The sequence below is a fragment of the Caulobacter segnis genome, assembly GCF_019931575.1.
GTDB lineage: Bacteria > Pseudomonadota > Alphaproteobacteria > Caulobacterales > Caulobacteraceae > Caulobacter > Caulobacter segnis_C.
Map to the genome: position 1 here is coordinate 1,861,219 of NZ_CP082923.1, position 115,343 is coordinate 1,976,561.

Below are 115,343 nucleotides of genomic sequence, written 5' to 3' on the forward strand. Positions count from 1 at the left end.
AGGAGATGCCGTGCCTGTTCAACTGCACGCAGCACTGCTCGATCCATCTGCGGGCGCCGGGCAAGATCGGCTATGTCCTGGGCCGGTTCGAGCCGACACCTGAGGCCGCGCGGGCCATCCTGGACTACGCGGTCGCCTACGCCGCCAGCGCCGAGGGCGTGGTGCCCTACCGCCAGTGGCCCGAGGGCGTGAAGGGCCACTTCATCGTCCGCGTGCCGCCGGCGGGCAAGCTGGTGGCGGACTAGAAAGCGGCCCTTCGGTCAGGGTTCTAGAGATCGGCCCAGAGCGGCTGGTCGGCGATCAGCACGCGGTCCATCAGGCGCGGGAAGTCGCCATAGTCGCGGATGGCGATGTGCACGGCCGCGCGGTTGTCCCAGAAGGCCACCGAGCCGGGCCGCCACTTGAAGCGCACCTGGAATTCGGGCTTGCGGTACTGGTCCAGGATCTCGGTCAGCAGCGCGTTGCTCTCCGCGCGGTCCAGCCCCAGGATCTGGGGCTTCTGGGTGAAGTTCACCCACAGGATCGCGGCGCCGGTCTCGCGGTGCTTGCGGACGATCGGATGGGCGACGATCGGATAGTCGTGGCCCGAGGCCAGCAGGGCGTCGCGGAAGTCGTGCGTGACGTGCAGGCCCTCCAGGCGGGCCTTCTGCTCGGGCTTCAGCGCCTCATAGGCCGCGCCGGCGTCGACCCAGATCGTGTCGCCGCCGACGTCGGGCAGGTTGATCGCCCGCAGCACCGCCCCCCAGGTCGGCACCAGGCGCCAGCTGGTGTCGCTGTGATAGCCGGCCTGCACCAGTCCGGCGCCGGCGGCCTTGCGGGTCTCGAACAGTTCCGGATCCGGCGGCTCGATCTTGTGGATCGGCGTCACCTTGGCGTCCGAGCGGGTGGTGGGATGCGTGTAGAGCGGCCCGAACTCGGCCGCGAAGGCCGCCTGCCGCTGGCTGTCCAGGGCGCGCTGGTCGCGGAAGAACACGACCTTGTAGCGCAGCAGGGCGGCCTTGATGAAGTCGCGGTTCTCCGGGCTGAGCGGCTGGCTCAGGTCGACGCCGTCGATCTCGGCGCCGATCGTGGGCGTCAGCGGCGTCAGGCCCGGGCTGTCGGCTTCGGAGACAGGGCGGGCTTGCAGGGCGACGGTCATGAGGTCCTCTCCAAATCTTGATCAAGATTGGCGGCCTCCCGGTTCGCGGATCAAATTGTTATTACTCTTCCGATTTATGAGTGTCGGGAATTGTCTCCTGTATTGATCGGGCGTCATGTTGAAGATGACGAGCGCTCATCTGGACGGTGTCGCTCGTCATCTTGTCTGGCGAGCGCTCAGGCCAGGACGGGCATCTCGGCCAGCAGCTTGTCTAGGGTGATCGGATAGTCGCGCACCCGCACGCCGGTGGCGTTGTAGATGGCGTTGGCCACGGCCGCGCCGACGCCGCAGATGCCCAGTTCGCCGACGCCCTTGGCCTTCATCGGCGAGGACATCGGATCGGTCTCGTCCAGGAAGATCACCTCCTGGTGCGGGATGTCGGCGTGGACGGGCACCTCGTAGCCGGCCAGGTCGTGATTGACGAAGAAGCCCAGTCGCTTGTCGACGACCAGTTCCTCCATCAGGGCCGCGCCGGCGCCCATGGTCATGGCCCCGATCACCTGGCTGCGGGCGGCCTTGGGATTGAGGATGCGGCCGGCGGCGCAGACGGCCAGCATGCGGCGGATGCGGATTTCGGCCGTGACGCTGTCGACGGCGACCTCGACGAAGTGCCCGCCGAACGTCGACTGCTGGTGGGTCTTGGCCAGGTCGCCGTATTCCATGACATCCTCGGCGACCAGCGGCCCGCCGGAGGCGGCCTGGGCCAGGGGCAGGCTCTGGTTGCCGACCTTGACCCGGCCGTCCGAGAACTCGGCGGCGGCGGGATCCAGGCCCAGCTTGGCCGCGGCCGCCTCGCGCAGCTTCACGCAGGCGGCGTAGACCCCGGCCGTCGAGCTGTTGCCGCCCCACTGGCCGCCGGAACCGGCCGAGACGGGGAAGGCGGAGTCGCCCAGCTTCACGGTCACCTGGTGCAGCGGTACGCCCATCATCTCGGCGGCGGTCTGGGCGATGATCGTGTAGCTGCCGGTGCCAATGTCGGTCATGTCGGTCTCGACCACGACCTGGCCGGTGGTCTCCAGCCGCACGCGGGCGGCCGACTTCATGACCAAGTTGTTGCGGAACGCCGCCGCCACGCCCATGCCGACCAGCCAGCGGCCATCGCGGACCTGGCCCGGACGCGGACTGCGCCTGGACCAGCCGAACTTGTCGGCGCCGGTGCGCAGGCACTCGACCAGTCGCCGCTGCGAGAACGGGCGGCCGGGCTTTTCCGGATCGACCTGGGTGTCGTTGAGGACGCGGAAGTCGATGGGGTCGATGGCCAGCTTTTCGGCCAGCTCGTCGATCGCCACCTCCAGCGCCATCAGCCCCGGCGCCTCGCCCGGCGCGCGCATGGCGTTGCCCTCGGGCAGGTCCAGCGTGGCCAGCTTCATCTTCATCATGCGGTTGGCGCCGGCGTAGAGCAGGCGGGTCTGCTGGGTGGCCGTCTCTGGTCCGCCGCCGGGCAGGTCGCCCGACCAGCTTTCGTGGCCGATCGCGGTGATCTTGCCCTCGCGGGTCGCGCCGATGCGGATGCGCTGGATGGTGGCCGGGCGGTGGGTGGTGTTGTTGAACATCAGCGGCCGGGGCAGGGCCAGCTTGACCGGACGTCCGGCCGCCTTGGCCCCCAGGGCGGCCATGATGGCGTCGGCGCGGACGAACAGCTTCCCTCCGAACCCGCCGCCGATATAGGGCGAGACCAGGCGGACATTGTCCTTGGGGATGCCCAGGGTCTTGGCGACGTCGCCGCGCCCCCAGGCGACCATCTGGTTCGATGTCCAGACCGTCAGCTTGTCGCCCTGCCAGGCGGCGATGGTCGCGTGCGGCTCCATCATGGCGTGGGCCTGGTCGGGCGTGGTGTAGGTCTGGTCCAGCTTGACCGGGGCCTCGGCGAAGGCCTTGTCGAAGTCGCCGACGGCGGTGTCGGGATTGTCCTTGCCGACCGGCGGTGCGCCGTCCTTGGCCGAGGCCAGGTCGAAGGTCCCCCTGGCGCGTTCGTAGTCGACCTTGATCAGGGCCGCGGCCGCGCGGGCCTGCTCGAAGGTCTCGGCGACCACGACCGCGACGGCCTGGTGATAGTGCTGGATCTGTGGCCCGCCCAGCAGGTCGGCGGTGTTGAAGTCGCCCTTGGTCAGCTTGCCGGCGTTCTGGGCCGTGACGACGGCCAGCACGCCGGGCGCGGCCTTGGCGCGGCTGACGTCCATGGCCGTGATCCGGCCCTTGGCGATCGCCGAGCCCAGGATGTAGCCGTAGGCGACGCCGGTCAGGGCGTCGTGCCGCTCATAGGCGTAGGGCGCGGTCCCGGTGGTCTTCAGCGGCCCGTCGATGCGGTCGGTGGGCTTGCCGACCACCTTCAACTGGTCGATCGGATTGGTCGTGGCGGGGGTGTCGAACTTCATGGCGCTCAGGCCCTCGCTTCTGCGATCGCCGCGCCCAGGGCGCGCTCGGCCAGGGTCAGCTTGAAGGCGTTCTGGGGCGTCGTCTTGGCGCCGGCCAGCAGTGCCGCGGCCGTGGCCTTGGCGCCTTGCGGAAGGGCGCCCTCGGCGGCCTCGACTCGCCAGGGCTTGTGGGCCACGCCGCCCAGGGCCACGCGGCCCGAGCCGTCCTTGTGCAGGATGGTCGCCACCGAGACGAGGGCGAAGGCGTAGGAGGCCCGGTCGCGGACCTTGTGATAGGCATGGTGGCCGCCGATGGGCTTAGGCAGGGTGACGGCGGTGATCAGCTCGCCCGGCGCGAGGGCCGTCTCGAGATGCGGGGTGTTTCCGGGCAGCCGATGGAACTCGGCGATCGGGATGGTCCGCGTCGCGCCGTCGGGGCGGACGGTCTCGACGCTGGCGTCCAGCACTCGCATGGCCACGGCCATGTCGCTGGGATGGGTGGCGATGCAGGCCTCGCTGGTCCCCAACACCGCATGTGAGCGGGTGAAGCCGCCGATCGCCGAGCAGCCCGCGCCGGGCGTGCGCTTATTGCAGGGCATGTTGGTGTCGTAGAAGTACGGGCATCGTGTCCGCTGCAGCAGGTTGCCGGCGGTGGTGGCCTTGTTGCGCAGCTGGCCCGAGGCCCCGGCCAGCAGGGCGCGCGAGAGGACACCGTAGTCCTTGCGCACCCGCTTGTCGGCGGCCAGGTCGGTGTTGCGCACCAGGGCGCCGATGCGCAGGCCGCCGTCCTTCGTCGGCTCGATCCTGTCCAGTTTCAGGCCGTTGACGTCCACCAGGCGACGGGGCGTCTCGATCTCCAGCTTCATCAGGTCCAGCAGGTTGGTGCCGCCGGCGATGAACTTGGCGTTCGGATCGCGAGCAACGGCCGCAGAGGCCTCGGCCGGAGTGCGGGCGCGTTCGTACGAAAAGCTCTTCACGCCAGGCCTCCCGCGACGTCGGCGATTGCTTCGACGATGTTGGAATAGGCCCCGCAGCGACAGATGTTGCCGCTCATCCGTTCACGGAGTTCGGCCTCGGTCAGCTTGGGATCGTCGGTGAGGTCGGCGGTGACGTGGCTGGGAATTCCGGCCTTGATCTCGTCCAGCACCGCCTTGGCCGAGCAGATCTGGCCCGGCGTGCAGTAGCCGCACTGGTAGCCGTCGTGCTTGACGAAGGCGGCCTGCAGCGGGTGCAGCTTGTCGGGTGTTCCCAGGCCCTCGATGGTGGTGACCGCGTCGCCCTCGTGCATGACCGCCAGGGTCAGGCAGGCGTTGATCCGCCGGCCGTCGACGATGACCGTGCAGGCCCCGCACTGGCCGTGGTCGCAGCCCTTCTTGACGCCGGTCAGCTTCAGGTGCTCGCGCAGGGCGTCCAGCAGGGTGGTGCGGGTGTCCAGCTCCAGGTCGCGCTTCTGGCCGTTCACCGTGAAGGCGACCTTGGCCAGGTGGGGCGTGTCGGCGGGCGCCGCGCCGGCCGGGCTGGGCGCGCTGGCGACGGCCGCCGAGGCCGCGCCGGCGGCCATCAGATCGCGCCTCGACAGGCTGAGGGTTTCGTTGTCGGCCATGCCATCCTCTCCGATCCTCCGGGCTCCGCGCCGGCTATAAAGCGGCCTGGCGTTCCGGTGGTTGCGCCGCGCGCGTCGCCGTCAGGGTAGGCGCCGACGGGCCGGGGCGATTAGGGGGTGTTTGCTTCATGACCTGATGAGCTGGGCTCATCAATTGGCGTCGGCATGGTCGCGGAGCGCCGTTTCGAGGGGTCTTGCCTAACGTTTATGATATCGATATCAATTGTTGTGTTTCGAGATCCGGAGCCACGCCTGACGGGCGGGCGAACCGGACGGAGAGGGCGATCGGCGGCCGCGTCGCGCCCGGTTGGAGGAAGCATGGGTCCTGTCGCGCGAACAGCAGTGTGGTCGAGTCTCGCCCTGGCCCTGGCCATGGGGGGCGCCCGCGAGGCGCGGGCCGGGACGCTGGACGTCTATCCGGTCCCGCCGGGCGGGCTGCTCTACCAGATGCACAACGACACCTTCACGGTGCGGGCGCGCCAGCCGGGCGGCCCCTGGCGCGACCTCTACGAATACGACGTCAAGATCGACGCCGATGGGCCCAGCCAGGCCTCGGTCGTACAGTTCGACTTCGAGGGGCCGGTAGAGATCGGCGTCCGCAAGAACAACGGTGACTTCAGGCGCGTCGAGGTGCGCCCTGCGCACAAGGCGATCAGGCCCGTCGTCCGCGACGGGATCGTCACCTTCACCATCGACAAGCCTCAGAACCTGTCGGTCGAGTTCGACGGCGACCGGCTGCACAACCTGCACATCTTCGCCGGCGCGCCGGTCCCCCGGCCCGCGCCCGGCCCGGACGTGGTGATCTACGAGGCCGGGCTGCACAAGCCGCCGGGCGACAGCGGATACTTCCCGGTCGCCTCGGGACAGACGATCTATCTCGCGCCCGGCGCCATCCTGCAGGGCCTGTTCAAGCCCGAGAAGGTCGAGAACGTCCGCATCATCGGCCACGGCATGATCGACAGGCCCGCCGACCAACTGGTCGTCCAGGACTCCAAGAACGTGCTGGTCGAGGGGCTGACCTTCCTGACGCCCAAGCACGGCACCATCGCCTGCGCCTCGTCCAGCCAGGTGACGTTCAGGGACATCAAGACGCTCAGCAACGGGGCCTGGTCGGACGGGATCAACGTCTTCGCCTGCCAGGACGTCACCGTCGAGCGAGCTTTCATCCGCACCTCCGACGACAGCGTGGCGATCTACGCCACCCGCAAGGCCGGGACGGGCGACACGCGAGGAGTCCGGGTGCGCCAGTCGGTGTTCTGGCCCGACGTCGCCCACGCCGTCTTCATCGGCCTGCATGGCGACACCGACAAGCGCAACGTCGTCGAGGACATCCGCTTCGAGGACATCGACATCCTGGGCCTGGACGAGGACGACCCTGAGTACCAGGGCGCGCTGGCGATCAGCGCCGGCGACAGCAACACCGTGCGCAACGTCGTCTTCGACGGCGTGCGGGTCGAGCAGATCGAGGAAGGCAAGCTGTTCAACGTCCGCACCGTGTTCAACGCCAAGTACGGCACGAGCCCGGGCCTGTTGGTCGACGGCGTCCATTTCCGCAACATCAGCTTCACCGGCGCCGGCTGGCCCAGTCCCTCGACGATCGCGGGCTACGGTCCCGACCGGCCGGTGCGGAACGTCTCGTTCGAGAACGTGACGATCGCGGGCAAGCGGCTGAAGGGCCCCGACCCGTCGCTGATCGAGATCGGGCCCAATGTCAGCGGCGTGAGCTTCAAGTAGCCCCCGATGAGCACGCCGCGCACCGAGTGGGATCCTGGCGAGAGCGTCTTCCGCACGCCGCTGAAGCGCACGGGACGCGTGGCGCTCTATCGGCAGATCGCCGACCGGCTGCGCGCCGCGATCGTCCACGGCCAGCGACGCCTGCCGACCGAGCGGGAGCTGGCCCAGGGCTTCACCGTGGCCCGGGTCACGGTCCGCGCGGCGCTGGACCTGCTGGCGGCGGACGAACTGATCTCGCGTCGGCGGCGGCACGGGACGGCGGTCCGCGAGGGCGCCGCGCGGCGGGCGACCGCCTTGGAGGGGTAGGCGAGACCCTGATTACTGGATGCCGCCTCCCGGGGCCTGTTCGCGTCGCCGTCCATCGCTGACGGGACGTATGAGTTCGCATATGTGGCTGACTTAAATGGGGAAAATTATCTCGGAGCGGGGCGGCGCGAATCTCGTTGACAGTTTTTGAAAGTCGCTGGTATCGATAACAACAAGGTGCTCGGAGCCACTCCGCGCGCCCTAAACGACAATGCGGTCGGCAAGCAGGCTCGACGCTGATCGAGACCGGACCGAAGTCCGAAGGGGAGGTTTAGGATGGGTGCTCACAACCCGCGGCGCGGCCGTATCCGCGCTCTGCAAGTTTCTCACATGGCCCTGGTCCTGGCCGCCGGCGCGAGCGCGCTGTCGGTGAGCGCCGCGCATGCCCAGTCCGCGTCCAAGCAGGCCGCGCCCGCCAAGCCGGCCGAGACCGAGGTCACCGCCGTCGACACCGTGATCGTCACGGGCGTCATGGCCGGCACGGTCGCCAAGAAGGCCAATGTCTCGTTCTCGGTGATCAACGAGGACGACATGTCCAAGTTCACCCCGATCAGCGCCGACGACATGCTGCGCGACATGCCCGGCGTGGTGGTCGAGTCCAATGACGGCGTGGCCCGCAACGAGGTCTTCACGCGCGGCATGACCATCGGCACCGGCGCCAACACCTCGGGCTATTTCTGGTCGACCATCCTCGAGGACGGCCTGCCGGTCGTGCCGTTCAAGTTCAGCGGCTTCCAGGACGGCTACTTCTATCGCGCCGACATCTCGACCAGCCGGGTGGAGTCGGTGCGTGGCGGCTCGTCGGCCACCGGCGTGACCACCTCGGTGGGGGCGACCTTCAACTACATCACCGGGGCGGTGAAGCCGGGCGGCGTCATCCAGACCCGCGTCGGCTTCGAGGGCGACGACCTGCACCTGTCGTGGAAGCAGGTCGACGGCGCCTATGGCTGGGTCAACAAGGCGGGCGACTTCGGCGTCGGCGTCAGCGGCTTCTACCGCCGGTCCAACGGCCAGGTGAACCCGGGCTGGGACCTGAACCACGGCGGCCAGTTCAAGGTGAACCTGTACAAGGACTACACCAGCGCGAACGGCTCGGGCTCGTTCAACGTCATCCTCAAGCACCTGGACGACACCAACGCCGAGCTGACCACCTTCCAGCAGCCGACCTACGGCTATGAGAATCCGCAGGAGATTCCGGGCTTCGGCCGCGACGTGAACCTGTTCATGAACGGCGGCAAGCAGACCGTGCCGAACTACTTCAAGGACGGCGCGCACACGCTCGATCCGTCGGACGGCTATCGCTACAAGCAGGACGCCATCTCGCTGAGCTGGCGCCACGACACCGACGGTCCCTGGAGCTTCACCGGCGCGGCGCGCATCCAGAAGTCGACCTATCGCGGCCAGTCGTACAAGCCGCAGGGCCTGGCCTCGCTGGCCTCGGCGACGGCGACCCGCGAGCGTTACGGCCTGAACATCAACAACCTGGATCGCACGCCGGGCTACTACCAGTTCTACAACGCCGCCGGCCAGATGGTCGCCAGCGTGGCCAACAACATCAACGGCTCGCAACTGGGCACGAACTACCGCACCGGCGCGGCCTGCCCGAAGGTGACGGCGACCACCTTCCAGGCCGCCGGCCTGTGCATCGTCTCCAACAGCCTGCCCAACCGCGACATCGACATGCGCGGCGGCGTGGTCACGGCCACCATCCCCAACGCGGACGGGACCTATAACTCCGGCACGGTGCCGGTCGACGCCGCGTCGAAGGATCTGGTCCTGCTGACCCGCGCCGAGGACAATGCCCGTGCGTCCGACGACTATATGGGCAACTTCACGGCCACCTATCGCGGCTCGAACTGGAGCGTGAACGGCGGCCTCTACGTCTCGCGCTCCAGCCAGAAGAACGACAACTGGGCCAACGGCCTGGGCGTCTCGGCCTGGGCCGACGGCCAGGTGCAGAACCTGAACGTCAAGTACGTGACCAACACGGGGACGACCTACCAACTGACCGACGCCGGCGGCTGGGGCTCGTACGGCTCGGGCCTGTTCACCACCGTCTCGCAGCGCGCCAAGATCCGCGAAATCTCGCCCTATTTCGGGGCCAGCTGGTCGCCGGGCAAATGGGACTTCAACGGCAGCGCCAAGTACCAGCGCTTCGACGCCAAGACCTATTCGGAGACCTGGGACACCCGCAATTCCGGCGCGGCGTCGCTGACCAATGGCGGCCTGGATGGCGATCCGCTGACCGTCTACGACAACGTCTACATGACCAAGACCGCGGCGAAGGTCATCACGGCCGACAAGCACGTGAACAACTTCGATTACAGCGTCGCCGTCGGCTACAATTTCAGCGACAAGCACAAGGTCTATTACCGCTGGACCGACGCCAAGCAGCCGGCGGCTGGCGTGATCAATCGCTATTCGACGGCGGCGACCCTGGTGCGCCCGCTGGGCCCGACCGCCTTCATCAAGGGCCACGAGCTGGCCTATACGTTCGGCGATCGCAAGTTCAACGGCCAGGTCACCTACTTCTACCAGAACTTCGCCGTGAACGACTATCCGACCGGCGTCGACAAGGACAACGTCTCGACCTACCTGCTGCCGGAGAACTTCAACAAGTACTTCACGCGCGGCGTCGAGGCCTGGGCCAAGTGGCGGATCAACAAGTCGCTGGAGTGGAGCCCTTCGGTCACCTACCTGAACGGCAAGACGACCGAGGCCTACACCTGGCTGAACACCGGCGCGAACGGCCTGGGCCAGGATGACGACGTGCTGCGCGTCGACGCTGGCATCCTGGCGCGCTCGCCCAAGTGGACCATCAGCAATACGCTGTCCTACCGCTGGGGCGACTTCCGCTTCAACGCCCGCCACCGCTGGATGGACGTTCGCAAGCTGAACAACAACGCCCTCGACAAGCGCTACCTGCCCAAGCAGGACAACCTGGACATCTCGGCCCAGTATACGGGCTTCTCCAGGACCCAGATCACGCTGGATGTCCGCAACGTCCTGAACAAGCAGTACATCTCGGCCTACGACCCGATGATCAGCACCAATCTGCCGACCAATGTGCAGGTCTACGACGTCGTCGCCCAGCTGCCGGAGTCGGGCTACCTGCTCAAGCGCAACGCGCCGCGCTCGGTCTGGCTGACCGTCCGCAAGGAGTTCTAGGACGCGGGGAGGGCGCGGCGATGAGCAACGACCACGATCTGAGGCTCGTCGCGCCGTTCAGTCCGACGATCATCAAGGCCAGGATGCCCCAGGGCGTCGTCCAGCGTCTCAACGCGCGGGCCGACGCCATCGTGGCGCGCCAGGACGAGGTCGCGGCCCGCGACTGGTCCATGCACCTGGCCGGCGCGGTCAGCACCGAGATCCGCGTCACCGACGTGATCGGCGAGACGCCTGGCCTGACCGACTTCCTCTACGACGTGGCGCGGACCTACAGCTATCGCTGCGAGAACGCCCTGATGCACTTCAGCGGCTACGAACGGACCGAGGAGCTGGTCGACAGGACGCTGCGCATCGAGATCAAGGAAGGCTGGATCAACGACATGGTCGCCGGCGACTACAACCCGGCCCATTTCCACCAGGGCTGCCTGTTCAGCAGCGTCGGGTTCCTGAGGGTTCCGGACGGTTACGAGCAGGAGTTCCAGGCCGACAAGGCCCGGCAGAACACCGCCGGCTGCCTGCAGTTCATCGACAGCCGCAGCGCCGTGGGCGTGAAGAACCTGTTCACGGTCAAGCCCGTCGTCGGCGACTTCTACCTGTGGCCGTCGTGGATGCTGCACTGTGTCTACCCGTTCAAGAGCCCCGGCGTGCGCCGGTCGATCGCCGTCAACCTGGCCCTGGCCTGAAGAAGAGTTTCGGAGAAGACGCGTGAAGAGCCTCGCCAAGGTTTCCTGCCTCGCCCTGATGGCCGCCGCGGTGCTGGGGGGAACGGCTCAGGCGCAGACGCTGCGCGGCGGCCATCCCTACCTGACCTTCAGCGACAAGCACGTCGCCCAGTTCAAGCAGCGGGTGGCCGAGGACGCCAAGGCCCGCGACGCCTGGACCAAGACGCGCGCCGACGCCGACGCGGTCCTCGCCAAGAAGCCCGCCAACGACCGCGAACTGAACGCGGCTCTGATGGACCTGTCGCTGACCTACCGCATGACCGGCGAGCGCAAGTACGCCGACCGGGCCAAGGCGCTGCTGGAGGTCTATGCCGGCCGCGCCAACTGGGTGACGGACAAGCCGCTCTTGGCCCGATCGCCGGTGTGGAACTCCGACCTCGGCATGGGGACCAGCGCCTATGCCTACGGCCTGACCTACGACGCCATTTACGACGCCCTGACTCCGGCCGAGCGCGACCGTCTGGCCCAGGGCCTGGTCAAGGGCGCGATCAAGCCGATCCTGGGCGATTGGATCGACGGCGCCAACCGGATCCACAGCCTGGACACCATGGGCCACAACTGGTTCAGCCACATCGTGTTCGGGGCCGGCGTGGCGGCCATCGCCATCAAGACCGACGCGCCCGAGGCCGACGCCTGGGTCCGCCGCATCGATGAGGCGGCCGAGGAATGGGCCAACTATGACGGCAGCGCCATCGAGACCAAGCCCCAGCACTTCGCGGCCAACGGGGCCTTCGTCGAGAGCATCAACTACGCCGACTTCGCCGCCGAGGGCTATCTGCGCTTCCGTCGCGCCTGGCTGGACGCCTTCAAGGAAAAGCCGTCGCCGACGCCGCGGCTGGCGGGCTTGGCCGACTACTTCATCCAGAACGTCTATCCGACCGACGCCGGCGCGCTGTCGACCAATTTCGGCGACGGCAATCCCACGGCCAGCGGGGCCAGCGCCATCGCCGAGCTGTGGGCCGCCGGCGATCAGCCGGCGCGTAACCTCTGGTACCTCGACACCGTCAGGCCCAACCCTAACCAGGACGTCTTCGCCGAGCCAGAGAACCTGGTGCAGTGGCCCTCGGCCAAGGCGCGGGCGGCGGCGGCGAACGGCCCGGGCCTGCCGACCAGCTGGATCGACCGCGACCTGGGCGCGGCGACGCTGCGCTCGTCCTGGGCCCCGAATGCGACCTTCCTGGCCCTGCGCTCGGGCTTCACCTGGAACCACAATCACGCCGACGCCGGAAGCTTCATCCTCTGGCACAAGGGCAAGCAGTTGCTGATCGACTCCGGCAACAGCAGCTATGCTCGGCCCGAATACGACGGCTACTACCGCCAGAGCGTGGCCCACAACGTCGTGACCTTGAACGGCCAAGCCGAGCCCTCGTCGAACACCTACAACGGCTCGCACTTCGTCGGGCGGGTGGATCATCTGGTCGACGCGGGCGACCTGCGCTTCGTCTGGGCCGACGCCACGGGCCCCAACGCCAGGACCTTCGAGCGCAAGTACCGCAGCTTCCTCTGGATCGGCGACATGATCCTGGTGATCGACGACCTGAAGGGCTGGGAGCCCGGCCAGTTCGAATGGCTGCTGCACTACGAGGGCGAGGCCAAGCGTCAGGGGCAGGTGATCACGGTCAGGAACGGCGAGGCCGAGGTCGCCGTGCGGCCGCTGTTCCCGCAGACCCTGCCGGACGGAGGCCTGTTCACCGACTATCCCGAACTGATGCGGATGGCCGAGGGCAAGGGCCTGAAGGACCACGCCCCCGACGAGGCCCAGCCCTATCTGCGCCTGCAGGCGCCGGGCGTGACGGATCGCACCAAGTTCGTGGTCGCCCTGACGCCGAACGGCGGAGCGTCCGCGCCGCGCATCGAACGGGTCGAGACCAAGGACTACTTGCTGGTCCGGTTGTATCAGAAGGGCGAGGTGACAGAGGTCTATTTCAACCTGCTGGCGGACGGCCGCATCCGCCACCGCAACGCCAACGCCACTCTGGGCGGCTGGGAGACCGACGCCTACATCCTGGTCTTGACCTATCCCGAGGGCGGCGACGCGCGGAAGCCCAGGCGCTGGTTCGTGGCCGACGGCAGCTATCTGCGTCGCGACGGCAAGGTCGCGCTGGACTCGCTGTCCAAGGCGTTCGTGGTCAAGGCCAGCACGGGGCAGGGCGTCGAGGCTAGCATCCAGGGCCAGTCGACCTACGCCGTCCGCCTGGCCTGCGACGGCGCGCGGTCCATCAAGGTCGACGGCGTGGCCAAGGCCTGCGAGCACGACGTGGCGCTGGCGCGGCGGTCGCTGCCGCCGGGGTGAGGGTCAAGCGGCTCGATACTCAACCGAGATTGGCCTCCCAAGCACCGCTCATCCCTGCGAAAGCGGGGACCCAAACTGACTCTCAGTTTGTCGTGCAGGTAGCGGATTGACCCGCAGACGCCGCTTGGGTCCCCGCTTTCGCGGGGATGAGCGGCATTGGAGCATGAGAGGCGAGTGCTGGGCGAGGCCTACCGAACTTTCAGCCCCTCGACGTTCCCGCTCACCGCGATATCCCCATCGGCGGCGGCCTTCACCGCCTTGCCGCCGATGCGCAGGGTCTCGATGGTGAGGTTGCGCACCGCCGTCCCGGCCGACAGGCCCCTGATGATCGACGGGCCGGGCAGGCCTTCGCCGGTGAAGGTGATGTTCCGCAGGGTGACGCCGTCTATCCCCCGGCCGGGCGCGGTGTTGTAGCGCGGGTTGTTCCCGGCCACGATGTTGATCAGCTTGCCTTCCTCGATCCGGTCGACGCGGATGTCGCTGAAGGTGACGTCGCGGATCAGGGTGCTGTCGCCCGAATAGATCGCCATCACGCCCTCCCAGTCCGGATCGTCCTCGTCCAGGTTGGCGACGTCGATATTGTCGAAGGTCACGTCGCGGATCGTGCGCGGATCGGCGTTGTCGCCGAAGTGGCCGACATAGAGGGCGTGGGCGACGTCGACCCAGAGGCGCATGTTCCGCACGTCGATGTCGACGGTGTCGCCGGGCGGGTTGGGATCGGGGATCCCCGTCCGGGCGGCCTTCTGGCGGCAGATCGGGCAGTCGGCGACCGCGTAGACCACCACGGCGTCGTCCGACACCCGCAGATAGCCGTCGCGCACCTTCACGTGCTGGGAGGTCGAGATGTTGATGCCGTCCGACCACTTGCCCGAGGTGAAGCCGGTCACGTCGTGAACGCTGACATTCTTGGAGTTGCGGATGTTCATGACCCGGGCGGCGTCCTTGCGGTCGCTGTTGACCAGGATCAGGTCGGCGACCTCGATGTCGCTGGCCGTCTCAAGGTCGATCGCGCGGCCCGGATCCCAGAGCAGGCCGCGCCCGGAGATCTTCACGTCGGTCAGGCCGGTGAGGTCGAACGCGCCCCGCAGGACCGCGCCGCCCTCGAGATAGACACGCTGGCCCGACTTCACCGGGAAATAGTCGAGCCCCTGCGGCGGCACATGCACGCCGGGGCCGAAATAGACGACGTCGTCGCCGGTCGGGCGGGGCGCGGGCGGCGCGCCGGCGATGATGTGCAGGTTGCGCAGGCGGTCGTCGTCGAACTGCAGCGAGAAGCGCTCGGGCCTGGTCAGGGTCATGCGCACGACCGAGCCTCGGCGTTGGAGCTGGATCTTGCTGGACAGCGGGGCGACCGAGACCTGATCGAACCGGCCGTTGTTCTTCAGCACCTCCAGCTCGACCGTCCCGTCGAAGTCGAAATAGACCATCGAGGCGTTCTGCTTGGTGTCGGTGTCGACCTGCACCCGGTACTCGTAGAGGTCCCGCCATTCGCCGCCGGGCGTGCGGACGCGGACCGTGAAGTCGTCATTGTGGGCCGAATAGAGCAGGGCGGGCGGAACCGGATAGACCCGCAGGGTGTCGGCCAGGGCCGGGGCTCCGAGCAGCATGACGGCGGCCAGGGCCGTGGCGGCGCGCAGGGCGCGGGTTCTCTTGCGGCTCATGAAGCCTCCCCTCGTCGGTTCGTCGTCTTGTTATGGTATCGATATCAATCGCCGGGGAAAAAGCAAGGCGGCGACCGGCTTTCGTCCGGAATGCTCAGGCGTCGTGAGGCGCGCGGACGGCTCTCTGCGGTTTGCTGACCGGCAGGACTAGGGCCAGGCTGGCGCCGCGGGCGGAGGGCTCCCACAGGATGGCGCCGCCGATCGCCTCGGCGCGGCGCAGCTGGTTGGTCAGGCCCCGGCCGCCGCGCACGGGGAGGGCCGGGTCGAAGCCTCGGCCGTCGTCCTGCACCCGGACCAGCACCTGGTCGCCCTCGGCGCGCACCGAGACGGTGACCTGGCGGGCGCCGGAGTGCTTGAGGATGTTGGCGAAGGCCTCCTGCAGGATGCGCAGGATGTGCAGGGCGTGGCGCTGGTCCAGCCACTCCAGCGGCGGCGCCTCGCCCGCGTCCCAGACCAGTTTCACGCCGGCGGCCTCCAGGCGCGGCTGCAGGCGGAAGCGCAGGGTGGCCAGCAGCAGCAAGAGGTCGGTCTCGACGGGCTCCATCGAGTCGATCGTCAGCTTCAGGTCGTCGATGCAGCCGCGCAGGATGCCGACGGCGTCCAGCTCGGCGGCGCGGTCGCCTTCGAAGGCCCGCAAGGCGCCGACCAGGGTCGAGCCCAGGCCGTCGTGCATGTCCTGCATCAGCCGCTGGCGCTCCTGGTGCAGCAGCTCGCGACGCTCGACCTCACGCAGCTTGGCGTGGCTGGCGGTCAGCTCGGCCTCGCGCTGGGCCAGGCGCCGCGCCAGGTCGGCCTTGGCCTGGGTCGCCACCTCCAGCGCCTCGGTGTAGCGCCTATGCATGATGTACCAGAACAGCAGCGTGAACCCGACGCTGGTGAAGTTGCTCAGGTACACGCTCTCGATGTTCACCAGGTTCTGTTGCAGGGTCAGGTCGTAGACCCCGGCCACCACGGTGACCAGGCACCAGGCCGACAGCAGCAGCGCCAGGCGCGACCGGGCCCGCAGCGACTGGCGGATGCCGTTGAGCGAAACCACCAGCCCCACGACCAGCATGTTGGCGTAGATCGGCCCGGCGGTCAGCGTCGGGTCCAGCAGGCCCGGCAGGGTGGCGACGCTCCATCCGCCCCCGACGATCAGGATCACGGCGGTCAACCGCGGCTGGCGCGCGCGATGCAGCTGCGCGCCGAACAGGTGCAGCGTCAGGATCATCCAGAAGGTCGAGTCGACGGTCAGCCAGCCGAACCAGGCGTCGGAGATGATCAGGGGCTCGACCCCGACGAAGGTGTGCAGCATCCGCAGGAAGCTCACCGCCGACGTCAGGAAATAGAGGAGATAGATCGGCTCGGCCCGCCGGTTGAACCAGACGAACAGCGCGAAGACCCCCGTGACCAGGAACGCCAGGGCCGAGAAGGCCGGCAGGCTCACCTGGAAGAAGTCGCGGACATAGTAGCGTGGGGCCAGCTGCCTATAGTCGCCGATCCAGACCGACGAGAAGGCGCCGCCGATGCCGCGCACGTGCTGCAGCCGCAGGTCCAGCCTCGCCGGCGGATGCGAGGCGGTCGAGCGCGGCAGGGCGATCCACAGCGGCTGGTTGGTGCCGTTCCACTGCAGATTGGCGTGCGACTGGTGGATCAGCCGGCCGTCGGCGTAGATCGCCAGCGTGCCGTCCGACTTCCAGCGCGGGATGTAGAGATAGAGCTGGCGGCCGTCGTCGGGCAGCGGCGAGACCTTCAGCGCATACCAGGTCACCTGGGTCGCGATCTGCTCGGGCGCCTTGGCGGCGCTGGGCGACCACAGCGGCGACGTGCTGTACGGCAGCCGGACGCGCTCGCCCGTCCGGACGCCAGCGCTGGTCGGCGGCGGCGGCTGGTAGCCGACCGTGGCGAAGGTGGTTCGCGTCGCGGCCGTGATCCGCTCGCCGCCGCGCCCCTGGATCATGAACACCGAGCCCAAGGCGACCATCGCCACCACGATCCAGGCGGCTCGGGTGAGCCAGGCCCGCCTAGAGAAGGCCATAGGCGCGGGCCTCGAACACGGCCTCGGTCTTCGAGCGCACCTCCAGCTTGGCGTAGATGCGCCGAACGAAGGTCAGCACGGTGTTGCGCGAGACGCCCATCAGCTCGGCGATCTCCTCGAACGAGAAACCGCGGGTGATCAGCTGCAGCGTTTCCTTTTCGCGCTCGGACAGGCTGGGGACGCCGGACTTGTCGACCGTTTCGGCCTCTTCGGCGGGCTTCTCGTCGGGGCGGAAGCGCATCAGAACCTGGCGGGCGATGCGGGGGCTGATCGGGCTGCCGCCGCCGTGCAGGACGCGGATGTCCTGGGCGATGGTCGGCAGGGGGCTGTCCTTCAGCAGATAACCGCTGGCCCCGGCCTCGATCGAGGCGATGACGTGGCGCTCGTCGGCGAAGGTGGTGGCGACCATGATCGCGCAGCCCGGCCAGCGGGCGTTGGCCTCGCCGATGACCTCGATGCCCGAGCCGTCGGGCAGGCCCAGGTCCACCACCAGCACGTCGGCGGGCGGCTCGGCCAGCATGGCGCGCGCCTCCGCGACCGTGGCGGCGACGCCGACCATCACAAGGTCGGGCGTGGCGGCCAGGGCGGTCCGGAAGGCCTCCTGGAACGCTGCGTCGTCCTCGACCAGGGCCACCCTGAGCGGCGTCGACGACGCGGCTTCGATGCTCATCCCGCTTTCCCCGTCCCCCCGACGAAACCCTTGCGCCAAAAGGCATCGCAGACCTTGCCAGGGTCGGCGTCATCACATCTTGCGACAGGGCCGACATTGCTCCGCCGCTCTCCGCGCGGCAACTAGACTGTGTCGCGAGCCGGTGAGCAACGGCCCGCGGAGGGCTCACGCAGGTGGGGCGTAAGAAGGGGAAGGGACGCCGCAACCAGTACGGCGCTCCTTCCTCTGGCTCGCCTTGTCGAAGCGAGCCGTGCGGCGTGTCGCCGGATATGCGGGACCGACATACGGGGACGTCATGGGTTTCGAGATCGAAGCGGTCGGGCATCGGCGCGGCGCGCTAACGCCGCCGCCGGTCTTCTTCGCCGCGCGCCTCGTCGCCGAGGGGCGTGAGACCAAGGTCGTCGAGTACTGCGTGGTCGACATCCTCGGCGCGGTGAAGCTGATGGTCACGGTGACCTGGAGCGCCGAGCCGCGGCGCCCAGGCGTCTGGACGCCGACCAGCCCCGCCTTGGCCGCCGTGCTGCTGATCGGCCAGCTGTTCAGGCGCGAACGGGTCGTCGTCGCCCGCTATCTTGACGACGAGGTGCTGCAGCCGCTGCGGATGGGCGTGCGCGACCTGAACCTGATCGAACTGGGCGACATCTTGGAACGTCGCGGCCCGCCGGATGGCGCGTCCGGCCTGGACGGACAGATCGAACGCCTGTGCGCCGATCCCGCCCGGCCCGACAGCGCCCATGGCGACGCCCTGTTGCTGAAGGCCTGCTGGCGTCTGGTGGACGCGCATCTGCGCGGGCGCCAGCCGGCCGCGACGGGCTTCCGGCCTGCGCCCCGGATCGAGGCGCCCATGCAGGCGGCGGCGGGCGGCCGGACCGGCGTCCGCGCCCTGGCCTGGTGGCTGGGCGCGGCGCTGCTGATCCAGATCTGCGTATCGAGCGCGTTCTGGCTGCTTCCGGCGAATTGAGCGCCTAGGGGCGCGGCTCGGGCGGCGGCGGGGCCTGTGGCGCGCCGCTGTTGGGCGCCAGCGGCTCGCTCGGCGCCGGGGCGGGCGTCAGCGGGGCCAGGGGCAGGCCGTCGGGACCGATCTCGCCTTCCAGCGGCAGGCCCAGGTCGTCCAGCGGATCCTCCTCGACCACCGGAGCGACCTGGCGGTTCAGGGCCGACAGCATGAAGGCCTTCCAGATCTTGGCGGGCTCGCCGCCGCCGACCACGCCGTTCATCGAGCTGTTGTCGTCGTTGCCGACCCAGACCCCGACCACCAGGTCGTCGACGTAACCGACGAACAGGGCGTCGTGATAGTCCTGGGTGGTGCCGGTCTTGCCATAGGCGCCCTGGATGGCCGCCTCCAGGCCCGTGCCGCGATGGGTGGCCGAGCGCAGCAGGTCGCGCATGCCCAGCAGCACCTTGGGATCATAGGCGGTGGTCTTGGGTTTCTGGAAAGTGTCCAGGGCGTGCGGGACGATCGGATATTCGCCGGCCGCGATCGAGGCGTAGGCCGCCGTCAGGCGGGTCAGGCTCATCGAGCCGGTGCCGAGGGCCATGGTCAGGTCGTCGGGGATCTTCTCGGTGATGCCCAGCTGGCGGGCGACCTTGATCACCTTGGCCGGACCCAGGTCATGGGCCAGGCGCACGGCCGCGACGTTCGACGAGGCGGCGAAGGCGCTGATCAGCGGAATCTCGCGGTCGCGATACTTGCCCTCGTGGTTGCGGGGCGTGTAGCCGCTGACCTGCACGGGCGTGTCCAGGATCGGGCTGGTGGTGGTCATGCCCGACTGCAGGGCGGCCAGATAGACGAACAGCTTGAACGACGAGCCCGGCTGGCGCTCGCCGTCGGCGCGGTTGAACTGGCTGGTCTTGTAGTCGCGGCCGCCGACCATGGCGACGACGCGGCCGTCCTTGCGCATAGCCACCAGGGCGCCCTGGGTGATGTTCAGGACCTTGCCGTCGCGCGCGATGAAGTCGTTGAGGATCCGCTCGGCCTTTTCCTGCATCACCGGATCCAGCGTCGTCTTGACGATCGTCTCGCCGTAGCGGGCTCCGATCGAGGCGCGGGCCTGGGGCAGGGCCCAGTCGGCGAAGTAAGAGCCGGTGGGCAGCTTGTCGGGGTTCTCGATCGCGGAGACATCGCCGACGGCGTCGGCCTGGGCCTGGGTGATGGTCTTGGTCTCGACCATGGCGCCCAGCACCACGCGCATGCGCTCGCGGGCGCCCTCGATGTTGCTGGTCGGAGCCAGGCGGGACGGAGCCTTGACCAGGCCGGCCAGCATGGCGGCCTCGCCGACCGACAGCTGTTCGGGTTGCTTGCCGAAATAGTGGCGCGACGCGGCGCGCAGGCCGAAGGCGCCGTCGCCGAAATAGACCGACGACAGATAGCGCGACAGAATCTCGGTCTTGGTCAGCCGGGCTTCCAGATAGACCGCGATCATCGCCTCTTGCGCCTTGCGGCGGAGATTGCGGTCGCTGCTGAGGAACGCGTTCTTGGCCAGTTGCTGGGTGATGGTTGAGCCGCCTTCCGACACGCCGCCGGCCTGGGCGTTCTTGCCCAGGGCCCGGGCGATCGCCTTGGGGTCGACGCCCATGTGGCTGTAGAAGCGGCGGTCCTCGATGGCGACGAAGGCTCCGGGCACGTAGGCCGGCAGCTTGGCCACGTCGATTGGGGCTTCCTTGTACGAGCCCCGGCGCGCGATCGGCGAGCCGTCCTGCGCGACCAGAACGATGGCCGAGTTGTTCAGCGGCTCCAGGGCCCGGCTCAGCGGCAGCGACCAGAACAGCGATGCGAACAGGACGATGACCAGCACCACGGCGGCGGCCGCGCCGATCAGCCAAGCCGGACGCTTCCAAATCGGCGGCTTCTTCGGCGGCTCGGGCGGGGCGGGCGAGAGGGCGGCTTCCGGGACCGTGTCGACGGCCTCGGGCGGGGCCTCTTCGGGAAGCTCGACCTCGACGGCCTCCGGCGCGGTTTCCGGCAGGGCGGCGGCTTCGGTCATCGCCGCCTTGGCGCGGGGCTTGCGAGGCCTGTGTTCCGCCGGCGTTTCGGGGGCGGTGTCTTTGGGATCGTTGGGATCGGACATGAAACTCGGCGCTCGCTTCGGGCGCACGCCCTCAACCGTCGTCGGGCTCATACCACAGGGCCAGAGCAAGCCAAGCGCGCCAAAAGGGAAGTTTTTCGCGGGCCTACCCTTGAACGCGATTTATACGATCATAGATGACCACCCGTGAGACCCGATGGTCTCTGCCCTTCCTGGGCGTTTCCTCCCTAACTTTTTGAGCCCGGCCGAGTTTTCGTCCGGGCTTTTCTTTTGCCCGCTACTCGGCCGCCAAGGCGACGCCGCCGAAGCGCTGGGCGCGGGCGGCAGTGGAGCGCAGGTCCGAGAAGCTCTGGGCCACCAGGGGGTAGTCGGTCGGCAGGCCCCACTTGGAGCGGTACTGGTCGTCGGTCAGGCCCAGCTGGTTCAGGTGCCGGCGCAGCGAGCGATAGCGGCGGCCGTTCTCGAAACTGATGATGGCGTCGGGCGTGACGCTGGCGGCGATCTCGTCGGCCGTCGGCGCGGAAACCCGCGCGGGCGCGGCGGCCGGGCCCGCGAAGACCGCCTCGAGGGCGGCGTAGGTGCGGGCGGCCAGCGCGGGGAGGTCGTCGGACGAGACGGTATTGTTGCTGAGATAGGCGCTCAACACCTGGGCGGCGATCTCGGCGGCGCGTTCCTGGGCCTTGTTCATCGGGGTTCTCGGTGGTTCGGAAAAAGCGCCCAGGAACGGCCGGGGAAGGGGCGTTCCTGGGCAGTGGCGGTGGGATCAGTGCGCGCCGGCGGCCCGGAGGCGGTCGCCGAAGGCGCAGGACGGGGGCAACTCGACCTTGACCCCCGCCCGGGCCTTGCCCTTCAGCCAGTCGCTGAGGGCTTCGGCGACGGTGTGGTCCAGGCTGGTCAGGCCGCGGGTGTCCAGCGTCACGCGGCCGTTGTTCGGCGCGCCGTCGAGGACCTTGGCGATCTTCGGCAGCTGGATGAAGGTGGCCGCGCCCTCCAGGCGGATCTCGCTTTCGTCGGGGCCCAGTTCGCGCTGGAACACGTTGAGGCGCATCTTCCTGAGGTTCGGGATCAGCTCCAGCAGCGTCAGGGCCATGCCGACCAGCACGCCGGTCAGGAGGTCCGTGGCCACGACCATCACGAAGGTCGCGCCCCAGATCAGCGCCGGCAGCAGGCCGTAGCGGGCGAACAGGTGTCGGACGTGTTGCAAGCTGACCAGCTTCCAACCCGTGACGACCAGGACGCCGGCCAGGGCCGCGCTGGGCACCATGCGCAGCAGCCAGGGCAGCAGGGCGACGAAGGCCAGGATCCAGACGCCGTGCAGGATCGCCGACATCCGGCTCATGGCGCCGGCCTGGACGTTGGCCGAGCTGCGCACGATCACGCCGGTCATCGGCAGAGCGCCGACCATGCCGCACAGCAGGTTGCCGACGCCCTGAGCGCCCAGCTCCTTGTTGTACTTCGTCCGCTCGCCGTCATGCATCCGGTCGACGGCGGCGGCCGACAGCAGGGTCTCGGCCGAGGCGATGAACGCCACCGCGATGGCGGTCACCAGCAGCATCGGATCGGCCATGCGCGCGAAGTCGGCCACGCCGGGGATGGCGATCGCCGCGGCGATCGATTCCGGCACGACGATCTTCTTGACGTCGAGGGCGAGGACCGTGGCCAGCACGGTGCCGGCGACCACGCCCAGCAGGGCGCCGGGAACCAGCTTCAGCGCCTTGGGACGGAACTTCTCCCACAGCAGGATCGAGCCGATCGTCACCACGCCGACCGCCAAGGCGGCCTCGACCTGGGTGAGGCTCGCGAACTGCACGCCGGCCAGGGCGCCGGGGATGGCGGCCAGGTTCTGCAGGCCGTGGGCCTTGGGCGAGTCGCCGAACAGGACGTGGAACTGGCCGGCCACGATCAGCACGCCGATACCGGCCAGCATGCCGTGCACGACGGCCGGCGAGATGGCGCGGAACCAGTTGCCGAGCTTGGCGGCGCCGGCGATCAGCTGGATCGCGCCCGCCACCACCAGGATCGGGCCCAGCATGGACAGGCCGTGCTTGGCGACGATCTCGAAGACGATGACCGCCAGGCCGGCGGCGGGACCGCTGACCTGGAGGGGCGAGCCGGCCAGGGCCCCGACGACGACGCCGCCGATGATGCCGGTGACCAGGCCGCGCTCGGCCGGGACGCCCGAGGCGACGGCGATGCCCATGCAGAGGGGCATCGCCACGAGGAAGACGACGATCGAGGCGATGAAGTCCCGCGACAGGATCGTGGAGAAGCCGGGTTTCGCGCCCGGTGTGGAAACGGCGGCCTGGGTCATTCGGCGGCGATGCCCAGGTGGTCGGCGGCGACCATGCGGCGGGCCGGGCGCTGGGCGACCGGCAGCGGCGCGCCTTCATAGACCTGCTCGAACTGGCCGGTGTCGCCGTTATAGGCCTGGATCTGGCCGGTCTCGATCTCGAAGAACCAGCCGTGCAGGGTCAGCTCGCCGCGGGCCATGGCCGAGGCCACCGACGGGTGGGTGCGCAGGTGATTGATCTGGACGACCACGTTCTCCAGCGACAGGGCGCGGGTGCGGCCGTGGTCGTCGAGGTGGCCGTAGCACGAGCAGACCACGCTGTGGGCGGCGTGGGCGTGACGCAGCCAGGCGGCGACGTTGGGCATCTTCTCCAGCGCTTCGGGATGCGAGAAGGCCTTCATGGCCCCGCAGTCCGAGTGGCCGCAGACGACGATGTCGCGCACGCCCAGCGCCATGACCGCGTACTCCACGGCCGACGACACGCCGCCGTTGGCTTGCGAGAAGGGCGGCACGATGTTGCCCGCGTTGCGGCAGACGAACAGGTCGCCGGGGGCGGCCTGGGTGATCAGCTCGGGGACGACACGGCTGTCGGCGCACGAGATCATCAGGGCCTTTGGGCTCTGGCCGTGGCTGGCCAGACGTTCGTAGAGGGCGCTCTGGGCTGGGAAGACCTGGCCGCGAAACAAGGCGGCGCGTTCGAGAAACTGTTCCAAGGGACCTCCGTCAGGATGGCCGCCGCGACGCCAGGAAAAGGGGGACGAACGTCGCGGCGGGCGTCTTGGCGATCAGCGCCTGACACACCCAGGAAGGTCGGTTTCGGGTTTTGCTGCGATGCAGCGGCTTTGTGACAAAGCGTGTCCGGCCCTAAAGCGCCGGCAGCCTCAGTTCCACGCGCAGGCCGCCTTGCGGGCGGTTCTTCAGCACCAGGGCGCCGCCTTCGCGCTGCAGGATCTGCTGGACGATGGTCAGGCCCAGGCCCAGGCCCGCCGTGTTGCGGGCCCGGGCGCTGTCCAGCCGGTGGAAGGGCTGCAGCACCTCGGCCAGTTCGGTCTCGGGGATGCCGGGGCCATTGTCCTCGACCGCCAGCACGGCCGTCCGGCCCTCGCGGGCGAGGGTCAGGCTCGCGTCGCCGCCATAGTGCAGGGCGTTCTCGACCACATTGCTGATCGCCCGCTTCAGGGACACCGGGCGGGCCTGGACCGGCAGATGGTCGAGGCCGGCATAGGTCGCCGGACGCTCGGCGTCGGCGGCGTCGCCGACCACGGTCATGGCGATCGCGGCCAGGTCCGTGCGGCGTCGCGGCTCGGGATCCTCCTGGCCGCCCAGATAGGCCAGCAGCGAGTCGAGCATGGCCGCCATCTCGTCGACGTCGGCCTCCAGCGCCTCGCGGGCCTCGGCGTCCTTGACGAAGCCGGCCCGCAGGCGAAGGCGGGCGAGGGGCGTACGGAGGTCATGGCCGACGGCGGCCAGGGCCTCGGTGCGGGCGCGCAACAGGCCGCTGATGCGGTCCTGCATGGCGTTGAACGCCTTGGCCACCAGCTTCAGGTCGCGGGCCCCGGTCTCGGCGATGCGGACGTGCGCGCCCTTGCCGACCTTGTCGGCGGCCTCGGCCAGGGCGCGGAGGGGGCGGGACAGGTTGCTCAGAACCAGGGCGGCGGCGGCGATGACCCCCAGGCCCAGGATGAAGGCTGAGCCGAAGCCGCTGAGCAGCACCGCCCATGGCGCGACATGGATGCGCGTGTTGAGCGCCATCTAGCTGCCGTCGCGCAGCTTCAGGGCCGCCTTCAGATGCGTGTCGCGCGGCAGGGCGTGGTCGATGTTGGCGCGGAGGCGCAGATCGCGACCGCGCAGGCCGGGCTCGGCCTCGAGGAATTCCTCGCGGAACTCGTCCTCGACGTCCCGCCCGCCGTCGACCAGGCTGGGCAGGATCGACCAGCTCAGCTGGGTCACGCGGTTGGACATCACGGCCGCGCGCGCGGCGCGTTCGTCGGGCGAGGCCTCCTCCAGCAGCGCCTCGGCCGTGATCAGCTGCTCGGCGACGCGCCGGGTCTGGCTTTCGCGATCGGGATAGAGGCGGCTGTGCTCGAACAGCAGCGAGCTGCCGATGAATTCCAGGGCCACGGCCAGCATCAGCACCAGCGTGACCTGGCCGACCAGACGCTGCGGCCATAGCCGCAGAAGCTTCATCGGCGCTCCCAGTTCATCGACGTTCCCAATTCACCGACGCTCGACCCCCACGGTGAAGATGTAGCCGACGCCGCGCACGGTGCGCAGCAGCGACTCGGCCTGGCCGGTGACGGCCAGCTTGCGGCGCAGCCGGCTGACCAGCACGTCGATGCTGCGGTCCGAGGCGTCCGAGAAGCGGGCGCGCGACATCTCCAGCAGGCGCTCGCGGCCGATCACCCGCTGGGGCGAGCTGACGAAGGCCAGCAGGAGGTCGAACTCGGCGCCCGACAGGTCGACGAAGGCGCCGTCGGGCGACAGCAGCTCGCGGCGGCCGGGATCCAGGCTCCAGCCGGCGAAGGTCATCTGCTGGTGGCCGCGGGGCTGGCTGGCCTGCTGGCCGTTCTGGGTGCGGCGCAGGATGGCGCGGATACGGGCGATCAGCTCCTTCTTGCTGAAGGGCTTGCCGATATAGTCGTCGGCGCCGAGCTCCAGGCCGATCAGGCGGTCGGTCTCGTCGTCGCGGGCGCTGAGCATGACGATCGGCACGTCGCTCTCGCGCCGGATGCTGCGACAGAGGTCGAAGCCGTTGCTGCCCGGCAGCATGACGTCCAGCAGGATCAGGTCGACGGTGTTGGTCTCGAGCACCCGGGCCATCTCGGCGCCGTGGCCGGCGCTGAGCGGCTGGAAGCCTTCCTCGCGCAGCAGCCGCATGAGCAGGGTGCGCAGGGCCGGATCGTCCTCGACGATCAGGATGACGGGCGCGAGCGGCGCTGTCGCCATCTCGCGCGGCAGGGCGATCGTTCCGTGACCTGAAGAATCCATACGCTTGGGCTACTTAAGCGCGGCAAGGCCGCAGGCAAGGGCGGGGTCGACGTTTTTCCGTGCGGTTTCACCCGAAAACGGGGAGGGGCCCTCGCGCGCATTGCAGGTAAGGGGACGCGCGAGGGCGGACCGCCGTGGCTCTAGGGCCCGTACGGTCGTTCCGGGGCCGGGCCTAGCTGGCGCGGCACGTGTCGGGAGAGGCGCCGTCCGACTTGGCGTCGGCCTTGTCGGCCTTGGGCGCCGCGCAGTCGGACGAGGCCTGGGCCTTGGCCGGCGCCTGCTTCTTCTTCTCGAGGTTCTTCTTGGCGACCTCCTCGGTGAAGGTCAGGCCGGTGCCGGCGGGACCCGCCAGGGCGGGGGAGGCGATCAGGCAGGCGGCCGCGAGGCCGAGGGACGCGAGGATTTTCATACGGGATACCAACTCTGGAAAAACGAAAGGCGGGGCGGGGGTCAGCCGCCCGACGTGGTGTCGGCGGCCGCCTGGACGGCGGGCAGGGTGCGGCGGTAGCCGTCGACGGCCTTCAGCAGGCCTTCGATCTCGGCGTGGGTGATGGCCGTGCGATGCTCGTAGCCGCGGTCCGACTTGAACTTGAAACTCCAGGCGCCCGGCGCGGCGGCGGCGCGGCGCAGCTCGCTCTCGGAGACGCCGAATGAGACCTCCTCACGGCACACCTCCGGCGCCTCGAACAGGAAGCAGTAGCCGGCGTTGTCCTTGATCTTGGTCACCGGGACCGCGACCGGCCATTGGCCCGTCTGGTACGAGACCTCGCCGTAGCCACGGACCGAGCCTGGATACATCAGGGTCTGACGGACCTCGAAGCGGGTGGCGCCCGAGCGCTTGTCGACGATGGCCCGCAGGTGGTTGTCGTTGTAGGGCGACTTGAACAGGCCCTTGCCGCTGTGGAAGCCGCGCTCGGAGCTGATCACGGTCTCGACGTCCAGCGGGTCGTCGATGATCTGGGTCTTGGCGTGGAAGTGGTCGGCGGTCAGGGCGGCCTGCTTGGCGGGCAGCTTGTGGGACTCGGCGGCGGCCGCGCCGGCCCAGGCCACGCCGCCGACCAGGGCCAAGGCCATCAAAGTATTACGGGTCTTGTTCATCCTAGTTCTCCCGAGCGGGGCCGGCTCCGGGGGACGAGCGGCCCTGCTACGGGTCCGAGAGTGGCGAGGCCGCCTTTCGGCTCTGCATCGCGTTTGTGACAAAGGATGACAGGCGGCGTTTTGTTGGGGCTTGCTTAAAGTTTCAGCTTGGCCGCGATGGCCGACCAGGGAACCAGCTTGAAGTTCTGGTGCTCGGGCGGGGCGATGTTGCGGCCGTCCTGGGCGACGAAGGCGCCGCCTTCCAGGCCCGCGCCCAGCGAGGCGCTGGTGACCTCCAGGCCGTCGGTCTCGGAGATCCCGTCGACGCCGTTGTCGCCATTGGCCGTGACCGCGAAGCTGCCGACATAGGCGTTGTCGCCCTCGCGGCGGAACACGGCGTAGCTGTTGTTGCCCTGGCTGGACAGCACCAGATAGCCCTTGCCGCCAGCCTGGGCGTAGAGGCCGATCCCTTCCAGGTCGTCCTTCAGCGCCGGGTTGTCGGCGACGCGGGCGATGGCCTTGCGGCTAGCGCCAGCCTTAGCGTCGGCGCCCAGCCTCCACAGGGCGACATCCTCCTCGGCGACATAGAGGGCGCCGGTCTCGTCGTCGGCGACGCAACCTTCCGTCTGGGTGTCGAAGCGCAGGTCACGCACCGGCTGGGCCCTGACCTTGCCGGTTGGCGTGGCGGTCAGCTTCCACTGGCGGACCAGGCCATCAGGATCGCCGACGAAGACGAAGGTCCCGCCCTTGCGATCGCGGTACATGCACAGGCCGTACGGGTCCGAAAGCTCCGTGGGCTGAAGACCATCGGCGACGTTAGTCAGTAGGCGGGTGTCGGGATCGATCGTGTAGAGCGCGATGGACTTGTGGGTGCGGTCGCTGGCGGCGATCAGGGTCACGGTCTTGCCGCCCAGCTGGAAGCCGCCGCGCAGGTCGACATTGTTCATCTTGCCGTCGGGCAGGAACTGCAGGCGCTTGCCCGACAGGTCGTAGACCGCCAGCCCGCCCTTCTTGTCCGTGCCGATGATGACGCTCTGGCTTGGATCGGTCGGATGGACCCAGATCGCCGGATCGTCGGCGGCGTCGCCATCGTGGTCGACGGGCTCGGTCTCCATGGTCGCGTGGACCAGGGCCAGCTTGCTGGGCGGCGTCGCCGGGGCGTCGACCCCGACGGGCAGCTTCAGGGCGGCGGCGACGTCGGCCCAGGACAGGACCTTGCTGTGGGCGCCCTGCTTGCGGTCGTCGGCGATCAGCAGGCCGCCGGCCGGCAGGCCCGGACCGACGGGCGCGCGCAGGCCGAACAGAGCCGACGGGTTCTCGATCGCCCCGGCGCTGAAAGTCCCCACGAACCCGTCGCCCGCGCCCCGGTCGTAGACGTTGAACACGCCCGCGTCGGTGTTGGCGGCCACCAGGTAGTCGGCGCCCTTGCCGCCGTTGACGATGGCCAGGCCGCCGACCTCGCCGGCGATGTGGCCCAGGCGGTTGATGTCGACGATGACCGGGACCGGCTCGGCCTCGGGATCGGCGTCGTAGCGCCAGACGCCGACAGCCGCCTGGGCGACGTAGAGCGCGCCGCTGGCGTCGTCGGCGACGCAGAACTTGGCCTCGGACGACAGGCGCAGGCGGCGCACGACGCGGCCGTCCATCTTGCCGTCGGTGGTGGGATAGAGCAGCCACTGGTCCAGCTGGCCGTCGCGACCCATGGCGAAGGCGTACAGCGACCCGTCGCGGACGCTGCGGTGCAGGCAGACGCCTTCGCCCGAATAACCCAGCATCAGCGGCTTGGCGTCGATCGCCGAGACCTGGCCGTTGGCCCAGTCGCGGGCGAACAGGCGCAGGCGGCCGCCCTGGCTGTCCAGTACGGCGAGGATGGCGCGGGCGCCCCCAGGACCGTCATCGCCACGGGCGTCGACGGCCTCGACCTCGCCGCCGGGGACCGAGGTGATCCGCTGGCCGTCCAGGTCGTAGAACTCCAGGCCGGCCAGCTCGGCGCTGGCGGCGATCACGCTCTGCTTCGGATCGGTCGGATGGCGTAGCAGGACGACGCCATTGGCGCCGCCCTGGGCGGTCGGCGCGGTGGTCGAAATGGCCGCGACCGTGGGGGAGGGCGCCGTCTGGGCCAGGGCCGGCGCGGCGGCGGTCAGGGCCAGCAGGCTGGCGGCGAGCTTCAGGTGGTTCATGGTCGAGCGCCCCTCTTGTCACGTTTGCGTCTTGTCCATCGCCTAGACGCCGCTGGCTGACGCCCGGCTGACGGATCACGTCATCTGAAGAAAAATTCCATTCGTATTGTAAAATAGAAAATCCGTTCGTATCGTGGGCGCAAATGAAACGGCCCCATAACAACAGGTGGCCCACAGGGGAGATGCTGATGGCGAGGCTTCGCAATGCATTGATGACGGCGGCCGTGGCCGCGCTGGCGGCGGGGACAGCCCAGGCCGGACCGGCGGGCGGCCCGACCGAGGGCCTGAAGCTGGAGCGGATGGTGATGGTCATGCGCCACAGCGTGCGGCCGCCGACCAAGAGCCCGGCCACGCCCGAGGGCACGACCGCTCAGCCCTGGGGGACCTGGACCACGGCCTATGGCGAACTGACCCTGCACGGGGCCGAGGGCGCGCGGCTGATGGGCGCCTATTACCGCACCTTCCTGGGCGCGCGGGGGCTGCTGCCCAGCCAGGGTTGCGCCAGCGCCGGCGACATCGTCGCCTGGGCCAGCGGCAAGTCGCGGGCGATCAAGACCGCCGAGATGTTCGTCGAGGGCCTGCAGCCCGGCTGCGGCCTGAAGGTCGCTCACCCCGACAGCGAGGACAACGACCCGATCTTCCATCCGGCCGAGGGCATAGACGGCGACGTCGCGCTCAAGGCCGCCCAGCGCCAAAAGCCCGGCGTCGCCAACGAGGCTCGCGTCCACGCCAAGGACTTCGCGGTCCTGCAGCGCGTGCTGGGCTGCGATCCGGCGACCAAGGCCGGCTGCGGCATCGCCCAGAAGCCCTCGCACCTGACCGCCAACAAGGGCGACACGCCCGACCTGGGCGGGGCGCTGTCGGTGGCCTCGACGGCTGGCCAGACGGTCCTGCTGGAATATGTCGAGGGCAAGCCGCTGACCGAGGTCGGCTGGGGCCGCGCCTCCAAGGCCGACATCCAGGCGATGCTGCGCTTCCACCCGGTGAAGTTCCACTACGAGGTCGGCGCGCCCTACATCGCCGAGCGCTACGCCGCGCCGGTGGCCAAGGAAGTGCTGAACGCTCTGGCCGGCGCCGAGGGCACGGGGAGCAAGCTGACCATGCTGGTCGGCCACGACACCAACATCGCCGCCCTGCGCGGCTTCCTGGGCGCGCACTTCACCGCTGCCGACTATCCCCAGGACGATCCGCCCCCCGGCGGGGCCATGGGCTTCGAACTGGTGAAGGACGGCGCGGGCAAGGCCTATGTGCGGGCCTTCTACACCGCCCAGAGCATGGACCAGCTGCGCGAGCTGCAGCCGCTGACCGCCAGCAATCCGCCGGCCTATGCGTACTTCAAGGTCCCGGGCTGCGGCGTGGCGGGCGAGCCGACCCTGTGCCCGCTGGAGACCTTCCAGAAGATCGTCGGCGGCAAGCTGAAGAGCCCGGCGAAGAACTGATCGATCCAACCAGGCGACAACTCTGGCGGCGGCTCTCCTGCGGGGCCGCCGTTTCTTTGTGTGTTTCCTTCTCCCGCAAGGGGAGAAGGAAGATCCTTAAAGCTTCACCACCTGGCCGGTCTTCGCCGACTGGCCGGCGGCTTCCGCCAGGGCCAGGGCCTCGACGCCGTCGACATAGCCGACCGAAGGCAGGGCCTCGCCGCGGATGATCTGCGCGAAGTGCTCCATCTCGCGGCGATAGGCCTCGGCGTAGCGGTCGAGGAAGAAGTTCTGGAAGGCGTCGCTGGCCGCGCCGGCCTCGCCCCAGACGCTGACCGTGCTCTCCATGACGTTGTCGGCGCGGACCAGGCCCTTGGCGCCGAAGGCCTCGATGCGCTGGTCGTAGCCGTAGCCGCTGCGGCGGCTGTTGCTGATCATGCAGATCTTGCCCGAGGCCGTGCGCAGCAGGATCTTGGCGGTGTCGACGTCGCCGGCCTCGCCGATCGCCGGATCGACCAGGCAGCTGGCGGCGGCGAACACCTCGGTCACCGGCTCGTCCAGCAGCCAGCGGGCCATGTCGAAGTCGTGGATGGCCATGTCCTTGAAGAGGCCGCCCGACACCTTGACGTAGCTGACCGGCGGCGGCGCCGGGTCGTGGCTGGTGATGTGCACGGTCTCCAGCGCGCCGACCACGCCGGCCGAGAGCCTGGCTTTCAGGCCTTGGAAGTTGGGGTCGAAGCGGCGGTTGAAGCCCAGGAACAACTTCACGCCCTTGGCTCCCAGTTCGCCGGCGGCCGAGCGGGCGCGGGCCAGGTCCTGGTCGATCGGCTTTTCGCAGAACACCGCCTTGCCGGCCGCGATGGCCTTGAGGCTGTAGTCCAGGTGGGTGTCGGTCGAGCTGGCGACGATGACGCCGGCCACCGACGGATCGGAGAGCGCGGTGTCGAGGTCGGCCACGGTCGCGCCGGTCTCGGCGGCCAGGCCGTCGGCGGCCGCGGCGACCGGATCGACCACGTACTTCAGGCGCAGGCCCGGCTGGCCGGCGACGTTCTTGGCGTGGATGCGGCCGATGCGGCCGGCGCCCAGGATGGCGATGTCGTGCATGGGAAACCTTATACTCTAGAGTCTGACAGGCGCGCCGGTCGCCACCGAGCGGGCGGCGGCTTCGGCGAGTTCGAGCGAGGCGATGCTGGCCAGGAGGCCCGCTTCGGGGCTGGCCTTGCCGTCCAGCACGTCCGCGAAATGGTCCATCTCGGCGGCGTAGGCCCCGGCGTAACGATCGATGAAGGCGTAGGGGAACCTGTCGGCCTTGGCGCCGCTCTCGCCCCACACCGAAACGGCGGTGTTGGTGACATTGTCGACCCGCGCCGCGCCGTTGGACCCGAAGGCCTCGATGCGCTGGTCGTAGCCATAGCCGGTGCGACGGCTGTTGCTGATCATGCACAGGCGTCCCGTGGCGGTGGTCAGCAGCACCTTGGCGGTGTCGACGTCGCCCAGGGCGCCGATCTGCGGATCGATCAGGCACGACGCCCAGGCGAACACCTCGACCGGCGCTTCGCCCATGAGCCAAGGCGCCAGGTCGAAGTCGTGGATGGTGAAGTCCTTGAACAGGCCGCCGCTGGTCGGAATGAAGGCCGGGGGCGGGGTGGCCGGGTCGTGATTGACGATGTGCAGGCTTTCCAGCGCGCCGATGTCGCCGCCGTCGATGCGGGCCTTCAGGGCGCGGTAGTGCGGGTCGAAGCGGCGGTTGAAGGCCACGAACAGGCGGTCCTCGGCGGCCTCCAGCTCGCCCTTGGCGGCCAGCAGCGTGGCCAGGCGCAGGTCCAGCGGCTTCTCGCAGAACACGGCCTTGCCGGCCCTGAGGGCCGACAGCGTGTTGTCGAGATGCGCGTCGGTCGAGCTGGCGACGATGATCCCCCGGATCTCGGGATCGGCCAGGACCTCGTCGAAGCCGCGGAGCGCGGCGCCCAGTTCGGCGGCCAGCGGGCCGGCGACGTCGGGGCGAGGATCGACCAACGCGACGAGGTCCAGTCTTTGATTGGCGGCGGCGTTGCGGGCGTGGACCGCCCCCATCCGTCCCGCGCCCAGCTGGGCGACCTTGATCATGTTCCGCTTCCCCGATGTCGGCGGCTCTTGCGACGGCCGCGTTCCACCCTCGTGTAATATGGAACAAAAATTCCTTCCAGATGGAAAGTGGAACGAAGCGCGATTTCAGCCGTGTTTGTGTTCGGCTGCGGAACGGATATTCTATTTCTGAAGCGATCATATCGGGGCGGAAATGACCGAAGAGACCACGGCGACGACGGCGCCAGCCACGGCCGAGGAGCTGAGGGCGGCGATCCTCGAGCGCTACGATTCGCTCAGCAAGCGGCTGCAGCAGATCGCCCGCTACGTGCTGGACGAGCCCAACGAGATGGCGCTGGAGACCCTGGCGGTGATTTCCGAGCGGTGCGGCGTGCAGCCCTCGGCCATCGTCCGGTTCGCCAAGACGTTCGGCTATCCCGGCGCCAGCCAGATGCAGCGGCTGTTCCGCGACGGCCTGCTGTCGGGTCACGCGGGCCTGGGTTACGGCGAGCGCGTGCGCCACTTCAACGAGGCGGTGGCGCGCAAGTCCGACGGCGGGGCGGACGTCCTCAGCGAATTCGTCGAGGGCAACACCCTGGCCCTGCAGAACCTGACCCAGACGGTCAGCGAGGCGGACATGAAGGACGCCGTGGCTCTGATCGACCGGGCCGAGACGGTCTATGTCGTGGGTTTCCGCCGCTCGTTCCCGGTGGCCTCGTACCTGGCCTATTCGCTGCAGCAGGTGAACAAGCGCACCCTGTTCATCGACGGCGTGGCGGGCCTGACCAAGCAGCAGGTCCAGACCATCGGCCCGCGCGACCTGCTGATCGCCGTCAGCTACCACCCCTATGCCGAGGAGACGGTGCAGGCCGTCGACATGGCCACCCAACGCGGCGCCCGCATCCTGTCGATCAGCGACAGCCTCGTCAGCCCGATCGCCAAGCCCGCCGAACTGGTGCTGCACGTGCGTGAATCGGAGGTGCGGACCTTCCGCTCGCTGGCCGCCTCGATCTGCCTGGCCCAAGCCCTGGTGATCGGCTTCGCCTTCGAGTCCAGCAAGGAAAAGAAGAAGCTCAAGAAGGGCGGCTAGGCTGCCTGCTGAACCGTCCGTTCCATTCCAGATCTAAAATGAAATGGATGTTGCAAGCGTTCTAGCTTTGGAATATGCGTTACATATCGCCGACGGGGAGGTCGGCTTGGAGTGACGTGGAACCGGCATGGCGCAGGACGCAAAGACCCTTGATCTGATCGCCATCGGCCGGTCCTCCGTCGACCTCTACGGACAACAGGTGGGCGGGCGGCTGGAGGACATGTCCTCCTTCGCCAAGTACCTGGGCGGCAGCCCGACCAACACCGCCGCCGGCGGTGCGCGCCTTGGCCTGAAGACGGGCCTGCTGACCCGCGTCGGCGCCGATCACATGGGCCGCTTCATCCGTGAGCAGTTGCAACGCGAGGGCGTCGACGTCGCCGGCGTGCTGTCCGATCCCGACCGCCTGACGGCCCTGGTGATCCTGGGCATCCGCGACCGGGTGAACTTCCCGCTGATCTTCTATCGCGAGAACTGCGCCGACATGGCGCTGCAGCCGTCGGACGTCGACGAGGCCTGGTTCGCCAAGACCGGGGCGGTGCTGATCAACGGCACGCACCTGTCGCAGCCGAATGTCTACGACGCCAGCCTGAAGGCCGCTCGCGCGGTCAAGGCGGCCGGCGGCCGCGTCGCCTTCGACATCGACTACCGCCCGGTTCTGTGGGGCCTGACCGGCAAGGACGCCGGCGAGAACCGTTTCGTCGAGAACCAGCAGGTCACGGCCAAGCTGCAGGAGGTCGTGGCCCTCTGCGACCTGATCGTCGGGACCGAGGAAGAGATCCACATCCTGGGCGGGACCACCGACACCATCGCGGCCCTGCGCGCGATCCGGAAGGGCGCGCCGACCGCGCTGCTGGTCTGCAAGCGCGGCCCGGACGGCTGCGTGGCCTTTCCGGGCGCGGTTCCCGACAGCCTGGACGAGGGCGTCAGCGCCCGAGGCTTCAAGGTCGAGGTGTTCAACGTGTTGGGCGCGGGCGACGCCTTCATGGCCGGCTTCCTGCGCGGCTGGCTGCGGGGCGAGCCCGTCGAGACCTGCTGCGAGTGGGGTAACGCCTGCGGGGCCATCGTCGTGTCGCGTCACGGCTGCACGCCGGCCATGCCGACCTGGGTCGAGCTGGAGGCCTTCCTGTCCGAGCGGGAGCGGCCGTTCCGCCTGCGCGAGGACGTCGAACTGGAGCACATCCACTGGGCCTCGACCCGCGAGCGCGTCTATGACGAGCTGACCGTCCTGGCCGTCGATCACCGCAGCCAGTTCCTGGACCTGATCGCCGAGACCGGCGGCGACCCCGAGCGGATTCCGCACTTCAAGACCCTGGCCCTGCGCGCCGTGCAACAGGTGGCCGGCCGCGACGAAGCCCGCTTCGGCATGCTGCTGGACGGTCGCTTCGGCTTCGACGCCCTGGCCCAGGCCGCCGACCACGACTACTGGATCGCGCGCCCGATCGAACTGCCCAAGTCGCGGCCGCTGGAGTTCGAGAGCTCGGCCGATGTCGCCACCGAGCTGACCGAGTGGCCGGCGGGGCAGGTGGTCAAGTGCCTGTGCTTCTATCACCCCGACGACGAGGTCGAGCTGCGCGAGCGCCAGGAGCGCCAGCTGCTGCGCCTGTTCGACGCCTGCCGGAAGACCCGCCATGAACTGCTGCTGGAGCTGATCCTGCCAGCCGGCATGGAGAGCGACAGCCACACGGTGGCCCGCGCCATCCGCCGTCTCTATTCCCTAGGCATCCGCCCCGACTGGTGGAAGCTGGAGCCCCTGCAGGACGCGGTCGCGTGGCGCGAGACCGAGATCGCCATCAACGAGAACGATCCGCTGTGCCGGGGCGTGGTGCTGCTGGGCCTGTCGGCGCCGGAGGCCGAGCTGCTGGCCTCGTTCGAGGTCGTCGCGCCGTTCCCGATCGTGAAGGGCTTCGCCGTCGGCCGGACCATCTTCTACGATGTGGCCCGCGAGTGGCTGGCCAATCGCATCGACGACGAGGCGGCCGTCGCCGCGCTCGTCGCCAAGTTCAAGGTGCTGGTCGACGCCTGGAAGCGTCTGCGCCGCGCCGCGGAGAAGGCCGCGTAACATGGCGACTGTCCGTCTCACCGCCGCCCAGGCGACCGTCCGCTGGCTGTCGGCCCAGTATGTCGAGACCGGGGAGGGCGAGGTTCCATACTTCGCCGGGGTCTGGGCCATCTTCGGCCACGGCAATGTCGCCGGCCTGGGCGAGGCCCTGCACGGCGTCCGCGACGTGCTGCCGACCTGGCGCGCCCACAACGAGCAAGGCATGGCCCACGCGGCCATCGCCTTCGCCAAGCAGTCGCGGCGTGAGCGGGCCATGGTCTGCACCACCTCGATCGGCCCCGGCGCGACCAACATGGTCACCGCCGCCGCCCTGGCGCACGTCAATCGACTGCCGGTGCTTTTCCTGCCCGGCGATGTCTATGCCAGCCGCCGGCCCGATCCCGTTCTGCAGCAGATCGAGGACTTCGGCGACGGCACGATCAGCGCCAACGACGCCTTCAAGCCGGTGTCGCGCTATTTCGACCGCATCGTCCGGCCCGAACAGATCCTGGACGCTCTACCAAGAGCGCTGGCGACAATGCTGGATCCCGCGACCTGCGGCCCCGCGACCTTGGCCTTCTGCCAGGACGTCCAGGCCGAGGCCTTCGACTATCCGCAAGCCTTCTTCGCCAAGCGCGTCTGGCGCATCCGCGCGCCGCGTCCCGATCCGCGCGAGCTGGCCGATCTGGTCTCGCTGATCAAGGCGGCCAAGCGGCCGCTGGTCGTGGCCGGGGGCGGGGTGCTCTACGCCCGCGCCGAGGCGGCCCTGGCCGACCTGGCCTCCAGCGCCGGCCTGCCGGTCGCCGAGACGCAAGGCGGCAAGGGGAGCCTGGCCTGGGATCACCCGCTGAACCTGGGCGCGGTCGGCGTCACCGGCACGACGGCTTCGGTGGCCGCGTCGGAAGACGCCGACCTGATCATCGGCGTCGGCACCCGCCTGCAGGACTTCACCACCGGTTCGCGCGCCCTGTTCGGCGCGCAGGGCCGCAAGCTGGTCCAGATCAATGTCGCCCCGCACGACGCCCACAAGCACGGCGCCTCGGCCGTGGTCGGCGACGCCTTGGCGGTGGTCGAAGCGCTCGCCGAAGCTCTGGACGGCTGGCGCGCGCCGGCCGCCTGGACCGAGCAGGCCACGGGCGGCGTGGCCGGCTGGAACGCCATCTTCGACGCGGCGACCAAGCCCGACAATCGCGAGCTGCCGACCGACGCCCAGGTGCTGGGCGCGGTGTGGCGGGCCTCGTCCGATGACAGCGTGGTGGTCTGCGCCGCCGGCGGCCTGCCGGGCGAGCTGCACAAGCTGTGGCGCACGCGCCGACCCGGCGGCTACCACGTCGAGTACGGCTTCTCGTGCATGGGCTACGAGATCGCCGGCGCCGTCGGCGTGAAGATGGCCGCGCCGGATCGCGAGGTCCATGTGATGGTCGGCGACGGCAGCTATCTGATGATGAACTCCGAGCTCGCCACCTCGGTGATGCTGGGGACCAAGCTGATCGTCACCGTCCTCGACAACCGGGGCTATGGCTGCATCAACCGGCTGCAGGCGGCGACGGGCGGGGCGGCGTTCAACAACCTGCTGGCCGACGCGCGCCACGAGACCCTGCCGGACATCGACTTCGCCGCCCATGCCGCCAGCCTGGGCGCGCGGTCGGAGAAGGTCGCCAGCCTCGCCGACCTGGAGGCGGCGCTGCAACGCGCCAAGGTCAGCGACCGCAGCTACGTCGTGGTCATCGACACCGACCCGATGCCGACCACCGAAGGCGGCGCCTGGTGGGACGTGGCCGTGCCGGAGGTCTCGGTGCGCCCGACCGTCAACGCGGCCCGCGCCGACTACGAAAACAAGATCAAGCAACAGCGTACGGGAGACTAGACGCCCATGACCATCCGTTTCGGCGTGAGCCCCATCGCCTGGATCAACGACGACATGCCCGAGCTGGGCGGCGACACCCCGCTGGAGAGCGTGCTGGCCGACTGCCAGGCGATCGGCTTCACCGGCGTCGAGCTGGGCGGCGTCTTCCCGCGCGACCCGGCGGTGCTGAAGCCGCTGCTGGACCGCTACGGCCTCTCGCTGGTGGGCGGCTGGTACAGCGGCAATCTCCTGGTGCAGTCGGCCGACGACGAGATCGCGGCGCTTCAGAAGCACCTCAACTTGCTTAAGGCCATGGGCTGCTCGGTGTTCATCCACGCCGAGACCAGCAACGCCATTCATGGCGACCGCTCCAAGACCCTGTCGGCCACCCCGCGCCTGGACGCCGAGGGCTGGAAGGAATTCGGGGCGCGCCTGACCAAGGTGGCCGACTACATCGCCAGCCAGGGCCTGAAGTTCGCCTATCACCACCACCTGGGCACCGTCGTCGAGCGGCCCGAGGATCTGGAGGCCTTCCTGGCCAATACCGGTCCCTCGGTCGGCCTGACCGTCGACACCGGCCACGCGGCCCTGGGCGGCCTGGATCCGGTCCAGGTGATCCGCGACTATCCGCACCGCGTCGCCCACGTGCACTGCAAGGACATCCGCAGCGAGGTCTTCCACAAGGTGGTTTCGCGTGGCGGCGGCAGCTTCCTGGATGGGGTGCTGGCCGGCATGTTCACTGTGCCCGGCGACGGCTATCTGGACTACGCCGCCGTCATGCAGGCCCTGGCCGAGATCGGCTATTCCGGCTGGATCATCGTCGAGGCCGAGCAGGATCCGGCCATCGCCAATCCCCGCCAGTACGGCGAGATCGGCCTGGCGACCCTGAAGAAGGAAGCCGCCGCCGCGGGCTTGAAGGCCGCGTGATGATCGATTGCCCCTCAATCGCTCATCCCCGCGAAAGCGGGGATCCATGCGGCCTTGAGGATGTCCTGACCTCAGCTTGGGTCCCCGCTTTCGCGGGGATGAGCGGAGAATAAAGATGCCAAACCTTTTGGTTCGCCCGCACCAGCCCGATCCGTCGGGCACCGTTCTAAAAGTGACCCCTCAATCAGCCGGCTGGACCCATGTCGGCTTCCAGGTCGTCAAGCTGGCGGCCGGCGAGACCTTCGACGGCGCCGAGCCGACGCGCGAGACCTGCGTCGTGGTGATGAGCGGGACCGCCGAGGTCTCGGCCGAGGGCGTCTCGTTCGGCAGGATCGGCGGTCGCGCCAGCGTGTTCGAGGACAGGGCGCCCGGCGCGGTCTATGTCCCGGCCGCCGCGCCCTACGCCGTGTCCGCCGTCACCGACGTCGAGCTGGCGCTCTGCACCGCTCCGGGCAAGCCGGGCGGGAGCGCCCGGCTGATCGCCGAGGGCGACATGCCGCGCGAGGTTCGCGGCAAGGGGACCAACGTCCGCCACGTCCGCAACATCCTGCCCGAGACGGCGCCGGCCGACGGCCTGCTGGTGGTCGAGGTGATCACCCCGGGCGGTCACTGGTCCAGCTATCCGCCGCACAAGCACGACACGGCGACGGAGGGCGAGGAGACGGCGCTGGAGGAGACCTACTACCACCGTCTGAACCCGCCGCAGGGCTTCGCCTTCCAGCGCGTCTACACCGACGACCGCAGCCTGGACGAGACGGTCTGCGTGCAGGACGGCGACGTGGTCATGGTGCCCCGCGGCTACCACCCCGTCGGGGCGCCACACGGCTACGACCTCTACTACCTCAACGTCATGGCAGGACCGCACCGGAAGTGGATCTTCCGCAACGACCCGGCTCACGACTGGATCATGCGGCAGGCCTGAAGGGCTCGGTCCGCAACAGCCCATCCCGTCGCCACGTAGCGGCGGGAGGGCAGGGGGAGACGAAGATGCTGAAGTTCTTCGCGCCGGGGCTAGACGCGCCGCCGCTGGGCGATCCGGCGACGATCGACACGCTGTACAAGCGTCATCGCTTCCGGATCATGCTGGCCATCACCCTGGGCTATGGCCTGTCCTACACTTGCCGTCTGGCGCTGGGGATGGTGAAGAAGCCGCTGATCGACGCGGGGGTGTTCACACCCACCGAGCTGGGTCTGATCGGTTCGGCGCTGTTCTACACCTACGCCTTCGGCAAGCTGACCAACGGCTTCCTGGCCGACCACGCCAACATGAAGCGGTTCTTCGCCTTCAGCGTGCTGATCTCGGCCATCGCCAACATCGGCATGGGCTTTTCGACCACCGTCGCCCTGTCGGCGGTGCTGTGGGGGATCAACGGCTGGTTCCAGAGCTTCGGCGCCCCGGCCGGCGTCGTGTCGATGAGCCAGTGGTTCAGCAACCGCGAGCGCGGTCGCTACTACGGGATCTGGAGCACCGCCCACTCGATCGGCGAGGGCCTGACCTTCGTGGCGGTCGGCGGGATCGTCGGGGCGCTGGGCTGGCGCTACGGCTTCTGGGGGCCGGCGGCGATCGGGATCCTAGTGGCGATCGGCGGCTACCTGCTGATCCAGGACCGTCCCCAGACCCTGGGTCTGCCGCCCGTGGCCGACTGGCGCAACGACCACTGGCAGGGCGACAAACCCCAGTCCGGGCCCAAACAGGAAGCGGCCAGCGTCTTCAAGACCCAGCTGCAGATCCTGAAGATCCCCGCCGTCTGGGCCCTGGCCCTGTCGTCGGCCCTGATCTACGTGACCCGCTACGCTATCAACAGCTGGGGCGTGCTCTATCTGCAGGAGGCGCGGGGCTACAGCCTGGGGGCGGCCGGCTCGCTGCTGATGATCTCGACCCTGGCTGGCATCGTCGGCGCCGTCTCGTACGGCTTCATCTCCGACAAGCTGTTCAACGCCCGCCGCCCGCCCGCCAATCTGCTGTTCGGCCTGCTGGAGCTGGCCGGCCTGTGGCTGATCTTTTACGGGCCCAACACCGGTCCGGTGCTGATCACCGGCATGATCCTGTTCGGCCTGGGCATGACGGCTCTGGTCACCTCGCTGGGCGGCCTGTTCGCCACCGACATCTGCCCCAAGCGCGTGGCCGGGGCGGCCATGGGCCTGATCGGCGTGTTCAGCTATCTGGGCGCGGCCATCCAGGAGCAAGTCAGCGGCGCCCTGATCGACAAGGGACTGCGTGTCATCGATGGCGTGCGACACTACGACTTCGCGCCGGCCATCGTCTTCTGGATGGGCGCGTCCGTCGCCTCCCTGACCCTCGCCACCTGCCTGTGGCGCACCAAGCTGAGAGACTAGAGCCGTGACCGAACCTTCCCCCCTGCTGCGGACGATGATCCGCGCGGCCCGCGCCGCCGGCGACCGCCTCAGGCAGGACTTCGCCGAGATCGCCACCCTGGAGATCCAGCACAAGAACGGTCCGGCCGATCCCTTCACCATCGCCGACGTGCGCGCCGAACAGACCGTGAAGTCGATCCTGTCGGAGGCCCATCCCGACTACGGCTTCCTCGGCGAGGAGGGGGGGCTGGTCCAGGGCGCGGACCCCTCCAACACCTGGATCTGCGACCCGCTGGACGGCACGGCCAACTTCCTGATCGGCCTGCCGATCTGGGCGGTGAACGTGGCCCTGCAGCGCGACGGCGAGATCGTGGCCGGCGTCACCTACGTGCCGATGCTGGACGAGCTGTTCCGCGCCGAGAAGGGCGGCGGCGCCTATCTCAACGACGCGCCGATCAAGGTTTCCAAGCGCGTGGGCCTGGAGCAGGCCGTGCTGGCCGTCGGCATCCCGTTCATGGGCAAGCCGCGCCAGGAGCAGTTCCACGCCGAGATGCAGCGCCTGACGCCCAAGGTCGGCGGCGTGCGCCGCCTGGGGGCGGGAGCCGTGGACATGGCCTATGTCGCCTGCGGCCGCTTCGACGCCTATTGGGAGCAGTCGGTCAGCGCCTGGGACATGGCGGCCGGCGCGGTGATCGTGCGCGAGGCCGGCGGGTTGGTCACCGACACCCTGGGACGCGACCTCGACGTCCAGAACGGCACCGTGCTGGCGACGACACCGCAACTTCTTGACACCTTGCTATACGAACTGCGTCCGGCCGACGTAATCTAGCGCCGTAATTTCGCTATAAAATTCAATGATGGTGCGTCCTCGAAGGCGCGCCGTTGATCCTGCGCGCGCCGAGGGACGCCGTTTTCATGCTCGATCTCGTCACCGTGACGCCCGAGGAGTTCGCCGACCTGCGCATGAGCCTGCCGGCCATCACCGACCGCTATCTGTTCGACGTGTTCGGCATCAGCGAGACCACCTGGGTCAAGTTGCGCAAGGGCTTGCCCATCAAGCGGGTGACCCTGGAGCGCGCCCTGGCCAAGCGCGAGCGCTGGCGCGCCACGGGCGGCGGCGGGCGCTTCGCCGCCTAGGTCGCCCCGCCTAGGTCATCCGTCAGGGGCGTGTCAGGATGGGTGTGGAATCGTCCCGTCCATGATCCTGTCCCGACACCCTTTCCGCACCCTCCTGATCGCCGCGGCCGCCATCTCGACGCTGGCCGCCGTCGGCGCGCGCGCCGACGACCACAAGAAGCAGAACCACGAGGCCGCGCGCCAGGCGCTGCTGCGCAAGGAGGTCCTGCCGCTGACCCGCATCCTGGCCATCGCCGCCCAGCGCGCGCCCGGCGAGGTGATCGAGGTCGAGCTGGAGCAGGGCGACCATGGCCGGCTGAAATACGACCTGAAGATCCTGGCCAAGAACGGCCGCGTCCGTGAACTGGAGCTCGACGCCAAGACCGGCGCGACCCTGAAGCTCGAGGACGACTGAGTGCGGGCCCTGGTCGTCGAGGACGACCCCGTCGTCGGTCCGGACCTGGCCAAGGCGCTGGCCGCCTCGGGCTTCGTCGTGGACCTGGCCCGCGACGGCGAGGACGCCTCGTTCAAGGGCGAGGTCGAGGACTACGCCGTCGTGATCCTGGATCTGGGCCTGCCGCGCCTGGATGGCCTGTCGGTGCTGCGCCGCTGGCGCAAGGATGGCCGGGCGTTTCCGGTGCTGATCCTGTCGGCGCGGGGTGACTGGACCGAGAAGGTCGAGGGCATCGAGGCCGGCGCTGACGACTACTTGGCCAAGCCGTTCGAGATGGGTGAGCTGCTGGCCCGCGCCCGGGGCCTGGTGCGCCGCGCCGCGGGCCGCGTCTCGCCGGTGATCGAGGCCGGCCGCCTGTCGCTGGACACCCGCCGGATGTCGGCGACCCTGGACGGTGCGCCGGTCAAGCTGTCGCCGCTGGAGTTTCGCCTGCTGGACTGCTTGGCGCACAATCCCGGCCGCGCCGTCTCGGCCGGCGAGCTGGCCGAGCAGCTCTATGGCGTCGCCGACACGGCCGACGCCAACGCCATCGAGGCCCTGATCACCCGCCTGCGCCGCAAGGTCGGGGCCGACGTCATCGAGACCCGGCGGGGCTTCGGTTACCTGCTCGCGGGGCTGGCCGCGTGAAGGGGCGCTCGCCGAGAGGCCATTCGCTGCGAGGACGGCTGATCGCCGGCGGCATGCTGGCGATCCTGGCGGCCCTGGCCGTGTCGTGGCTGGCCATGACCTGGCTGTTCGAGCGTCACATCGAGCGCCGCGAGATCGCCGACCTGACCCGCACCGGCCAGGCGCTGGCCGCCGCCGTGCGGCTGGAGCCGAACGGCGCGCCGGTCGCCGACGTGCTGCTGACCGATCCGCGCCTGCTGCACGCCATGGGCGGCCTCTACTGGCAGGTCTCGACGCCGGCGGGTTTCAAGAATTCGATGTCGATGTGGGACCAGGTCCTCAAGCCGCCGGCCAGCGCGCCGTCCGACGCCTGGGCCTCGCGCATCGCCGCCGGGCCGTTCGGCGACCGCATCCTGCTGGTCGAGCGTTCCGTGCGCCCCGACCGCAACGGCCCCGCCGTGCTGATCCAGGTGGCCAGCGACGAGAAGGTCCTGCGCGCGGCCCGCCGGGAGTTTGGCCGCGACCTCGCCCTGTTCCTGGCCGGCCTGTGGGTGGTGCTGTCGGCCGCCGCCGCCGTCCAGGTGACCCTGGGCCTGGCGCCCCTGGCCCGCGTGCGCCAGGAGCTGTCCCGCTTGCGCAAGAGCCCCTCGGCCCGGATGTCCGACGACCACCCGCGCGAGATCGCGCCGCTGGCCGAGGCGATCAACGCCCTGGCCGAGGCGCGGGAAGGGGACTTGGGCAGAGCCCGCCGTCGGGCCGGCGACCTCGCCCACAGCCTGAAGACCCCGCTGTCGGCCCTGTCGGCCCAGAGCCGCCGGGCCCGCGAGGCCGGGGCGACCGAGGCCGCCGACGGTCTGGACGACGCCATCGCCGCCGTCTCCGCCGCCCTGGAGGCCGAGCTGGCCCGCGCCCGCGCCGCCGCCGCCCGCGAGGCCGCCTTCGCCAGCGAGACCGCACCCCTGGCCGTGGGCGAGCGGTTGGTGGCGGTGCTGGAGCGCACGGCGGAGGGCGAGCGGCTGATGTTCGACGTCGAGATCCCCGCCGACCTGCGCGCGCCTGTTTCCGAGGACGCCGTGACCGAGATGCTGGGCGCCCTGATCGAGAACGCCGCCCGCTTCGCCCGTCGCCAGGTGCGGGTCTCGGGTGTTCAGACGGCGGATGGACCGGTCCTGTTCGTCGAGGATGACGGGCCGGGCATGGACGAGGGGCGGGCCGAGGCGGCCCTGGCGCGCGGCGCGCGGCTGGACGAGGCGGGACCCGGTCATGGCCTGGGCCTGGCGATCGTCCGCGACCTGGCCGAATCCTCCGGCCGAATCCTCGGGGCGGTGCTGAGGATGGACCGATCCGACCTGGGCGGCCTGCGCGCCGCCATCGCCTGGAGATCGTCCGTGTCCTGAAAACCTTTTCCAGCAACACTTTGCACGAAATTTTCTATTCTATTTGCAAAATAGAATTTTTGTTCGTATCGTCTTCCTAGCGACCCAGAGCGCCAAATGGCGCCGTGGCGGAGTCGTGAACAGGGAAAGGGGAGGATGATGAACGCATCCCGACTCGTGGGCGCGTTGCTGCTCACGTCATGCATCGTGGCGCCCGGCGCGGCCGCCGCTCAATCAAATCAGGTCACGACGGTCGAAGAGGTGGTGGTCACGGGCCAGCGCGCCTCGGACCGTGACTCGCTGGCGAAGAAGCGTGACGCCGTCAGCGCCGTTGAGGTCGTCTCGGCCAACGACGTGGGCAAGCTGCCCGACCAGAACGTCGCCGAGTCCGTCCGCCGCCTGACCGGCGTGTCGGTGGCGACCGACAAGGGCGAAGGCCGCTATCTGATCATTCGCGGCATCGAGCCCAACCTGGCCAACGTCACGATCAACAACCAGACCGCCTCGGCCCCGGAACCGGAGTCCCGGAACGTCAAGCTGGACGACATCCCCTCGGCCCTGATCGGCTCGGTGACGGTGGTCAAGTCGCTGACCGCCGACCTCGACGCCAACGCCATCGCCGGCCAGGTCGACATCAACACCCTGACGGCCTTCGACCGGAAGAAGAACATCCTCAGCGCCCGCTATGTGCGCGGCGTCTACGAGAACAGCGACCGCAAGGCCAATGAAGGCGACTTGTCGGTCGGCGGCAAGTTCGGTCCGGAGAACCAGTTCGGCCTGGTCCTGGCCGTGAACTATTCCAAGCGTCCGTCCTATTCCGAGGACATCCTGGCCACCAGCCGCCAGGTCGTGAACGGCGTCGACCTGCCGGCCGAGATGGATCAGCGGATCTACGACCCGGCCTGGCGCACGCGGAAGGGCGCGGTGGCCAACTTCGACTGGCGTCCGAACGACAACGTCAAGCTCTACGCCCGGGTCATGTATTCGGAGTTCGGCGACAGCGAGAGCCGCAACCGCTTCCGGTTCTTCTTCCCAGGTTCGGCCAGCAGCTACACCAACCTGACGGCCGACGGCGGCGACATCAACGCCGGCTCGACCACGGCCCGCCGCCTGTTCCGCCAGCGCAGCGAGACCACCGACACCACCACCTTCTCGGTCGGCGGCGACGTCTATTGGGGCCCGGGCACGCTGACCGTCCAGGCCACTCACGCGGAGTCCAACAAGAAGGATCCGATCCGCGACGAGGTCGAGTTCCGCGCCTCGGCCTCGACCGGCCTGGGCGCCAACTTCAAGCTGGGCGACGAGATGCCCGACAGCTTCACGGCCAACGCCGCGGCGTTGAACCCGGCCAACTATCGCCTGAACAACTACAAGCGCGTCTCGCGCAAGGCCGGCGAGGAACTGAACCAGGTTCGCGCCGACTACAAGCTGCCGATGTCCGACTGGGGCGAGGGCAGCTACCTGAAGTTCGGCGCCAAATACCTGAAGCGCGACCGCTTCCAGGACCAGACCGGCCGCACCTTCACCGCCACCGGCGCGGCGGCGGCCCAGACCCTGGCCTCGTTCGTGGCCGACACCTTCCCGGTGATCTCGGACGGCAAGTACAGCTACGGCCCGACCATCAACTTCAAGGCCGCCCGAGACTATGTCGACGGCAACCAGAGCCTGTTCACCGTCAACGCCAGCGACCAGATCTCGCAGTCGGTGACCTCGGACTACAAGGTCGTCGAGACGGTGACCGCCGCCTATGTCATGGCCAGCATCCAGAGGGGCGACCTGACGATCATCCCAGGCGTCCGCGCCGAGCGCACCGAGGGCGACACCAAGGCCATCGCCTTCACCTCGGCCACCACCCTGACCAGCGGCTACAACTCGTTCGGCGGATACAACTACACGAACTACTTCCCGAGCCTGAACCTGAAGTACCAGTTCAGCTCGCACCTCTTGGCGCGCGGCGCGATCACCACGGCCTTGGGCCGGCCGCCCTTCGTGGACCTGGCGCCGACCGTCACCGTCGACACGTCCAGCAACACCGTCTCGATGGGCAACCCGAACCTGAAGGCCCAGAAGGCGACCAATTTCGACTTCTCGCTGGAGTACTATTTCCCCAGCGAAGGCGGCATCTCGATCGGCCTGTTCCACAAGGACATCGAGAACCCGATCTTCAACTCGACGTCCACGGGCCAGAACGGCACCTATGGCGGCGTCGCGCTGACCAACGCGATCGTCAACTCGTATGCCAACGGCACGAAGGCCAAGGTGACCGGCCTGGAGTTCAACATCCAGAAGCCGCTGACCTTCCTGCCGTCGCCGCTGGACGGCTTCGGGGTCAATTTCAACATGACCTTCACCGACGGTTCGCTGAAGGTGCCGGGCCGCACGGTGAAGACCCCGCTGATCGGCCAGGCCGACCGGATCGCCAGCGCCCAGGTCTATTATGAAAAGTATGGCTTCTCGGGTCGCGTGGCCTACACCTACCACTCGGCCTATCTGGACACCGACGGCGGCCTGAACGTCAGCGACGCCACCGGCAAGTCGGACGGCTATTTCGGGGCGCTCAGCACCCTGGACGCCAAGGTCGCCTACAAGGTCACCAAGCAGTTCGAGATCTTCGCCGAGGCCAACAACCTCAACGACGCGTCGGACTACTACTACTTCCGGACCAGCAACCGCTTCCGCGAGGGCGAGAGCTACGGCCGTTCGTACCGCTTCGGCCTGTCCTACAGCTACTAGGTTCTTCACCTCGGGCCGGCCGCTGGCGAACGCCACGGCCGGCCTTTTCATGTCCGCTGCTCGGAAGGACGCCATGTCTGCGAACCCTTCGGCGCGCCTGATCGTCGGAAACTGGAAGATGAACGGCGGCCTCGGCCTGCTGGACGTGCTGGCCGCCGAGCTGGCGGGCGGCGGCTGGACGGGACGGGCGGTGGTCTGTCCGCCGGCCACCCTGCTGGGCGAGGCCCATCGCCGGCTCGCGCCCCTGGGCGTAGAGGTCGGCGGCCAGGACTGCCATGTCGCCGAGCGCGGCGCCCATACCGGCGACCTCTCGGCCGCCCTGCTGGCGGCGACGGGCGCGCGGCACGTGATCGTCGGCCACTCCGAGCGCCGCGCAGCCTATGGCGAGGCCGATCTACAGGTGCGGGACAAGACGCTGGCCGCGGTCGAGGCCGGCCTCTCGCCGATCGTCTGCGTGGGCGACACGGCCGAGGATCGTGCGTCCGGCCGGGCGGTCGAGGTCGTGACGCGCCAGGTAGGGGCGGTGCTGGACGGGGCGCTTAACGGCCGGCCCTGGGTCCTGGCCTACGAGCCCGTCTGGGCGATCGGCTCGGGCCGGGCGGCGACGGCGGACGATATCGCCGAGATGCACGCCGCCCTCCGGGCCGTGGTTGGCGGCGCGACGCCGATCCTCTATGGCGGCTCGGTCACCGCCGACAACGCCGGCGAGATCCGGGCCTGTCCCGAGGTGGGCGGCCTGTTGATCGGCGGCGCGTCGCTGCGCCCCGACCAGTTCGCGGCGATCCTGCGGGGCTGCTAGAGCCTCATCGACAGTTCGACGTCCTCGGCGAACGGCACGGACAGGTAGCCGGCCATCGGCGAGCGCACGCGGCCCATGTAGTCGGGGGCGTAGTCGGCGTTGTCGGCGACGATCAGCGCGCCGGGCCGCAGGCGGCTTTCCAACAGGGCCAGGATCTCGGGATACAGCGCCTTGGCGCCGTCCAGCAGCACGAGGTCGATGCTCTCGGGCAGGTCCCGGGCCAGGGTCTGAAGGGCGTCGCCCCGGCGGATCTCGATCAGGTCGGCGACGCCGGCGGCTTCGAAGCTGGTCTGGGCGCGCGCGGCCTTGGACGGTTCGAACTCGGTGGTGATCAGTCGACCGCCGCCGTTGTCGCGCAGGGCCGCGGCCAGGTGCAGGGTCGAGAGGCCGAACGAGGTCCCGAACTCGACGATCGTCGTCGCCTTGATGCTTCGCGCCAGGATGTAGAGCAGGGCGCCCGTCTCGCGCGAGACGGCCAGGGGATAGTCCTTCAGGCGGCCGTAGAACTCGACATATTCGGTCTTGCTGCGCATCAGCCGCAGATGCTCCTCGGTCGTCATGTCCGAGAAGGCGGGATCGTTGCGCGGCGAGGCCTCGTCGGCCTCGGTGAACAGGCGCTCCAACAGGGGCGCGAGCGGGGCGGTGGTCAGGGTGGTCATGGTCTTTTCGGTCTGAAAGGGCGCGTCCTTGCGCCCCTTCGAAAATACGAATAATTCGTCAGGTTCTGGTATTCGCATTGCGGGATCCGCCGATGGCCGACCGTCCAAGTCCCCGGATTTCCTCGCGAAAGCAGCCCCAGCAGGCCCGCTCGGCCGAGCTGGTGGCGACCATCCTGGAGGCGGCTGTTCAGGTTCTGGCCAAGGAGGGCGCCCAGCGCTTCACGACCGCGCGCGTGGCCGAGAAGGCCGGGGTCGGCGTCGGCTCGATCTATCAGTACTTTCCGAACAAGGCCGCCATCCTGTTCCGCTTGCAGAGCGACGAGTGGCGTCAGACCAGCGACCTGCTGCGCGGCATCCTGGAGGATACGGCCCGGCCGCCGCTGGAGCGCCTGCGCGCCCTGGTCCACGCCTTCATCCGCTCGGAGTGCGAGGAGGCCGAGGTGCGCGGCGCGCTGGACGACGCCGCGCCGCTCTATCGCGATGCGCCCGAGGCCCAGGAGGCGCGGCTGTCGGGGACGCGCACCCTGCAGGTGTTCATGACCGAGCTGATGCCCGAGGTCTCGGCGGAGACCCGCGACCTCGCCGGCGACCTGATGACCAGCACCTTGAAACAGGTCGGCAAGGCGTTCTCGGAAACGCCCCGGACGCCGGCCGAGATCGCGGCCTACGCCGACGCCATGGCCGACATGTTCGACGCCTATCTGGCCGCGCTGGAGCGCTAGCTCCGGGCCAGGGCGGGCGCCGGGGCGACCTCGTCCTCGTCGTCCTCGGTCAAGGCGCCCAGCTCGCCGCGTGCGCGGGCCTTCCTGCCATAGACCTGCTCGAACAGCGGCGAGGTCATCAGCGTCGTGACCAGCGCCATGACCACCAGCATCGAGAACAGGGCGGGGCCGATGATGCCCTTCTGCAGGCCGATGTTGATGATGATCAGCTCCATCAGCCCCCGAGCGTTCATCAGGGCGCCGATGCCCATGGCTGTGGCGTTGTCCTGGCCCGTGAGCCGCGCGGCGGCCCAGCAGGCCCCGCCCTTGGCCAGGATCGAGCCGGCCAGGATGACCATGGCGACGGCGAACAGCGACCAGCTGTTCAGCAGGTTCATCTGGGTGTTGAGGCCCGAGAAGGTGAAGAACATCGGCACCAGCAGGGCCACGGTCAGCGGCTCCAGCGACTTCTTCAGCTCGCGGGTCAGGACGCCTCGGGGCATGGCCGCGCCCAGCAGGAAGCCGCCGAACACCGAGTGCAGGCCGGCTGCGTCCATGGCCCAGGCGCTGAGCATGAACAGCATGACGACGACGCCCAGCAGGGGCGGGGTGACCTTGCCCTCGCGCTCGGCCCAGCGACCCAGCGGGGCCAGCAGCTTGGGGCCGACGGTCAGCATGAACAGGGCGAACAGGCCGCCGCCGATGACGGCCTTCAGGGCCACGACCGGACCGCCGCCGAAGCTGGCCAGCACGATGGCCAGCACGGTCCAGGCGCCGGCGTCGTCGATCGCGCCCGACGACAGGGCCAGCGAGCCCAGCGGCGTCCTGGTCAGGCCGCGCTCCTGGATGATGCGGGCCAGCACCGGGAAGGCGGTGATCGAGATGGCCGCGCCCATGAACAGCATGGCCTGGAAGGTCTGCACGCCCTTGCCGAACAGGTTCAGGCTCATCAGCCAGGGCGTCAGGGCGATGGCGACCAGGAACGGCGCGACCATGCCCGACAGCGACACGGTCACCGCGCTCTTGGCATTGGCCTTGAAGTGGTCGGCGCGGAAACCGACCCCGACCAGGAACATGTAGAGGCCCACGCCCAACTGGGCGCCGACGAACAGAACCGACTTGGTCTCCTTGGGGAAGATGTGGTGCTGGATATCGGGCGCCAGCAGGCCCAGCAGCGACGGACCCAGGACGATGCCGGCGATCATCTCGCCGATCACCTGGGGCTGGTCGAAGAACCGCTTCATGATCCAGCCGGACGCGCGGCACGCGGCCACGATCACGAACATCTGCAGGAAAAAGGCTACGCTCAATTCAGCCGGCGTCACGGCGTCCCCCTGTGTAAGATCTTGTGTGATCTCGCCGCCTGAGGCGGTCGCGTTTCATCCCTTGAGCGGACGCTAACAGCGCGAAAAATCGGCTGGCAACCGAAATCGAGACAACGTTGTCACGAATTTTTCGAGCCTACGTGCCTACATTCCGGGTGACGCTTATTCTGGCGGGTTACAAACCTCTAAGTTGACGAGCGGTGCGGCGCACGCGGTAATCCCAAGCGTACAAAGGGATTGCGCCACATGAACACCCCCTGGCTCGGCCTGTGCCTGACCGCCGCCCTCCTGGCCTCGACCTCGGCGCGGGCCGAGTCGCCGGAGGTCGAACAGCGGATCCAGGCGGTGACCTCGGGTCTGAAGCCGGCGGTGGTCGTCAAGGGGCAGGCGGCGAACCGCGCCCTGGCCGATGAGATGAAGACCCTGCGCGTGCCGGGCGTCAGCATCGCCGTGATCAGGGGCGGCAAGGTCGAGTGGGCGCGGGGCTTCGGCGTCACGCGGCAGGGTGGGGCGGCCGTCACCGCCGAGACGATGTTCCAGGCGGGCTCGGTCAGCAAGCCGGTCGCGGCGGCGGCCGCGCTGCGCCTCGTGCAGGACGGCAAGCTGGCGCTGGACGCCGACGTCAACGCCAGCCTGAGAAGTTGGAAAATCCCGGCCAGTCCGTTCACCGCCACGACGCCGGTCACCTTGCGGGCCCTGTTGTCGCATACGGCGGGGACCACGGTTCACGGTTTCGCCGGCTACGCCGCCGGAGAGCCGGTCCCGACCCTGCCGCAGGTGCTGGCGGGCGCGCCGCCGGCCAATTCCAAGCCGGTGGTCGTCGACCAGCCCGTGGGGCAAGCCTACCGCTATTCCGGCGGCGGCTATTCGATCGCCCAGCAGCTGATGGTCGACGTCTCGGGCCTGTCGTTTCCGGTGCTGATGCGCCAGACGGTGTTCGCGCCGCTGGGCATGAACCACAGCACCGAAGACCAGCCGCTGGACGCCGCGCGCCTGGCGACCGTGGCCTGGCCGCACGACGCGGCCGGCGCGCCGATCGCGGGCGGGCCGCATACCTATCCCGAGATGGCCGCCGCCGGCCTCTGGACCACGCCCAGCGACCTGGCGAGGTTCGTTGTCGACCTACGGGAGTCCGCCCGGGGCGGGGCAGGGCGCCTGCTGTCGCCCGAGACGACCCGGACGATGCTGACTCCGGTCAAGGGCGACTACGGCCTGGGCCTCTCGATCGGCGGCGACAGCGCCGACAAGTACTTCGCTCACAATGGCTCCAACGCCGGCTACAAGGCCACCCTGGTCGGCTATCTGGGCTCTGGCGACGGCGTCGTGGTGATGACCAACGGCGACCAGGGCTTCCAGCTGGGCGAGGAGGTCGTGCGGGCCGTGGCCGCCGTCTATGGCTGGCCCGACTACAAGCCGGTCGAGCGCGAGACGGCGCCGGTCCCGATCGCCGACCAGGCGCGCTACGTGGGTGTGTTCACGCTGGACGGACCGGGCGACTTCACCATCCGCCGCGACGGCGACCGGCTGGTGGCCGAGATCTGGAAAGGCGTGACCGATCCGCTGTTCCCGGCCTCGGACCGGGCGTTCTTCATCACCTCGCAGGACCTGCGGATCGTCTTCGCCTCGCCCGAGGATCCCGACCATGGCACGCTGACCCTGGGCGCCTTCAGCGCGACGTTCAAGCGCAAGGCCGCGCCGTAGGCGAGCTTACGCGCCGGCTTCGGCCTTGGGGCCGAACGCGGCCATGAAGGTGCTGACCGCGATCGCGACCTCGGCGTCGACTTCCTCCGGCGTCGGCGCGCCGATGTAGTTGACCAGGCGCGCCTTCAGCATGCGGTTCTGGCACAGGCCTATGAACAGGTGGCCGCCGGCGATCGGGTCGTCGATCTGGATCCGGCCCTCCAGCTTCATCCGCGCCAGAAAGCCGCCCAGCAGCCGCGCGCCGCGCAGCGGTCCGGCCTCGTAGAACGCCCGGCCGATGTCCGGCGAGCGCTCGGAGGCCGCCGCGATCAGCCGGAAATGGCGCATGTTGCGATCGGACATGACGTTGGTGATGTAGCGCCGGCCCAGGCGCGTCAGGGCCGCGCGGACGTCGTCGCCCTCGTCGTCCAGCAGGGCGAACATCTCCGCGCCCTGCCACGAGCAATAGCGCTCGACATGGGCCTGGAAGATCTCTTCCTTGCTCTTGAAGTAGTTGTAGAGCGTGCTCTTGGAGCCGCCGACCTTGGCTGCGATGGTCGACATCGAGGCGGCGTCGAAACCTTCGTTCAAGAAAACCTCGGCGGCGACGTCGAGAATGGCCTCGCGGCGGGTGTCACGGTCCAGACGGGTCTTGGCGTCGATCATCAAATTTCTTTCCGACCGTACGGTACGGTCGCCTTGACTATACAGCAAGTGAGGCCTACTTGCAGCCACGCATATGACTATACCGTACGGTCACATCAAGGCCTCTCCAATGTCGACCTTTCGTCTTCGCCCCAGCGCTCCCTATTTCGCCGCCGCCAGCGCCCTGGTGCTCGCCGCGTGCGCAAGCCTGCCGCCGGCCCAAGCGGCTCGAGTCGCCAAGACCCCGCAGGCCTACGAGACCGCCCAGACCTTGGCCGCGCCCGCTGCCGAGTGGCCCGCCGACGCCTGGTGGACGGGCTATGGCGACGCCCAGCTGAACGCCCTCGAGGACGAGGCCCTGAAGGGCTCGCCGACCCTGGCCGCCGCCGAGGCCCGCCTGCGCCGCGCCCAGTCGCTGGTCGCCCAGGCCCGCGCCGCCGACCTGCCGCGGGTCGGTCTCGGGGCCGAGGTCGCCGAGAGCAAGCAGAGCTACAACGCCGGCATTCCGCCGGCCTTCGTGCCGCACGGCTACAACGACACCGGCCGCATCGCCCTCGACTTCAGCTGGGAGCTGGACTTCTGGGGCAAGAACCGCGCGGCGGTCGCCGCCGCCACCTCCGAGGCCAAGGCCGCCCAGGCCGACGCCGCCCAAGCCCGCCTGACCCTGTCGACCGCCGTCGCCTCGACCTATGCCGAACTCTCGCGCCTCTACGCCCAGCGCGATGTCGCCGAGCAGGCCGTGCGCCTGCGCCAGGAGACCTCGAACCTGGTCGCCAAGCGGGTCGCCAACGGTCTCGACACCAAGGCCGAGAGCGAGCAGGCCGCGGCCGGGCCGCCGGCCTCGAAGGCCGAGCTCTCCGCCCTGGACGAGCAGATCGCCCTGACCCGCAACGCCCTGGCCGCCCTGCTGGGCGCCGGTCCCGACCGGGGGCTGGCCATCGCTCGTCCGGCCAGCGCGACGATCAAGCCGTTCGGCCTGCCGGACAGTCTGCCCGCCAACCTGATCGGCCGCCGGCCCGACGTGGTCGCCGCCAAGTGGCGCGCCGAGGCCGCCACGGCGCGGACCAAGCAGGCCAAGGCCGCCTTCTATCCAGACATCAACCTGACCGGCTTCGTCGGCGTGCAGGCGCTCTATCTGGACAAGCTGTTCTCCAGCGGCTCGGACATCGGCCAGGTCGGGCCGGCCCTGCGCCTGCCGATCTTCGAGGGCGGGCGCCTGCGCGCCGGCCTGCGCGGGGCCGAGGCCGATCGCGACGCGGCCGTGGCCGCCTATGACGGCGCCTTGACCCAGGCCCTGCGCGAGGTGGCCGACGTCACCGCCAGCGAAAAGGCCTTGGTCTCGCGTCTGGCCGATGCGCGCGCCGCGCTGACGGCCAACGAGAACGCCTACCGCATCGCGCGCCTGCGCTACGAAGGCCAGCTTTCGACCTACCAGTCGGTGCTGCTGGCCGAGCAGTCGGTCCTGGCCCAGCGCCGGGTCGTCGCCGACCTGGAAAGCCGCGCCTTCGCTCTCGACATCGCCCTGGTCCGCGCCCTCGGCGGCGGCTTCACTGGCGCCTGAACCCCATTCTCACAGCATCCGCTCGCTTAGGACTTCTCTCCATGTCCGATCAACAACCCGCTGACACCCAAGTCGCCGCGGCTCAAGGCGCGGCCAATGGCAAGCGCCGCCGCCAACTGACCCTGCTGGGCGGCGCCGTCGCCATCGGCGTCGTCGGCTACGGCGCCTGGTGGCTGGTCTTCGACAGCCACTTCGTCGAGACCGACGACGCCTATGTCGGGGCCGAGACCGCCCAGGTGACGGCCCTGTCGCCCGGCCCGGTGGCCAAGATCTTCGTCTCCGAAACGCAAGGCGTGAAGAAGGGCGACCCGCTGGTCGTCATCGACGACGCCGACGCCCGCATCGCCGTGGCCCAGGCCGAGGCCGCGCTCGGTCAGGCCGAGCGCAAGGTGAAGGGCTATTTCGCCAGCGACACCGCCCTGGCCGGCCAGTTCGAGGCCCGCCAGGCCGACGTCGCCCGCGCCGACGCCCAGATCACCGCCGCCCGCGCCGATGTCGAGCGCGCCCGCGTCGACCTCTCGCGCCGCCAGGCGCTGGTCGGCGAGGGCGCTGTCTCGGGCGACGAGCTGACCGGCGCCCAGAACCGCCTGGCCAACGCCCAGGCCGCGCTCAACGCCGCCCAGGCCGGCCGCGCCCAGGCCCTGGCCAGTCGCGACGCGGCCATCGGCACGCGCGAGGTCAACACCGTGCTGATCGCCGGCGTCTCGGTCGGCGAGAATCCGGAAGTGAAGGCCGCCCAGGCCCGGCTCGACGCCGCTCGCCTGACCTTGGCCCGCACCGTGGTCCGCGCCCCGACCGACGGTCTGGTGGCCCGCAAGTCAGTGCAGGTCGGCCAGCAGGTCGCCATCGGCGCGCCGCTGATGTCCGTGGTCCCGACCAGCGAGGCCTATGTCGACGCCAACTTCAAGGAAGTGCAGCTGGACAAGGTGGTCCCCGGCCAGCCGGTGATCCTGACCTCCGACCTCTATGGCGGCGGCGTGAAGTTCCACGGCAAGGTCAAGGGCCTGGCCGGCGGCACCGGTTCGGCCTTCTCGCTGATCCCGGCCCAGAACGCCTCGGGCAACTGGATCAAGGTGGTCCAGCGCGTGCCCGTCCGCATCACCCTGGACCCCGCCGAGCTGGCCAAGCACCCGCTGCGCGTGGGCCTTTCGATGAAGGCCAAGATCGACGTGGCGAAGTAAACCAGCGTTCCCAAGGAGCCGCCCCATGGCGTCCGAACAATCTCAAGGCGCCGGGCCGCCGCCGATGACCGGGGTCCTCCTGGCCGTCACCTCGATCGCCCTGGCGCTGGGCACTTTCATGCAGGTGCTCGACAGCACCATCGCCAACGTCTCGATCCCCACCATCGCCGGCAATCTGGGCGTCAGCTCCAGCCAGGGAACGTGGGTGATCACCGCCTTCGCCGTGGCCAACGGCGTCTCGGTGCCGCTGACCGGTTGGCTGATGGGTCGCTACGGCGTGGTGAAGACCTTCGTGGCCTCGGTGATCCTGTTCACGATCGCCTCGTTCCTGTGCGGCGTCTCCTGGAACCTCAGCTCGCTGATCTTCTTCCGGATCCTGCAGGGCGCGGTGTCGGGGCCGATGATCCCGGGGTCGCAGGCCCTGCTGATCATGATCTTCCCGCCCAATAAGCGGGGCACGGCCCTGGCCATTTGGTCGATGACCACCCTGGTGGCGCCGATCTGCGGACCGATCCTGGGCGGCTACATCTCCGACAACATCTCTTGGCCGTGGATCTTCCTGATCAACGTCCCCGTCGGGATCCTGTGCGCCGTCGTCTGCTGGCGCAACATGGCCAGCCGCGAGACCCCGACCCGCAAGCTGCCGATCGACCGCACCGGCTTCATGCTGCTGCTGATCTGGGTCGGCGCCCTGCAGGTCATGCTGGACACCGGCAAGGAGGCCGACTGGTTCTCCTCGCCCGCCATTGTCGTCGAGCTGGTCCTGGCGATCATCTTCTTCATCGCCTGGGTGATCTGGGAGCTGAACGAGAAGCACCCGATCGTCGACCTGTCGCTGTTCAAGTCCAGCAACTTCGCCATCGGCACCATCGCTTTCTGCCTGGGATACGCGGTGTTTTTCGGCAACAACCTCTTGCTGCCGCTGTGGCTGCAGACCCGCATGGGCTACATCGCCACCTGGGCCGGCCTGGTGGCCGCGCCGAGCGGCGTGGTGGCCGTGTTCCTGACCCCGTTCACGGCCCGGCTGATGACCAAGGTCGACGCCCGCTGGCTGGCGACCATCTCGCTGGCCGCCTTCGGCCTGTCGTTCTTCATGCGCTCGGGCTACACGCCCGACGCCAGCTTCACCGTCCTGGTCATGCCGATGCTGGTGCAGGGCGTGGCGATGAGCACCTTCTTCATCTCGATGGTGACCATCTCGCTGAACGGCATCCCGCCGCACCAGACGCCCCAGGCCTCGGGCCTGTCGAACTTCTCGCGGATCACCGCGGGCAGCTTCGCGGCCTCGCTGGCCACCACCATCTGGGATCGCGGCGAGGCCGTGCACCAGACGCGGCTGGCCGAGACCATGGGGGCGACGGATCCGGCCTGGGTCGACGCGATCGGCAAGCTGCAAGGCGCGGGCCTGAGCCATCTGCAGTCGGTCGGGGCGGTCACCCAGCAGGTGATCAACCAGGCCTATCTGCTGGCGGCGCTGGACTTCTTCCGCGTCTCGGCCTGGCTGTGCGTGGCCCTGATCCCGCTGATCTGGCTGACCCGCAAGGCGATCAGCGGCGGCGGCGCCCACGCCGCGGCGGACTAGGTTCCGACAAACGGCGCGGTCGGCCAGGGACGCTGGGCCGGCCGCAGCCGCTCCCAGACGCGCGACAGGGCCAGGACCCCCCGGTCGTCGAAGCGTCGCCCGACGATCTGCAGGCCGATCGGCAGGCCCTCGGCGGTGTAGCCGCAATTGATCGAGGCCGCCGGCTGCTCGGTCATGTTGAAGGCCACCGTGAAGCCGATGTGCTCGAACGGCCGGGCGGGATCGTTGGTCGGCGAGGGCAGGCGGGCGTCGAAGGCCGGCGCTGGAGCCGTGGGCGAGATCACGAAGTCGAACGGCTGGAAGGCCTTGCCGCCCAGTTCGCGCATGCGCTGGATCTGGTTGAAGCCGCGATAGACCGAAATCCCGTCCGCCCCCCGCGCCGCGCGGGCCCATTCCAGAATGTAGGGCAGGGCGCGTTCGGCCCGCTCCGGCGGCAGGGCGTCCAGGTCGTTCAGCGAGCGGGTGCGCCAGAAGAGATCCAGGCCGTCCAGCATCTCGCGGGTCAGGTAGGGCGCGAACGGTTCGACGATGGCGCCGGCGCTCTCGAACGCCCTGGCGGCTTCGGTCACGGCCTCGGCGACCTCGGGCTCGACTGGAGAGCCGACGCCGGCGTCCAGCATCAGGCCGATGCGCAGGCCCTTCAGCGCGATCTCGAGATCGTCCCAGGCGATCGTCGCGGGCGGCAGGCTCATATAGTCGCGCCAGTCGGGAGCGGACAGCACGGTCATGGCCAGGGCGGCGTCCTCGACCGTGCGGGTCATCGGCCCGGCGCAACGGCCGATATAGGGCGGGTCGATCGGGATGCGGCCGTTGCTGGGCTTGAGGCCATAGATCCCGCACCAGCCGGCCGGCAGACGGATCGACCCGCCGATGTCGGTGCCCAGGTGCAGCGGGCCGTAGCCGGCGGCGGCGGCCGTCCCCGCGCCGGCGCTGGAGCCGCCAGGGGTCTTGGAAAGGTCCCAGGGATTGCGCGACAACTTGTGGAAGCTGGACAGGCCCGACGACAGCATGCCGAAGTCGGGGCTGGTGGTCTTGGCCAGGATCACCGCCCCGGCCTCGCGCAGCCGCGCGGCCGGCGGGGCGTCGACGGGTTCGGGGACCAGCTCGGAGGCGGCCGAACCCAGCGGCTTGGCGACGCCTCGGGTGGCGATCAGCTCCTTGATGGTGACCGGGACGCCGTCTAGCGGCCCCAGCGCCTCGCCGCGCCGCCAGCGGGCTTCGGAAGCCCGCGCCGCGTCGAGGGCGGCCTGCGCGTCCAGCGCCCACAGGGCGGCGAGGTCGGGCTCCCAGGCCTCAATGCGGGCCAGGACGGCGTGGGTGACCTCGACCGGTGAAAGGCTTCCAGCCGCATACAGTCCGGAGAGTTCGGTCGCGGTCAGGTCGGGAAGCTCGCTCATGGATCGAGACTAGGACGCTCGCGGCCGGCTTCGCTAGAGTGCGCGCGAATCCTGGAAGGACATCGCCTTGCTTCGACCCGGTCCGCTCAATCTGCTGACAGACGTGCCCGGCCTTTCCGTCGGCAACGCCACGGACGAAGCGACGCGTACGGGCGTGACCGTCGTGCGCTTTCCCGGCGGCTGGACGGCCGCCGTCGACGTGCGCGGCGGCGGGCCAGGCGTGCGCGAGACCGCCGCCCTGTCGCCCGAGAACGGTTACGCCAAGCTGCACGCCCTGACCTTCAGCGGCGGCTCGGTCTTCGGCCTGGCCGCCGCCGACGGGGTGACCGCCGCGCTGTCCCAGGCCGGAGAGGGCTTCCTGGTGCGGCCGGACACGCCTCGGACCCCGATCGTGGCCGGCGCGGTGCTCTACGACCTAGCCAATGGCGGCGACAAGGCCTGGGGGCAGGATCCGCCGTATCGCGACCTGGGCCGGAAGGCGTTCGCGGCGGCCGGGACGTCGTTCGACCTCGGCGCGGTCGGGGCTGGGCGCGGCGCGCGGGCGGGCCTGGTGCAAGGCGGCCTCGGCTCGGCCTCTCTGGACCTGGGCGATGGCCTGGTCGTCGCGGCCCTGGTCGCGGTCAATCCGGTCGGCTCGGTGTTCATGCCCGACGGCGAGACCTTCTGGGCCTGGCCGTTCGAGATCGACGGCGAGTTCGGCGGTCGCGTGCCGACGGGGCCGGCCGGCGCGGTCGAACCGATGCCCGACGACTCCCGCCTGGCGGGCCTGGGCCGGCTGACGGAAGGCGCCAACACGACCCTGGCCCTGGTCGCCACCAACGCCGAACTCGGCGCCGGCGAGTGCCAGCGGCTGGCGATGATGGCCCAGGACGGCCTCTCGCGCGCCATCCGCCCGGCCCATACGCCGTTCGACGGCGACGTGGTGTTCGCCGCCGCCTCGGGCGTGGTCGACCTGGGCGGCGAGGGGCGGGCGCACCGCCTGGCGCGGCTGGGCTCGGCGGCTGGCGACTGCCTCGCGCGGGCCATCGCCCGCGGGATCCACGCGGCGCGCGGCTAGGCGCGAGCGGCCAACGCCCGCGCCAGGTTCGGCGTCGCGGCGATCAGCTGCGCCGTATACGGATGCTTGGGCGCCGCGAAGACCTCGGCGGTCGGCCCGGCCTCGACGATCTCGCCTCGCTTCATGACCAGCACCCGGTCGGTCAGGCCGCGCACCACGCCCATGTCATGGGTCACGAACAGATAGGCCACGCCCAACTCGTCGGAGAGCTTGGCCAGCAGGTCCAGCACTTCGGCGCGGACCGTGACGTCCAGGGCCGAGACGGCCTCGTCCAGGGCGATGACGTCGGGCTCGACGATCAGGGCGCGGGCGATGGCGATGCGCTGGCGCTGGCCGCCGCTGAACTGGTGCGGATAGCGGTCAGCGGCCTCGGGCGGCAGGCCGACCTTGGCCAGCACGGCCTCGACCCTCGCGCGGCGTTCGGTGGGCGAGAGTTTCGTGTCCAGCAGGTGCAGCGGTTCGGCCACCAGCCGCTCGACCGTCCAGCGTGGGTTCAGGCTGCCTTGCGGGTCCTGGAAGACCAGCTGGATGGCGCGGCGGTTGCGGCGGGGCGAGGCGGGCGTGAACGGCGCGCCAGCCAGGCGCACCTCGCCGCCCTGGATCGGGTCCAGCGCCAGGAGGGCCCGCAGCAGGGTCGACTTGCCGCTGCCGGACTCGCCGACCAGGCCGACGATCTCGCCGGGCCGGATGGCCAGGGAGACACCCGGCAGCACACGGATCGGCGAGCCGGCGCGCAGGAAGCCGCGCGGACCAGGATAGTCGCGGACGACCTCGCAGGCCTCCAGCACCGGGGCGGCCTCGGCGTCCGGTTTGCGGGCGCGGACCGGCATGCGTTCGGCGTCGGCGGCCAGAGCGCGGGTGTAGGGATGGCGCAGAGCCCTGAAGAGCGCGCCGGTCTCGCCCTGCTCGACGATCTCGCCGTCCTTCATCACCGCCACGCGGTCGGCGGCCTGGGCGACCAAAGCCAGGTCGTGGCTGATCAGGATCAGGGCGGCGCCGTCCTCGCGCACCAGGCGCAGGAGGAGATCCAGGATCTGGGCCTGAGTGGTGACGTCCAGGGCGGTGGTCGGCTCGTCGGCGATCAGCAGGCGCGGGGACAGCACGACGGCGATGGCGATCGCGACCCGCTGGCGCTGGCCGCCCGACAGCTCGTGCGGATAGCGTGTCAGGGGGATGTCCTCGAGCCCCACGCGGTCCAGCGCCTGGCGAGCGGCGGCGTTGGCCTCGGCGCGGGAGGCCTTGCGGTGCAGGCGCACGACCTCGGCCATCTGGGCGCCGATGGTCATGACGGGGTTGAGGGCCGTCATCGGCTCCTGGAAGACCATGCCGATGCGGTCGCCACGCAGCTTGGCAAGCTCCGCATCGGGCCGGCCGACGAGGTCCTGGCCGTCGAAGCGGATACTCCCCTCGATGCTGGCCCCGCGCGGCGGCAGGCCCAGGATCGAGAGCGCCGTCATCGACTTGCCCGAGCCGGACTCGCCGACGACGCCCAGCACTTGGCCGGCTTCGAGCGAGACCGTCAGGCCCTTGAGGATCGGTTTGTCGCCGAGGGCCAGTTCCAGGTCCTGGATCTCCAGCAGGGCCATGTCAGCGGTCCTCCTGGAGGCGCGGGTCCAGCCGGTCGCGCAGGCCGTCGCCCAAGAGGTTCAGGCCCAGGACGGTGACGACGATGGCCAGGCCTGGGAAGATCGCCTGCAACGGGGCGACGGCGACCAGGGTCTGGGCGTCGGCCAGCATCTTGCCCCAGCTGGACGCGGGCGGCTGGGCGCCGAGGCCGACATACGAGAGGCCCGCCTCGGCGATGACGCCCAGCGAGAACTGCAGGGTCGCCTGGACGATCAGCACGCTGGCGAGGCCGGGGGCGATGTGCTCGAGCGAGATCCGCGTGGCGCCCTTGCCGGCCGCGCGGGCGGCCAGGACGTAGTCGCGGGTCCACAGGGACAGGGCCGAGCCTCGGGTCAGGCGGGCGAAGACCGGCACGTTGAAGACGCCGATGGCGATCACCGCGTTGATCGCGCCGGGGCCGAGCACGGCGGTGATCAGGATCGCCAGGATCAGGGCCGGGAAGGCGAAGACGACGTCCGAGCCGCGCATGACCAGCTCGTCGACCCAGCCCCGGCGGGCGGCGGCCAGCAGGCCCAGCGGCACACCGACACCGGCCCCCAGCAGCACGGCCACCAGCGAGACCGACAGGGCGTTGCGCGCGCCCAGCAGGATCATCGAGGCGACGTCGCGGCCGAAGTGGTCGAGGCCCAACCAGTGGGCGGCAGTGGGGCCTTGCAGGCGGTGGTCGATGTCGAAGGTGGTGACGTCCCAGGGCGTCCAGACCAGCGAGACCAGGGCGGCGGCCACGAAGGCGGCGCTGATCGCGGCGCCGACGATCAGCGTGGGGGAGAGGCGCGACCGGCTCATGACCCGCGCCTCCGCAGGCGGGGATCGACCAGCACATAGGCCACGTCGACCAGGAAATTGGTGGCCACCACGGCGAAGACCAGCAGCATGACCACGCCCTGCACCACGATGAGGTCGCGCTGGGTGATGGCTTGCAGCACCAGGCGGCCCAGGCCGGGCAGGAAGAAGACGTTCTCGATGATCACCCCGCCGGCCAGCAGGAAGGGGAACTGCAAGCCAAGGATGGTCAGGATCGGGATCAGGGCGTTGGGCAGGCCGTGCCGCCACAGGGCCTGGCTGGCCGTGAGGCCCTTGGCGCGGGCGGTGCGCATCCAGTCCTCGGCCAGGGTGTCGATCAGGGCCGAGCGGGTGACGCGGGCGATGATCGCCGCCTGAGGCGCGGCCAGGGCGATGGCCGGCAGGGCCAGGGCCTTCAGGGCCGGGACCAGGCCCGCCTCCCAGCCGGGGAAGCCGCCGGCCGAGACCCAGCGCAGGCCGATCGAGAACACCATGACCAGCAGCACGGCGAACCAGAAATTGGGGATCGCGACGCCGACCTGGGTCAAGCCCATGACCACGGTGTCGGCGGCCTTGCCGCGTCGGGCGGCGGCCAGGGCGCCGATCGGCGCGCCGATGACGACGGACAGGACCATGGCCAGCAGGGCCAGCGGCAAGGAGACGCCGATCCGCTCGCCGACGAGCGCGGCGACTGGGGTCTGGTAGGTGTAGCTGACGCCGAGATCGCCGTGCAGCATGCCGAGGAGCCAGGCGAGGTAGCGCTGCGCCGCCGGCCCTTCCAGGCCCATCTGCTGGCGCAGGTTGGCGACCGCCTCGGGGCTGGCGTTCAGGCCCAGCATGTAGGCGGCGGGGTCGCCGGGCACGACCTGGATGATGGCGAAGACGATGAGGCTGGCCGCCAGCAGGGTCAGGACCATCACCGCCGCCCGGCCGCCCAGCCAGGCCGCGCCGAAGCGGGCGGCGAGCAGGACCAGGCCCGCCACTGCCGCCAGGGCCAGGACGCCGCCCAGGATCGCACCGGCCGGTCCGGTCTTGGCGGCGATGCTGGCTTGCGCCCCGCCGTCCCCGTCGAACGAGGCGGCGTGCAGGTCGATGGTCTGGGTCGAGGAATTGACCCAGAAGTCCTTCAGCCGCGCGTCGAACACGCCCAAACGTGGGAACTGGAACAGGAAGCCGTTGACCGCGTCGTCGGCGATGCGGCGCTGGATCTGGCCCAGGATCGCCGCGCGCTGGCCCTCGTCGGTCGCGCCCTTCAGAGCCTGCATCAGCCCGTGGAAGGCGTCGCTGTGGTAGCCGAAATAATAGTCGGCCTTGTCGTAGATGGCGTAGTCCATCGGCTCGGCATGGCTGACGATGCTGAGGTCGAAGGCGTGGCGACCGTAGACCTGATCCAGCCATTGGGCCCATTCCAGGTTCTCGATCTTCACACGCACGCCGGCCTGGGCCAACTGGGCGGCGACGATCTCGCCGCTGCGGCGGGCGTAGTTGGGCGGCGGCAGCTTCAGGGTCAGGTCGAGGCCGTTCGGATAGCCGGCATCGGCGAGCAGCGCCTTGGCCTTGGCGATGTCGTGCGGATAGAGGCCGGTCAGGTCGACATAGGCGGCGTTCTGCGGCGGGAAGTGGCTGCCGATCGGGATCCCGTAGCCGTACATCGCCCCGTCGATGATCGCCCGCCGGTCCAGGGCGTGCTGGAGGGCGCGGCGCACCCGCACGTCGGCCAGCGGGCCGGTGCGCTCGTTCATCGCCAGGATGACTTCGCCTTCGCTGGAGGCGGTGACCACCTTCAGGGCCGGATCGGCGCGCAACTGGGCCAGGTTCTCCGGGGCCGGATAGTCGGGAAAGGCGTCGACCTCGTGGGTCTTGATCGCGGCGAAGGCCGCCGCCGGGTCGGCGATGAACTTGAAGCGCACCGACTTCAGCTTGGCGGGTTGGCCCCAATAGCCGTCGTTGCGGACCAGACTGACCGTGTCGCCGCGCCGCCAGCCGGCGAACTTGAACGGACCGGTGCCGACCGGGGCGGTGGCCAGGCTTCCCGCCGACTTGGGCGACACCATCACGCTGTCGCCCCAGGCCAGGGTGTAGAGCAGGTCGCTGTCGGGGCTGGCCAGATGCAGGCGCACGGTGCGCGGGTCGACGACCTCGACCTGGCGGATGACGCTCAGCGCCTGTTTCTGGACATTGGTCGAGGCCGGCGCGAGGGCGCGGTCCAGGCTGAACTTGGCGATGGCCGCGTCGAAGGGCGTGCCGTCCTGGAACTTCACCCCGTCGCGCAGGTGGAAGGTGTAGGTCAGGCCGTCGGGCGAGACCTCCCACCACGTGGCTAGCAGCGGCTTGACGGCGCCTTGCGCGTCCAGGCGCACCAGGCCCTCGAACACCGTGGCATAGACGACCTCGTCGGTGGCCACCGCCGCGCCCGAGGTCGGATCCAGATTGGGCGGCTCCAGTTGCAGGGCGACGGTCAGGGTGTCTTTGGACGCCGCGTGCGTCGTCGGCGCGAGAGCCAGCACGCAGGCGGCCGCCAGACCGCCGAGGAGCCTGCGCAAGTTCACGCGATGGCCGCCAGTCGCCGCTCGACGCGGGCCCGCGCCTTGGCGGCCTCGCCGGGCAGGGCGAGGCGGTCATAGATGTCGGCCAGGGTCCGGTTCAGCGGCACGCCGTCGGGATCGAAGCCGCGCCGCAGCTCCAGCGCCTGCTGGGCTTCGGACAGGCGGTCGGCGCGGATCAGGGCGTCCAGGATCAGCTGCTCGAAGAGGTCGCGCTGGGCGTGGCTGCCGCCGATCTCGGCCAGGCGCGGCAGGGCCGCGCGCAGGCCGCGCAGGGCCGCCGGGTAGTCGCCGCGCGTGTGGGCGACCAAGCCCTCGGCGGCGGGCAGGGCGACCTCGCGCCAGGTCTCGCGGACGAAGTCGGGAGCTTCCAGCGCCGCGCGGCGTACGGCGGCCAGCAGGCTGTTCGCCTCCGCCCGGCCGGCGCGGGCCAAGCCGTAGAGGTACTGCAGGGTCAGGAACGGCTGGACCACGTCGTCGGCGCGTACGGCCAGGCGATCGGCCACGTCGTTCCAGCGGTCGCCGACGTCGACGCCGGCCATCTCCAGCCGGGCCAGCAGTGAGACGGCCCCGACCTGGTCCTGGGAGTAGTCCTTCTCCTGGGCCCAGACGTGGTCGTCATAGAGGGCCAGCGCCGCGTCGGCCTTGCCCTGGCTCAGATAGAACAAGGCCAGGTGCCACCATAGGTGCGTGTCCATGAACGAGTTGAGGCCCGTCCAGGTGTCGCGCACGCTCTCCAGGAAGGCCGCGCCTTCGTCGATGCGCCCTTGGGTCAGCATGACGTGGGCCAGGGCGTGCTGGGCCCAGGGCTCCTTGCGCTTGAGGTCTATGGCCTTGCGGGCGGCGGCCTCGGCCGCGTCCAGCAGGTGGCACTGCTCGTAGGCGAAGGCCAGCATGCCGTGCAGGTGGGCGACGTCCTCGGCGGCGGGCAGGGCGGCGACGGCGGCGCGCAGCATGGCCGGGAAGTCGCCGCGGTTGAAGTGGTGATAGTGCGCAAGCTTCAGCGCCAGGAGATCGCGCGGCCAGGCCCTCTGGATGGCTTCGGCGATCGACAGCGCGCCGGGAATGTCGTCGGCCGACCAGGTGGCGACGAAATCGACGAAGGCCCGCTCGCGCGGATGGGCGCCGCTCGCCAGGGCCTGGGCGCGGGCCAGGTAGGGCGCGGCGCGCTCGGCCGCGTCGGGCGCTTCCAGCAGCAGCCACAGCGTGGCGGCATAGGCGTTCAACAGGACGCTGTCCGGATGGGCCTCGGCGGCGCCGATGACCTCGGCCGCCCGGGTCTCATAGCTGAGAAAGCCGTCGACGAACCCGTCGACCGCCGCCAGGGCGGCGTCGAACGTCGGGCTCACCGGATTGCCGAGGTAGTCGGTACGCATGACGGTTACTCTAGTGGGGCCGCGCGGCCGCGCCAGCTATTGGATGCCGGCGGCGGCCAGGAAAGCGGCCACGTCGTCGGCCGTGCGCTCGGGGATCTCGACCTGGGGCAGGTGGCCGATCTTCGGATAGATGATCAGCTTCGCGCCCGGGATGGCCTCGGCGAATTTGTGGGCGCCGGCGACCTCGATCAGCGGGTCGATCTCGCCCCACAGCACCAGGGTCGGGGCCTTGATGGTCGAGAGCGCTTCCTTGGTCGCCTGGCTGTGCTTGCCGGGCTGGATCGACATCAGGATGGCGCGGTGGCCAGGAGCACGCTGCAGCTCGGCCCAGCGGTCGATGAAGGCGTCGGTGATCACGGCCGGCTCGCCGACCTCGCCCCGCAGGCCCGAGCGGATCAGCGGCTTGTTGTCGATCGAGCGCAGGAACGCGCGGCCCCACGAGTACTTCAGCAGCTTGAAGGCCAGGGGCGGCTTCTTCAGCGTCGTGGCCGGCCAGCCGGCGGCGTCGGCCAGGATCAGGGCGTCGACGCGCTCGGGATGGCGCACAGCCACCTGCCAGGCGACGCCGCCGCCCATCGAGTTGCCGGCGATGGCGAACTTGGGAAGGTTCTCCTTGGCCGCCAGAGCGTCGATCAGGTCGGCGAACCCGTCGGCGGAAGCGACATAGCCCGCTGGGGCGCGGGTCAGGCCGTGACCGGGCAGATCAACGGTGATGATCCGGTAGCGGCCGCCCAGCCGCGCGACCCAGCCCTCCCACGAGAAGTGGGAGTCGCCGAAGCCGTGGACGAGCAGCAGCAGCGGCCCATCGGCCTTGCCTTCGTCCTTGTAGTGCAGGCGCACGCCGCCGGGCAGGTCGGCATAGTGCGACGCCTTGGTGGCGTACTTGGCCTCGAGCCTTTCGTAGGGGATGTCGGGGCCGCGCAGCAGCAGCCAGCCGACGAGGCCGGCTAGCACCACGACGCCTAGGAGGCCGCCCACGATCAGCAACAGGGTCTTCAACATGAGCGGTCTCCCTTAAGCGGAGCTAGAAGCGATACTTTTAGAAGCGATACTGGGCGCGGACGCCATAGGTCGCCGGCTGGCCCGGCGCGGCGATGTCGATCAGCGGCAGGAAGAAGTTCCGCGTCAGGTCGTACTTGGTGTTGAAGACGTTCCTGGCGAAGGCGGTCAGGGCCCACGGACCCTTGGCCGGCGACACCGTCACGCTGGCGTTGGCCAGCCAGTAGCTGTCGACGTCATAGCGCGAGCCCAGCAGCAGGGGCTTGGTCTTGTCGTGGAAGGCGTAGTTGCCCTGCGCCTCGACCTCATAGTCGCCCACGGCCCAGGTGTAGGAGACGTCGCCGCCGTAGCTGAGCGGCGGGAAGCCGACCTTGGCTCCGGTGCGGGAGATATAGACGGCGTGGCCGGCCGCGACGCTGGCCGGGATGTCGAGATCGTTGGTGTACTTGTCGAACTTGCCGGTCTTGTAGCCCAGCGACTGGCCGATCCGCAGGGCGGGAACCGGACGCCAGGTCAGCTCCAGCTCGCCGCCGTAGATGTGCGATTTCTGGGCGTTGACGATGGCCCCGATCGGGCCGTTGTTGATGTCGTAGATCGCCGACTGAACCTGCTGGTTCTTGTAGTCGTAATAGAACACCGAGCCGTTCAGCTGGACGGTGTTGTCGGCGAAGCTGGACTTGAAGCCCGTCTCGTAAGCCCACAGGGTCTCGGGCTTGAAGCCGTCGACGGCCGAGGAGTCGCCGACATTGTACGAGGTGAAGCCGCCCGACTTCGTGCCCTTGCTGACGCTGGCGTACAGCAGCACGCTGTCGACGGGCTTGTACTCGACGGCCAGCTTGCCGGTGATGCTCTTGTTGTGCAGCGACTTGTCGGCCGTCGGGCTGAAGTTGGTCGCCGGCGCGCCGGGGGCGAAGGCGCCGGCGGTGACGAAGTCGTACTGGTTGCGCTTCTCGTTCTCGCCGCGCAGGCCGCCGATCAGCTTGACCTTGTCGCTGATCGCGTATTCCAGCTGGCCGAACAGCGAGGCCGAGCGAACCTTCTGGTTGTAGGTCGTGCGGGTGTCGAACAGCAGCGACTGGTAGAAGTCGGAGTAGAAGGCCTCGTCGATCGTCTCACGCGAATAGTAGCCGCCGACCAGCCATTGCAGTGGGCCCTCGGTCTTGGACGAGGCGCGCAGCTCCTGCGAGAACACCTTGGCGTCGGTGTCGAAATAGGTGCCGGCGTAGGCGTAGGCCGAGGCGTCCCAGTCGTTGTATTCCTTGCGATGCAGCTTTTCGTACGAGGTGATCGACACCAGGTCGACGCTGTCCGTCTCGGTGTGGGCGCGCAGCGAGACGCCGCTGTTCTTGGTGTCGTGGAACGGCTTGGCGTTGGTGGCGATGCCGGTCAGGCTGGCGAAGGCGGCCGAACCGCCCCAGCCGGTGTTCTTGCGGCTGCCGTCGGCGGCGATGGTCGGCAGGCTGGCGTTGTAGCCCAGCGGATTGAACAGATGGAGCCCGGTTGGCTCGGACTTGTCGTAGCCGGCGTGGACGCTGAGCAGGAAGTCGGTCTTGTCGGTCGGGGTCCAGGCCAGCTGGCCGCGCACCGAGGTGGTGTCCTTGTCGCCCAGCTTCTCGCCGGTCGTGCGGTTCTTCTGCCAGGCGCCGCCCTGGTCGGTGACGAAGGCCAGGCGACCGCTCAGCGTGTCGCTGATCGGGCCGGAGACGAAGCCCTCGGCCTTGAACTCCTCGTTGCTGTCGTACTCGGCGGTGACGCCGGCCGACAGGGTGTTGGTCGGGCGATTGGTGATGAAGTTGATCGCGCCGCCGGTGGTGTTGCGGCCGTAGAGCGTGCCCTGCGGGCCGCGCAGCACTTCCACGCGGGCGATGTCGAACAGCAGCCCCTGGGTCTGGGCCTGGATCGGATAGGCGACCTCGTCGACGCTGACGCCGACGGTCGAGGAATTGTTCGAGGCGTAGTCGTCGAAGCCGACGCCGCGCAGGCGGAAGCTGGGCTGGCCGCTGCCGAACTGCGGGGTGATCTCCAGGCTGGGCGTGGCGTACTGCAGCTGGTTGACTGTGGCGACGCCGCGCGCGGCCAGCTGGTCGCCCGAGATCACCGACAGGGCCACGCCGACGTCCTGGGCCGATTGCTCGCGGCGCTGGGCGGTGACGATCACCTGCTCCACCGCGGTGTCCCCCGGCGCTTCGGGGGTGGCTTCGGCGAAGGCGACGCCCGCGAAGGACGCGCCGATGGCGCCGACGGCGGTTCCGATAAGAAGACGCTTGATCACTGCAGATCCCCGTTTGTCGGCGCGCATGACATATCGCGAGAAGCGCCGGTTTTCGTTCGTGCGAGAATTCCTATTTATCGAGTGGGAATTGAAACCGAGATTTCCTCCGGCGAGGCGAAGCTTCTCTAATCGGCGTTCAGTTGGGACGGATAAATTCTGATTGTCGGCGCAGTTTTATCCGGAATGCGAGGGGATTGCGCGGCGGGCGGCCAAGGTAGATTTCTCCACTCATTGAGTAGGAATTGCCATGCCCGACACCAACCTGAACCTCGATCCGTACTGGATGCCCTTCACGGCCAACCGCCAGTTCAAGGCCAATCCGCGCCTTCTGGCCAGCGCTCAGGGCATGCACTATGTCGGCGTCGACGGTCGCCGGATTCTCGACGGGACGGCCGGGCTGTGGTGCGTGAACGCCGGCCATGGCCGGCGCGAGATCGCCGAGGCGGTGTCGCGCCAGCTGCTGGACCTGGACTACGCGCCGTCGTTCCAGATGGGCCACCCGGTCGCCTTCCAGTTCGCCGAGGCCCTGGCGAGGATCGCGCCGGGCGGGCCCGACGCGGGCCTAGATAGGATCTTCTTCGCCAACTCCGGGTCCGAGGCCGTCGACAGCGCGCTGAAGATCGCCGTGGCCTACCAGCGGGCGATCGGGCAGGGGCCGCGGACCCGGTTCATCGGCCGCGAGCGCGGCTATCACGGCGTGGGCTTTGGCGGGATCTCGGTCGGCGGGCTGGTCAACAACCGGCGGGTGTTTCCGACCCTGAACGGCGTCGACCACCTGCGCCACACCCACGATCCGGCCCGCAACGCCTTCACGCGCGGCCTGGCCGAGCACGGGGCCGAACTGGCCGACGACCTGGAGCGTCTGGTCGCTCTGCACGGCGCCGAGACCATCGCGGCGGTGATCGTCGAGCCGGTGGCTGGCTCGGCCGGCGTGCTGCCGCCGCCCAAGGGATATCTCGAGCGCCTGCGGGCGATCTGCGACCGCCATGGGATCCTGCTGATCTTCGACGAGGTGATCACCGGCCTCGGTCGTCTGGGCGCGCCGTTCGCCACCGACCTTCTCGGCGTCGTTCCAGACCTGGTGACGGTCGCCAAGGGGATCACCAACGGCGTCGTGCCCATGGGCGCGGTGTTCGCCAGGCGGTCGATCCACGACGCCCTGATGACCGGGCCCGAACCGGCGATCGAGCTCTTCCACGGCTACACCTATTCGGGCCATCCGGTGGCCTGCGCGGCGGGACTGGCGACGCTGGGCGTCTATCGCGACGAGGGCCTGCTGACCCGCGTCGGCGCGCTGGAGGCGGCCTGGGCCGAAGCGATCCATGGCCTGCGCGCCGCGCCGCACGTGGTCGACATCCGCACCATCGGCCTGATGGCCGGCGTCGAACTGGCGCCGCGCGATGGAGCCCCAGGCGCGCGCGGCTACGATGCTCTGGTCGCGGCGTTCGAGAGCGGTCTCCTGATCCGGGTCACCGGCGACATCATCGCCCTGTCACCGCCGCTGATCGCCACGGAAGACGATATCGGCGAACTGGCGGACAAGCTGGCCAAGGTGCTGGCGGGCCTGGCCTAGCTGCCCATGGCGTGATCGCCGGCGGTCGCAAGGCCGTCCGCCGGCGATTTGGACTTGCCAGGGCCAACTCGGCGCGATCTCGATGGTGTTACATTGTAACTCCGGGATCGCATCGACATGGGCCTCAAGCCGAGCCGCCGTCATCTGCTCCAAGCCGCCGCGACCTGCGGCGGCGTCGCCTTGACGGGAGCCAGCGCCACGGCCGCTTCCGCGACGAGCGCGCCCCGTCTGGCGCCGAACTCCATCCGCGCCTCCGACCTGCCGGCCCAGTTTGACGTCGCGCCGGGGATCCACAATCTGGAGGCCGGCTACTGGAGCATGATGCCGCGCGTGGTCGCGCAGGCCTATGCGCGCAACTGCCTCCATGTGAACAGCGCCAACGCGATCTGGGCGCGCAACGTGCTGCCGGACGGCGCGGGCTGGACCGCCGCGGCGCGCGAGGCCCAGGCCGCGATCGCGCGCCAGGTCGGCTGCCTGCCCGAGGAGATCGCCGTCACCCGCAGCGGCTCCGACGCCCTGCAGATGCTGATCACCAACTACAGGAACCTGAAACCTGGCGACGCCGTCATCCACTGCGACCTCGACTACGACGCGATGATCGGCGCGATGCGGTGGCTGGGCAGCCATCGCGGCGCGCGGGTGGTCAGTTTCGCCATGCCCGAGCCGGCGACGACCGCCAACATCCTCGCCGCCTACGAGGACGCGCTGGCGCGCAATCCGGACGCCCAGCTGCTGCTGGTCACCCAGGTCTCCAACCGCACGGGCCTGGTCACGCCGGTGCGCGAGATCGTGGCCATGGCCCGGGCGCGAGGCGTGGACACCATCGTCGACGCCGCCCATGGCATCGCGTGCCTGGATTTCCAGCTGGAAGATCTGGGCGCGGACTTCGTCGGCTGGTCGGTCCATAAGTGGACGTCCGCGCCGCTGGGCACGGGGGCTATGTATATCCGCAAGAGCCGGATCGCCGACATCGACATCGCCTTCGAGAACCACAACCTGCCCGCCGACAACATCAACACGCGGGTCCCGGCCGGGACGGTCGACTTTCCGGCCGTGATGACCATCCCGACGGCGGTGGACTTTCATTTCGCCGTCGGCGCGGCGGCGAAGGAGGCGCGCCTGCGGGCCTTGCGCAACCGCTGGGTGGGCGCCGTCCGCGACCTGCCCAATGTCGAGATCTGCGTGCCCGATGATCCGGCCCGCTCCTGTGTGATCACCAGCTTTCGCCTGAAGGGCATGGTCACGGACGCGGACGCCCAGCGCGTGCAGCGACGCCTGTTCGAGGCCCATCGCATCCACACCGTCTGGCGGACGGGCATCGCCAAGGGGCCGGTGATCCGGGTGACGCCGGGGCTCTACAGCACCGAGGCCGACGTCGACGCCCTGGCGGCGGCGCTGCGGGCCGAGCACGCGATGTTCGGCTAGGGGCTTAAAGCGACGCGGCGTGCTGGGCGACGAGATCGGCCAGGAAGTCCAGCACGGCCCGGACGCGGGGCAGGGGCGCCAGGTCCGCGTGGGCCGAGACCCAATAGCTGCGCTTCAGGTCCAGCTGCTCGGGCAGCACGCGCTGCAGGCGCGGATCGGGCTCGGCCGAGAACCGATGCAGCACGCCAAACCCCAGGCCCGAGGCGACGGCGGCCTGCTGGGCGGCGATCGAGTTGGAGCGGAACACCGTCGTCGCCCCGGCGGCCACCTGGTCCAGGTAGCGCAGCTCGGGCACGTCCAGCATCTCGTCGATGTACCAGACCAGCGGACGCTCCAGCAGCTGCGCCAGATCCTCCAGGGGCGGCGTCCGGGCCAGGTAGTCGCGCGCGGCGTAGAGGCCCAGGCTGTAGTCGGCCAGCTTGCGGGTGACGATGCGGCCCTGGGTGGGGCGGCTGAGGCTGATGGCGATGTCGGCCTCGCGGCGCATCAGGTTGACGCTGCGCGATTCCGGAACCAGCTCCAGCTGCAGGCCGGGGAAGCGCTGGTGGAACTGGTGGGCGGCCGGCGCGACCAGATGGGCGCCGAAGGCCTCCGGGGTCGACAGGCGGACGGTGCCCGACAGGGTCTGGCCGACCGCGCCCAGCCGCTCGCTGGCGCTCATCAGCTCGGCCTCGATGCGTTCGGCGTGCTCCAGCAGGGTCAGGCCTTGGCTGGTCAGGCTGACCCCGCGCGGCGAGCGGTCGATCAGCTTGACGCCCAGGTCGGTCTCCAGGGCGGTGACGCGCCGGGCGACCGTCGTCTGGTCCAGGCCCAGCCGCCGGCTGGCCGCCATCAGACCGCCGGCGCGGGCGACATACAGCAGGATGCGCAGGTCGTTCCAGTTCGGCGTGTGTAAATTTGCAGGCATGGTCGCGAAAATTCCGGCTCCACGTGCAAGAATGCCAGGAGTAAGCCTGGGGGACAATTAGGGAGCTCCCGCATGCGCACCATTTCCCATTTCGTCGGCGGCGCCGTCGTCGAGGGGACGTCCGGCCGGTTCGGCGACGTCTTCGATCCCAACACCGGCAAGGTCCAGGCGCGCGTCGCCCTGGCCTCGGCGTCGGAACTGGACGCGGCCATCGCCAACGCCAAGGCCGCGCAACCGGCCTGGGCCGCGACCAACCCGCAGCGCCGCGCCCGGGTGATGTTCGAGTTCAAGCGCCTGCTGGAAATCCACATGGACGAGCTGGCCGAACTGCTCTCGTCCGAGCACGGCAAGGTCGTCGCCGACAGCAAGGGCGACATTCAGCGCGGCCTGGAAGTCATTGAGTTCGCGTGCGGAATCCCGCACCTGCTGAAGGGCGAATATACCCAGGGCGCCGGTCCCGGCATCGACGTCTATTCGATGCGTCAGGCGCTAGGCGTGGTGGCGGGCATCACCCCGTTCAACTTCCCCGCCATGATTCCGATGTGGATGTTCGGCCCGGCCATCGCCTGCGGCAACGCCTTCATCCTCAAGCCTTCCGAGCGCGACCCGTCCGTGCCGGTGCGCCTGGCCCAGCTGATGATGGAAGCTGGTCTGCCGCCGGGCATCCTCAACGTCGTCCACGGCGACAAGGACTGCGTCGAGGGCATTCTCGACCACAAGGACGTCAAGGCTGTCAGCTTCGTGGGCAGCTCGGACATCGCCCAGTCGGTGTTCCAGCGCGCCGGGGCGGCCGGCAAGCGCGTCCAGGCCATGGGCGGCGCCAAGAACCACGGCCTCGTCCTGCCCGACGCCGACCTCGACCAGGCGGTCGCCGACATCATCGGCGCGGCCTACGGCTCGGCCGGCGAGCGCTGCATGGCCCTGCCGGTGGTCGTGCCGGTCGGCGCGAAGACCGCCGACGCCCTGCGCGAGCGGTTGGTCGACGCCATCGGTGGTCTGCGCGTCGGCGTCAGCACCGACCAGGACGCCCACTACGGCCCGGTGGTCAGCGCCGCCCACAAGGCGCGGATCGAGAGCTACATCCAGATGGGCGTCGACGAGGGCGCGGAACTGGTCGTCGACGGTCGCGGCTTCAGCCTGCAGGGCCACGAGGACGGCTTCTTCGTCGGCCCGACCCTGTTCGACCGCGTCCAGCCGACCAGCCGCTCGTACCAGGACGAGATCTTCGGCCCGGTGCTGCAGATGGTCCGCGCCGAGACCCTGGAGGAGGGCATTGGCCTGGCCTCGCGCCACCAGTACGGCAACGGCGTGGCGATCTTCACGCGCAACGGCGACGCCGCCCGCGAGTTCGCCGACCAGGTCGAGGTGGGCATGGTCGGGATCAACGTGCCGATCCCGGTGCCGGTCGCCTATCACAGCTTCGGCGGCTGGAAGCGTTCGGGCTTCGGCGACCTCAACCAGTACGGCATGGACGGCGTGAAGTTCTACACGCGCACCAAGACCGTGACCCAGCGCTGGCCCAAGGGCGGGGCGGTGCTGGACCAGAGCTTCGTCATCCCGACGATGCGATGAGACGAGCGGGGCGGGTCGAAAGGCCCGCCCCATCGCGTACGGCTTAGGCGCCAGGCCCGAAGATCGCGCGAAGCGCGACTGGAGGCTTTCGTCCGCTGCTTCGTTGACTCACTAGAGGCGGCATAAGCTGCATCCGCGTCCAACGAAGTCGAGCGTCCGGTATCATGACCAAAGCCTATCTCTTCCTCGCCGCCGCCCTGGCGGCCGCGCCGGGCCTCGCCTCGGCTCAGGCGGCCCAAAATACGGCGCCGAAGATCAGTCCCGCCGCTCGCGCCGTCCATGACGCGGCCATCGTGCTGGACACCCACTTCGACACGCCGGCCCTGTTCTCGCGGCCGGGCTGGGACTTCGCCGACCGCCATGCGGTGACCAAGGACGGAAGCCAGGTCGACCTGCCGCGCATGGTCGATGGCGGCGTCGACGGCGGCTTCTTCGCGATCTACACGGCCCAAGGGCCGCGCACGAAAGCCGGCGACGACGCGGCCCGCGCCGCCGCCCTGGTCCGGGCGGTCGAGATCCACGAGATGCTGGTCAAGCACAGCGACAAGATCGAGATCGCCCTGAAGGCCGACGACGCCGCCCGCATCGTCGCCAAGGGCAAACGCTTCGCCTATCTCAGCATGGAGAACGCCTATCCGCTGGCTGGCGACCCCGGCATGCTGGACGCCTTCTACGCCCTGGGCGTGCGGATGGTCGGCTTCGCCCACTTCAAGGACAACGACTTCGCCGACAGCGCCACCGACAAGCCCGAATGGGGCGGTCTCAGCCCCAAGGGCAAGGCGCTGCTGGAAGAGATGAACCGCTTGGGCGTGATCCCGGATCCCAGCCACTCGTCCGACGCGGTGTTGGCCCAGGTGATCGAGCAGTCCAAGACGCCGGTGGTCCTGTCGCACAGCGGCGTGCGCGCGGTGTTCGACCATCCCCGCAACGTGCCCGACGACCTGCTCAAGAAGCTGGCCGAGAGGGGCGGCGTCATTCAGATCAACGCCTTCTCGTCCTACATGATCCCCCCGCCGCCGCCCAATCCCGAGCGGGAGAAGGCCCTGGCGGCGCTGGGTCCCAAGTACGGGCCGCGCGACAAGCTGACCGAGGCCAAGGTGGTCGAGATGGTCGCCGAGCGGCGGGCGATCCTGGCCAAGTACCCGATGCCGCGCGCCAATCTCGAGGATCTGATGGCGCATCTGCTGTACGCCCTGAAGCTGATCGGTCCCGACCATGTGGGCCTCAGCGGCGACTTCGACGGCGGCGGCGGGGTGGACGGCTACGACAGCATCGCCGACCTGCCGATCGTCACCGAACGCCTGCTCAAGGCCGGCTATTCCAAGGACGACATCGCCAAGATCTGGGGCGGTAACGTCCTGCGGGTGCTGCGCGAGACCGAGGCCTACGTCGCCAGCCAGAAGTGAACCGAAGAGGGCGCTGACCGCGAGGTCAGCGCCCTTTTTGTTTAGCCCTCGTCCCCGTCGATCCATGTGGCGGAGACGGAGAGGTCGTCGCCCAGCAGGCAGAGGTCGGCGGCGTGTCCGGTGGCGATGCGGCCGCGCTGGGCGTCGAGACCCAGGAAGGCGGCGGGGGCGGCTGAGGCCATCATCACCGCGTCCTCGATCGAGACGCCCAGCATCGAGACGGCGTTGCGGACGGCGGCGGCCATGTCGAGGTCGGAGCCGGCCAGGGTGCCGTCCTCGCCGACGCAGACCCCGTCGCGGACCACGATCTGGCGGCCCTGCAGGGAAAAGCGCTTGTCGGCCATGCCCACGGTCGGCATGGCGTCGGTGACCAGCATGAAGCGGTCCAGCGGCCGGGTTCGCAGGGCGATCTTCAGGGTCACCGGATCGACGTGGCGGCCGTCGACGATGATCCCGGCCCAGGCCTCTTGGTTCTCCAGCACCGCCCCGACGACCCCCGGCTCGCGGCTGGTCAGCGGCGACATGGCGTTGAAGAGGTGGGTGACGCCGGTCAGGCCATGCGCCAGGGCCTGGCGCATGGTCGGATAGAGGGCGTTGGTGTGGCCGGCGGCGACGTGCACCCCGGCGTTCGCCAGGCGCTGGATCATCTCCGGCGTGGTCCGCTCGGGGGCCAGGGTCACCAGGGTCCTGCCGCGCTTCAGCGAGGAGAGGAGCGCGATGGCGGCCTCGTCGATGACCCGGAACTTGCCCTCGTCGTGGATGCCCTTGCGCTTGGGATTGAGGAACGGGCCCTCGATGTGGACGCCCAGCACGCCGGGCACGCCCTGTTCGATGGCTTGCTCGGTGGCCCGCATCGCTTGGTCGACGACATGGAGGTCGTCGCTGATCAGGGTGGGCAGGAAGCCGGTCGTGCCGAACGGGCGATGGGCCGCGCCGATGGCGGCGATGGTCTGCACGGTCGGGGCGTCGTTGAACAGCACCCCGCCGCCGCCATTGACCTGGGTGTCGATATAGCCGGGGACCAGCAGGCCGCCGGCCAGGTCACGGCGCGCGGCCGAGGCGGGAACCTCGGACATCGGGACCACGCCGGCGATCTGGCCGGCTTGGATCAGGACGGCCTTGTCGTATTCGACACCGGCGGCCGTCAGCACGCGGCCATGGACGAGAGCAGCCAGCATCAGACGGTTTCGGTGACCTTGTTGAGATGGGGCGGGCTGTCGGGGTCGTAGCCGCGGGCCACCGACAGGGCGTTGGCCATGCGATAGAAGCTCTGGATCATCAGGATCGGCTCCAGCACCGGATGGGCCGACACGGTGGGCAGGGTGGGGACGCCTGCTTCATCGCCCTCCATCCCCTTGGGCGCGGCCAGCAGCACGTCGGCCCCGCGTTCGGAGAGGCCCTTGGCCATGGCGTCGACACTGGCGCGGCTCTCGTCGTTCTGAGCGAAGACCAGGGCCGGGAAGCCGTCCTTGACCAGGGCCATGGGGCCATGCAGCACCTCGGCGGCGCTGAAGGCCTCGGCGTGCAGGCCGCAGGTCTCCTTGAACTTCAGGGCCGCCTCCAGGGCCACGGCGAAGCCGACCCCGCGTCCCAGGACATAGAGGTTGCTGGCCGAGGTCAGGCGTTCGACGGCCGGACTCCAGTCCAGGCGCCAGGCCTGGGCCAGCAGGGCGGGCAGGGTTTCCAGCGCCGCCTCCAGCGCCTCATCCTCCGTCCAGGCGGCGATCAGCTGGGTGATGGCCACGAGGGCGGCGATGTAGGACTTGGTGGCCGCCACAGAGAGCTCCGGCCCGGCGTGCAGCGGGATGACCGCGTCGGCCAGCTGGGCCAGCGGCGAATCCCCGACATTGACCAGGGCCACGGCGTAGCCGCCGGCGGCCTTGGCCGCCTTCACCGCCGCCAGCAGGTCGGGGCTCTTGCCCGACTGCGAGATGGCCAGAACCAGCGCCCCCTCCAGGTTGGGCGAAGCGTCGTAGACCGAGCTGACCGACAGGCCCGCCGACGAGGTCAGCACCCCGGCCCGGGTCTCGATCAGGTAGCGGGCGAAGGTGGCGGCGTGGTCGCTGCTGCCCCGCGCGCAGGTGACCACCACGCGCGGCGGGGTCTCCCGCAGCCGCGCGGCCAGGGCCGCGACCCGCTCGGCGTTGGCCGCAAGCAGCGCGGCGGCGACCGACGAGGCCTCCCCCGCCTCCAGGAACATCCGCGTGGACTCCGGCGACAGGCGAGGGGGCGAAGACAATGATGACGCCGTCAAAGCGCGAACTCCGGAATACGAGAAAAGGGGAAGGCGCTAGGCCGGATCGTTCAGCTCGGCCACGAAGTCGTAGGCGTCGCCGCGATAGTAGGAGTGCGAGACCTCGACCGCCCGGCCGTCGCGCAGGAAGCCGCGTCGCTCGACCAGCAGGCCGGCGTCCTTGGCCTTCACGCCCAACAGGGGCGCGTGCTGCGCCGAGATCAGTATCCCGCGCAGACGCTGAAGCGCGCGGGCCGGCCGATGGCCGGTGGCCGCCATGGCCTCATACAGCGAGCTCTTGACCGCCTCGACCGAGGGCAGGGCGAAGGCGGCGATCGTGGTGTACTCCACCGCCATCGGCGCGCCGTCGGCGTAGCGGACGCGATGGAAGCGATAGACCGCCGCGCCGGGCGACAGGCCCAGGGTCAGCGACTCCTCGGGCGTCACGGAGCCTTCCATGCGCGCGATCCATTCGCTGTGCGGCGTGCGGCCGCGCGCGATCATGTCCTCGGTGAAGCAGGTCAGCTTGGAGAAGTTCTTCTCGACCCGCGCGGCGACGAACGTGCCCGCGCCCTGGCGGCGCGTCAGCAGACCTTCGGTGACCAGGCCGTCCAGCGCCTTGCGCACCGTGATTCGCGAGACGTTGAACTCGTCGGCCATGTCGCGCTCGGGCGGCAGGGCGTCGTCGGGGGACAGGATCTTGCCCTGGATCGCCTCGCGCAGCGCGCGTTGCAGCTGCTTGTAGAGCGGGGCGGCGTCTCCGCCTCCCAAGGGGCCGATCTGCGTGACCAGCGACATTACGAACGCTCCTGAAGCCGACTCGCTTCCCCGTGAAGCGCGTTGAGGCGGTGGTTGACTAGAAACATACCAATATAAGTCCTTTTGCAACCGCCCTCATTGTCGCTGGTTCCCAAAACCGCCCTAAAAGCCTTGTTGTCAAACGTAATTTAAGTGGCCTGACAAAAAGTGGTGTTCAAAGTGGTATTGAAATGGCATGCATGCCTGGCGCGGCGGCACCGCTTTCGCGCTGAAGGTGTAGCGCTCGCCAAGAGCGTGCCGGGGGAGGTTCGATGAGTACGGTGGTCCTGACCGCCCCGCTGAAGGGCTGGGTAGCGCCGTTGGATGAGACGCCGGATGCGGTGTTTTCCGAGCGGATGCTGGGGGACGGGCTGGCGATCGATCCGTTGGGCTCGACGCTGCACGCGCCGTGTGACGCGGTGGTGGTGACGGTGCACCGGGCGCGGCACGCTGTGACCTTGCGGGCGGCCAACGGGGCCGAGATTCTGATGCATGTGGGGCTGGAGACGGTGGCCCTGGGCGGCGAGGGCTTCTCGGTGTTCGTGCGCGAGGGCCAGGCGGTGAAGGCCGGCGACAAGCTCTTGGGTTTCGATCTCGACCTGCTGGCCCAGCGGGCCAAGAGCCTGATCACCCCGGTGGTCATCACCAATCTGGACGCTTTCTCGATCGTGCGCCGCGACCAGGACCGGGCCATTTCGGTGGGCGACTTCCTGATGGAGCTGTCGCCGCTGGGCGGGGCGCAGGTCGTTGCTTCGACCTCCACGCAAGAAATCTCCCGCGCCGTGACCGTGCCGCTGGCGCATGGGATCCATGCGCGGCCGGCGGCGAAGATCGCCGAGACGGCCAAGGGGTTCGACGCCGAGATCGGGCTGGTGGTCGGCGCGCGCCGGGCCAGCGCCCGGAGCCCGGTAGGGGTGATGTCGCTGGCCATCCGCCATGGCGACGACATTGACGTGGTGGCCTCGGGCGTGGACGCCGAGGCGGCGCTGCAAGCCATCGTCGACCTGATCGAGGGCGGCATGGGCGAGGGGGCGCCGGTGGCGGCCCCCATGGCGGGCAAGGCCTCCGCACCGGCGGCCGTGATCGAATCCGCGCCCGTGACCCCGACGGAACTGCCCCGTGACGGGGTGCTGAAGGGGGTGCTGGCCGCGCCGGGGCTGGCGATCGGCAAGGCCGTGCGGCTGGCGTCCAGCGACATCGCCGTGCGCGAGGCGGGCGAGGGCGTGGCCCACGAGGAGGCGGCCCTGACCGCCGCCCTCGCCAAGGTCCGCGCCAAGATCGAAACCAACGCCGCGAAAGGCGACAAGGCCCGCAAGGCGATCCTGGGGGCCCACCTGGCGTTTCTGGATGATCCTGAGCTCGCCGCTGGCGCGCGCCGGCTGATCGGCGAGGGCAAGAGCGCCGGCTTTGGCTGGCGATCGGCCGTCGGCGGCTATGTCGAGGCCCTGCGGGGTCTGGGCGACCGGCGCCTGGCCGAACGGGTCGATGATTTGATCGATCTGGAGCGCCAGGTCCTGCGCGCCCTTAGTGGCGAGGAGGACGACACGACGGTGCTGCCGCCGGGCGCGATCCTGCTGGCCGACGAGCTTTTGCCCTCGCAGCTGATGGGCGTGGATCCCGGCGTGGTGGCCGGCTTCGCCACCGCCCGTGGCGGCCCGACTTCGCACGTGGCGATCCTGGCCGCGGCCATGGGCATCCCGGCCCTGGTGGCCTTAGGGGGCGGGGTCTTGAGCGTCGAGGACGGCGCGGCCCTGATCCTGGACGCCGACAGCGGGACCCTGCGTGTGGCGCCAGATGCGCCAGCCCTGGAAGCGGCCCAGACGGCCCTGGCCCAGCGCCAGTCGCGCAAGGCCGCCGCCAAGGCCGCCGCCCACGAGCCCGCCATCACCCTGGACGGAACCCGCATCGAGGTGTTCGCCAACACCGGCTCGGTCAAGGACGCAGCGGCGGCGATCGAGAATGGGGCGGAAGGCTCGGGACTGCTGCGCACCGAGTTCCTGTTCCTGGACCGCGAGACCCCGCCCGACGAGGACGAGCAGGCCCGCCAGTACCAGGCCATCGCCGACGCCCTGGACGGCCGGCCGCTGATCATCCGCACGCTCGACGTCGGCGGCGACAAGGCCGCGCCCTACCTGCCGATCCCGGCCGAGGAGAACCCGGCGCTGGGCCTGCGCGGCGTGCGCGTCAGCCTGTGGCGGCCGCATCTCTTGAAGACCCAACTGCGGGCCATCCTGCAGGTTAAACCGCCTCAAGGTCAAAAGAGGGGCCAATGCAAGATCATGGTCCCGATGATCGCCAGCCTCGACGAGCTGCGGGCCGTGCGCGCGGTGCTGGAGGAGGCCCAAAGAGAATTGGGGCGCGAGCTGGGCGTCACCGAGCGTGTCGCGCTGGGGGTGATGATCGAGACCCCGGCCGCGGCCGTCACCGCCGACCTGATCGCCGCCGAGGCCGACTTCCTGTCGATCGGCACCAACGACCTGACGCAATACGTGCTGGCCATGGACCGGGGTAACCCCGAACTGGCCGCCCGCATCGACGCCCTGCATCCGGCGGTGCTGCGGATGATCGACCTGACCTGTCGTGGAGCCGAGAAGCACGGCCGCTGGGTGGGCGTCTGCGGCGGCCTGGCCTCGGACGTGGCCGCCACCGCCATCCTCCTGGGCCTGGGCGTCACCGAGCTTTCGACCACGGCCAGCATCGCCCCCGAGGTGAAGGCCCAGGTGCGCTCGCTCAGCCTGGACGCCTGCCGTGCGCTCGCCCAGCAGGCCTTGCAACAGACATCGCCCGAGGCCGTGCGGGCCCTGGCCCAAGCCTTCACCAAGACCGGAGCCTGATCCCGATGAAGTCTCCGCTCGAGATCCTCCAGCCGCTGGGCCGGGCCCTGATGCTGCCGATCGCGGTGCTGCCGGTGGCGGGGCTGCTTCTGCGCCTGGGCCAGCCGGACCTCTTGAACATCGGCTTCATCGCCGCGGCCGGCGACGCGATCTTCTCCAACCTGGGCCTCCTCTTCGCCATCGGCGTGGCCGTGGGCCTGGCCCGCGAGAACAACGGCGCGGCGGGCCTGGCCGGCGTGGTCTGCTTCCTGATCGCCACCGAGGGGGCCAAGGCCCTGCTGCATGTCCCGGCCGAGACGACGGCGGGGCTGATCACCGCCCATGCGGATCTGGCCGGCGCGGCCTACAAGGCCAAGGCCCTGGCCAAGCTCAGCGTGCCGATCGGCATTCTCTCGGGCGTGATCGGCGGCCTGTTCTACAACCGCTTCTCAGGCTTCAAGCTGCCCGAGTACCTGGCCTTCTTCAGCGGCCGGCGCTTCGTGCCGATCGTCTCGGGCCTGGCGGGTCTCTTGATGGCCGTGCTGATCGGCTGGGGCTATGACGCCATCAACGGCGGCGTCGACGCCGCCAGCCGGGCCATCGTCGGCTCGGGCGAGCTGGGCCTGCTGGTCTACGGGTTCTTGAACCGCATCCTGATCGTCACCGGCCTGCACCACATCCTCAACAACATCGCCTGGTTCGTGGTGGGCGACTTCCATGGGGCCACCGGGGACCTGCGGCGCTTCTTCGCCGGCGACCCCAACGCCGGCGGCTTCATGAGCGGCTTCTTCCCGGTGATGATGTTTGGCCTGCCGGCCGCCTGCCTGGCCATGTACCACACCGCCCGGCCCGAGAAGCGCAAGGCCGTGGGCGGCATGCTGGTCTCCCTGGCCCTAACCTCGTTCCTGACCGGGGTGACCGAGCCGATCGAGTTCTCGTTCATGTTCCTGGCCCCGGCGCTCTACGCCGTGCACGCCATCCTGACGGGCGTGTCGATGGCCCTGATGAACGCCCTGCATGTGAAGCTGGGCTTCACCTTCTCGGCGGGGCTGTTCGACTATGTGCTCAACTTCGGCAAGGCGACCAATCCGCTCTGGCTGCTGCCGATCGGGGCGGTCTATGCGGGGGTCTATTACGGGCTCTTCCGGTTCTTCATCCAGACGCTGAACCTCAAGACCCCCGGCCGCGAGGACGACGACCTGGCCGCGCCGGCCATCGTCGCCACCGGCGGCGGGCGCGGGGCCGACTTCGTCCAGGCCCTGGGCGGGGCCGGCAACCTGACTTCCGTCGACGCCTGCACCACCCGCCTGCGCCTGATCGTCGCCGACCAGGCCGCCGTCAGCGAACCGGCGCTCAAGGCCCTCGGCGCGCGGGGGATCGTCAAGCCCTCCGACAAGGCGCTGCAAGTCGTCCTCGGCCCCATCGCCGACGCCGTCGCCGGCGAGATCCGCGCGGCCCTCAGCCAGGGAAATGCGGGCGGCCAGGCGGCCCGGCCCGCCGTCCAGCCAGCCAAGCCCGCGCCGTCCCAGCTCCCCACCGTCGAGGACGACCGCAAGGCCCAGGCCCTCCTCGCCGCCCTCGGCGGGGCGGGGAACCTCAAGGCCGTCGGAACCTGCTCCAGCCGCCTGCGCGTCGTCGTCGCCGACCCCGCCGCCGTCGACGAGCAAGCCCTCCACGCCGCCGGCCTCCGAGGCCTCGTCCGCGTCGGCGACCACGCCCTCCACATCGTCCTCGGTCCCACAGCCGAACGCGTCGCAGAGGCGATGCGGGGGCTCGTCTAGGTCCTCCGCGCACGCCAGGGGAGAGGGGCGTCGCGCGCGCTCTCGCCCTGGCTGCGATCGGCCCGACTTTCGGGGCGAGGTGTTCGCAAAAAAGGCATTAAATTGGTACTACAAAGAGTGTTGACGGGAGAGGCGAAATGCGAGCTAAATAATTAAAACAACATAATAAATCAGACCCTCGGAAAACATGGGTCGGTTTAGACCAAATACCAAGCTGCTTAAGGATCGTACGTCTCATAAAGTTCAGGAAAATAAGCAGCTTAGAACTTTGCGCCGGGTCCGCCCGCCGCCTTATCGTCTCTCCGTATGCAGTCCGGAGAGGTACTTAAATGGTCTGCTTCATGCTTGCCGGCGAGGCGTTGCAGCGCTCTCGCGCCGATCGGCTCAAATAAGGGGGATAACAACATGATCGAGCACAAGATTCCGGCTTCCGCCACCCGTGGTCGCCACAAGGCCTTCGCGCTGGCCCTGTTGGCCGGCGCCTGCTTCTCCGACGCCGCCCTGGCCCAGACCGCTCCGGCCCCCGCGGCCGAGTCGGTCGACGAGGTGGTGGTCACCGCCTTCCGCAAGAGCCTGGCGACCGCCCTCGAAACCAAGCGCAAGGACATCCGCGTTTCGGACGGCATCTCGTCCGAGGACATCGGCAAGTTCCCGTCGGAAAACATCGCCGAAGCCATCCAGCGCATTCCCGGCGTCCAGATCTCGAACATCAACGGCCGGGGCTCGACGATCAGCATCCGGGGCCTGGGCCCGCAATACGCCCTGACCACGGTCAACGGCCAGGCATTCAAGAGCTCTAACTTCACCGACGGCTTCCGCTACGACGTCATCCAGACGGAGCTGGCCTCGGGCATCCAGGTCTACAAGTCGCCGACCGCCGACATGGACGCCGGCGGGCTGGCCGGTACGGTCAATATCGACACCGTCCATCCGTTCGACGTGAAGGGCCGCCAGCTCATCCTGGCCGGCAAGATGCAGAAGCAGGACCTGATCGGCGGCGACCCGACCGGCAAGTACGGCCTGACCTATGTCGACCATTTCTTCGACGGCAAGCTGGGCGTGTTTCTGGGCGGCGGCTATCAGGAGCTGAAGGACCGCGGCGACTATCTGTGGATGGACCGCTGGACCGTCAGCAACGGCACCTACACGCCGGCCCGCCTGCGCTATCGCCGCATCGACCGCGAGACCAAGCGCTCGATGATCAACGGGGCGATCCAGTACAAGCCGACCAGCGACCTGCAGATCGACCTGATCGGCACCTACGCCAAGGACAAGACGACCCAGGACATCCACCAGCAGGTGTTCCTGTTCACGACCCCCTCGGCCTCGAACGTCGTGCCGATCACGGTGACCAACGGCACCGCGACCAAGATCCAGGTGAACAACTTCCGCCTGGAGAACAACCACCAGTTCGAGAACCGGCCGCAGTCGACCGGTGCCCTGACGACCAACATCCACTACACCGGCATCGAGAACTGGGACTTCAAGGCCGTCGGCCATTATTCGCGCGGCAGCGCGCAGCACAACGAAGAGGCCGCGATCCTGGGGATCAACATCCCCAGCGCCACGGTCGACATCAGCAACCCGAAGAACATCGTCTTCTCGACGTCGACGGCGCTGACCGACACGGCCCAGTACAATCCCGCGACCCTGATCCGGAACACCTATCCGAACGGCGCGTATCGCTCGATCGACTCCTACGAGGACGCCGGTCAGTTCGACGCCAAGCGCTACATCGACTACGGGTTCCTGGAATCGATCGCGGTCGGCGCCAAGATCCGCAAGGAAGTGCTCAAGCGCTACGTGGTCCGCAAGGACGGCCAGAACACCATCCCGGCCTCGTACTCGCCGACCATGGCCGCCACCGGCATCGCCATCACCAACTTCCTGGACGGCGACATGACCCTGCCGGCCGCCTGGGTGTCGCCGAACCTCGACGCCTATCGCGCCGCGCTGAAGGCCCAGGGCGTCTCGATCTACGAGGCGTTCGATCCGGCCGGCAGCTTCCGCGTCGAGCGTGAGCTGACCTCGTTCTACGCCATGGCCAACCTGAAGGGCGAGGTGCTGTCCAAGACCTTCCGCGGCAATGTGGGCGTCCGCAGCGAAAGCACCGACCAGACGGTGAAGGGCTATATCGGCGGAGCGGCCAACCCGCAGAACACCGAGGTGAAGCTGGTCGCGGGCACCTACACGACCAAGAAGTCGTACGACAACATCCTGCCGTCGGCGAACTTCAGCGTCGACCTGACCGACAACCTGCTGCTGCGCGTCGCCGCCGCGAAGGTGCTGGTGCGTCCGATCATCGACTCCAACAACCAGCTGGCCACCACGGTGACCACCGCGACGGACACCACCGGCCACAAGGTCAATACGATCTCGATCGGCCAGGGCGACCTGAACCCGATGACGGCCAACCAGCTGGATGTCAGCCTCGAGTACTATTACGGCCAGGGTAACGGCCTCAGCGCCGGCTTCTTCTCGAAGAAGGTCAAGAACGGGGTCTACACCTCGGTCATCTGCCCGACCTCCTACGAAGGCACCGCGCTGTCCAAGGACGCCAGCAACGTCTGCGTCTCGGCGGCCGGCGACACCTACTCGATCACCCAGAGCTTCAACGACAACAAGACGGTCGACATCCACGGCTACGAGCTGAACTGGCAACAGTCGTTCGACGCCTGGCTGCCGATCGACGGCTTTGGCCTGATCGCCAACTACACCCACGTGAACCCGGCGACCTCGACGACCGGCTTCCGTCTGGCGAACCTGTCGGAGCACACCGCCAACGGCACGGTCTACTGGGAAAACCAGACCTTCAGCGCCCGCCTGTCGGCCAACTACCGCAGCGCCTATGACCAGACCTCGGTGGAGAGCTTCTTCTCCGGCCCCCTGGGCCACACGGTCGCCTCGCGGACCCAGTTCGACCTGAACCTGGGCTACAACTTCAACGAACACCTGAGCTTCGCCTTCGCGGCGATGAACATCAACAACGCGCAGGAGAAGGCCTATCTGGGCAACTCCAGCCGCTGGCAGATGTCGTCGGCCACCGGGCCCAGCTACTACCTGTCGTTCCAATACAAGATGTAACGCGCTTGGCGCGGCGCTCTCGTCCTCCCCGAGCGCCGCGTCCTTCCCGGGCCGTCCGTCGGACGGACAGGCCTTTTCGACTGGCGCCCGCCGTTTCATTCTCCTGAACGGCGGGCGTCCTTTTCATAAGATTCTATGCCGATGAACGCATATCCGAACCGACGTCAGGCGCTGCTCGCCGCGATGGCCGCCGCGGCCGCGCCGTCCGCCTTCGCCGCGAGCAAGGCCGAAGGCGGGACCGCCGCGGCCAAGGCCAGCCTGGAGCGTCTGTTCGGCAAGCGTCTGGCTGGCGCATCGCTGACCCTGGCGCCCGACGGCGGCCAGCCCTGGTATTCGGTAAGCGGCAAGGCCGGAAAGGTCGCGATCGCTGGCGACAGCCCCGTGGCCCTGGTGCGCGGCGCCTATGCCTATCTGCGCCAGACGGGCCTGGCCCATGTCAGCTGGGAGGGCGACAGGGTCGCCCAGGGCGGCGCCTTGCCCGCCGTCGCCAGCGGCAAGGTCGAGACCCCGTTCCGGCATCGCGCCTATCTCAACACCTGCACCTATGGCTACACGACCCCCTGGTGGGGCTGGACGCGCTGGACCCGCGAGATCGACTGGATGGCGGCGCACGGCGTCGACATGCCGCTGGCCATGGAAGGCCAGGAATATGTCTGGCGGGCCCTGTGGCGCGAGTTCGGCCTGAGCGAGGCCGAGCTGGCCGACTATTTCTCGGGCCCGGCCTTCACGCCGTGGCATCGCATGGGCAACATCGAGGGCTATCGCGCCCCGCTGCCCGGAAGCTGGATCGACAAGAAGAAGACCCTGCAGACCCAGATCCTGGGCCGCATGCGGTCGCTGGGCATGACCCCGATCCTGCCGGCGTTCGGCGGCTACGTGCCCAAGGCCTTCGCCCAGAAGAACCCCAAGGCCCGCATCTACCGCATGCGGCCGTGGGAAGGGTTCCACGAGACCTACTGGCTGGACCCGGCCGACCCGCTGTTCGCCAAGATCGCCGGCCGGTTCCTGGCGCTGTACACGCAGACCTACGGGACCGGGACCTACTATCTGGCGGACTCGTTCAACGAGATGCTGCCGCCGATCAACGCCGACGGCGCGGACGCCCGCGACGCGGCCTATGGCGACGGCGCGGCCAACACCGCCGTGACCAAGACCAAGATCGAGGTCGATCCGGCTCTGAAGGCCCAGCGCCTGGCCGACTATGGCAAGGCGATCTACGATTCCATCCGGCAAGCCCGGCCCGACGCGGTGTGGGTGATGCAGGGCTGGCTGTTCGGCGCCGACAGCCACTTCTGGGACCCCACGGCGATCTCGGCCTATTTGAGCCGGGTCCCCGACGACAAGCTGATGATCCTGGACATCGGCAACGACCGCTATCCGGCCGTCTGGAAGAACGCCAAGGCCTTCGGCGGCAAGCCGTGGATCTACGGCTACGTCCACAATTACGGCGGCAGCAATCCGGTCTATGGCGACCTAGACTACTACCGGCAGGATATTCCGGGCGTCGCGGCCAATCCCGACAAGGGCAAGCTGGCCGGGTTCGGCATGTTCCCCGAGGGGCTGCACAACAACTCGATCGTCTACGAGGCCGTCTACGACCTGGCCTGGGGCGCGGGGCAGGAGAGCACGGCGGCCTGGCTGTCGACCTACGCCCGCTCGCGCTATGGCCGCACGACGCCAGAGCTGGACTCGGCCATGACCCTGCTGGTCCAGGGCGCCTATTCGACCCGCTACTGGTCGCCGCGCTGGTGGAAGAGCAAGGCCGGGGCCTATCTGTTCTTCAAGCGCCCGACGGCGACCGTGGCCGACTTCCCGGTTCATCCGGGCGACCGCGCCAAGCTGGACGCCGCCGTCCGCGCCCTGGCCGCCCAGGCTCCCGCCTACGCCGACCAGCCGCTGTTCGTGCGGGACCTGGTCGACGCCGCTCGGCACCTGGCCAGCCTGCGGATCGACGACCAACTGCAGGCCGCCGTGGCCGCCTATCGCCAGGGCGACGTCGCCGGCGGCGACAAGGCCCGCGTACAGATCCAGGCCCTGGCCCTCCAGATCGACGCGCTGCTGGGCGTGCAGCCCGAGACCCTGGCCACCTGGATCGACGACGCCCGGGCCTATGGCGACACGCCGGCCGACGCCGCCGCCTACGTGGCCAACGCCAAGGCCCAGGTCACGGTCTGGGGCGGGGAGGGCAACCTCAACGACTACGCCTCCAAGGCCTGGCAGGGCCTGTATCGCGACTTCTACCTGCCGCGCTGGTCGCGGTTCCTGGACGCGCTGAAGGCGGCCGGGACGGGGACCTTCGATGAGGCCGCCATCACCAAGGACGGCGTCGCCTGGGAGCGCGCCTGGGTCGCCGCCGACACCGCCTATCGCCGCGAGCCGCCCGCTGACCCCATCGCCGGGGTCAGGCAGCTGATCGCCCGACTCGACCAAGCCGGCTAAGACCAAGATCGCCAAAGAGAAGAAGAACGGATGACCAAACCCGCCGCGCGCTTCCTGTCCCTCGACGTCTTCCGGGGCCTGACGGTCTGTCTGATGATCGTCGTCAACACGGCCGGTCCTGGGGCCAAGGCCTATACCCAGCTGGTCCACGCGCCGTGGTTCGGGTTCACGGCGGCCGACGCGGTGTTCCCGTCGTTCCTGTTCGCGGTCGGCTGCTCGATGGCCTTTGCGTTCTCGCGGCCGATCCCGGTCAACGACTTCCTGTTCAAGGTGCTGAAGCGCGGGGCCCTGATCTTCCTCCTGGGCTTCCTGATGTACTGGTTCCCATTCGTTCATAAGGTCGACGGGCACTGGGTTTTCAGCCCGCTTTCCGAGACGCGGGTGCTGGGCGTACTGCAGCGGATCGCGATCTGCTACGTGCTGGCCGCCTTCGCCGTGCGCTGGCTGTCGCCGCGCCTGATCGTCGTGCTGTCGGCCGTGCTGCTGCTGGGCTACTGGGCGATCCTGATGACCTTGGGCGATCCGGCCGCGCCGCTGTCCAAGCTGGGCAACGCCGGCACGCATCTGGACCTGTTGCTGATCGGTCAGAACCACCTCTATCGCAAGGACGGCGGCTTCGATCCCGAAGGCCTGCTGGGCGCGCTGCCGGCGACGGTCAACGTGCTGGCCGGCTACCTGGCCGCGCGGTTCCTCAAGGAGGCCCCGGACAGCCGCAAGGCCGTGACCCGCATGGCCCTGGCCGGCGTCGTGCTGATCGCCGCCGCCCTGGCCTGGAGCCTGGCGTTCCCCATCGCCAAGAAGCTGTGGACCGGCAGCTTCGTGCTACTGACCGTCGGCATCGATTTCGTCCTGCTGGCGGGGCTGACCGCCTTGCTGGAGGGCAAGGCGCCGAATGCGGGAACGCGTTTCTTCCAGGTGTTCGGCCTCAATCCGCTGGTCATCTACCTGTTTTCGGAACTGTTCGTCGTCGTGCTGAACATGATCGAGGTCGCGCCGGGCGTGACCGCTTACGGCTGGGTCGGGATCCATGTCTTCCAGGCCCTGGCGCCGGGCGCGCTGGGCTCGCTGCTGTGCGCGATCGCCTACATGCTGGTCTGCTGGCTTCTCGGCTATGTCATGGACCGCCGCGGAATCGTGGTGAAGCTTTGAGGAGCCCCGCCATGCGCCTGTCGGCCCGTATCGCCCTGGTCGCCGCCGCCCTGCTGTCGGCCTCGTCCGCCTGGGCCGCGCCTGTCGGCGATCGCCTGGAGAAGGTGGTCATCCTCAGCCGCCACGGCGTGCGCGCGGCGATGTCGACGCCCGAGCGGCTGGGCGAGGCCTCGGCCCGCCCATGGCCGCGCTTCGACGTCCCGCCGGGCCACCTGACCGCGCGCGGCGGCCAGATGATCACCCTGATGGGCGACTACTACCGCCAGCTCTACACGTCCGAGGGCCTGCTGAAGGCGGGCGACTGCGGCGCGGCCTACTACTGGGCCAACGTCACCCAGCGCACCATCGCCACGGCCGGCGCCTATGCCAAGGGGCTCACGCCCGGCTGCGCCAATCCCGTGAACACGGTGGGCGAAGGCAAGGACGATCCGATGTTCGAGCCGGTCAAGGCCGGCGTCGTTTCGCCCGACAAGGCCCTGGCCCACGCGGCCGTGGCCGGCCGGGCCGGCGGCGACCTGACCGCCTGGAGCGCCAGTCATCGTCAGGAAGTCGAACAGCTGGACGCCTTCCTGATGCAGTGCGCCAAGGGGCCGTGCCCGCCCGCGCCGGGCAAGCGCCGCGCCCTGGACGCCAAGCCCGGCTTCGTCGAGGGCGAGGAACTGGTCAGCCTGTCGGGGCCGGAAGCCTTCGCCTCGGGCGTCACCGAGAGCCTGCTGATGGCCTGGGCCGATGGCGGCGACTTCGCCGGCCTGGGCTGGAAGGGCGTCGACGAGGACGCCCTGACCCGGACCTTCTTCCTGCACCAGGCCGAGTTCGACCTGCGCCTGCGCACCCCCTATGTCGCCCAGGCGCTGGCCGGGAACATCACGGGCCGGATCCTCGACACCCTGGACGCGGGCGAGGCGCCCCTTGGCCCCTCCGGCGCCAAGCTGGTGGTGATCGCCGGCCATGACGGCACCCTGGCCGTGGTCGGCGGGCTGCTGCGGATGGAGTGGACCCTGCCGGGCTATCAGCCCAACCAGATCCAGCCGGGCGCGGCCCTGGTGTTCGAGCGCTGGCTGCGGGCCGACGGCGTCCGGGTGATCCGGGCGCGGTTCACCGGCCAGAGCCTCGGCCAGCTGCGCGCCGCCACGCCCCTGACCCTGGCGGCGCCGCCGCTATCGACGCCGGTGTTCATCCCCGGCTGCAGCACCGCCACGCCGGCCTTCGACTGCCCGGTCGCGCGCCTGCGCGAGGTGCTGGCCAAGCGCTGAGGCGCCAGGGTCGGCCCTTGACCCCGCAGGCGGCGCGGCCTACGCCCGAGCTACGAAGGCATGGAGGCCGTGAGGCCTCCGGGAATGCGGTGTGAAACCGCGGCTGCCCCCGCAACTGTGATCGTCCGTCGATCCTCACGGCTCAACGCCACTGGGACCTCGCGTCCTGGGAAGGCGCCGCGAGGGGAGGGCGTAAGCCAGGAGACCGGCCTTCGTGACCATGATGCAGGCCGGGCGGGGTGCACCGGTGCGGTAGAGCACGACCCGGGCGGCCAGACGCACCGAGTCCGCGCGCCGTCACACGCCCCGTCCGCCACCAGGCGGAGGCACGGACGATGGCGAGAATTCCAACCACGGTGGTGACGGGCTTCCTGGGGGCCGGCAAGACCACCCTGATCCGGCATCTGCTGGAGAACGCCGGCGGCCGACGCCTGGCCGTGGTGGTCAACGAGTTCGGCGACGTCGGCATCGACGGCGAGATCCTGCGCGGCTGCGGCGTCGAGGGCTGCGCCGACGACGACATCCTGGAGCTGGCCAACGGCTGCATCTGCTGCACCGTCGCCGATGACTTCCTGCCGACGCTGCGCAAGCTGATCGACCGGCCCAACCCGCCCGAGCACATCCTGATCGAGACCTCGGGCCTGGCCCTGCCCAAGCCGCTGGTCAAGGCCTTCACTTGGCCAGAGGTCCGCACCCGCGCCACCGTCGACGGGGTGGTCGCCATGATCGACGCCGACGCGGTGGCGGCCGGCCGCTTCGCTCACGATGAGGAGGCCCTGGCCAAGGCGCGGGAGGCCGACCCGACGCTCGACCACGACACCCCGCTGGAGGAGCTGTTCGAGGACCAGCTGGGCTGCGCCGACCTGGTGATCCTCAACAAGACCGACCTCGTCGACGCCGAGGGCCTGGCTCGCGTCGAGGCCGAGCTGGCCGTGCATCTGCGGCCCGGCGTCAAGGTGCTCCACGCCCGCCAGGGCGCGCTGGACCCGGCCGTGCTGCTGGGCCTGGGCGGCGCGGCCGAGGACGATCTCGACAGCCGGGTCTCGCACCATGACGGCGAGGACGACCATGACCACGACGACTTCGACAGCTTCGTGGTGCGCGGCGGCGCCGTGGGCGGCGTCGAGGCCCTGACCGCCGACCTGCGCGGCGCGCTGGAAGCCCACGACATCCTGCGCCTGAAGGGCGTGGTGGCCGTCGCGGGCAAGCCGGCCCGGCTGATCGTCCAGGCCGTCGGACCCCGCATCCAGACCTATTTCGACCGGCCCTGGCGCGAAGGCGAGGCGCGGGAGTCCGCGTTGGTGGTGATCGGCGAGAAGGGTCTGGACCAGAAGACCCTCGCCCCGCTGATCGCGGCGATGATCGCCTGATGCACCTGTTGGCGGTCCAGCCCGGCCAGGTCCTCGACGGCGAGGAGGCGGTCGACCTGGGGCAGAGCCCCGGCGACATCGTCGTCCTGTCGGCCGCCGACAGCGACCTGGCGTGCCTGTCCCAGGCGCTGGCCGGACTGCCCGACGATTTCCCGACCGTGCGCCTGGCCAACCTGCTGCGGCTCAAGCACCCGCTGTCGGTCGATCTCCATGTCGAGGCGGTGGTCGACAAGGCCCGGATGGTCATCGCCCGGCTGGTCGGCGGTCGCGCCTACTGGCCCTATGGCCTGGACGAGATCGCCGCCTCGTGCCGACGGCGCGGAGCGCTGTTCGTGGCGCTGCTGGATGAGGAGGCGGATGGCGAAGGGCTGAGCCTGTCGGTCGCGCCGCACGAGGTCTGCGACCGGGTCTTCGCCTATCTGCGCCAGGGCGGGATCGCCAACGCCCGCAACCTGCTGCTCTACGCCGCCGACCTGATCGGCAAGGCGCGAGGCGACTGGAGCGAGCCCGCGCCGCTGCTGGACGCCGGCTTCTATTGGCCCGGCCAGCGGATGACGGACCTGGCTGGCCTGAGCGCCGCCTGGTCGCCGGACCGGCCCAAGGCGGCGCTGGTCTTCTATCGGGCTCTGGTGGCGGCTGGGACGACCCAGGCGATCGACGCCCACATCGAAGCCCTGGCCGCGCACGGCTTCGACGTCGCGCCGATCTTCGTCCAGAGCCTGAAGAACCCCTTCGCCGCCGATCTAGTGGCCGAGACCTTCGCGCGCATTCAGCCCGACATCGTGCTGAACGCCACGGCCTTCGCGGTGTCCAGTCCCGGCGACGACCGCCGGGCCAGCCCCTTGGAGGTCGGCGGCGCGCCGGTGCTGCAGCTGGTGTTCGCGGGACTGGATCGCGCCGCATGGGAAGCCAGCGCGCGCGGCCTGGGCGTGCGGGACTTGGCCATGAACGTCGCCCTGCCGGAGCTGGACGGTCGGATCCTGGCCGGGGCCACGGCCTTCAAGGCGGCCCTGCGCCACGATCCGCGCACGCAGTGCGATGTCGTCAGCCACGCGCCGGCCGAGGACCGCATCGCCTTCGCCGCCGACCTCGCGCGGGGCTGGGCCGACCTGCGCCGCGCGCCGGCGGACCAGCGCCGCGTGGCCCTGGTGCTGGCCAACTATCCCAACCGCGACTCCCGGCTGGGCAACGGCGTGGGCCTGGACACCCCGGCCAGCGTCACCGCGATCCTGGCGGCGATGAAGGCGCGCGGCTACGCCGTTGAGAACGCTCCGGAAAGCGCCGCCACGCTGATGGATCGCCTGCGGGCGGGGGTGACCAACGCCGCCATGAGCGCGCGCGCGGCCGGGCCGGTGCTGGATCTCGACGCCTATGCGGCCTTCTTCGCGGCCCTGCCGGCGGCGACGCGCGCGGCGGTCACGGCGCGGTGGGGCGAGCCCCATGCCGATCCGTGGTTCGACGCCCTGGCCGACGGCTTTCGCCTGCCAGTCCACGTGTTCGGCAATGTCGTTGTCGGCGTGCAGCCGGCGCGCGGCTATAACATCGATCCGAAGGCGACCTATCACGACCCCGACCTGGTCCCGCCGCACAACTACCTGGCCTTCTACGCCTGGCTGCGGACCGCGTTCCGCGCCCACGCCATCGTCCATGTCGGCAAGCACGGCAATCTGGAATGGCTGCCGGGCAAGGCCCTGGCCCTGTCGGGCACCTGCTTCCCGCAGGCCATCGCCGGCCCGCTCCCGCAGCTCTATCCGTTCATCGTCAACGATCCGGGCGAGGGGACGCAGGCCAAGCGCCGGATCGGCGCGGTGATCATCGACCACCTGACGCCGCCCCTGACCCGCGCCGAGAGCTACGGCCCACTGAAGGCGCTGGAGGCCCTGGTCGACGAATATTACGAGGCCGCCGGCCTGGACCCGCGCCGGCTGAAACCCCTGCGCGACGAGATCCTGGCCTTGGCCGCCAGCCAAGGGCTGGACGTCGACTGCGGCATGGACCTGACGGACGAGGACCAGGCCCTGTCGGCGCTGGACAACTATCTGTGCGACCTCAAGGAGATGCAGATCCGCGACGGTCTGCACGTCTTTGGGGCTTCGCCGGAAGGCCGGTTGCGCGACGACCTGATCGTGGCCCTGGCGCGAACGCCGCGTGGCCTGGGCAAGGGGCGCGAGGCCTCGCTGCTGCGCGCCCTGGCCGACGACCTGGCGCTGGACCTCGACCCGCTGGACGCGCGGCTGGGCGACGCCTGGGATGGCGCCAGGCCGCCGGTGCTGGGCGATCTCTCGCCCGATCCCTGGCGCACGGTCGGCGACACGGTCGAGCGCCTGGAGCTGCTGGCCTCCGGATTGGTGGCGGGCGGCGAGGCCGATCCGGCCTGGACCCGGACGGCGGCCGTGCTCGACGAGGTGCGCGAGCGCCTGCTGCCGCGCGTCGAAGCCTGCGGCGAAGCCGAGATGGCGGCGCTGCTGGCGGGGCTGGACGGCCGCTTCGTCGCGCCGGGGCCCTCGGGCGCGCCGACGCGGGGGCGGCCAGACGTGCTGCCGACCGGGCGGAACTTCTATTCGGTCGACACTCGCGCCGTGCCGACGCCGACGGCCTGGCGCCTCGGCTGGCTCTCGGCCCAACTGCTGGTCGAGGACCACCTGCAGAGCGTCGGCGAGTATCCCAAGGCCGTGGCGCTGTCGGCCTGGGGCACGGCCAACATGCGCACCGGCGGCGACGACGTCGCCCAGGCCCTGGCCCTGATGGGCTGCCGACCGACCTGGGAAGCGTCCACGGGCCGACTGACGGGCTTCGAGATCCTGCCGCTGGCGACCTTGGGCCGGCCCCGGGTCGATGTCACCCTGCGGATCTCGGGTTTCTTCCGCGACGCCTTCGGGCCGCAGATCGACCTGCTGGACAGCGCCGCCCGGGCGGTCATGGCCCTGGACGAGCTCCCTGAGGACAATCCCGCCGCCGCCCGTTTCCGGGCCGAGGGTAGCGACGCGGCGGCCGGGGCGCGGGTGTTCGGCTCCAAGCCCGGCGCCTATGGCGCGGGCCTGCAGGCGCTGATCGACGAGAAGCTCTGGACCGACCGCGCCGACCTTGCCGAGGCCTTCCTGGTCTGGGGCGGCTATGCCTATGGCGCGGGCGGGGAGGGCGAGGCCGCTCGACCGCTGCTGGAGCGCCGGCTTTCGGCCGTCGACGCGGTGATCCACAACCAGGACAACCGCGAGCACGACCTGCTGGACAGCGACGACTACTACCAGTTCGAGGGCGGGCTGACCGCCACGGTCACCGAGCTGAAAGGCGCCGCGCCGCGCGTCTATCACAACGACCATTCGCGGCCCGAGCGGCCGGTGATCCGCACGCTGGAGGACGAGATCGGCCGCGTCGTCCGCGCGCGCCTGGTGAACCCCAAGTGGATCGCCGGCGTCATGCGCCACGGCCACAAGGGCGCGTTCGAGATCGCCGCCAGCCTCGACTACCTGTTCGCCTTCGCGGCCACGACGGGGGCGGTGCGCGACCACCATTTCGACCTCGCCTACGCCGCCTTGCTGGCCGACAACGACGTCGTCGAGTTCATGCGCGACGCCAATCCCGACGCCCTGCGCGAGGCCGCCGAGCGCTTGCTGGAAACGATCGCGCGCGGCCTGTGGCGGCCCAAGTCCAACAGCGCCGCCGAACACCTTCACCAGCTCGCCCGGATCCAGGAGACCGCCCGATGACCGACGCCACGGAAGACGCCGACCTCAACGCCAGGCACAACGCCAAGATGGCCAAGATCCAGACGGCGCGGGCCAAGATGATGGCCGAGCGCCAGATCGAGAAGGGCCTGCTGATCGTCAACACCGGCACGGGCAAGGGCAAGACCACGGCCGCCCTGGGCATGGTCTGCCGCGCCATCGGCCACGGCCAGAAGGTTGCGGTCATCCAGTTCGTGAAGGGGGCGCTGAAGACCGGCGAGAAGGTAGTGTTCGACGCCTTCCCCGACCAGGTCGAGTTTCGGCCAATGGGCGAGGGCTTCACCTGGGACACCCAGGACCGCGCCCGCGACATCGCCGTGGCCCGCGAGGCCTGGGAGGCGGTCAAGGCCCGCATCGCCGATCCGGAGATCGACATGGTGGTGGCCGACGAGCTGAACATCGTGCTGCGCTACGAATATCTGCCTGTCGACGAGGTGGTCGAGGCGATCGTGGGGCGGCCTGAGGGCAAGCACGTCATCGTCACGGGCCGCAACGCTCCCCAGGCGCTGATCGACGCTGCTGACCTCGTCACCGAGATGACCATGGTCAAGCACCCGTTCCGTAGCGGGGTGAAGGCCCAGGCGGGGATCGAGTTTTGACCGACGCCTTGACCCGCCGCGCCGTGGCGGCGGGCCTGCTGTTCCTGACTGGCGGCGCGGCCGAGCCGGCGCCGCGCCGCGTCGTCTCGATCGGCGCTTGCCTGGACCCGATCCTGCTGGCTCTGGCCGATCCCGGCCAGATCGCGGCCCTGAGCCACTTCGCTCGGGATCCCCTGACCTCGACGGTCGCAGAGCAGGCGCGGGGCTTCGCCATCACGCACGAGAGCGCCGAGGAGGTGGTGGCCCTGGATCCAGACCTGGTCCTGGCCAGCAAGCGCTCGGGCCTCTACGCCCGCACCGCCCTGAAGGCGCGAGGGCTGCGGGTCGAGGAGTTCGACGTGCCCAGCAGCGTCGAGGCCAGCCTGGAGCAGGTGCGCACGATCGCGGCCCTGGTCGGGCAGCCTGATCGCGGGGAGGCGTTGGTCGCGCGCATCGAAGCGGCCCTGGTCGCCGCAGCGCCGAAGCCCGGCGAGCCGCGCCTGCGGGCCCTAGTCTATCAGTCCGGCGGGTTGGCGGCCGGGCCAGCGACGCTTTTGGGTGAAATGCTGGAACGCTGCGGCTTCGAGAACGGCGCGGCGCGCTATGGCCTGCGCAAGTGGGGATCGGTGTCGCTCGAGCGGGTCCTGGCCGACCCGCCGCAGGTGCTGCTGGCCGGCGCGAGGGCCGAGGGCGCGCCCAGTTGGGCCGATCGCGTTATCGACCATCCCGCGCTGGAGAGCCTGCGGCCGCGCACGTTCCGGGGCAGCTTCTCCCAAAAGCTGATCTATTGCGGCGGACCGGTGCTGATCGAGACCGCCAGGGTCCTGGCCAAGGCGCGGCGGCGGGCCGAGGTCTGGGCCCGCCAGCGGCCCTTGCGGGACTGATCGCGTCAGGGTCTGGGCGTGGCCCGCACTTCCAGGTCGTCGAAGCCCCGCCAGCGATAGATGACGAACGAACCCAGCCAGGCCAGCGCGAACACGCCGATGACGATGTAGCCCAGGAGGCCCATGTGCTCGGAGATCGCGCCGGCCACGTCCCACAGGCCGCCGGTCAGGGCCAGCTTCTCGGACAGCAGGGCCAGGGTCTGGACCGTGCCGATGACCACGGCGATGACCACCGAGATCAGAGTGATCACCAGGTTGTAGTACAGCTTGCGCATCGGCTTGACGAAGGCCCACTCGTAAGCGCCCAGCATCATCACCCCGTCGGTGGTGTCGACCAGCGCCATGCCCGCCGCGAACAGGGCCGGGAACACCATCACGACTCCCAGCGACAGGCCGTCCGACGCTTGACCGGCCGCCAGGCCCAGCAGGCTGACCTCGGTGGCGGTGTCGAAGCCGAGGCCGAACAGGAAGCCCAGCGGGGCCATGTGCCAGCTCCTGGTGATGATCCTGAACAGCGGCCGCACCAGGCGCGAGATCAGCCCCCGGTCGGCCAGCAGCAGGTCCAGGTCCTCCTCGACATAGGCCCCCGTCCGTCGCGCCTGGGTGAAGGCCTTCCAGACGCCGCGCAGGATGACGAGGTTGATCGCGGCGATGCCGAACAGGAAGACCGCCGAGATGCAGGTGGCGACCACGCCGCCGACGCCCTTGAAGGCCTCGATCTCGGATAGCGCGCCGGCGGCCAGGGCGATCAGGATCGCGGCGACGACCACCACGGCCGAGTGGCCCAGGGCGAAGAAGAAGCCGACGCCGACGGGGCGCTGGCCGTCCTGCATCAGCTTGCGCGTGACGTTGTCGATCGCGGCGATGTGGTCGGCGTCCACCGCGTGGCGCAGGCCGAAGCTGTAGGCCAGCAGCGCCGTTCCCAGCAGCATCGGCTTGTCGTGCAGCAGCGCCAGCGCCCACAGCCAGGCGCCGACATTGGCGGCGACCAGCAGGCCGTAGACACCGATCAGGCGGCCGCGCACGGCGGCGCGCGAAATCAGCTCGGGCATCCCATTCCCCGTCAGCGCCCGGACGACAGGACAAGGGGCCTCCGCCGCGCGGACGCGCGACGGCCGACAGCCGGCGGCGCGGGCGCTGGACGGCGCGCGCCGGACATCGGAGCGGCCCTTCGCCGCTCGTTCGTCGCTCAGACGGAGTACCGTGCCGCGGCCATCCCCTGGGCCAGGGCAAGAGCGACCCGACGCCGGCAGGTCTCCTGGCTCGCGGGTCGTCGCGCTTCGCACGCCTTCCCAGGCTTCGACGAAGCCCAGTGGCTGGCCCTCCGGGGACCGAGTGCGTCGCGCTATCCGCTTACAGTTGCAGGGACAGCCGCGGATTTGGAGGCCAGGCCCCCGCACCGCATTCCCGATTAAGCTCCTCTCGGAGCACCGGCGCGATCACGGCGATGGAAGCTCCACCGCCGATAACGGCCATAGGCCAAATGCCGCCAGGCGCCAAGGTTTCACCGGCTTTAACCCCGCTTAACGCGGGGGCGGCGCGCCTTCCTCCTAAGCTTCCCGCCGAAGGATCTATCGGTGGAGAAGGCGCATGCAGGAGTTGGGCGGGTTGCTGCCATGGCAGATCAAGCGGGTTCGCGGCTATCTCGATGACCGCCTGGACGGGCGGATCAGGATGGCGTCCGTCGCCGAGCAGGCGCGTCTGAGCCCGAGCTACTTTTCCCGGCGCTTTCGCCAGTGCTTCGGCGTCACCTTCGCCAAGTTCATCGCGCGCATGCGCGTCGAGCGCGCGCAAAGGCTGATGATGACCAGTCCGCTCAGCCTCAGCCACATCGCCCTGGCCTGCGGCTTCGCCGACCAGGCCCACTTCACGCGGACCTTCAGCGCCCTGACCGGATCGACGCCCGCGCAATGGCGCCGCGAGGCGCTGCTTTCGGCGTCCGAGGCGCGCTGGCGGAAACATTGAGTTTCCGTCCCGTCTCTCGTTGTGCGATGCCGAGCGCGATAGATCGCCTTCCGCGCGAAAAGCGTCGAAGTGACCTCAGGAGTAAGAACATGACCGCAAGCTGGACGCGTCGTGGGGCGTTGAAGGCCGGAGCAGGACTGGCGGGCGCTGGTCTGGGGTTCGCCGGAGCGGTGAGCCGGGCGTTCGCCGAGGTTTCCCAGACCGAGGGTTACGCCGCCGTCCCGGGCGGCAGGATCTATTGGCGCAAGTTCGGCTCGGGCGGCAAGACGCCGCTGCTGACCCTGCACGGGGGTCCCGGCGCGGCGCACAACTATCTGCTGTCGCTGCAGGCCCTGGCCGATGAGCGCCCGGTCATTTTCTACGATCAGCTGGGCTGCGGTAAGGCCGACGCGCCGACCGACGAGGCGATCTACACGATCCAGCGCTCGGTCAACGAGGTTGATGCCGTGCGATCGGCGCTGGGCCTGGATCGGGTCGTGCTGCTGGGCCATTCGTGGGGCGCGCTGCTGGCGGTTGAGTATCTGTGCCAGGGGCGGGGGAAGGGCGTCGAGCGGCTGGTCCTCAGCGGCGCCATGGCCAGCATCCCCCAGACCATGGCCGGGTTCGAGCGCCTGTTCGCCTCGCTGCCGGACGGCTACGCCGCCAAGATCCATGGCCTCGAGAAGGCGGGCAAGACGGGGACGCCGGAGTACGCCCAGCTGGTCCAAACCTTCTACGACAACTTCCTGCTGCGGGTCCCGCCGACGCCGGACGCCCTGGTGTCGTTCGACGCCCTGGCGAAGTCGATCGCCTATCGAGTGCTGAACGGCCCCAACGAGTTCACCATCGTCGGCGCGATCAAGGACTGGGACCGGCGCAAGGACCTGAAGGCGATCACCCAGAAGACCCTGATCACCACCGGCGAGTTCGACGAGATCACCCTGGACTGCCACCAGACCCTTCGCGACGGCGTCGCGGGTCCGGCGCGGCTGGCGGTCATGACCGGCGCTTCGCACCTGACGATGGTCGAGCAGCCCGCGCGCTACAACGACCTGGTGCGGACCTTCCTAAACGAGGCCTGACGACACGCGATGACTGGGCGGCGGGGCGATCTCGCCGCCTAGGGGTCCTGGGAGGCCTCCGACTTCGCGAGGCGGTCGGCCATCCTCACCAGGTCGGGCAGGGACTCGGCCTCCATCTTCCGCATGACCTGGCTGCGGTGCAGCTTGACGGTCGCTTCGGTGACATTGACCCGGTCGGCGATCTGCTTGTTGAGCAGGCCGGCCGACACCAGGGCGAACACCTGGCGCTCGCGCTCCGACAGGGTGGCGTAACGGGCGCGCAGCGTCAGGTCGCGCTCGGCCTCGCGTCGTCGCTGCCGGTCCTTGGCCAGGGCCCGATTGACAGCTTCCAGCAGGTCTTGCTCGCGCACGGGCTTGGTCAGAACGTCGACCGCGCCGGCCTTCATGGCGCGGACGGCCATCTGCACGTCGACATGGGCGCTGATCAGGACGACGGACTGGGCTATCTCGCTCCGGGCCAGCGCCTCCTGGAACTCCAGGCCGCTGATGCCCGGCAGGCGGATGTCGAGCACGATGCAGCCCGCGCGGTCCAACTGGTCGGCGTCCAGATAGTCCTGCACGGACCCGTAGATCTCGGTGACCAGGCCGACGGACTGGAACAGGCCGCGCAGGGCCTCGCGCACGCTCTCGTCATCGTCGATCACGACGACGACCGGCCCGCCATTCTCAACGCGAACGGACATCGAGGCCGTCTCCTTCCGCCAGGGGTAGGGTGAAACTGAAGACACCGCCGCGCGGTGTGGCGTTGGCGGCCCAGATCCGTCCGCCGTGGGCCTCGATGATCGACCGGCAGATCGACAGTCCCATGCCGATCCCTTCGGGCTTGGTGCTGAAGAAGGCCTCGAACATCCGGTCCCTGTGCTCTGGGCTCAGCCCCGGGCCGGTGTCCAGGACGCACACCCGGGCGGCCCCTTCGCGGGCCTCCGTGCGGATGGTCAGGCGACGCTGGCCGCCGTCGACGCGGGCCATCGCCTCGATCCCGTTCATGATCAGGTTCAGCACGACCTGCTGCAGTTGCGTGCTGTCGCCGAGGATCGTGGGGGCGGGGCGCGAGAACTCGGTCTTGCAGGTGACGCCGCGCCGCTGGAGCTCGCCCCTGAGTAGGTCGAGCACGTCCTGGATGACCTGTTCCAGGCCCATCCGCTCCATCCGGGGCGCGGACTTGCGGGCCAGGGCGCGAAGGCTGGTGACGATGTCTCCCGCCCGGTGGCCGTCCCGGATGATGCGCTCGGCCGCCTCCCGCGCCATGGCGACGTTGGATTGGGCGTCGTCCAACCAGCGCAGGCAGGCGCCGGCGTTGGTGACGATCGCCATCAGCGGCTGGTTGACCTCGTGGGCGATGGAGACCGCCAGTTCGCCCATCGTCGTCATGCGCGCCACGTGGGCCAGGTCGCTCTGGCTCTGGCGGAAGTTCTCTTCAGCGCGTTTGCGGTCGTCGATGTCGATATTGACCCCGAACCACTGGGTGAGATGTCCGGCGTCGTCGTGGAACGGGCTGGCCCGGAACAGGAACCACCGATACTCGCCGTCCGCGCCCCGCATCCGCGCCTCGCACTCGGTGGCGCGACCGGACGCGAGCGCGCCGTTCCAGGCGTCGAACAGGGGGGCGAAGTCGTCGGCGTGGGCGGCCGAGGCCCAGCCATCGCGACCCAGGGCCTCCGCCTCGCTGAGGCCGATATAGTTGAGGTACTGCTGGCTCAGGAACGTGACGGTTCCGTCGGCGTCCGCCGACCAGACCAGGCCGGGAATGGCGTTGATGGCGTGCTGGAGACGGCGCTCGCTTTCCCGGAGCGCGGCCTCGCTGCTCTTGAGCGCGTTCTCGGCGCGCTGCAGGTCCTCGATGTCGACATTGCAGCCGAACCAGCGGACCACGCCATTCGCATCGGTCAGCTTGCGGCCGGCGAAGAGAAACCAGCGATACTGGCCGTCCGCGCCCAGGATGCGCCCCTTGAGGACGGTGCTCTCGCCCTTCTCGATGTCCTGCTGCCAAGTCTCGAGCATGCCGGCGACGTCGTCGGGGTGATAGAGCTCGAGGAAACCCCATTCCAGGATCTGCTCGGCGGGCACGCCGGCGTATTCGATCCAGCGCTCATTCACGAAATCGGCCGTCCCGTCCGGGCGGGCCGACCACACAAGGACCGGCAGCGAGTTGATGATCAGGCTGAGGTTCTGCTCGCTGGCCAGCAGGGCGGACTCGGTCTCCTTCAACGCGGTCTCGGCGCGCTTGCGGTCCTCGATGTCCGAGCCGACGCCGTACCACTTGATCACGGCGCCCTCGTCGTCGAGCAGCGGGTTCTGCCGCATCATGAACCACCGGTACTCGCCGTCGGCGCGCCGGATCCGGCCCTCGACCTCGCGCGGGCGCTTCGACGCCATGATCTCCTGCCAGGAGGCGAGCAGGTGGGCCGTGTCGTCCGGGTGGAAGATCGGCCAGAAGCCTTGACCGCTGAGCTCCTCGTGCGTGTAGCCGACATAGTCGAGGAAATGCCGGTTGCAGAAGTCGATCAGCCCGTCCGGCGTCGTCGACCACGCCATGGCCGGCATCGTGTTGATGGTGAGGTTCAGCCGCCATTCGCTTTCGACCAGCGTCTCTCCCGTCGGCCGTTCCTCGCGCGGGTCGGCGGGCGGGCGGCGATCGCTGAGTTCGCGGACCTCGCGGCAGGCCAGGCTGGCCTGGGCCGCGGCGACGTCCAGTTTCAACTGCTCGGTGCGCCGTGGAAAGTCGGGCCGCCGCGAGCCGGCCACGATCAGCCCCATGCTGGAAATGCCGCCCAGCGGCCGCTGGACCACGCGCACGATGTCCCGGCCGATCGACATCAGAGCTGGTTCGAGTGACGGGGCCTCCTCGAGCCAGTCGTCGACCGCCCCCACGATGGTTTCCCGCGAGTGGGCCTCGCCGAAATCCTGGCCGACACGCAGGAAGACGTGCGTGGTGTCGTTGAAACGCAGTCCGACGAAGTCCAGCGCGAGCATGTCGCGCAGCGTTTCCAGGACGCTCTCGGCGATCGACGTCGGATCCAGGCCCAGCCAGGCCGCGGGCAGGCCGTTGAGGTGTTCGATGTCGTCGTGAAGCCGCGATGGTTCGCGGTCTTCTTCCGGCCGAGGGGCGATGTCCGGCATGGCGTGCGGAGGATGCGCTTCCACAAGAAGCCCTTTGTCGATCACGCCCATTCCGATCACGGCGCGACGCGCGCTGAGTCTAGCGCGCGCGAAGGGCCGCATCCACCTGAACTAAGGTCGATCGGCGCACGACCATTGGCTAGGCGATCGAGACGGAGCGGGCGAAGGACCAGGCCTTGTCGGGAGCGTGATCCAGATCCTGGAGGGCGCGCGGGCGGATCCGCGTCTTGGGGCGGAGCGAACCCGGAAGCGCGCGTCCGAAATCGACGAAGGTCGAGCGGCGCGCGACGTTCGTACAATAGTCGAGCGACCATATGAGAATTGTAGAAATAAAGGTCGATGGGATAATTTTGATCATCAATTGACGACGCAAGTCGCGGCGCGAGGTGGGGGCGTGAATGCTTGACGCACGGACCTTCGCCTTCGGGGCGTTTCTGCTGATCCCGCAACGCCAGCTGCTTTTGCGAGAAGGCGTGCCGGTTCGCATCGGCAGCCGCGCGCTGGACTTGCTGAGGGCGCTCGTCGAGCGTCCGGGCGAGCTGGTGGCCAAACGCGACCTGATCGCCCGCGCCTGGCCGGCGACGACGGTCGATGAGAGCAATCTGAAGGTCAATATCGCGGCCCTGCGACGGGCGCTCGACGACGACGCGGGCGACGCCCGGTACATCGCGACCGTCAGCGGACGAGGCTATCGGTTCATCGCGCCCGTGGAGATGACCGAACCTGCGCGGGCGGGCCCTCCCGTCGCGGCTGATACGACCTCGCGGGAAGGCGAAATCTTCGAGGCCGGCGGGAACGCGGTCGCGATCGACGGGGCGATCATGCTGCGGCTTGAAGGCGTCATGGTGTGGGTCGGGCCGGGAAGCCGCTCCGATCTCGGTGCGGCCGAGCTGGACGGGGATCGTCCGGCGGGCAGGCCGCGCCGGGTCCTGCTGGTCGAGCTGGATGGCCGGGACGAGGCCTGGCTTCGCGCGGTGCTCACGCGATTATGAACCGCTTGGGCCTGGCCACGCTGGACCAGGCCCGGGACGCGACCTTGGCGGCGCTATTTGAGGCTGCGGTCGAGGAAGTCGCGGATCAGCGGGGCCATCACGTCCAGCCGATCCTCGAGCGCGAAGTGGCCGCTGTCGAGGATGTGCATCTCGGCCTTCGGCAGGTCGCGCAGATACGGATGGGCGCCGGCCTCGGGGAAGATCTTGTCGTTCTTGCCCCAGACGATCAGCGTCGGCGGCTGGCGCTCGCGGAAGAAGGCCTGGAATTGCGGGTACAGGGGCACGTTGGTCCGGTAGTCCCCGAGCATGTCCAGCTGGATGTCGCGGTTGCCCGGGCGGTCGAGCAGCGCCTGGTCGTGGACCCAGTTGTCGGGGCTGATGCGCGCCACGTCGCCCATGCCGTCGGTGTACTGGAACTTGGTGATGTCCGGCGTGACCAGGAAGTTCAACGCGTCGCGGTTCTTCTGCGAGCGGTCGGCCCAGTAGACCTTGATCGGATCCCAGAACTCCTTCAGGCCCTCCTCATAGGCGTTGCCGTTCTGGATGATCAGGCCGCTGACGCGTTCGGGATGCTTCAGGGCCAGGCGGTAGCCGATCGGGGCGCCGTAATCCATGACGTAGAGGGCGTAGCGCTTGGCGCCCAGCTGGGTCACCAGCTTGTCGACGATGTCGGTCTGGCGGGCGAAGGTGTAGGCGAACCGGGTGTGGTCCGGCGCGTCGCTCTGGCCATAGCCCACATAGTCCGGCGCGATGACCCGGTACTTGTCGGCCAGCAGCGGGATCAGGTTGCGGAACATGTGCGACGAGGTCGGAAAGCCGTGCAGCAGCAGGACCACCGGCCCGTCGGCGGGCCCCGCCTCGCGGTAGAAGATGTTCACGCCGTCGATGGTCGCCGTTCGATAGTGGATGACGGGTGGCGCCGGCCGCGTGATGGCGGCGGGAGGCGCGGGCGCGGCGGACGCCAGGGGCGCGGCCGAAAGGCCGGCGGCGGCGATCGCCAAGGACAGGATCAGTCGATTCATCACGGTCTCCGAGAGGGAAGAGGAAGAAGGGGGGACGCTGGCGGCGCGGCTACTTGGCTTCGCCGGCCGCGCGCGTGATGAAGTCGACGACGACCTTCGGATGCGACAGCATCACCGCGTGGCTGCTCTGGGCTTCCACCAGGGTCGCCTTGGCCCTCAGGGCCATCGCACGCTGGGTCGCCGGCGCGACCATGTGGTCCTGCGTCGTCAGGAGGAAGTAGACGGGCTTGGTCTTCCAAGCCGCGGTGGCGATCTTGGTCTGGACGGCGTCGAGCCCCCAGGGAACCTGCGCGGCGGCCATGAACCGGGTGATGGCGGGATCCACGTCGGCGGCGAAGGCGGTGGGGAACTTCACCGGGTCGACCCGGATGAAGCCGTCTTCGGGCGGCAGCAGGGGTGACGGCTCGGGATCGGGCGTCGGCGCGGTGGCGAGCTGGAAGACGGACTCGCCGACCTCCGGCGCGAAGGCGGCCAGGTAGACCAGGCTCTTGACCTTGGGGTCGTCGCCGGCCTCGGTGATCACCGCCCCGCCGTACGAGTGGCCGACCAGGATGACCGGATGCCGGGCCTTGGCGACGGCCTGCCGGGTGGCGGCGACGTCGTCCCGCAGGGTGATGGTCGGGTTCTGGACGACCAGGACCTCGTAGCCGTCCTTCAACAGCAGGTTGTAGACCGGCTGCCACCCCGAGGCGTCGACGAAGGCGCCATGCACGAGGACGATCGACACCGCCTTCTCGGCGGGAGGCGCGGCCTGGGCGGCGGTGGTGGTGAGCAGCGTGGCGACCAGTCCGAAAAGGGCGCGTTTCATCGTTTTGCTCCGGGAGTGTCTGGTTATCGGGTGACGGACCGTCGGCGCGGCGTCAGGCGCCGCGCGCCCGGTCCAGCGCCGCGATCAGGGCGGCCGCTATGGGATGGTCCGAGCGCGGGTTCTGGCCGGTGATCAACTCGCGGTCCTCGACCACGAACGGCTCGAAGTCCGTCGCGGTGGTCGCCACCTGAGCGCCCGCCGTGGTCAGGGCGAAGGGCATGTCGAAATAGATCCTGGCGTGCAGGATGTTGTCCTCGATGACCTTCTCCTCGGTGGCCGAGAACACCGTCATTCGGTAGCCGGCGTACGGCCACCCCTCGGCCCATTCCGCCGCCTTGGCGGCGTCGCCGGCGATCAGGGCGGCGCGGAACTCCCGCGCGTAGGGCATCGCCGCGACCGACGAGATCGGTCCGTGGCAGAGCAGGGCGGTCGGTTTGGCCTTGGCGTGGAAGTGGCGGAGAATGTCGCCGACCTCCTGGTCCTGCATCAGGTCCACGATCGGCGCCTGGCCGCCCGGCGCGAACACGCCGGCGTAGTTGTCCAGGCCTTCGGCGATGACCGAGCGCAGGGTGCGCGCCCGCATCGACGGATCGTAGGCGTAGAAGTCCCGGGCCCGGGCGTGGGCGGCCGCGTCGCCGCCGAAATGCTCCGGCGCGTCCGAGGCCGTGTCGATGACTGGCTTCTCGCCGTTCGGCGTGACCAGGACCACCTCGTAGCCCGCCTCGATCAGGGCCATCGCCGGCACGACCGTCTCGTTGAGATATTGACCGGTGGCGCCCCAGCGGCCACCCCGGGTTTCGATCCGGGTCGCGTTGGACCCGAGGATCAGCACTTTTCCCTTGCTCATCACGTCCTCCGTTGCGGCCTCGTCTCGAGGGCGGCGACGGCTCAAGGTCTAGTCCTGAAGGGCGAGCGACGGGGGTTAGGACTGGTGAAACGTGGTGAAGGCGGCGCTACCGGAATTCACCGCAACTTACTGGCCCCGACCGCCGGAGCGCTGGAGCCTTCCCTCGCCGACGCGGATCGACGCGCGGTTCGCTGAGGGAGCCCGAGCGCATGACGAAGTCGCCGAACACCAAATCCAGCGTCCTGCCCACCGGGGGCGGGGCGGCCCTGATGGATCCCGCCGACACGGTGATCCTGCTGCTCGATCACCAGGCGGGCCTGTTCCAGACCGTCAAGGACATCGCCGTGGCCGACCTGCGGCGGAACGTGGAGATGCTGGCCAAGCTGGCGACGCTGCTCGGCGTCCCGGTGATCACCACGGCGTCCGAGCCCGCCGGGCCGAACGGTCCGCTGATGCCCGAGATCCGCCGGTTCGCCCCGCACGCCGTCCATGTCCCCCGGAAGGGCGAGGTGAATGCCTGGGACAATGACGACTTCGTCGCCCAGGTGCGGGTCACGGGACGCAAGACCCTGGTCATGGCCGGCGTCTGGACCAGTGTCTGCGTGATGTTCCCGGCGCTCGACGCGCGGGCGGCCGGCTACGAGGTCTATGCGGTCATCGACGCCTCGGGAGACCCCAGCGAGATGGCGTCGCGCACCAGCCTGGCGCGCTTCGTCCAGGGCGGGGTCAAGCCCGTCTCGACCAATGCGGTGCTCAGCGAGCTGCACCGCACCTGGGCGCGCCCCGAGGCCGCAGACCTGGCCCAGCTCTACGCGCTGGTCGCGCCCAACTACGCCGCGGTGATGGAAAGCTTCCAGAAGGCCCAGGAGGCGGCGAGGTAGGCTGCTCCTCGCCGCCGCTGGACCAGGCCGTCTCGCGCCGCAGCGTGGGACGGCCTGACCCGGACGCGCCTTAGAAGTCGAACCGCAGGCCGACGCGGAAGGTGCGGCCCACGGTGTCGTAGAGGCTCCGGTTGGTCTGCGGATAGCCCACGGTGTTCTCGGCGCCGAGGTTGCCCGGGTTGGCGACGAGGACGGGATCCTTGTTCATGAGGTTCTTGATCGACAGGAAGGCCTCGCCCCCGACATCCGCCACCTTGAACTTGTAGGTGGTGGAAAGGTCGAAGTAGATCGCGCCCTTAACGCTGTTGTCGTTGATGGTGTAGTACGGCGCGACGCTGGCCGGGCAGGCGCTTTGGCACTCGGTATAGGCGTTGCTGACCACGCCCGAGCTGACGCCGCGAGCGGTCAGGTTGAAGGCCCAGTTGTCGATGTCGTAGTTGGCGCTCAGGCGATAGACCCAGTCCGGTGTGCTGCCGGTGTTGGCTCCGGCCAGGTCGATGTGGGTGACGCCATCGTCCGTGATGTTCTCGATATAGTGGGTGAACATGCCGCGCAGGACCAGCTGGCCCGCGCCCCAAGAGACCAGGTCGTTCAAGTCGGTCCGGTACGAGACCTCGACGTCCAGGCCCTTGGCCGTCATCTTGTTGAGGTTGGCGTAGTAGAGGTCGATGGTGCTGAGCACGCCATTGCTGAACTTCAGATTGCCGCAGTACGACGTGACCTTCTGGATGTAGCAGTAGTCGGCCACCTGCTGGGCGGTGACGAAGCTGATCACGCCCTTGACCGAGATGTCGTAGTAGTCGACCGAGGCCTGCACGCCCGGCAGGAAGCGCGGCGACAGCACCACGCCGATGCCGTAGCCGTCGGCGATCTCGGGCTTCACGTCCGGGTTGCCCTGCAGGTTCTGCACGAAGGCGGTCGAGACGCCATTGATGTTCACCGAGTTGGAGCGGGCGGTGCCGGCGTCATAGAGCTCGCTCATGTTGGCGGCCCGGATGTCGCGCGAGGCCGAGCCCCGGAGCTTGATGTCCTGGATCGGCGCATAGGTCACGCCGGCCTTCCACGTCTTGACCGTGCCCGAGGTGCTGTAGTCGGTGATGCGGAAGGCGCCGTTGAAGTCCGCGCCCTTGAACAGCGGCACGACGGCTTCGGCATAGGCCTCGGCCACGTTGTACTTGCCGCTGGTGGCGCGGAAGTTGCCGTACTTCCAGCCGCTGCTCTGGTACTGGGCCTCGACGAAGCCGCCCATCTTCTCCTTGCGGTATTCCGCGCCGGTCGCCAGCGAGATCGGGCCCGCCCAACCCTTGATGTCGTTGGTGCGCAGGTTGAAGGCCGCGACGTCCTGCGTGAAGTGCTGGTCGCGATAGGGCGTGCCCAGCACATAGGCCAGGGCCGCCTTGCTGGCCACGCCCTGGCCGAAGCGGTTCAGCGGCACGCAGCCGTTGGTCGGGTCGGTGATGGTCGAGCGGCAGACAATCTGGCCGTTGTAGAGCACCGCGTCCGTCGCCAGGGTCAGGCGCGCGGTGTTCCAGGTCGGGGTCAGCTGCTCGTGGGTCTTGGTCTTGCCGTGCTGGTAGTAGGCGTCCCAGTCGACACCCAGGCCGAAGGCCTCGAAGTCGCCCTTGCCGCCGACCACGTAGCGCTCTGTCTCGCGCTCCATGGCGCTGCCCGAGGCCGGCATGTCGATGTTGCTGGTGCCCATGGTGAAGGACGTCAGGCCCAGCGCGGTCATCTGCGTCTTGACCGAGGACGGCAGGAAGGCGTTGTCGGACCGGATCGTGATGCCCGTCTGGGTCGGCGAGATGTAGTAGCTGAGCCCTTCGTACTTGGCGTAGGAGGCCTGGCCGAAGACTTCGATGTTCGGGGTCAGCTCATAGCTGGCCCGGCCGAAGTAGCTGCTGCGGTCCTCGTCCGGGATCAGGGTGTTGGTGCCCACCATGCCCGACGACGAATAGTCCCAGTCGCCGCCGACCATCCACTGCCCCGACACCGCGCCATAGGCCAGCTGGTTCACAGCGCCGTTGACCCCGAAATAGGTGCCCTTCAGCGGGCCAGCGGTGATCAGGCCGCCCGGGGTATAGGTCGAGATGCCGACGTGGTTGGCGACGATGTAGTAGGGCGCGGTCGCCGAGGTGTCCGGGTTGCGGATCGCGAAGTAGCCGGTCCTGTTCCAGTCGCGGTCGATCGTGTGGACGCCTTCCTGGTGGAACCATTCGGCGCTGGCCAGGAGGTGGCCCTTGCCGTCGGCGAAGCCGCCGCCGGCGGTGATGTTGTATTTCCAGTTCTCGCCGTCGCCATAGGTCGTCTCGCCATATTCCACGGACGACTTGATGCCGGTGTAGTCCTTGTCGAGGATGAAGTTGACCACGCCGCCGACGGCGTCCGAGCCGTAGGCCGAGGAGGCGCCGCCGGTCACGACCTCCACGCGTGAGATCAGCGACTGCGGGAAGGTGTTGGTGTCGACCTGGCCGGTCGCGGCCGAGACTACCGAGCGCTGGCCGTCGAACAGGACCAGGGTGCGGCCCGTGCCCAGCGAGCGCAGGTTCAGGGCGCTGATGCCGGCCGCGCCGTTGCTGAGCGCGCCGGAGGAGTTGGCGGCGGTCGAGCTGCCCGCCACGGACGGCAGCGTATTGACGAAGTCGGCGATGTTGGCGGGAGCGGACGCCTTGATCTCCTCCAGGCCCAGGACGTTCACGGGAGTCGGCGCGTCGAACCCGTCTCGCGCGACACGGGACCCGGTGACCACGACCGCCTCGACGATTTCCGGCTCGGTCGCCGCAGCCGCGACCGGGGCGGATTGCGCCCGCGCGGCCTGTCCCGAGACCAGCAAGGCCGCCACGCTGGCGGTCGCGAGCACGTAACGGCGCATGCTCGGCGCCGACGACATACTGTTTGTAAGCTTCATCTTATCCCCCGATAAAGTTTGAAAGCACGTCGTCGCGACCCCTCGCGACAACTCAGAAACATGCGGTTCGCTCACAAGATTAGATCGAAGTTTTCGCGCCAATTTCCTGAGAAAATTGCGCATTATATTGGATGTATTGGTGGCGAATTGACCGGATATGCTTGTGATATCCGATCTATGGCTTCGCGATCTTCACCCGCCTATCGCCACGAAATTCACTCATCGTGGCGAACCCTGGCGAGCCTCCCCCATGGACCGCCCTCTTGAAGGGGCGTAGTAAGGAACAGCGCCTATGCGCGAGCGATCGCCGGAGACGCCATCCCGGGAATCCGCATCGCTTGCTTGGTCGCGATGCAGAAAGACTATCTCGGTCGCGCATGGTTACTTGCAAAAAGCGATTTTTCGGCGCTTGAAATATCTTCGTGCCGCCGAATTATGCATGGAGCTGCAATATCAATGTCGAAATCCGAACATCTCGACCTCGATAGCATTGATTATCAGATCTTGAAGGAGCTTTGCGTCGACGGAAGGGCTTCGGATGTCTGGCTAGGGGAGCAGATCAACCTCTCCAGCACCGCCGTGGCCCGGCGACGCAAGAGCCTGGAGGAGCGCCAGGCCGTGTTGAGCTATTCCGCCAATCTGAACATGCCGATGCTCGGCTACAGCGTGGTGGTCTTTGTCGCGATCGAGCTCAGTTCTCAGGCCGAACGGGCCTTGAATGAATTCGAGCGCGAAGTCGTCAAGTGTCCGTCGGTTTCCTATTGCGGCTTCGTCTCAGGAGACACCGATTTCCTGATCATGCTCAACGTGGAGTCTTTCGAGGACTACGATCGCGTCTACCGCAGCGAACTCTCGACCTTGCCGCACGTCGCCAAGATCCGCAGCAGCTTCGTGATGCGCGAGGTCGCCCGGCGCGGCACGCCGCCGATCGTCTTCCAGGAAAAGGCCAAGGCGCGTCGGAACGAACCGCCTTCTTCTCCCCCCGCCGGAGGTCATTCGGGAAGGCGCTAGCTTCCTTCCCGAACGCTTCCGATGACGCGCCCGCTCAAGGGCGGGTGAAGACTTCATCCCTTATTTCGCAAGTCCATTCGGGTATTTGACGCCCAGCTGCTCCAGGTAGGTGCCGTACTTGCTGGAGTCGTAGTAGAACGGCTCCATCTTCGGCCGCATCTTGAACATGATGTCCTCGTTCAGCCAGATCGCCGGCTTGTCGTCCTTGGTCAGCACCGGATCGTACTTGGTGTCCTTTAGCTGGACGTTCTGGAAGTAGGCCTTGGCGTCGGCGACTAGCTTCGGCGTCGTCATCAGGTCCAGGACGGTCAAGGCCACGGCCTTGGCGCCGACCTCGGCCCCCTTGTGGGCGATCGGCGTCGCCATCGCCATGGCCGAGGTCACGTTGTGGCCGATGGCGCCGGGGATGTTCGAGGGATAGCGGATGGTGATCGTCGGCACCGTCCACATCACGTCGCCGATATCGTCCGAGCCGCCGCCCATCGAGACGCCGCGGCTGTCCGGCGTCGATAGCGGCGCGACCTCGGTGGCCAGCGGCTGCAGCTTGAACTTCTGCGCGACCTGCACCGACTTGGCGAAGGCCTGGTCGTCGGCGGTCCACTTCGGCATGCCGATGGCCTTGATGTTGGCGTAGGCGGCCTCGGCCAGCGGCTTGTTGCTGTAGTTGGGCGCGGCGTAGCCCAGCACGCGATGCTCGACCGTGGTGCCCGTGGCCATGGCCGCCGCCTTCGAGATGGTGTTGCCCAGCTCGTAGAGATTGCGGATCGAGTCGAAGGTGTTTTCGCGGAAATAGTACCAGACCGTCGCGACGCCGGGGACGATGTTGGGCTGGCCGCCGCCGTTGGTGATCACGTAGTGCGAACGCTGGGTCAGCGGCAGGTGCTCGCGACGCATGTTCCAGGCCATGTCCATCACCTCGACGCCGTCGAGGGCGGAGAGGCCGTCCCAGGGCTGGCCGGCGGCGTGCGCGGTCTTGCCCTTGAACGTATATTCCACCGAGACCATGCCGTTGTTGCCGCCCGGTCCCCAGCCGGTGCTGAAGTCCTTGCTGACGTGGGCGAAGATCGAGGCGTCGACGCCGTCGAACACCCCGGCGCGCACGTAGTAGGCCTTGGCGGCCAGCAGTTCCTCGGCGACGCCCGGCCACAGCATCAGCCGGCCCGGAATGTGGTTCTTCTCCATGACGTCCTTGGCCGCCAGGGCCGCGACGATCATCATGGGCATGCCCGAATTGTGGCCCTCGCCGTGGCCCGGCGCGCCCTCGACCATCGGCTTGATCTCGGCGACGCCGGGATATTGCGAGAGGCCCAGCAGGTCGTCGATGTCGCTGCCCAGCGCCACCAGCGGCCCGCCCGTTCCCCAGGTGGCCGTCCAGGCCGTGGGAATGCCCGCGACGCCGCGCGTGATCTTGAAGCCGTTCTTCTCGAGGATGCCGGTCAGATATTCCGAGGTGCGGAACTCCTGGAAGCCGGGCTCGGCATAGCTGAACACCTGGTCGATCATCTGCTGGTTCAGCTTGGTCCGCGCATCGACGCCCGCGATCGCCGCGGTCTTCATGGCCGCTGTGGTCTCGGCATGCGCCAGGGCCGGCGGCGCCATCATGGCGCCCGCCAGCAGCATGGCGGTCAGTGTCTTTGTCTTCGTGATCTTCATCCCAGTCCCCACTGTTATGACGCCCGCCCCCTCCGGGGCGGAAGCAACCCCGCGTGACCCCGGCAGCGCCTGGAACTCACGCCAACCCTCGGGCCGACCTGAGCCGGTCCAAGTCCCCACAAATTCGCCTCGAGCCGCACCCTCACGGCGCAATGGAGTATTTCATTGTCGCTTTCCGGCTCGATACTTAAATATCGCGATGAAAACATGCGCGATGACTCATGATCCTCATGATATTCATCGCTAGTAAATGGGATTGCGCGAAAAAGCTCCGAGCTTCCGCAAGTGAGCGATCTCCAAGCGATTTCCTAAGATCGCGGCGCCTGGCTGCTGCTTTGATGATCTGATCCGCCGCTCGGGGGCATCCGGACGCCTGTAAGCCGGAGGGTGTCGCGTCCGGATCAAGGCTTCACAGCTTTCGCGCCCGAGCCGCGTCGCGGATGGAGCCGACCTTGGCTTTGCGCCGGCGACCAGACTTCGATCGAACCAGAGTCGAGCTGCCTAGCCGGCACCCTTCTGGGAGGCGCAACTGAACCTGGGCCGCAAGATCACCGCCATCGGCGGCAGCGATAACAACGACGTCGGCATCCCGCACGAGAAGCCCTCGGCCATCGGGCGTCCGGCGACCGTGATCCATGCCGAGGGGCTGTCGAACGCGACCGTCGCGGGCGTCGATCCGGCGGGGCGGGGC

General features: G+C 69.1%; 86 protein-coding genes, 1 pseudogene and 2 riboswitches (1 of these 89 running past the window's edge). Of the genes and pseudogenes, 46 read left to right on the forward strand and 41 right to left on the reverse strand.

Features of this window, described 5'->3' with window-relative positions:
* Positions 1–245, forward strand: the 3' portion of a protein-coding gene (locus K8940_RS08740; RefSeq protein ID WP_223394735.1) for a DUF1636 domain-containing protein. The gene continues 160 nt to the left of window position 1, outside the view; the window shows 245 of its 405 coding nt (coding positions 161–405); its start codon lies off the left edge, out of view; it ends in the stop codon at positions 243–245.
* 23 nt (positions 246–268) lie between these two features.
* On the opposite strand, the gene K8940_RS08745 is transcribed toward K8940_RS08740, so the two are convergent.
* From K8940_RS08745 to paoA, 4 genes are all read right to left on the reverse strand, one after another.
* A complete protein-coding gene (locus K8940_RS08745) occupies positions 269–1,138 on the reverse strand; it encodes a TauD/TfdA dioxygenase family protein (protein WP_223394737.1) in 870 nt (289 codons plus the stop codon).
* 176 nt (positions 1,139–1,314) lie between these two features.
* Positions 1,315–3,513: an aldehyde oxidoreductase molybdenum-binding subunit PaoC gene (gene paoC, locus K8940_RS08750; RefSeq protein ID WP_223394739.1), complete on the reverse strand. Its 2,199-nt coding sequence runs from the start codon at positions 3,511–3,513 to the stop codon at positions 1,315–1,317.
* Positions 3,514–3,518: 5 nt separating this feature from the next.
* Positions 3,519–4,469 carry an FAD binding domain-containing protein gene (locus K8940_RS08755; RefSeq protein WP_223394741.1) on the reverse strand — a complete coding sequence of 317 codons (951 nt, stop codon included), beginning with the start codon at positions 4,467–4,469 and terminating at the stop codon, positions 3,519–3,521.
* A complete protein-coding gene (gene paoA, locus K8940_RS08760) occupies positions 4,466–5,095 on the reverse strand; it encodes an aldehyde dehydrogenase iron-sulfur subunit PaoA (protein WP_223394743.1) in 630 nt (209 codons plus the stop codon). Before paoA ends, K8940_RS08755 begins: the two co-directional genes overlap by 4 nt.
* Before the next feature lie 342 nt (positions 5,096–5,437).
* Here paoA and K8940_RS08765 point away from each other — a divergent pair, with 342 nt between their 5' ends.
* The 5 genes from K8940_RS08765 (at position 5,438) to K8940_RS08785 (ending at position 13,318) form a co-directional block, all read left to right on the forward strand.
* Positions 5,438–6,829, forward strand: coding sequence for a glycosyl hydrolase family 28 protein (locus K8940_RS08765; RefSeq protein ID WP_223394745.1), 1,392 nt, complete (start codon positions 5,438–5,440; stop codon positions 6,827–6,829).
* Between the two features lie 6 nt (positions 6,830–6,835).
* Positions 6,836–7,135, forward strand: a complete 300-nt coding sequence (locus K8940_RS08770; protein ID WP_223394747.1) for a GntR family transcriptional regulator — start codon at positions 6,836–6,838, stop codon at positions 7,133–7,135.
* Between the two features lie 330 nt (positions 7,136–7,465).
* A complete protein-coding gene (locus K8940_RS08775; RefSeq protein ID WP_223394749.1) occupies positions 7,466–10,303 on the forward strand; it encodes a TonB-dependent receptor plug domain-containing protein in 2,838 nt (945 codons plus the stop codon).
* A 20-nt stretch (positions 10,304–10,323) separates the two neighbouring features.
* A complete protein-coding gene (locus K8940_RS08780; protein WP_223394751.1) occupies positions 10,324–10,986 on the forward strand; it encodes a putative 2OG-Fe(II) oxygenase in 663 nt (220 codons plus the stop codon).
* 22 nt (positions 10,987–11,008) lie between these two features.
* Positions 11,009–13,318: a heparinase II/III family protein gene (locus tag K8940_RS08785; RefSeq protein WP_223394753.1), complete on the forward strand. Its 2,310-nt coding sequence runs from the start codon at positions 11,009–11,011 to the stop codon at positions 13,316–13,318.
* Positions 13,319–13,506: 188 nt separating this feature from the next.
* Here K8940_RS08785 and K8940_RS08790 read toward each other — a convergent pair whose 3' ends face one another.
* The 3 genes from K8940_RS08790 to K8940_RS08800 all read right to left on the reverse strand — a co-directional run bounded on the left by K8940_RS08790 (position 13,507) and on the right by K8940_RS08800 (position 17,666).
* The gene (locus tag K8940_RS08790) at positions 13,507–14,979 is read right to left on the reverse strand and encodes a glycosyl hydrolase family 28 protein (protein ID WP_223394755.1); all 1,473 of its coding nucleotides are present in this window, start codon (positions 14,977–14,979) and stop codon (positions 13,507–13,509) included.
* A 94-nt stretch (positions 14,980–15,073) separates the two neighbouring features.
* On the reverse strand, positions 15,074–16,996 hold the full coding sequence (locus K8940_RS08795; protein WP_223394757.1) for an ATP-binding protein: 1,923 nt from the start codon (positions 16,994–16,996) through the stop codon (positions 15,074–15,076).
* Positions 16,983–17,666, reverse strand: coding sequence for a response regulator transcription factor (locus tag K8940_RS08800; RefSeq protein ID WP_223394759.1), 684 nt, complete (start codon positions 17,664–17,666; stop codon positions 16,983–16,985). Before K8940_RS08800 ends, K8940_RS08795 begins: the two co-directional genes overlap by 14 nt.
* A gap of 295 nt (positions 17,667–17,961) precedes the next feature.
* Here K8940_RS08800 and K8940_RS08805 point away from each other — a divergent pair, with 295 nt between their 5' ends.
* On the forward strand, positions 17,962–18,627 hold the full coding sequence (locus tag K8940_RS08805; RefSeq protein WP_223394761.1) for a hypothetical protein: 666 nt from the start codon (positions 17,962–17,964) through the stop codon (positions 18,625–18,627).
* A gap of 4 nt (positions 18,628–18,631) precedes the next feature.
* On the opposite strand, the gene K8940_RS08810 is transcribed toward K8940_RS08805, so the two are convergent.
* The 10 genes from K8940_RS08810 to K8940_RS08855 form a co-directional block, all read right to left on the reverse strand.
* On the reverse strand, positions 18,632–20,734 hold the full coding sequence (locus tag K8940_RS08810) for a transglycosylase domain-containing protein (protein WP_223394763.1): 2,103 nt from the start codon (positions 20,732–20,734) through the stop codon (positions 18,632–18,634).
* A 235-nt stretch (positions 20,735–20,969) separates the two neighbouring features.
* The gene (locus K8940_RS08815) at positions 20,970–21,380 is read right to left on the reverse strand and encodes a MucR family transcriptional regulator (protein ID WP_223394764.1); all 411 of its coding nucleotides are present in this window, start codon (positions 21,378–21,380) and stop codon (positions 20,970–20,972) included.
* Between the two features lie 75 nt (positions 21,381–21,455).
* Entirely contained in the window at positions 21,456–23,003 is a 1,548-nt protein-coding gene (locus tag K8940_RS08820; protein ID WP_223394766.1) for a SulP family inorganic anion transporter, read from the reverse strand.
* Positions 23,000–23,695 (reverse strand): carbonic anhydrase, encoded by a 696-nt coding sequence (locus K8940_RS08825; protein WP_223394768.1) that lies wholly within the window; start codon positions 23,693–23,695, stop codon positions 23,000–23,002. The genes K8940_RS08820 and K8940_RS08825 overlap by 4 nt, the downstream gene beginning before the upstream one ends.
* A gap of 151 nt (positions 23,696–23,846) precedes the next feature.
* On the reverse strand, positions 23,847–24,734 hold the full coding sequence (locus K8940_RS08830; RefSeq protein WP_223394770.1) for an ATP-binding protein: 888 nt from the start codon (positions 24,732–24,734) through the stop codon (positions 23,847–23,849).
* Positions 24,735–25,169, reverse strand: a complete 435-nt coding sequence (locus K8940_RS08835; protein WP_223394772.1) for a hypothetical protein — start codon at positions 25,167–25,169, stop codon at positions 24,735–24,737.
* 30 nt (positions 25,170–25,199) lie between these two features.
* Positions 25,200–25,970 (reverse strand): response regulator, encoded by a 771-nt coding sequence (locus K8940_RS08840; protein ID WP_223394773.1) that lies wholly within the window; start codon positions 25,968–25,970, stop codon positions 25,200–25,202.
* A 172-nt stretch (positions 25,971–26,142) separates the two neighbouring features.
* Complete coding sequence (locus tag K8940_RS08845; protein WP_223394775.1) at positions 26,143–26,379, reverse strand: hypothetical protein; 237 nt, start codon at positions 26,377–26,379, stop codon at positions 26,143–26,145.
* Between the two features lie 41 nt (positions 26,380–26,420).
* On the reverse strand, positions 26,421–27,068 hold the full coding sequence (locus tag K8940_RS08850; RefSeq protein ID WP_223394777.1) for a hypothetical protein: 648 nt from the start codon (positions 27,066–27,068) through the stop codon (positions 26,421–26,423).
* Positions 27,069–27,202: 134 nt separating this feature from the next.
* Entirely contained in the window at positions 27,203–29,227 is a 2,025-nt protein-coding gene (locus K8940_RS08855) for a phytase (protein WP_223394780.1), read from the reverse strand.
* A 188-nt stretch (positions 29,228–29,415) separates the two neighbouring features.
* On the opposite strand from K8940_RS08855, the gene K8940_RS08860 reads away from it, so the two are divergent.
* Positions 29,416–30,666 (forward strand): histidine-type phosphatase, encoded by a 1,251-nt coding sequence (locus K8940_RS08860; RefSeq protein WP_223394782.1) that lies wholly within the window; start codon positions 29,416–29,418, stop codon positions 30,664–30,666.
* A 96-nt stretch (positions 30,667–30,762) separates the two neighbouring features.
* On the opposite strand, the gene iolG (K8940_RS08865) is transcribed toward K8940_RS08860, so the two are convergent.
* Both iolG (K8940_RS08865) and iolG (K8940_RS08870) read right to left on the reverse strand, forming a co-directional pair.
* Positions 30,763–31,749 (reverse strand): inositol 2-dehydrogenase, encoded by a 987-nt coding sequence (gene iolG, locus K8940_RS08865; protein ID WP_223394783.1) that lies wholly within the window; start codon positions 31,747–31,749, stop codon positions 30,763–30,765.
* Between the two features lie 15 nt (positions 31,750–31,764).
* Positions 31,765–32,751 carry an inositol 2-dehydrogenase gene (gene iolG, locus K8940_RS08870; RefSeq protein ID WP_223394785.1) on the reverse strand — a complete coding sequence of 329 codons (987 nt, stop codon included), beginning with the start codon at positions 32,749–32,751 and terminating at the stop codon, positions 31,765–31,767.
* A 172-nt stretch (positions 32,752–32,923) separates the two neighbouring features.
* Between iolG (K8940_RS08870) and K8940_RS08875 the strand changes: the two genes are divergently transcribed.
* The 13 genes from K8940_RS08875 (at position 32,924) to tpiA (ending at position 48,010) form a co-directional block, all read left to right on the forward strand.
* Complete coding sequence (locus tag K8940_RS08875; protein WP_223394788.1) at positions 32,924–33,799, forward strand: MurR/RpiR family transcriptional regulator; 876 nt, start codon at positions 32,924–32,926, stop codon at positions 33,797–33,799.
* 127 nt (positions 33,800–33,926) lie between these two features.
* On the forward strand, positions 33,927–35,858 hold the full coding sequence (locus K8940_RS08880; RefSeq protein WP_223394790.1) for a bifunctional 5-dehydro-2-deoxygluconokinase/5-dehydro-2-deoxyphosphogluconate aldolase: 1,932 nt from the start codon (positions 33,927–33,929) through the stop codon (positions 35,856–35,858).
* 1 nt (position 35,859) lies between these two features.
* Positions 35,860–37,704, forward strand: a complete 1,845-nt coding sequence (iolD, locus tag K8940_RS08885) for a 3D-(3,5/4)-trihydroxycyclohexane-1,2-dione acylhydrolase (decyclizing) (protein WP_223394792.1) — start codon at positions 35,860–35,862, stop codon at positions 37,702–37,704.
* Positions 37,705–37,710: 6 nt separating this feature from the next.
* Positions 37,711–38,610, forward strand: coding sequence for a myo-inosose-2 dehydratase (iolE, locus tag K8940_RS08890; RefSeq protein WP_223394794.1), 900 nt, complete (start codon positions 37,711–37,713; stop codon positions 38,608–38,610).
* Between the two features lie 115 nt (positions 38,611–38,725).
* Positions 38,726–39,532: a 5-deoxy-glucuronate isomerase gene (iolB, locus tag K8940_RS08895; RefSeq protein ID WP_223394796.1), complete on the forward strand. Its 807-nt coding sequence runs from the start codon at positions 38,726–38,728 to the stop codon at positions 39,530–39,532.
* Between the two features lie 65 nt (positions 39,533–39,597).
* Complete coding sequence (locus K8940_RS08900) at positions 39,598–40,947, forward strand: MFS transporter (RefSeq protein WP_223394798.1); 1,350 nt, start codon at positions 39,598–39,600, stop codon at positions 40,945–40,947.
* A gap of 4 nt (positions 40,948–40,951) precedes the next feature.
* The gene (locus K8940_RS08905; RefSeq protein WP_223394800.1) at positions 40,952–41,755 is read left to right on the forward strand and encodes an inositol monophosphatase family protein; all 804 of its coding nucleotides are present in this window, start codon (positions 40,952–40,954) and stop codon (positions 41,753–41,755) included.
* Between the two features lie 86 nt (positions 41,756–41,841).
* The gene (locus K8940_RS08910) at positions 41,842–42,063 is read left to right on the forward strand and encodes a hypothetical protein (protein ID WP_223394802.1); all 222 of its coding nucleotides are present in this window, start codon (positions 41,842–41,844) and stop codon (positions 42,061–42,063) included.
* A 61-nt stretch (positions 42,064–42,124) separates the two neighbouring features.
* Positions 42,125–42,457, forward strand: a complete 333-nt coding sequence (locus K8940_RS08915) for a PepSY domain-containing protein (protein ID WP_223394804.1) — start codon at positions 42,125–42,127, stop codon at positions 42,455–42,457.
* Entirely contained in the window at positions 42,458–43,123 is a 666-nt protein-coding gene (locus tag K8940_RS08920; RefSeq protein WP_223394806.1) for a response regulator transcription factor, read from the forward strand.
* A gap of 53 nt (positions 43,124–43,176) precedes the next feature.
* Entirely contained in the window at positions 43,177–44,499 is a 1,323-nt protein-coding gene (locus K8940_RS08925) for a sensor histidine kinase (protein WP_223395803.1), read from the forward strand.
* Positions 44,500–44,637: 138 nt separating this feature from the next.
* Complete coding sequence (locus K8940_RS08930) at positions 44,638–47,211, forward strand: TonB-dependent receptor (RefSeq protein WP_223394808.1); 2,574 nt, start codon at positions 44,638–44,640, stop codon at positions 47,209–47,211.
* 73 nt (positions 47,212–47,284) lie between these two features.
* Positions 47,285–48,010: a triose-phosphate isomerase gene (gene tpiA, locus K8940_RS08935; protein ID WP_223394810.1), complete on the forward strand. Its 726-nt coding sequence runs from the start codon at positions 47,285–47,287 to the stop codon at positions 48,008–48,010.
* On the opposite strand, the gene K8940_RS08940 is transcribed toward tpiA, so the two are convergent.
* The gene (locus tag K8940_RS08940; protein ID WP_223394813.1) at positions 48,007–48,669 is read right to left on the reverse strand and encodes an O-methyltransferase; all 663 of its coding nucleotides are present in this window, start codon (positions 48,667–48,669) and stop codon (positions 48,007–48,009) included. The two genes, tpiA and K8940_RS08940, sit on opposite strands and share 4 nt — an antisense overlap.
* A 92-nt stretch (positions 48,670–48,761) precedes the next feature.
* Here K8940_RS08940 and K8940_RS08945 point away from each other — a divergent pair, with 92 nt between their 5' ends.
* Entirely contained in the window at positions 48,762–49,391 is a 630-nt protein-coding gene (locus K8940_RS08945; protein ID WP_223394815.1) for a TetR family transcriptional regulator, read from the forward strand.
* On the opposite strand, the gene K8940_RS08950 is transcribed toward K8940_RS08945, so the two are convergent.
* Positions 49,388–50,680 carry a cation:proton antiporter gene (locus K8940_RS08950; protein WP_317847031.1) on the reverse strand — a complete coding sequence of 431 codons (1,293 nt, stop codon included), beginning with the start codon at positions 50,678–50,680 and terminating at the stop codon, positions 49,388–49,390. The two genes, K8940_RS08945 and K8940_RS08950, sit on opposite strands and share 4 nt — an antisense overlap.
* 261 nt (positions 50,681–50,941) lie before the next feature.
* Between K8940_RS08950 and K8940_RS08955 the strand changes: the two genes are divergently transcribed.
* The gene (locus K8940_RS08955) at positions 50,942–52,396 is read left to right on the forward strand and encodes a serine hydrolase (RefSeq protein WP_223394817.1); all 1,455 of its coding nucleotides are present in this window, start codon (positions 50,942–50,944) and stop codon (positions 52,394–52,396) included.
* 6 nt (positions 52,397–52,402) lie between these two features.
* Here K8940_RS08955 and K8940_RS08960 read toward each other — a convergent pair whose 3' ends face one another.
* On the reverse strand, positions 52,403–53,041 hold the full coding sequence (locus K8940_RS08960; protein WP_223394819.1) for a TetR/AcrR family transcriptional regulator: 639 nt from the start codon (positions 53,039–53,041) through the stop codon (positions 52,403–52,405).
* 109 nt (positions 53,042–53,150) lie between these two features.
* Here K8940_RS08960 and K8940_RS08965 point away from each other — a divergent pair, with 109 nt between their 5' ends.
* The 3 genes from K8940_RS08965 to K8940_RS08975 are packed head-to-tail and all read left to right on the forward strand — an operon-like array spanning position 53,151 to position 57,344.
* Positions 53,151–54,581 (forward strand): efflux transporter outer membrane subunit, encoded by a 1,431-nt coding sequence (locus K8940_RS08965; protein ID WP_223394821.1) that lies wholly within the window; start codon positions 53,151–53,153, stop codon positions 54,579–54,581.
* Between the two features lie 41 nt (positions 54,582–54,622).
* A complete protein-coding gene (locus K8940_RS08970) occupies positions 54,623–55,762 on the forward strand; it encodes an HlyD family efflux transporter periplasmic adaptor subunit (protein ID WP_223394823.1) in 1,140 nt (379 codons plus the stop codon).
* 25 nt (positions 55,763–55,787) lie between these two features.
* Positions 55,788–57,344, forward strand: a complete 1,557-nt coding sequence (locus tag K8940_RS08975; protein WP_223394825.1) for a DHA2 family efflux MFS transporter permease subunit — start codon at positions 55,788–55,790, stop codon at positions 57,342–57,344.
* Here K8940_RS08975 and K8940_RS08980 read toward each other — a convergent pair.
* Complete coding sequence (locus tag K8940_RS08980; protein WP_223394827.1) at positions 57,341–58,741, reverse strand: amidase; 1,401 nt, start codon at positions 58,739–58,741, stop codon at positions 57,341–57,343. The genes K8940_RS08975 and K8940_RS08980 overlap by 4 nt on opposite strands.
* Before the next feature lie 67 nt (positions 58,742–58,808).
* Here K8940_RS08980 and K8940_RS08985 point away from each other — a divergent pair, with 67 nt between their 5' ends.
* Complete coding sequence (locus K8940_RS08985) at positions 58,809–59,798, forward strand: P1 family peptidase (RefSeq protein WP_223394829.1); 990 nt, start codon at positions 58,809–58,811, stop codon at positions 59,796–59,798.
* Here the strand turns inward: K8940_RS08985 and K8940_RS08990 are convergent.
* Genes K8940_RS08990 through K8940_RS09015 form a run of 6 tightly spaced genes read right to left on the reverse strand, consistent with a single transcriptional unit; the run spans position 59,795 to position 69,397 of the window.
* Entirely contained in the window at positions 59,795–61,384 is a 1,590-nt protein-coding gene (locus K8940_RS08990) for an ABC transporter ATP-binding protein (RefSeq protein WP_223394831.1), read from the reverse strand. The two genes, K8940_RS08985 and K8940_RS08990, sit on opposite strands and share 4 nt — an antisense overlap.
* Position 61,385: 1 nt before the next feature.
* Positions 61,386–62,210, reverse strand: a complete 825-nt coding sequence (locus K8940_RS08995; protein WP_223394833.1) for an ABC transporter permease — start codon at positions 62,208–62,210, stop codon at positions 61,386–61,388.
* Positions 62,207–64,750: an ABC transporter substrate-binding protein gene (locus tag K8940_RS09000; protein ID WP_223394835.1), complete on the reverse strand. Its 2,544-nt coding sequence runs from the start codon at positions 64,748–64,750 to the stop codon at positions 62,207–62,209. The genes K8940_RS08995 and K8940_RS09000 overlap by 4 nt, the downstream gene beginning before the upstream one ends.
* Positions 64,751–64,752: 2 nt before the next feature.
* Positions 64,753–66,126: a tetratricopeptide repeat protein gene (locus tag K8940_RS09005; protein ID WP_223394853.1), complete on the reverse strand. Its 1,374-nt coding sequence runs from the start codon at positions 66,124–66,126 to the stop codon at positions 64,753–64,755.
* Positions 66,127–66,162: 36 nt separating this feature from the next.
* Positions 66,163–67,128, reverse strand: a complete 966-nt coding sequence (locus K8940_RS09010; protein ID WP_223394855.1) for an alpha/beta fold hydrolase — start codon at positions 67,126–67,128, stop codon at positions 66,163–66,165.
* A gap of 37 nt (positions 67,129–67,165) precedes the next feature.
* Entirely contained in the window at positions 67,166–69,397 is a 2,232-nt protein-coding gene (locus K8940_RS09015; RefSeq protein ID WP_223394858.1) for a TonB-dependent receptor, read from the reverse strand.
* A gap of 247 nt (positions 69,398–69,644) precedes the next feature.
* Here K8940_RS09015 and K8940_RS09020 point away from each other — a divergent pair, with 247 nt between their 5' ends.
* Entirely contained in the window at positions 69,645–70,970 is a 1,326-nt protein-coding gene (locus K8940_RS09020) for an aspartate aminotransferase family protein (protein WP_223394860.1), read from the forward strand.
* Between the two features lie 108 nt (positions 70,971–71,078).
* Positions 71,079–72,395: pseudogene (locus K8940_RS09025) on the forward strand (aminotransferase class V-fold PLP-dependent enzyme); the annotation flags it as partial.
* Between the two features lie 4 nt (positions 72,396–72,399).
* Here K8940_RS09025 and K8940_RS09030 read toward each other — a convergent pair.
* Positions 72,400–73,302, reverse strand: coding sequence for a LysR family transcriptional regulator (locus K8940_RS09030; protein ID WP_223394862.1), 903 nt, complete (start codon positions 73,300–73,302; stop codon positions 72,400–72,402).
* A 72-nt stretch (positions 73,303–73,374) separates the two neighbouring features.
* Here K8940_RS09030 and K8940_RS09035 point away from each other — a divergent pair, with 72 nt between their 5' ends.
* Positions 73,375–74,874 carry a CoA-acylating methylmalonate-semialdehyde dehydrogenase gene (locus K8940_RS09035; protein ID WP_223394863.1) on the forward strand — a complete coding sequence of 500 codons (1,500 nt, stop codon included), beginning with the start codon at positions 73,375–73,377 and terminating at the stop codon, positions 74,872–74,874.
* 164 nt (positions 74,875–75,038) lie between these two features.
* Entirely contained in the window at positions 75,039–76,280 is a 1,242-nt protein-coding gene (locus K8940_RS09040) for a dipeptidase (protein WP_223394865.1), read from the forward strand.
* A gap of 41 nt (positions 76,281–76,321) precedes the next feature.
* On the opposite strand, the gene nagA is transcribed toward K8940_RS09040, so the two are convergent.
* From nagA to K8940_RS09055, 3 genes are all read right to left on the reverse strand, one after another.
* A complete protein-coding gene (gene nagA, locus K8940_RS09045; protein WP_223394868.1) occupies positions 76,322–77,458 on the reverse strand; it encodes an N-acetylglucosamine-6-phosphate deacetylase in 1,137 nt (378 codons plus the stop codon).
* A complete protein-coding gene (locus K8940_RS09050) occupies positions 77,458–78,480 on the reverse strand; it encodes an SIS domain-containing protein (RefSeq protein ID WP_223395805.1) in 1,023 nt (340 codons plus the stop codon). The genes nagA and K8940_RS09050 overlap by 1 nt, the downstream gene beginning before the upstream one ends.
* A 90-nt stretch (positions 78,481–78,570) precedes the next feature.
* Positions 78,571–79,311 (reverse strand): GntR family transcriptional regulator, encoded by a 741-nt coding sequence (locus tag K8940_RS09055; protein ID WP_223394870.1) that lies wholly within the window; start codon positions 79,309–79,311, stop codon positions 78,571–78,573.
* A gap of 272 nt (positions 79,312–79,583) precedes the next feature.
* Here K8940_RS09055 and ptsP point away from each other — a divergent pair, with 272 nt between their 5' ends.
* The 10 genes from ptsP (at position 79,584) to K8940_RS09105 (ending at position 98,387) form a co-directional block, all read left to right on the forward strand.
* The gene (gene ptsP / locus K8940_RS09060; protein ID WP_411675587.1) at positions 79,584–82,145 is read left to right on the forward strand and encodes a phosphoenolpyruvate--protein phosphotransferase; all 2,562 of its coding nucleotides are present in this window, start codon (positions 79,584–79,586) and stop codon (positions 82,143–82,145) included.
* 5 nt (positions 82,146–82,150) lie between these two features.
* Positions 82,151–83,905 carry an N-acetylglucosamine-specific PTS transporter subunit IIBC gene (gene nagE / locus K8940_RS09065; protein WP_223394872.1) on the forward strand — a complete coding sequence of 585 codons (1,755 nt, stop codon included), beginning with the start codon at positions 82,151–82,153 and terminating at the stop codon, positions 83,903–83,905.
* Positions 83,906–84,211: 306 nt separating this feature from the next.
* Positions 84,212–86,989, forward strand: a complete 2,778-nt coding sequence (locus tag K8940_RS09070; RefSeq protein WP_411675588.1) for a TonB-dependent receptor — start codon at positions 84,212–84,214, stop codon at positions 86,987–86,989.
* Positions 86,990–87,124: 135 nt separating this feature from the next.
* Complete coding sequence (locus K8940_RS09075) at positions 87,125–89,428, forward strand: alpha-N-acetylglucosaminidase (protein ID WP_223394876.1); 2,304 nt, start codon at positions 87,125–87,127, stop codon at positions 89,426–89,428.
* Between the two features lie 30 nt (positions 89,429–89,458).
* Complete coding sequence (locus K8940_RS09080; RefSeq protein ID WP_223394878.1) at positions 89,459–90,577, forward strand: acyltransferase family protein; 1,119 nt, start codon at positions 89,459–89,461, stop codon at positions 90,575–90,577.
* An 11-nt stretch (positions 90,578–90,588) separates the two neighbouring features.
* A complete protein-coding gene (locus K8940_RS09085; RefSeq protein WP_223394880.1) occupies positions 90,589–91,830 on the forward strand; it encodes a histidine-type phosphatase in 1,242 nt (413 codons plus the stop codon).
* Positions 91,831–91,869: 39 nt separating this feature from the next.
* Positions 91,870–92,059, forward strand: a riboswitch (cobalamin riboswitch).
* A 106-nt stretch (positions 92,060–92,165) separates the two neighbouring features.
* Positions 92,166–93,200, forward strand: a complete 1,035-nt coding sequence (gene cobW / locus K8940_RS09090) for a cobalamin biosynthesis protein CobW (RefSeq protein WP_223394882.1) — start codon at positions 92,166–92,168, stop codon at positions 93,198–93,200.
* Positions 93,200–96,907, forward strand: a complete 3,708-nt coding sequence (gene cobN / locus K8940_RS09095) for a cobaltochelatase subunit CobN (protein WP_223394884.1) — start codon at positions 93,200–93,202, stop codon at positions 96,905–96,907. The genes cobW and cobN overlap by 1 nt, the downstream gene beginning before the upstream one ends.
* Positions 96,904–97,524 (forward strand): cob(I)yrinic acid a,c-diamide adenosyltransferase, encoded by a 621-nt coding sequence (gene cobO, locus K8940_RS09100; protein WP_223394886.1) that lies wholly within the window; start codon positions 96,904–96,906, stop codon positions 97,522–97,524. The genes cobN and cobO overlap by 4 nt, the downstream gene beginning before the upstream one ends.
* Positions 97,521–98,387 (forward strand): ABC transporter substrate-binding protein, encoded by an 867-nt coding sequence (locus K8940_RS09105; protein ID WP_223394888.1) that lies wholly within the window; start codon positions 97,521–97,523, stop codon positions 98,385–98,387. Before cobO ends, K8940_RS09105 begins: the two co-directional genes overlap by 4 nt.
* A gap of 5 nt (positions 98,388–98,392) precedes the next feature.
* On the opposite strand, the gene K8940_RS09110 is transcribed toward K8940_RS09105, so the two are convergent.
* Positions 98,393–99,439 carry a HoxN/HupN/NixA family nickel/cobalt transporter gene (locus tag K8940_RS09110; protein WP_223394890.1) on the reverse strand — a complete coding sequence of 349 codons (1,047 nt, stop codon included), beginning with the start codon at positions 99,437–99,439 and terminating at the stop codon, positions 98,393–98,395.
* Positions 99,440–99,617: 178 nt separating this feature from the next.
* Positions 99,618–99,837, reverse strand: a riboswitch (cobalamin riboswitch).
* A gap of 140 nt (positions 99,838–99,977) precedes the next feature.
* Between K8940_RS09110 and K8940_RS09115 the strand changes: the two genes are divergently transcribed.
* On the forward strand, positions 99,978–100,352 hold the full coding sequence (locus K8940_RS09115) for a helix-turn-helix domain-containing protein (RefSeq protein ID WP_223394892.1): 375 nt from the start codon (positions 99,978–99,980) through the stop codon (positions 100,350–100,352).
* Between the two features lie 89 nt (positions 100,353–100,441).
* The gene (locus K8940_RS09120) at positions 100,442–101,413 is read left to right on the forward strand and encodes a proline iminopeptidase-family hydrolase (protein WP_223394894.1); all 972 of its coding nucleotides are present in this window, start codon (positions 100,442–100,444) and stop codon (positions 101,411–101,413) included.
* 38 nt (positions 101,414–101,451) lie between these two features.
* Here K8940_RS09120 and K8940_RS09125 read toward each other — a convergent pair whose 3' ends face one another.
* Both K8940_RS09125 and K8940_RS09130 read right to left on the reverse strand, forming a co-directional pair.
* Positions 101,452–102,096: a response regulator transcription factor gene (locus tag K8940_RS09125; protein ID WP_223394896.1), complete on the reverse strand. Its 645-nt coding sequence runs from the start codon at positions 102,094–102,096 to the stop codon at positions 101,452–101,454.
* Positions 102,080–104,533 (reverse strand): PAS domain S-box protein, encoded by a 2,454-nt coding sequence (locus K8940_RS09130; protein ID WP_223394898.1) that lies wholly within the window; start codon positions 104,531–104,533, stop codon positions 102,080–102,082. Before K8940_RS09130 ends, K8940_RS09125 begins: the two co-directional genes overlap by 17 nt.
* Before the next feature lie 398 nt (positions 104,534–104,931).
* Here K8940_RS09130 and K8940_RS09135 point away from each other — a divergent pair, with 398 nt between their 5' ends.
* Positions 104,932–105,525 (forward strand): transcriptional regulator, encoded by a 594-nt coding sequence (locus K8940_RS09135; RefSeq protein WP_223394900.1) that lies wholly within the window; start codon positions 104,932–104,934, stop codon positions 105,523–105,525.
* Positions 105,526–105,578: 53 nt separating this feature from the next.
* On the opposite strand, the gene K8940_RS09140 is transcribed toward K8940_RS09135, so the two are convergent.
* The 3 genes from K8940_RS09140 to K8940_RS09150 are packed head-to-tail and all read right to left on the reverse strand — an operon-like array spanning position 105,579 to position 108,202.
* Positions 105,579–106,547: an alpha/beta fold hydrolase gene (locus tag K8940_RS09140; protein WP_223394902.1), complete on the reverse strand. Its 969-nt coding sequence runs from the start codon at positions 106,545–106,547 to the stop codon at positions 105,579–105,581.
* 49 nt (positions 106,548–106,596) lie between these two features.
* Positions 106,597–107,355, reverse strand: a complete 759-nt coding sequence (locus tag K8940_RS09145) for an alpha/beta hydrolase (RefSeq protein ID WP_223394904.1) — start codon at positions 107,353–107,355, stop codon at positions 106,597–106,599.
* 52 nt (positions 107,356–107,407) lie between these two features.
* Positions 107,408–108,202, reverse strand: coding sequence for a DJ-1/PfpI family protein (locus K8940_RS09150; RefSeq protein WP_223394906.1), 795 nt, complete (start codon positions 108,200–108,202; stop codon positions 107,408–107,410).
* 209 nt (positions 108,203–108,411) lie between these two features.
* On the opposite strand from K8940_RS09150, the gene K8940_RS09155 reads away from it, so the two are divergent.
* The gene (locus K8940_RS09155; RefSeq protein WP_223394908.1) at positions 108,412–109,083 is read left to right on the forward strand and encodes an isochorismatase family protein; all 672 of its coding nucleotides are present in this window, start codon (positions 108,412–108,414) and stop codon (positions 109,081–109,083) included.
* 70 nt (positions 109,084–109,153) lie between these two features.
* Here the strand turns inward: K8940_RS09155 and K8940_RS09160 are convergent, their stop codons facing one another.
* Positions 109,154–111,952, reverse strand: a complete 2,799-nt coding sequence (locus K8940_RS09160) for a TonB-dependent receptor plug domain-containing protein (RefSeq protein WP_223394910.1) — start codon at positions 111,950–111,952, stop codon at positions 109,154–109,156.
* A 492-nt stretch (positions 111,953–112,444) separates the two neighbouring features.
* On the opposite strand from K8940_RS09160, the gene K8940_RS09165 reads away from it, so the two are divergent.
* The gene (locus K8940_RS09165; RefSeq protein WP_223394912.1) at positions 112,445–112,999 is read left to right on the forward strand and encodes an Lrp/AsnC family transcriptional regulator; all 555 of its coding nucleotides are present in this window, start codon (positions 112,445–112,447) and stop codon (positions 112,997–112,999) included.
* A 60-nt stretch (positions 113,000–113,059) separates the two neighbouring features.
* Here K8940_RS09165 and K8940_RS09170 read toward each other — a convergent pair whose 3' ends face one another.
* Positions 113,060–114,652 (reverse strand): amidohydrolase, encoded by a 1,593-nt coding sequence (locus K8940_RS09170; protein ID WP_223394914.1) that lies wholly within the window; start codon positions 114,650–114,652, stop codon positions 113,060–113,062.
* Between the last annotated feature and the right edge of the window lie 691 nt (positions 114,653–115,343).

Bases quoted from the DNA above. Each gene is read 5' to 3' on its own strand.
- K8940_RS08745 (WP_223394737.1), bottom strand. From the start codon at position 1,138: ATGACCGTCGCCCTGCAAGCCCGCCCTGTCTCCGAAGCCGACAGCCCG.
- paoC (WP_223394739.1), bottom strand. From the start codon at position 3,513: ATGAAGTTCGACACCCCCGCCACGACCAATCCGATCGACCAGTTGAAG.
- paoA (WP_223394743.1), bottom strand. From the start codon at position 5,095: ATGGCCGACAACGAAACCCTCAGCCTGTCGAGGCGCGATCTGATGGCC.
- K8940_RS08770 (WP_223394747.1), top strand. From the start codon at position 6,836: ATGAGCACGCCGCGCACCGAGTGGGATCCTGGCGAGAGCGTCTTCCGC.
- K8940_RS08775 (WP_223394749.1), top strand. From the start codon at position 7,466: ATGGCCCTGGTCCTGGCCGCCGGCGCGAGCGCGCTGTCGGTGAGCGCC.
- K8940_RS08780 (WP_223394751.1), top strand. From the start codon at position 10,324: ATGAGCAACGACCACGATCTGAGGCTCGTCGCGCCGTTCAGTCCGACG.
- K8940_RS08790 (WP_223394755.1), bottom strand. From the start codon at position 14,979: ATGAGCCGCAAGAGAACCCGCGCCCTGCGCGCCGCCACGGCCCTGGCC.
- K8940_RS08795 (WP_223394757.1), bottom strand. From the start codon at position 16,996: ATGGCCTTCTCTAGGCGGGCCTGGCTCACCCGAGCCGCCTGGATCGTG.
- K8940_RS08800 (WP_223394759.1), bottom strand. From the start codon at position 17,666: ATGAGCATCGAAGCCGCGTCGTCGACGCCGCTCAGGGTGGCCCTGGTC.
- K8940_RS08805 (WP_223394761.1), top strand. From the start codon at position 17,962: ATGGGTTTCGAGATCGAAGCGGTCGGGCATCGGCGCGGCGCGCTAACG.
- K8940_RS08810 (WP_223394763.1), bottom strand. From the start codon at position 20,734: ATGTCCGATCCCAACGATCCCAAAGACACCGCCCCCGAAACGCCGGCG.
- K8940_RS08815 (WP_223394764.1), bottom strand. From the start codon at position 21,380: ATGAACAAGGCCCAGGAACGCGCCGCCGAGATCGCCGCCCAGGTGTTG.
- K8940_RS08820 (WP_223394766.1), bottom strand. From the start codon at position 23,003: ATGACCCAGGCCGCCGTTTCCACACCGGGCGCGAAACCCGGCTTCTCC.
- K8940_RS08830 (WP_223394770.1), bottom strand. From the start codon at position 24,734: ATGGCGCTCAACACGCGCATCCATGTCGCGCCATGGGCGGTGCTGCTC.
- K8940_RS08835 (WP_223394772.1), bottom strand. From the start codon at position 25,169: ATGAAGCTTCTGCGGCTATGGCCGCAGCGTCTGGTCGGCCAGGTCACG.
- K8940_RS08840 (WP_223394773.1), bottom strand. From the start codon at position 25,970: ATGGATTCTTCAGGTCACGGAACGATCGCCCTGCCGCGCGAGATGGCG.
- K8940_RS08845 (WP_223394775.1), bottom strand. From the start codon at position 26,379: ATGAAAATCCTCGCGTCCCTCGGCCTCGCGGCCGCCTGCCTGATCGCC.
- K8940_RS08850 (WP_223394777.1), bottom strand. From the start codon at position 27,068: ATGAACAAGACCCGTAATACTTTGATGGCCTTGGCCCTGGTCGGCGGC.
- K8940_RS08855 (WP_223394780.1), bottom strand. From the start codon at position 29,227: ATGAACCACCTGAAGCTCGCCGCCAGCCTGCTGGCCCTGACCGCCGCC.
- K8940_RS08860 (WP_223394782.1), top strand. From the start codon at position 29,416: ATGGCGAGGCTTCGCAATGCATTGATGACGGCGGCCGTGGCCGCGCTG.
- iolG (WP_223394783.1), bottom strand. From the start codon at position 31,749: ATGCACGACATCGCCATCCTGGGCGCCGGCCGCATCGGCCGCATCCAC.
- iolG (WP_223394785.1), bottom strand. From the start codon at position 32,751: ATGATCAAGGTCGCCCAGCTGGGCGCGGGACGGATGGGGGCGGTCCAC.
- K8940_RS08875 (WP_223394788.1), top strand. From the start codon at position 32,924: ATGACCGAAGAGACCACGGCGACGACGGCGCCAGCCACGGCCGAGGAG.
- K8940_RS08880 (WP_223394790.1), top strand. From the start codon at position 33,927: ATGGCGCAGGACGCAAAGACCCTTGATCTGATCGCCATCGGCCGGTCC.
- iolD (WP_223394792.1), top strand. From the start codon at position 35,860: ATGGCGACTGTCCGTCTCACCGCCGCCCAGGCGACCGTCCGCTGGCTG.
- iolE (WP_223394794.1), top strand. From the start codon at position 37,711: ATGACCATCCGTTTCGGCGTGAGCCCCATCGCCTGGATCAACGACGAC.
- iolB (WP_223394796.1), top strand. From the start codon at position 38,726: ATGCCAAACCTTTTGGTTCGCCCGCACCAGCCCGATCCGTCGGGCACC.
- K8940_RS08900 (WP_223394798.1), top strand. From the start codon at position 39,598: ATGCTGAAGTTCTTCGCGCCGGGGCTAGACGCGCCGCCGCTGGGCGAT.
- K8940_RS08910 (WP_223394802.1), top strand. From the start codon at position 41,842: ATGCTCGATCTCGTCACCGTGACGCCCGAGGAGTTCGCCGACCTGCGC.
- K8940_RS08915 (WP_223394804.1), top strand. From the start codon at position 42,125: ATGATCCTGTCCCGACACCCTTTCCGCACCCTCCTGATCGCCGCGGCC.
- K8940_RS08925 (WP_223395803.1), top strand. From the start codon at position 43,177: ATGCTGGCGATCCTGGCGGCCCTGGCCGTGTCGTGGCTGGCCATGACC.
- K8940_RS08930 (WP_223394808.1), top strand. From the start codon at position 44,638: ATGAACGCATCCCGACTCGTGGGCGCGTTGCTGCTCACGTCATGCATC.
- tpiA (WP_223394810.1), top strand. From the start codon at position 47,285: ATGTCTGCGAACCCTTCGGCGCGCCTGATCGTCGGAAACTGGAAGATG.
- K8940_RS08940 (WP_223394813.1), bottom strand. From the start codon at position 48,669: ATGACCACCCTGACCACCGCCCCGCTCGCGCCCCTGTTGGAGCGCCTG.
- K8940_RS08945 (WP_223394815.1), top strand. From the start codon at position 48,762: ATGGCCGACCGTCCAAGTCCCCGGATTTCCTCGCGAAAGCAGCCCCAG.
- K8940_RS08955 (WP_223394817.1), top strand. From the start codon at position 50,942: ATGAACACCCCCTGGCTCGGCCTGTGCCTGACCGCCGCCCTCCTGGCC.
- K8940_RS08960 (WP_223394819.1), bottom strand. From the start codon at position 53,041: ATGATCGACGCCAAGACCCGTCTGGACCGTGACACCCGCCGCGAGGCC.
- K8940_RS08965 (WP_223394821.1), top strand. From the start codon at position 53,151: ATGTCGACCTTTCGTCTTCGCCCCAGCGCTCCCTATTTCGCCGCCGCC.
- K8940_RS08970 (WP_223394823.1), top strand. From the start codon at position 54,623: ATGTCCGATCAACAACCCGCTGACACCCAAGTCGCCGCGGCTCAAGGC.
- K8940_RS08975 (WP_223394825.1), top strand. From the start codon at position 55,788: ATGGCGTCCGAACAATCTCAAGGCGCCGGGCCGCCGCCGATGACCGGG.
- K8940_RS08980 (WP_223394827.1), bottom strand. From the start codon at position 58,741: ATGAGCGAGCTTCCCGACCTGACCGCGACCGAACTCTCCGGACTGTAT.
- K8940_RS08990 (WP_223394831.1), bottom strand. From the start codon at position 61,384: ATGGCCCTGCTGGAGATCCAGGACCTGGAACTGGCCCTCGGCGACAAA.
- K8940_RS08995 (WP_223394833.1), bottom strand. From the start codon at position 62,210: ATGAGCCGGTCGCGCCTCTCCCCCACGCTGATCGTCGGCGCCGCGATC.
- K8940_RS09005 (WP_223394853.1), bottom strand. From the start codon at position 66,126: ATGCGTACCGACTACCTCGGCAATCCGGTGAGCCCGACGTTCGACGCC.
- K8940_RS09010 (WP_223394855.1), bottom strand. From the start codon at position 67,128: ATGTTGAAGACCCTGTTGCTGATCGTGGGCGGCCTCCTAGGCGTCGTG.
- K8940_RS09020 (WP_223394860.1), top strand. From the start codon at position 69,645: ATGCCCGACACCAACCTGAACCTCGATCCGTACTGGATGCCCTTCACG.
- K8940_RS09030 (WP_223394862.1), bottom strand. From the start codon at position 73,302: ATGCCTGCAAATTTACACACGCCGAACTGGAACGACCTGCGCATCCTG.
- K8940_RS09035 (WP_223394863.1), top strand. From the start codon at position 73,375: ATGCGCACCATTTCCCATTTCGTCGGCGGCGCCGTCGTCGAGGGGACG.
- K8940_RS09040 (WP_223394865.1), top strand. From the start codon at position 75,039: ATGACCAAAGCCTATCTCTTCCTCGCCGCCGCCCTGGCGGCCGCGCCG.
- nagA (WP_223394868.1), bottom strand. From the start codon at position 77,458: ATGCTGGCTGCTCTCGTCCATGGCCGCGTGCTGACGGCCGCCGGTGTC.
- K8940_RS09050 (WP_223395805.1), bottom strand. From the start codon at position 78,480: ATGTTCCTGGAGGCGGGGGAGGCCTCGTCGGTCGCCGCCGCGCTGCTT.
- K8940_RS09055 (WP_223394870.1), bottom strand. From the start codon at position 79,311: ATGTCGCTGGTCACGCAGATCGGCCCCTTGGGAGGCGGAGACGCCGCC.
- ptsP (WP_411675587.1), top strand. From the start codon at position 79,584: ATGAGTACGGTGGTCCTGACCGCCCCGCTGAAGGGCTGGGTAGCGCCG.
- nagE (WP_223394872.1), top strand. From the start codon at position 82,151: ATGAAGTCTCCGCTCGAGATCCTCCAGCCGCTGGGCCGGGCCCTGATG.
- K8940_RS09070 (WP_411675588.1), top strand. From the start codon at position 84,212: ATGCAGTCCGGAGAGGTACTTAAATGGTCTGCTTCATGCTTGCCGGCG.
- K8940_RS09075 (WP_223394876.1), top strand. From the start codon at position 87,125: ATGCCGATGAACGCATATCCGAACCGACGTCAGGCGCTGCTCGCCGCG.
- K8940_RS09080 (WP_223394878.1), top strand. From the start codon at position 89,459: ATGACCAAACCCGCCGCGCGCTTCCTGTCCCTCGACGTCTTCCGGGGC.
- K8940_RS09085 (WP_223394880.1), top strand. From the start codon at position 90,589: ATGCGCCTGTCGGCCCGTATCGCCCTGGTCGCCGCCGCCCTGCTGTCG.
- cobW (WP_223394882.1), top strand. From the start codon at position 92,166: ATGGCGAGAATTCCAACCACGGTGGTGACGGGCTTCCTGGGGGCCGGC.
- cobN (WP_223394884.1), top strand. From the start codon at position 93,200: ATGCACCTGTTGGCGGTCCAGCCCGGCCAGGTCCTCGACGGCGAGGAG.
- cobO (WP_223394886.1), top strand. From the start codon at position 96,904: ATGACCGACGCCACGGAAGACGCCGACCTCAACGCCAGGCACAACGCC.
- K8940_RS09110 (WP_223394890.1), bottom strand. From the start codon at position 99,439: ATGCCCGAGCTGATTTCGCGCGCCGCCGTGCGCGGCCGCCTGATCGGT.
- K8940_RS09115 (WP_223394892.1), top strand. From the start codon at position 99,978: ATGCAGGAGTTGGGCGGGTTGCTGCCATGGCAGATCAAGCGGGTTCGC.
- K8940_RS09120 (WP_223394894.1), top strand. From the start codon at position 100,442: ATGACCGCAAGCTGGACGCGTCGTGGGGCGTTGAAGGCCGGAGCAGGA.
- K8940_RS09125 (WP_223394896.1), bottom strand. From the start codon at position 102,096: ATGTCCGTTCGCGTTGAGAATGGCGGGCCGGTCGTCGTCGTGATCGAC.
- K8940_RS09130 (WP_223394898.1), bottom strand. From the start codon at position 104,533: ATGCCGGACATCGCCCCTCGGCCGGAAGAAGACCGCGAACCATCGCGG.
- K8940_RS09135 (WP_223394900.1), top strand. From the start codon at position 104,932: ATGCTTGACGCACGGACCTTCGCCTTCGGGGCGTTTCTGCTGATCCCG.
- K8940_RS09140 (WP_223394902.1), bottom strand. From the start codon at position 106,547: ATGAATCGACTGATCCTGTCCTTGGCGATCGCCGCCGCCGGCCTTTCG.
- K8940_RS09145 (WP_223394904.1), bottom strand. From the start codon at position 107,355: ATGAAACGCGCCCTTTTCGGACTGGTCGCCACGCTGCTCACCACCACC.
- K8940_RS09150 (WP_223394906.1), bottom strand. From the start codon at position 108,202: ATGAGCAAGGGAAAAGTGCTGATCCTCGGGTCCAACGCGACCCGGATC.
- K8940_RS09155 (WP_223394908.1), top strand. From the start codon at position 108,412: ATGACGAAGTCGCCGAACACCAAATCCAGCGTCCTGCCCACCGGGGGC.
- K8940_RS09160 (WP_223394910.1), bottom strand. From the start codon at position 111,952: ATGCGCCGTTACGTGCTCGCGACCGCCAGCGTGGCGGCCTTGCTGGTC.
- K8940_RS09165 (WP_223394912.1), top strand. From the start codon at position 112,445: ATGTCGAAATCCGAACATCTCGACCTCGATAGCATTGATTATCAGATC.
- K8940_RS09170 (WP_223394914.1), bottom strand. From the start codon at position 114,652: ATGAAGATCACGAAGACAAAGACACTGACCGCCATGCTGCTGGCGGGC.